Below are 114,680 nucleotides of genomic sequence, written 5' to 3'. Positions count from 1 at the left end.
TCGGTCATCGCGGCGGCCCTGGCGATCGCGGAGTCCGCCCGCTCGCGCACCGGCGACTCCACACCCCACCCGCGCAGCTCGTCCGCGTCGGTGGACAGCTGGGTGCCGCCCGCCCCGATCCACACCAGGTCGGGCAGCTCGCCGGGGGAGAGGACGGCGAGCACCCTGCCCTCGCGCAGCAGCCGCGCCACCCGCGCGAAACCCGTGGCCCCCTCGAGCTCCCTGTGCCGGTCGAGCAGCTCGGACCTGCGCCGCTCCAGCCAGGTGTCCAGCGCGCACTCCACGTCGTGCTCGTACTCGCCGTGGTCGGCGCGGCTGCCCTCCTCGGCCATCATCACCCGGTCGGCCGCCTTCGTGCCCAGATGGTCGCACAGCAGCGAGCGCGACTTCGGCTCGCCCGCCACCACGACCAGCTCGGCGCCGATCCTGCGCACCTGCTCGTCCACCTCGTGCGCCACCGCCTCGACGTCGTCCTCCCTGGTCAGGTCGACCGTCCTGCCGTAGCTCTTGCGTGACCAGCCCCCCTGCGCCGTCTTCGGCAGCGGCCACTTCTGCGCCTCGCCGGTCGCCACCCGCGCCGAACCGCCGCCGAACACCGTCAGCTCGGCGCCGTCGTCATCGACCACCACCCGCAGATGCGGCACGTTCTCGCCCCGGTCCATCAGCAACGGCGTCACGTGCGGCAGCGGCGACCAGCGCGCCTGTTCGAGATGCGGAGGGCCGGCCAGCGTCTCGGCCATGACCAGCTCGCCGCCCGCGGCGAACAGCGCCCGTCCCGGCGCGGGCACCGCCACGGCGGCCTCCAGCGCGTCGAGGGTGTCCTGATCCGCCTCCGGCATGCCGTCCCTGAACGAACGCCACCGCCGCCGGCCGTCATCAGCGCTCAACCCCGCCAGATAGGCCGAGGCGTAGGGGCCAGGCCGCTCGTACATCGGACGGATGAAGTCGAGTTTCACCTCATCACCCTCTTCTGCTCGACGCCGAGCGCGAGAGCCTCGCGTCCCATGTCGGTCTCACCCCTTTCGAGCTGCCCGGATATCCGCCCCTACCCGCGCGAACCTCACCAAACATCCCCTGATGCGCCCGAGGGCCTACCGTGACCTGCCCGGGCCACGCGCGCTCGGGGAGCGTGTCCCTGGACCGACGCCCGCCCCGCGCTGAGGATGGCGCGTGACCCGGCTTGCCGTACACACTGGGTCGAGAGGACGGTGAGTCGGATGATCACGGTTGTCGGCTGGGACGGATCGCCACTGTCGGCCAAGGCGGCCGGTTGTCTCCAACAGGCCGCGCTGGTCGCCGGTCCCGAGCGGATCCTCAGACGGTTCAAGCTCCCCGTCCCCAACGGCGAGCTGCTCGACGTCCTCGACGAGCACCTCGAACACGGCGACGGTCCCGCCGTCGTCCTCGCCGAGGGCGATCCCGGCTTCTTCGGCGTCGTGCGCGCGCTGCGCGGGCACGGGTTGAAACCCGCCGTGATCCCCGCCAGCTCGATCATCACCCGCGCCTTCGCCCGCGCGGGCCTGAGCTGGGAGGACGCGCTGATCGTCGCCCCCGAAGGGCCCGGCCAGCTCAACAGGGTCGTCAACGCCTGCCGCGCCCACCACAAGGTCGGCCTCATCGTCACCCCCGGCGTCGGTCCCGCCGAGGTCGCCAGGGAGCTGGCCCCCACCACCCCGCGCGCGCTCATCGTCTGCGAGAACCTCGGCGGGCCCGACGAGCGCGTCACCCACAGCCGCATGGGCGAGGCCACGACCAGGCCGTGGAAGGACCCCGACGTCGTCCTCGTCCTCGACCCGCTCTACCGGGCCGACCACCGCGCCTGGGTGGCCGGAGCCGGTCCTGGCCCCGACGAATGGGCTGTCGGCGGCGACCTGCCGCCCGAGGTGAGCGCGTACGTGCTGGCCAAGCTCGGCCCCCGCCTCGGCGACCTCGTCTGGGACGTCGGCGCCGGCTCGGGCGGCATCGCCGTCGAGTGCGCGCGGCTCGGCGCCGCCGTCATGGCCGTCGAACGCGACGAGGAGGCCTGCGCCAGGCTGCGCGCCAACGTCATCGGCCACGGCGTCAAGGTGGCGCTGACCCGCGGCCAGGCCCCGCCCGCGCTCGAACCCCTCCCCGACCCCGACGCGGTGTTCGTCGGCGGCGGCGGTCCCGACGTGATCGTCGCCTGCGCCGCCCGCGCCCCCTCCAGGCTCGTCTGCGCGCTCAAAACGGTCGAACAGGTGCCCGCCGTCCTGCAAAGACTGAAAGAACACGGATACCGGGCCGAAGGAACCCAGATCCAGGCATCACGGCTGGTCGTGCAGGCAGACGGCACCCATTCCCTGACGGCGGAGGATCCCGTGTTCGTCGTCCATGCGCGTAAAGTGTTCTGGGCATGACCTGCGGGCATCGGATATCCTCGCGTGTCTTGTCTTAATTCCCCCAGGTCACAGGCGTGGAGATCCCCTTCATGAAGCCGCCGCTGCTGCTCATCGGGCAGGGCTCGCACGACGACACAGGTGCCGCCGAGTTCGGAAGGTTCGTCCACAGGCTGCGTTGCCGCCTTGAGGAGAGCTCCGCCGAAGTCTCAGGGGGCTACCTCGCCAAGGCCAAACCCAGGCTGAGCGAGTCCGTCGCCTCTCTCGTGGCACGAGGCCACCACCGTCTGGTGGCGCTGCCGCTCAGTCTCAGCCGCATGGAGGAGTTCCCCGCCGCCATGGCGCTGGAGCAGGAGCGCCATCCCACGCTGATGTACGACTACGGGCGTCCTCTCGGGCCCGATCCGCGCGTGCTGTCACTGCTGGCCGAACGGCTGGCCGAGGCCGCCGCCGACGTGCCGAGGCCGCGCTCCCTCGACGACGTCAAGCCGCGCCTGCGCGTCGTCCCCTCGATCCCCGTCGAGGAGCCGAGCGAGCACATCGACCCGGCCGAGACCGCGGTCGTGCTGGTCGGCGAGGGCTCGACCGACCCCGCGGCCAATGCCGAGGTCCACCGGGTCTCGCGGCTGTTCTGGGAGACCCACGCCTACGACTTCATGACCGTGGAGACCGCGTTCGTCTCGGTCACCCCGCCCGGCGTGCCCGGCGGCCTCGAACGCTGCCGCCGCCTCGGCGCCCGCCGCGTCATCGTCGTGCCGTACCTGCTGTTCGCCGGAGGCATGCTGGAGCGCGTCTGGGCGCAGGCCCTCGCCTACGGCGCCGGGCACCCCGACCTCGACATCCGCTGCGCCGAGGTGATCGGCGACTGCGAGGTGCTGGCCGACGTCGTCATCGACCGCTACGAGGAAGCGCTGCAGCTGGCCGAAGGGGTCTCCGCGTGACGTTGCAGGAGGTCCTCGGCCGCATCGCGCCCGCCTCGGCGGCCGCGATGGCCGAGGCCCGCGCCCACCAGAGCCGTCTCACCAAGCCGCCCGGTTCGCTCGGCGCCCTCGAAGAGGTGGCGGTACGGCTGGCCGGCGCGGCCGCCACCTGCCCGCCGCCCATGCCCGAGCCCGCCGCGCTGGCCATCTTCGCCGCCGACCACGGCGTCCACGCCCGCGGCGTCTCCCCGTGGCCGCAGGAGGTGACGCTCCAGATGGTCGCCAACTTCCTGGCCGGCGGCGCGGTCGCCAACGCCTTCGCCGCCCAGGTCGGCGCCTCGGTCACGGTCGTCGACGTCGGCGTCGCCGCGGACCTGCCCGCCGCCGACGGGCTGCTGTCCCGCAAGGTGGGGTACGGCACGGCAGACCTGTCCTCGGGCCCCGCGATGACCGTCGCCCAGGCCGTCGAGGCGATCGAGGTCGGGATCTCGGTCGCCGAGTCGTTGGTGGCAGATGGCGCCCGCTGCCTGATCACCGGCGACATGGGCATCGCGAACACGACGGCCTCGGCCGCGCTGATCTGCGCGTTCACCGGAAAGGACGCGGCCGAGGTCACCGGCCGCGGCACCGGCATCGACGACGCCACCCACGCCCACAAGATCGCCGTTGTCCGCCAGGCCCTCCACACCAACGGCATCCCCACCCCCGCTCACCTTGGTGGGGCCGCTCTCCCCGCCTCCGCTCACCCGACCCTCCCCGGTGGTGACGCCCTCCCCGCCCCCTCAGCCCCTGAAGAACGTCAGCCGGTGGATGCGGAGACCGGCTCGACCACCCCAGGTGGCGCCGCCCTCCCCAAGACCCCCCTCGAGATCCTCGCCGCCCTCGGCGGTTTCGAGCACGCCGCCATCGCGGGCTTCATCCTCGGCGGCGCCGCGGCGAAGGTCCCCGTCATCCTCGACGGCGTCATCGCCGGATCGGCCGCCCTGGCCGCCGCGGCCCTGGCCCCCGCCGCCGTCGACCACTGCGTGGCGGGCCACCGCTCCGCCGAGCCCGGCCATGCCGCCGCCCTCGACCACCTCGGCCTGCACCCCCTCGTCACCCTCGAACTGCGGCTCGGCGAGGGCACGGGAGGACTGCTCGCCCACCCCCTGGTCTGCGCCGCCGTACGGGTGATGCACGAGGTGGCGACCTTCGATTCCGCAGGTGTCACGGAGAAACAGCTCTAGTAGCCCTGACCCGGTAGGTTTGCCTCCTGACACACCAATCCTTGCGAACGGGAGATCCGCCGACATGAGCCCCTACCTTCTCGGCCTGCGCCTCTCGGGTCGCCGGGTGCTCGTCGTGGGCGGCGGACGGGTCGCTCAGCGACGCGTTCCCGCCCTGCTCGAAGCCGGCGCCGAGATCACCATCGTGTCGACGAGCGTCACCCCCGCTCTCGACGACCTCATCGCGGCGGGACGCGTCACCTGGGAGGCCAGGCCGTACCAGGTGGGCGACTGTGACGGCGCCTGGCTCGTGCAGGCCTGCACCAGCGACAGGGCGGTCAACACCGCCATCGCCGCCGAGGCGGAGGCCAAGCGGATCTGGTGCGTACGCGCCGACGACAAGGACGCCTCCGCCGCGTGGACGCCCGCCAGCGGCAAGGTCGACGAGATCACCATCGCCGTCACGGCCGGAGGCGACCCGCGAAGGGCTGCGGGCATCAGGGACGCCGTCATCAGCGCCCTGCGCGACGGCACCGTCGACGCGCGCCGTAACCGCACCAAACCGGTCGGCGTCGCCCTGGTCGGCGGCGGCCCCGGCGATCCGGGGCTGATCACCGTGCGCGGGCGTCAGCTGCTCGCCCAGGCCGACGTGGTGGTCGCCGACCGGCTCGCGCCGCGCGCGTTGCTGGACGAGCTGGCCCCCGACGTGGAGCTGGTCGACGCGGCCAAGGTGCCGTACGGCAGGTCGCTGTCCCAGGAGAAGATCAACGAACTGCTGATCTCGCACGCCCGCGAGGGGAAGTTCGTGGTCAGGCTGAAGGGCGGCGACCCCTACGTCTTCGGCAGGGGCGGCGAGGAGATGCTCGCCTGCGCCCGCGCGGGCATCCCGGTGACCGTGGTTCCCGGCATCACCAGCGCGGTGGCGGTCCCCGCCGCGGCGGGGGTGCCCGTCACGCATCGCGGGGTGAGCCAGGAGTTCCACGTGATCTCCGTGCACGTCGCTCCCGACAACCCGCTGTCCACCGTCGACTGGCCCGGATTGGCCCGGTCAAACGGGACATTGGTCCTCATGATGGCCGTCGAACGTATCGCTTCGATTGCGGAAACGCTCATCCGTGACGGACGTTCGCCGGAAACTCCCGTAATGGTGGTACAGGACGGTACTCTTCCGACCCAGCGGGCCGTCACGGCCACGCTTTCCACCGTGGCCGACCGGGTGACAGCCGCCGGAATCCGGCCACCGGCGATCGTCATCGTGGGCGACGTCGTGCGGGTCGGCCAGGAGGTCGAGATGGTTCGAGCGGAGCGCGTGCCGTGAGATCGGCTGGTGACGCCCCCGAGTCGGTGGGGGAACAGACCCTCAACTTCCGCGCGATCAGGGACGACGACGTTCCCGAAAGCGCCGCTGAGGATCAGGCGCGGGTACGGCAGGCGAACGGCGCCCCGCCGCCGGACGCTCATTCGCGGTCGATGGCCGATGACGACGAGGGGGACACCTTCTTCGCCTTCGCCCGTCCGGCCGCGCACGACCTGCCCCGGTCCGACGACCACGCCACGCTGGACCCCGAGCCTGCCTTCGACACGCTCACGCCCATGTCCGCCGCCGACGACTTCGACGCCTTCGCTCCTGCCGCACCCACGACGTTCGACGCCTTCCGCGCCTACTCGCCCGCGCCCGTCCGAGAGACGCCCCCGGCTGACCAGGCCGACGCGGACGGGCCCGAGAGCGCTGGGACGGACATCTCACCGGAGAACCCTTCGGAAACCGGCCTGCCCGAGGACGAGCCTTTCGAGCCACCTCAGAGCGAAGGTCCGGAGAGCGGGGAGTCCGCTGGTGCGACGGCTGACGAGGACACGGCTGCCGCTTCGGTGACCGCCGGGGCCGCTGAGGAGGAGCCGCACGAGCCGGACTCCGCCGAGGCCACGGGTGATGCATGGAATGACACCGAAGCCGAGGCCATCCCTACCACCGAAGGCGCTCCCAGCGTCGCCGCCGTCACCGACGACGCCCAGCCTGACGAAGCCGCCCCCGCCGATGACGCTGCTCTCGACAGCGCCGCCCCCGTCGACGACGCCGAGGCCGACGATGTCGCCGCTCCCGCCGACGGGGTCACGCTCGCCCACGCCGCCGTCCCGACCGACGACGCGGCCCCCTTCGACGACACGGCCCTCGCCGACAGCGCCGCTCTCACCGATGACGCTGCTCTCCACAGCGCCGCCCCCGGCGAGCCCGCCGCTGACGCCGACGATGCGGTTCTCACTGACAGCGGCGCGCCCGCCGCCGACGTCGACAGCGCCGCCCCCGCCGACGAAGTCGCTCCCATCGACGACGCCGAGTCCGACGATGCCGCCGCCTTCGCCGACAGCGCCGCTCTCGATGCCGACCTCGTGCGCTCCGCCGTACCGACTCAAAGCGAGAAGGTCCTCGAAGAGGACCTGCCGGATGCCGCCGCGCAGGCGCTCACCGCCGCCCTGGACGCGCTCAAGGAGGCCGTCGCCGACCTGCGGTTCGGGCTCGAGCTGCCCGGCGCGGAGGAGGCACGCCAGGCGCAGGCCGAGATCCTCACCCAGCTGCGGGACTACGTGCTGCCGAGGGTGCGGATGAGCGCCGCCCCCGCCCTCATCGTCGTCGCGGGCTCCACCGGCGCGGGCAAGTCCACGCTGGTCAACACCCTCGCCGAGAAGAACGTCAGCCGCACCGGCGTCCGCCGTCCCACCACCGGCATCCCCGTGCTCGCCTGCCACCCCGACGACGAGGGCTGGTTCGCCGACGGCGAGCTGCTCGCGGGCCTGGAACGGATCGACAGGCAGAGCAGGGAGGCCGCGCCCGGCAGTCTCGTGCTCGTCACCACCGAGCGCCTGCCCCAGGGGGTCGCGCTGCTCGACACCCCCGACATCGACTCCGTCGTCGAGGAGCACCACGAGATCGCGCGCCGCATGCTCGACGCCGCCGACCTGTGGGTGTTCGTGACCACCGCCGCCCGCTACGCCGACGCCCCCGCCTGGAACCTGCTGCGCCTGGCCAAGGAGCGCGCGGCCAGGATCGCGATCGTGCTCTCCCGCGTGCAGCCCAAGACCAAGGACGTGGTCCTCAAGCACTTCGTGCGGATGCTCACCGAGTACGGCCTGGGCGAGGTCGAGCGGTTCGTCATCGAGGAGACGGCCGTCGAGGACGGCAAGCTGCCCCACGGCGACATGACCGAGCTGCGGATGTGGCTGGCGGAACTGTCGGTGGACGAGGAACGGCGGGCGCAGGCCGTACAGGAGACACTGAACGGCGTCCTCAACAGCTTCCGCACCCGGGCGCCCGCGCTCGCCAGGCACCTGGAGGGCCAGGTGGCCTTCCGCGCCGAGCTGCGCACCGACGTCGACGTCGCCTACACGGGGGCGCTCACCCGCATCGAGACCGCCATCCGCGAAGGCGATCTGCTGGGCGGCGAGGTCCGCGCCAGGTGGCAGGACTTCGCGGGCTCCGGCGACCTGACCCGCAGCTTCCGCAGGAAGGGCAACCCGGTGCCGCCCGAGCGGATCACCGCCTTCCGCGCCGCGCTCCGCACCGCGACCGAGTCGCTGATCACCTCCGCCGCCCACCACGCCGCCGACGAGGTGGGCGCGCGGTGGCGGCGGCGTTCGGAGCTGGGCGCGGGTCTCGACCGGCCCTCCGACGACCTGGCCCGCCGTACCGGGAAGGCGGTTGCCGCCTGGCAGGAGCACGTCACCGAGCTGCTGCGCACCGACGGCGTGACCAAGCGGTCGGCCAAGGTAGTCTCTCTCGACGCCGCGTCCCTCTCGCTGATCTTCATGGTGGGGCTGTTCAGCGCCGACGAGCTGCCGCAGAAGCTGCTCAAGGGCCTGTTGGGCGCCGAGGCGCTGCGCAGCATCAGCGCGAAGGCGCTCAGCGACCTGCGCGCCAGGATCGTCATGCTGTTCGACGAGGAGGCCATGCGGTACGTGCGGGCGCTCGACGCCGCCGGAATCCCGGACGAGGCTGCGGCGACCCGCCTCTACCAGGCCACGTACAACCTCGAGGTCGCACGATGAGCATCTACTCCGTCGCCAAGCCCGGTCTGGGCGCCAGGCTCGCGGCGCTGTCCAAGGTCGCCGAGCTCGGCCAGGGAAGGCTGGACGCCACGCTGCTGGCCGACGCCTCCCAGCTGCTCACCAGGGCGGGAGAGCGGCTCAAGCTGTCGTCCGACCACACCGTCGTCGCCCTGGCGGGCGGCACAGGCAGCGGCAAGTCCTCGCTGTTCAACGCCATCTCGGGGCTCGAACTGTCGCCCACGGGCGTACGCCGTCCCACCACGGCACGCACCCACGCCTGCGTCTGGGGCCTGGAGGGCGCCGCGCCGCTGCTCGACTGGCTGCAGATCCAGTGGCGGCACCGCTTCGCCAGGGCCAGCGCGCTGGACAAGGGCGAGAGCCAGCTGCACGGCCTGGTCCTGCTCGACCTGCCCGACCACGACTCCATCAGGGCGCTCACCGACCCCGAGGCCGACCGGCTCATCGGCCTGGCCGACATGGTGGTGTGGGTGCTCGACCCCCAGAAGTACGCCGACGCCTCCACCCACCGCCGCTACGTCACCGAGCTGGCCGGGCACGACGCGGTCACCGTGTTCGCGCTCAACCAGTCGGACAAACTGTCCACCGAGGAGGTCGCCGAGCTCGTCATCGACCTCAACGACCTGCTGCGCCGTGAAGGCGTCACCCAGCCGTCGGTGGTGCCGACCTCGGCCGTCACCGGGCGCGGCATCGACAGCCTCAAGGGCGTCATCGCCGACGCCGTCTCCAAGCGCAGGGCCGCCATCCAGCGCATCGACGCGGACGTCGACCGCATCGAACGCCGCCTCAGCCAGGCCATGCCGGTCGGCGCGGCCCTGTCCGCACCCTCCGCGGTGGACGCCGCCCGCAGGGTCGGGCTGACCGACGCGCTGTGCGACGCGGTGGGCGTCCCCGCGGTCGGCGAGGCCATGGAGAGCGCCTACGTCACCCGCTCGGCTCCCTGGATCTCGTGGCCGTTCGCCCGGCTCGGCACGCTGTTCGGCGGCGACCCGCTCAAGAGCCTCAAGCTCGGCGACCTGCGCGAGGAGATCCGTTCGCTGGCCGGAGGGTCGGTCACGGCGCAGTCGTCCGAGGTGGAGAACGCCGTCCAGGCGCTCAGCGACGGCCTCACGGTCGGCATGAACGAGGTGTGGCGCTCGGCCGTCCACCAGGCGGCGGGCTCGCGGGCGGCGCAGCTTCCCGAGGCGCTGTCGGACGAGCTGACCGAGGTCGCGCCCCAGCTCGACAGGGTGCCGGTGTGGTGGCGGCTGCTGAAGCTCTGGCAGTACCTGCTGGTGCTCGCCTTCGTCGCCGGTCTCGCGTGGATCGGGGTGGCGCTGGCGTTCGGGGTGTTCGCCGTCGGACGGTTGCCCGAGTCGCTCGCGCTGTTCGGCGACGCGGCGACGCTGCCGTGGGTGGGGTTGATGACGGCCTCGGTGCTGGGGCTGGGGGCGCTGTCGGCAATGGCGTCCAGGAACTTCGTGGCGCTCGGCGCGGCCAACGAGAGGGACCGGCTCGAACGGGAGATGCGCAAGCGGGTGAGCGGCATCGCGGAGAGCATGGTGGTGGAGCCGGTGGAGCGGGAGCTGGCCCGCCATCACGAGTTCTATACGGCGATGAAATCTCTGTCGGCCTGACCCTGATCTTCCGGTCGTTCTGGTACGGCGTGCGGCCGTATAGCGCGGCGCGTGCGGCCGTACGGCGCGCTTGCGCGGGCCCTCCTTCTTCGGCTGCGTCGTCCTTCCACGACCCCGCCTTACCTGGGCGCCTTCGTTCACGGCCACTCCGCCATCGCCCTCCACAGGCCTGCCTTACCAGGGCGCCTTCGTCCGCGGCCTGCTCCACCTGGGACCTTCGTCCACAGCCCCGCTCCACCATGGGCCTTTCATCCACAGAACCACGCTCGGCCAGCCCTCCACCCACCCCCGCACGACACCGTTTCCCCATGCAGCGGGCACCCGGCCCGCCACATGGGAGGCACGATGAACGACATCTACATCACACTCACCGGCAACGTCGCAGCCCCACCCCGCCAGCACGCCTTCGCCGACGGTTCGAGAGTGACCTCGCTCCGAGTGGCGACCAGGCATCGTTTCTTCGACAGGAAGACCCAGGAGTGGTCCGACGGAGACACCGTGTTCTTCGCCGTCCGCTGCTGGCGCACCCTCGGCGACAACGTGGCCCAGTCCTTCCAGGTCGGACATCCCGTCGTGGTCTGCGGCAAGCTGCGGATCAGGGAGTTCGGGCCAGAAGGCGACCGCCGGTTCATGCCCGAGATCGAGGCCAGCTCGATCGGCCACGACCTGCGCTGGGGCGTCGGCGCCTTCTCCAAGCCGGAGCGCTCGGGCGGCATCGGCACGCTGAGCAAGGAGACCAGGGAAAGCCTCGACGAGTCCACGCAGGACTGGGCCATGTCGGGCGCGGCGAACGTCCGCCCACTCCACGCACGACCAGTGCCCGCGGCGGCGCTGCCTTTCGCGGAGGAGGCGGCACAGGACGACGCGGCAGGCTGGCCCTTCCCCGTCGCTCCAGCCGAAGCGAGCACCGACATGCCCACCGGCCCCGCCTCGGAGACCGCGTTCGGGCCCACGTCGGGAGCCGCGTTCGGGCTCGAGTCGGAGGGCGCATCCGGGCGGGTGTCGGAGGCCGCGATCGGGGCCGTGCCGGAGACCGCGATCGAGCACGTGTCGGAGACCGCGTTCGGGCCCGCGTCGGAGGGCGCTTCCGGGCGGGTGTCGGAGGCCGCGATCGGGGCCGTGCGGGAGACCGCGTTCGGCCCCGCGTCGGCGGCCACGTTTGGGCCTGCGTCGGAGGACGCGTTCGGGCGTGCGTCGGAGGCCACGGCGCAGGCTCCGTCGGAGGTCGCATCTGGCCCGACGTCCCAGTCGGCGTCCGAGCACCCAGGCGGTCCGGCGCCTGCTGCGGGCAACGGCGACACGATCACACTGGCGCCTGCCGAGGGTGACGACAACTCGCCCTCAGCGGAACCGGACGCGGATCCCGGTGCCGGACACGGGGGAGCGGCGGGGAAGGTCCGCATCCTGACCAGCGAAGACGCTCCCCGCGCCGCCACCCCCCGCTCCCGCCGCTCCAAGGCCGCCTGACCAGCACGCTTCCGGAGTTCTGGCCCACGCCATCCAGGCGTGGGTCACCGACTGCTCGGCCGGTGAGCTGATGCCGTGCCGGCGTGGTTGCGGATCGCTTCGGCGGGCTGGGCGTGATCTGGCGATCGCTGGTACGGCCGATCGCCTGCGTGCCGGGCTGATGCCGCGCTGGCGTGGTTGCCGGTCCCTGGTGTAGTTGGCCGATCGCTCAGGGTGCTGGGCCGATGCTGCGCTGGCGCGATTATCGGTCGTTCGGTTGGCTGGGCGTAGTTGCCGATCGCTTGGCGTGCTGGGCCGATGCCGCGCTGGCAGGTCGCCGACCACTCCACGCAGGGGGTTGATCTCCCGTGGGTGTGGTTGGGCCGCGTCGTGGGTCGGGTTCGCGTTACCTACAGACGTAAAGTCTGACTCCCTTGTCAGGCCCCTGCATCGAAAGATTTCGACCACCTGGCGCATCCGGTACAGATCCATGCGACACGAGGATCAGCCGCGCTTTGCCGTTTCTCGGGTTGTACGCCGGTTTCTCGGGCGTCTGCGTCACCCTTCGCCGCCGTCCACGTCGCCTTCTTGGCGGCCCGGTCGAGCGGCCTTCGGCTGGCCATCAATGCAAGCCGCCGCGTTATGGACCATTCGTTTCAAGACCTGGGCGAGCGCATGCCAAGCCGTACACAGGGAGGAAATGGGGAGGCGGAGGGGGCATCGGCCGCGCGTGGTGGCATCACGAGTCAGAACTCGAGCCTGCCGGAAGGGGTCGGCCGATGGTGTTCCGTGTCAGATGGCTAGAGCATCTGTCAGGTCCAGGTGACGCCCCGCACCATGGCTGCTCCTTTCCAGCACGGCCCGCTCGCGGAGTGAGCGGTTTCATCACGGCCCGCTCGCGGAGTGAACGGGCCCATTCTCGGCCACCGGACGCAGATGGCCACGCTGCCCAAGGTAGCGGTTCCCATCGCGCAACGCACACTCCGCAACTATTGTGTTACACATCGTTAGTCAGGGAGGAGGCAAGATGGCGGCGACCAGTCATACCTCGATCAAGCCTCGTGACAGTGTGTCCACACTCGCGGGCCGGTGGCCGTTGCTGGCGCAGCGTCGACCACTCGTGGCCTACCTCAGCGGGATCGTGGCGCTGGATCTCGCGGCGATCGTGTTCTTCGCGTCTACTGGCCCCTATCGCTGGCCGGACGTCATGATGTTCGCCGCGCTGATGGGCTGTGGCGCGGTGTGCATCGAGGCGACGCGGCGTCTCGGCATGCCCGCGGGAGTCTCCCGCGACCTGCTGTCAGCGTGGTGGCTGCCCGTCGCGCTGCTGCTTCCCCCGATCTACGCGCTGCTCGCGCCGATCCTGCTGCAGATGCTGATGCAACTGCGGGTGAGGGCGACGGTGCTCTATCGGAGGGTGTTCAGCTCCGCGGCCATCGGTCTGGCCGGTGGTGCGGCTTCGGTGGTGTTCCATGCCGTGGTGCCCGACATTTCGGTGCTGTCCAAGGGCGCGGGGGCGCCGATCATGCTCGCGGTGGGATGCGCGGCGCTGTTCGCCGTTCTCAACACCGGGTTGATCGTGATCGCCGCCCACACCGCCGACCCCGACACCCGCTGGCGCGACGTGTTGTGGGACAGGGAGAGCGCGATCCTCGACATCGTCGAGCTGTGCCTCGGCGTCATCGTGGCGATCGCGTGCGGGCTCAACCTGGCGCTGCTGGCGCTGGCGCTCCCGCCCGTGGTGCTGCTGCAGCGCAGTCTGCTCCACGCTCAGCTCCAGGCCGCCGCGCGCACCGACCCCAAGACGGGCCTGCTCAACGCGGCGGCATGGCAGCGTGAGGCCGACACCGAGATCGTCAGGGCTCGCCGCACCGGAGAGACGCTGGCCCTGCTGATCATCGACATCGACCACTTCAAACGGGTCAACGACAAGCACGGCCACCTGGTCGGCGACCAGGTGCTGGTCGGGGTGGCGGCGACGCTGCGCAGCCAGCTTCGCGACTACGACGTGGTGGGCAGGTTCGGCGGCGAAGAGTTCGTGGTCCTGCTGCCGCGCGCCGACATCACCGAGGCCCGCAGGGTGGCCGAGCGCCTGCGCAGCAGGATCGGCCGCATGGCCGTTCCCGCCGACGACGCCCTGATCACGGTGACGATCTCGGCTGGTGTGGCCATCATGAGCATTCACGGTGACGACCTGATCGAGCTGCTCGCCGCCGCCGACCTGGCGCTCTACCGGGCCAAGGAGCTGGGTCGCGACCGCATCTGCATTCCCGCCGTCCAGCCCGCGCCACCCTCCACGCCGATGGACCCACCCCCTGCGGCTTGACCCATACCTCCACCAGTCGCCCCCATGTCAACACGCCTCCTGCGGCCCACCCCCTTACCCCTCCGTAGCCCGGTCGGCCCTCCTCCTGCGGTCCGACCCGTCCCCCGCCCGCCAGTGGATCCGTCTCTCGCGGCCTGACCCATTGCCACCGCACTGATGGGCCCTTCTGCGGGCTGAGCCGTTGTCCCCCGGGGGGTCCCCCGGGGGGTCCCCCGGGGGGTCCCCCGGGGGGTCCGCCTCGCGTGTCATCACCCACCTGGTGGGACCCGCCTCCTGGGGTTTCCGGTGCGCCTCGGTGGGAGCCGTCTCCGTCGGTGGGTCCGTCTCCCGCGACTTGGCTCGCTAGCGCCGCCAGTGGATCCGTCTCTAGCGGCCTGATCCGCTACCTCCCACCGGGGGGCTCCTGCGGCCTGACCTGTTACCCCGTCGAGGCGCACGCCCTGTCTCTGTTGCGGGCCGTACCCTCGACGTGCTCTGAGCCGACGGCCGCCCGCCGTACCCGCCAGAGGGGGGAAAGAGAAGATCACCCCATCGGGTACGGCGGAAGCCGGTTCGCGCACGCCCTAAGCTAGAAGGCATGCCGGAGTACATCTACACGATGCAGCGCGTGCGCAAGGCGCACGGCGACAAGGTTGTCCTCGACGATGTCACCCTGTCGTTCCTGCCCGGAGCCAAGATCGGCGTGCTGGGCCCCAACGGCACCGGTAAGTCGACGCTGCTGCGGATGATGGCCGGCCTGGAGCAGCCGTCCAACGGCGATGCCAAGCTCATGCCGGGCTTCACCGTCGGCATGCTTCAGCAGGAGCCGCCGCTCAACGAGTCCAAGACCGTTCTCGGCAACGTGCAGGAGGGCGTCGCCGAGACGATGGCGATGCTTCACCGCTACAACGAGATCGCCGAGCAGATGGCCACCGACTACAGCGACGAGCTGCTGGCGGAGATGAGCAAGCTGCAGGACCAGATCGAGCACCGCAACGCGTGGGACCTCGACTCCCAGCTGGAGCAGGCGATGGACGCGCTGCGCTGTCCGCCGCCCGACGCCGACGTGACCAAGCTGTCGGGTGGTGAGCGCCGCCGCGTCGCGCTGTGCAAGCTGCTGCTGGAGGCCCCCGACCTGCTGCTGCTCGACGAGCCCACCAACCACCTCGACGCCGAGAGCGTGCAGTGGCTGGAGCAGCATCTGGAGAAGTACGCGGGCACCGTGCTCGCCGTCACCCACGACCGCTACTTCCTCGACAACGTCGCCACCTGGATCCTCGAGCTCGACCGTGGCCGCACCTTCCCCTACGAGGGCAACTACTCCACCTACCTGGAGGCCAAGGCCCAGCGGCTGAAGGTCGAGGGGCAGAAGGACGCCAAGCGCAAGAAGCGCCTGGAGGACGAGCTGGAGTGGGTCCGGTCCAACCCGAAGGCCCGCCAGACCAAGAGCAAGGCCCGTCTGCAGCGGTATGAGGAGATGGCCGCCGAGGCGGACAAGTACCGCAAGCTCGACTTCGAGGAGATCCAGATCCCGCCGGGCCCGCGTCTGGGCACCACGGTGATCAAGGCGGACGACCTCACCAAGGGCTTCGACGACCGTCTGCTGATGGAGGAGCTCACCTTCGACCTGCCGCGCAACGGCATCGTCGGGGTCATCGGCCCGAACGGCGTCGGCAAGACCACGCTGTTCCGCATGGTCACCGGTAGCGAGACGCCCGACACCGGCGCGATCGTCATCGGTGACACGGTCAAGATCTCCTACGCCGACCAGAGCCGTGGCGGCATCGACCCGAACAAGAACGTGTGGGAGGTCGTCTCCGACGGTCTCGACCACATCAAGGTCGGCCACGTCGAGATGCCGTCGCGGGCGTATATCGCGGCGTTCGGCTTCAAGGGTCCCGACCAGCAGAAGAAGGCCGGCGTGCTGTCGGGCGGCGAGCGCAACAGGCTCAACCTGGCGCTGACCCTCAAGCAGGGCGGCAATGTCCTGCTGCTCGACGAGCCGACCAACGACCTCGACACCGAGACCCTGTCGAGCCTGGAGAACGCGCTGCTCGACTTCCCGGGCTGCGCGGTGATCACCTCGCACGACCGGTGGTTCCTCGACCGCATCGCCACGCACATCCTGGCGTGGGAAGAGGGTTCGAGCTGGTTCTGGTTCGAGGGCAACTTCGCCGACTACGAGAAGAACAAGGTCGAGCGTCTGGGGGCCGACGCGGCCCGCCCGCACCGCGTCACCTACCGCCAGCTCCGCCGCGACTAACCGCACCGCCGGACCTCAGCCCCCTCCAGGACACGTTCCCGTCCACCGAGGGGGCTTTGTCCTATCCGGCGCCGGGACCTATTGCGCATCCGGCGTGCGGGTCCAGCCGTCCGGGTATGCGGCCAGCGTGTCTGAGGGGCGGGGTCTGGGCGTCGGGGTGCGGGGGCCTGTATGTCCGCGGTGCTCGCCAGTGCTCGCGGGGCGTGGATCTGCGCGTTCGAGCGGCCGGTCTGCGGGTGCGGCCCCGGCCTTCCCCCAGCCTGTACGGCAAGCCGCCCAAGCCCACCCGCCGCCGTGGGCTGGCGTCGGTCCAGGGAGACGGTCATCGGGCGCGCGGCCGGGCCGCCGTTACGCGGCCACGTGAACCGGCCCACCGAGTCCCGCCTCAACGCAGGGAGAGGGAGGATGTCCCCGGATCAGCGGGTGGGTGGCGAGGGAGGGAAGTGAAAGCGCCCCTGGTCAGCGATGGGCGGCGAGGGTGGGTGCCCCCGGTCAGCGGTGGGCGGTGAGCGTCTGGCGGGTGTAGTCGAGGGCGTGCGTCGCGAAGGTCGCGCGGTCGACCCCCGGCACCCCGATCACGATCTGGGTGCTGAACCCGTCGAGCATCGCGCGCAGCCGTACCGAGAATGCCTCCGCGTCGATCGGCATGTACTCCCCGGCCCGCACCCCGTCGTCCACCAGCCGCACCAGGTCCTCGTGCCAGCCCTGGTCCAGTTCGGCCTGCGCCTGACGTAGCTCGGGCACGGCGAGGGTGCGGCTCCACACGTCGACCCACAGGAGCCAGCGCGGGTCGGCGGTGCCGGTCGGCAGGTAGAGGTCGATGTACTCCGCCACCTTGGCGTCGGCCGGAGCGGGCCTCCCGACGAGCGCCGCCCGTCTGGGCGCCAGGCGTTCCTCGCTCCAGCGGAGCGTCTCGACGAGCACCTGGTCCTTGCTGCCGAAGTAGTACAGGATGTGCCCGCCGCTGGTCCCAAGCCTGCGGGCCAGCCCGGCCATCGTGAGGTCGGCGAGACCGTGCTCGGCGATGGCCGCCATCGCCGCCTCCAGCACCTGCTCCCGTGGGCGATCCAGCCGGCGATGCTCCCGCGCCATCACTCACCTTGCGATAACGGTCGTGGTCGAGTCCTTGACGGACCACTGTACGGCAGTGCATTTTGAATGTCATTCAATCTCTTTGAACTCCATTCAAAGACCGGCTCGAGGAGCCTCCATGATCCAGCCGAAAGTGGCGCCCACGACCACAACCACGATCACGGCCCCGACCACGGCGACCGCGCCGTCCCTGGCCCGGATGCTCGGCCTGTTCGGCGCGGTCCTGCTTACCCTCTCGTGCATCACGCCCGCGTCCTCGCTGTTCATCATCGTTCCAGAGGTGCTCGCCGGGCAGGGCAGCGGCGCGGTGCTCACGCTGCTCGCGGGCGTGGCCGTGTCGGTAGCCGTCGGCTGCTGCTACGCCGAGCTGGGCACGCTCAGGCCCAGCTCCGGCGGCGAGTACGCCATGGTGACGGCGATGCTCGGGCGGCTGTGCGGCTGGCTCGCCTTCGGCCTGTCCATCTCCCTGCTCATCGTGATCCCGCCGATCATCGCGCTGGGCACGGCGGACTACCTGGGAGACCTGTTCTCGGTGGACCGGGCGATCGCCGGGGCCGTCGTGATGCTCGCCGCCGCCGCCTTCGCGGTGCTCGACATCCGGTCGAACGCCCTGATCACCGGCATCTTCCTGGGCATCGAGGTGATCGCCGCCGGTGTGGTCGCCGTACTCGGCCTCGCGAACACCAGGCGAGGCGTCGACGTGCTCGTGTCACCGGTCGTGCCCGACGGACAGGGCGGCGCCTCGCCGTTCGGAGTGGCGGCGCTGATGGCCGGACTCACCGTGGCCATGTTCGTCGTGAACGGCTTCGGCACGGCCACCTACCTGGCCGAGGAGATCAAGGATCCGCGACGCAACATCGCGCGCACGGTGTTCTGGTCGCTCGGGCTGGCGGCCGTGGTCATCATCGTGCCGGTGACCGCCACCGTGCTGGGCGTCGGCTCCCTCGACAACCTGGTCAACGGCTCCTTCTCCGACTACGTGCGGGCCTGGGGCGGCGACGGCGCGGCCACCGCGGTCGATCTGGGCATCGCCATCGCGATCTTCAACGCCGTCCTGGTGATGGTGCTCCAGAACGGCCGGGTCGTGTTCGCCTCCGCCCGGGACCGCGCCTGGCCCGCGCAGGTCAGCGCCCTGCTCACCCGGATCCACCCGCGCTGGGGCTCCCCGTACGTCGCGACGCTCGTCATCGCCCTGCCCGGCGTCGTGATGGCCGCCCTGCTCGACATCGAGCAGCTGCTCGGCCTCACCTCGGTGATCGTCACGGTCGTCTCGCTGCTGCTCGCCGCCGCGGCGCTCCGATCCCGTACGGCGGGGCACCGGCGGGAGCGGGCCTGGCGGATGCCGTTGTGGCCGCTTCCGCCGCTGGTCGTGATCGGGGCGCTGGGCTACGCGCTGTTCGAGCAGAGCACGGCGGACCTGCTCATCGCGGGCGGCATCGTGGTGCTGTTCGGCGCCTACTACCTCCTCTACCTCCGGCCGCGCCGTGCGACCCACTGGCTCGTCACCATCCCCGAAGATGACACCGGCCCCGACGGAGACACCGGGCCTGTCGGAGACACCGGCGCTCCCGTGAATGGCCCCGTGTCTGGGGGAGACGGCCTCCGGGTGGAAGACGCCGCTTCCGGGGAAGGCCCCGCGTCCGGGGACGGCGCCCTCCGGGTGGTAGACGGCGCTTCCGTGAACCGCCCCGTGTCTGGGGGAGACGGCCTCCGGGTGGGAGACGTCGCTGCCGTGGAAGGCCCCGCGCCCGCCGAAGACCCCCTCCCCGCAAAGGACCGATCATGACAACCCGTCAAGGAGGACGGATGACCGCCGACCTGACCGTGCGCAACGCCCGGATCCACACCGTCGACGACGCCCTGCCCGAGGCCGAGGCGCTGGCCGTACGGGATGGCCGGATCGTGTGGGTGGGCGCGGACGCCGACGCGCCCGCCGCCGCGGAGACGATCGACGCCGGGGGCCGCCTCGTGCTGCCCGGCTTCGTGGACGCCCACAACCACGTCAGGCTCGGCTCCGACGATGCGTGCGTGCAGCTCGCGGGCGCCGCCGACCTGGCCGAGATCGGCCGCAGGATCAGCGCGTGGCGCGCCGCGCACCCGCGGGCGGACTGGGTCGAGTGCGAAGGGTTCGACTACTCCGCCCTGCCCGGCACGCCCACGGCCGCGGATCTGGACGCGCTCACCGGCGACCTTCCCGCGATCGTGTTCAGCTACGACGTGCACACATTGTGGGCCAACACCGCGGCCCTGCGCCGTCTCGGCGTCGACCGCGACCACACCGAGCTGCCGTTCGGCGTGGCCCAGGTGGACGGCGAGGGGGAGCCCACGGGGTTCGTCACCGAGTTCGCCGTCCGGGGGCTCTCCCGTGACGGCCACCGGGCGCTGGCGAAGCTGGGGGTGCCGTGGGCGGGTCCTGAGCGCCAGTACGCCCGGCTGCTCGGCAGCCTGGACATGGCGACCGGGTACGGCATCACGACCATTGTCGAGCCGCAGAACTCGCTGGACGACCTGGAGTTGTTCGAGCGGGCCCGCGCCGAGGGGCGGCTGCGGTCCCGCCTGATCGCGGCGCTGTTCCACCCGAGGGGGACGAGCGCCGCCGACCTGGACGCCTTCACGCGCGCCGCCGCACGCTTCGACGACGAGTGGCTGAGGGCAGGCCCCCTCAAGCTCTACATCGACGACGTGGTGGAGCCTCGCACCGCCGCGCTGCTGGAGCCGTACTGCGGGCACGGCGAGCACCGGGGCGAGACCTTCTACCCGCCAGAAGAGTTCGCGCACCTGCTGGCGTCGCTGGACGCGGCGGGCTTCCAGGCGTTCGTCCACGCGACGGGGGACCGGGGCATCCGCACGGTCCTGGACGCCGTCGAGCACGCCCGGCGGGTCAACGGCCCGCGTGACGCCCGCCACCAGGTGGTGCACGTGGAGTGCCTCGACCCCGCGGACGTGCCGCGCTTCGCCGAGCTCGGGGTCGTCGCCTGCATGCAGCCGCGGCACTGCTCCCCTGACATCGCGGGGCCTGGACGTGACTGGGCGGAGGCGGTCGGCCAGGCACGATGGCCCAAGGCGTGGCCGATGCGCTCGCTGCACGAGGCGGGCGCCGTCCTGGCCTTCTCCAGCGACTGGAACGTGGCGGAGATGGACCCCATGATCGGCATCTACACGGCCGTCACCAGGCGCGGGCTGGCGGGCGGTCCCGCGTGGATGCCGGAGGAACGGCTGAGCCTGGCCACCGCCATCCGGGGCTACACGATGGGCTCCGCCTACGCCAACTTCTGCGACGACGACCGCGGCTCGCTCACCCCCGGCAAGCTGGCCGACTTCACGATCCTGTCGGACGACCTGTTCACGATCCCGGTGGAGGCCATCCCGCAGGTGCGCGCCGACCTCGTCGCCGTGGGCGGCCGGATCGTCCACCAGGCGAACTGACCTCCGGACGAGGCCCCCAGCCCTACCATGGAGGTCATGGCACGCAGGTCCTCCAGCGCGTGGGAGTGGAGCCGCACGGCGCAGACGCGCAAGGTCATGCTGCAGGCGGCCAGAGAGGTGTTCGGCGAGCACGGCTTCGCCGAGGCGAACGTGGCCGACGTGGTCACCAGGGCCGGATCGAGCGTGGGCAGCCTCTACCACCACTTCGGCGGCAAGGCGGAGCTGTTCATGGCGCTGTGGGAGGACCACCAGCTCGCCCAGGAGCAGGCGTCGGCCTCCAGCGTCGCCCAGGCGAAACAGGACGGGGTGGACGATCCCGTCGAGCTGCTCATCACCGGTTCGCGCGCCTATCTGGAGGGCGCGTGGGACCGGCGGGACCTGGTCAGGCTGTTCATGGACGGCGACGGGCCGCCCGGGTTCGAGTTGCTGCGCCGTACTCGGGGCAGGCAGTGGCTGCGGCAGAACGCGGTGCTGCTCGGCGCGGGCGCCGAGCCGATCGACCGGTTGACGGTCGCGGTGCTGACCTCGGTGATCGGGGAGGCGGCGCGGGAGGTGGCCACCTGCGACACCGAGCAGGAGGCGCGCCGGGTGATCGAGGCGGCGGTGGTGCTGATCAGGCGGCTGGATCCGGTCGCCGGACTGAGCCCGCCCGGTGTCGGGTCATGAGCGGCCGGCGGATACGGTGTGGGCGTGGTTGAACGCTCCCTCGCACACGCAAGCAAGCATGTCTTCCCCCGCACGGTCCGCTTCGCGGACATCGACTCGCAGGGGCACGTGAACAACGTCCGCTTCCTCGACTATCTGGAGGACGCGCGGTTCGGGATGCTGCACATCGACCTCCACAAGGAGGGCGGGGAGACGTTCAAGGGCCTGGTGGTGGCCAGGCACGAGATCGACTACCTGCGTCCGCTGTCCTTCCGCGCCGATCCTGTGCTGGTGGAGACGTGGGTGACGGAGATCAGGCCGGTACGGTTCACGCTCGACTACGAGATCCGCGACGAGGACGAGGTGTTCGTGCGGGCCCGTTCGGTGATCGTCGCCTATGACGTGGAGAAGGCGGCGCCGCGCCGGCTGCGGCCGGACGAACTGGCTTACCTGAAGCGTTTCGCCTGAGAGCGGGAAGCGGCCGGCCCTGGTGGACCGGCCGCCCTGGTTCATTCCGTGGTGCGCAGCCAGGCCGCGGTGTCGGGCGGCAGGACGTCGCCGGTCAGCGCCGCGCTCGACAGCAGCACCTGATCGTGCGGCGGCAGCCGTACCGGGTCGGTGCCGCAGTTGATCACGCAGGTGAGCGGGCCGCGGGCGAAGAAGAGCGCGCCCTCGGGCGCCTCCAGCCACGTGAGCTCGTAGGGGATCGAGCGCACCAGCTCGCGGCGGCGAGCCAGGGCGCCGCGGTAGAACTCCAGCGTGGAGTCGCTGTCACCGGTCTGCGCCGTGACGCTCAGCTCCTTGAACGTCCGCGGCTGCGGCAGCCAGGGCGCCACCCCGTCGGGCGAGAAGCCGTACGGCGCGGCGTCACCCGACCAGGGGATCGGCACGCGGCACCCGTCGCGCCCCGCGAGCTTCCCCTCCGACTGGAAGAAGATCGGATCCTGGCGCGCTTCCGGTGGAAGATCCTTCACCTCGGGGAGGCCAAGTTCCTCCCCCTGGTAGAGATATGCACTCCCGGGCAGCGCGAGCATGACGAGCAGTGCGGCCTTTGCCCTGGCGAGTCCGGTTCCAGGGTCGGCGGTGTCGTAGCGGGTGCGGTGCCGTACGACATCGTGGTTGGACAGCACCCACGTCGCGAACGGCACGGCCCCCAGCGTGTCGTCGATGACCTTCCTGAACGCCGTCGCCGACCATGGCGCCTGCAGCCACGCGAAGTTGAAGCTCTGGTGCAACTCGTCGGGACGGACGTAGAGGGCCAGATCGGCCGCGCTGTCGGTCCACACCTCGCCGACGGCCATCCGCTCGCCGGGGAAGGTGTCCAGCAGCTTGCGCCACTCGCGGTAGACCTCGTGCACCTCGGGCTGGCCCCACACCGGAGAGAGCGCCTTGAACGACTGGTCGCCGACGTCGGGCAGGCCGTCGGCCTTGTACAGGCCCATCGCCACGTCGATGCGGAACCCGTCGACGCCCCGCTCCAGCCAGAACCGCAGCACGTCGAGGAACTCCTCGTGCACCTCGCGGTTGCGCCAGTTGAAGTCGGGCTGCTCGGGCGCGAACAGGTGCAGATACCACTGGCCGTCGGCCACCTGCGTCCAGGCGGGCCCGCCGAACGTGGACTGCCAGTTGTTGGGCCGGTCGCGGAAGACGTAACGGTCGCGGCCCTGCCCGGCCAGCGCCGCCCGGAACCACGGGTGCATCGAGGAGCTGTGGTTGGGGACGATGTCGACCAGCACCCTGATGCCGTGCGAGTGCGCCTCGGCCACCAGGGCCTCGAAGTCGTCCAGCGTGCCGAACAGCGGGTCGACGCCGCGGTAGTCGGCCACGTCGTAGCCGCCGTCGGCCATCGGCGAGGGATAGAAGGGGGTCAGCCAGATCGCGTCGACGCCCAGCCGCGAGAGGTACGGCAGGCGCTGCCTGACTCCGGCCAGATCGCCGACGCCGTCTCCCGACGCGTCGGCGAAGCTGCGGACGTAGATTTCGTAGACGACGGCGTCACGCCACCAGGGGATGTCCATGTGGCGTGTCTTGCCCGCTACGCGGGTGAGTTCACCAGGCTGTGCGCGGCCATCACGAGATAGTCCCAGAGCCGGTTCTCCAGCTCCTCGGGCAGCGCCAGGTCCTGCACGGCGTCGTGCATGTGCTTGAGCCACGCGTCGCGCTCGGCCTCGCCGATCACGAACGGCACGTGCCGCATGCGCAGCCGGGGGTGGCCGCGCTGCTCACTGTAGGTCTTGGGGCCACCCCAGTACTGGACGAGGAAGCCGCGCAGCCGGTCCTCGGCGGGGCCGAGGTCCTCCTCCGGGTAGAGCGGGCGCAGCAGCGGGTCGTCGGCGACCCCCTCGTAGAAGCGGTGGACGAGCCGGCGGAAGGTCTCCTCGCCGCCCACGGCCTCATAAAACGAACCCTCGGTCACGATCTCAGGCTATCCATTCTGTACGGCAGGCAGGGCCACGGCCACCGCGGTCACCGCTGACCGCCTGTCCTCCCACGCCGCTCCAGCGGGACTTCGCATCCCGCCGTAACGTCAGGGACGTTGACCGCTCCCTTCGAACTCATAGGAAACCTGCTCGCCAGACTGCCACTCCACTGTTGTGCCTGGTTAGGGTCGTAGTGGCAGTCCACTTAGCAGGTTTCCTATGAGTAAGCGCTCACGCGACCAGCGCGATTCCCGCACCGTCGAGCGCGGCCTTGACGCGCATCCTGAGCTCGCGCGCCACCTCGGCCTGCATGGACGGCAGCGTCTTGGCCGAGACGCGGAAAACGACGGAGGTGTCGGAGATCTGCTCGATGCCGAACACGGCCGGCTCCTCCACGATCACGCTCTCGCGGTAGCCGGGGTCGTTCCACAGCTCCTCGCTGACCCGCTTCAGCAGGTCGCGCACGGCGGGGACGTCGGCGTCGTAGGCGACGGGCACGTCGATGTAGGCGCGTGACCAGCCCTGCGACTCGTTGCCGACGCGGGTGATGGTGCCGTTGCGGACGTACCAGACACGGCCGTCGGCGTCACGCAGCCTCGTGACGCGCAGGGTGACGGCCTCGACCGTGCCGATGGCGGCGCCGGCGTCGATGACGTCGCCGACGCCGTACTGGTCCTCCATGAGCATGAACATGCCGGCGATGAAGTCCTTGACGAGCTCCTGGGCGCCGAAGCCGATCGCCACGCCCAGGATGCCGACGCTGGTCAGCAGCGGGGCGATGGGGATCGTCAGCCGGTCGAGGACGGTCAGGACGGCGGTGCCGATGATGACGATCGAGGCGATGTGGCGCAGGACCGAGCCCATGGTCTCGGCCCGCTGCTTGCGGCGCTCGTGGAGCAGGACGTCGATGCCGTCGGTGGCGTGGCTCTTGCGCAGCCGTCCGGTGATCGAGGCGCTGCTGGCCGCCCTGTTGACGATGCGGGTGATCAGCCGGTGGGTGAGATTTCTCACCACGATGGCGATCAGCAGAATCAGGACGATCGTGATGATGCTGGCGACGATCGGAGCCCAAACCCCACCGGGCAGGAAGTCACGAACGCCCTGACAGAAGAAGATCGTGTCGCTCTCGCATGCCTTGCTGATGCCGTTGACCACGGAAGCAGGGTCGAACGAGCCCGTCGGCGTGGGCGACGGTGTTGGCGTGGCAAGCAGGAACACGAGGTAGATCCCTCTCCGGAAGCGGTTCGGTCGGCATATCAAGTGGAGGTAACGCCCCAAAAGATACTTGCCGACCGAACCGGCCGTCGTCACATCACGCCGGGGAAGACGGGCCCGTCAGCTCCCGGGGCCGCGGAGGGCGGGAGCTGACGAACCGGTGACGATCGACTCGGACGGGACATGCACCCGGAAGCATGCCCCGAACGGTTCCGGGAGGGATCCCCCGGTCGTTCTCCGGGCGGACCCGCAGAACGCTTCTACGCGTACGGCTCGCATGCCGTACGAGACTGTGGTGGGTCAGGCGGTCGCCTGCGCGCAGGTGGTGGAGCACGGGAACCGACGGGGTGGCCAGGGACTCCCTGGACGGGAGACCCTCCGCACCGGACACCCCGTCGGCCCCGTGGGGCCGCGGTGGGGGCGGTGGGCCGAGGTGGCTGCGCTCCACCCTGGCCTCCGCCATGGTCACTCCCCTACCGCGGCGAGCACGCGCGCGATTTTGGTCGCTGCGCCCGCGGGATCGTCGGCCTTGTGCATGGGCTCTCCCCACGACCAGCAGTAGTCCCAGTCGCGGACCTCCTCGGACGGCCGGCAGGTGACGTTCTCGGCCAGGCTGGTCGCGTTGGGGTTGATCACTCTCACGAACAGGCGTCCGGAGTGCGTCCGAACGACCCTCGCGAGCATTCCGCGAGCGTCCAGCTCGGAAACCAAACGCTCCAGGTGCCCGAAATCATCGCCCACCCTCTCAGCCTCCCTTGGCCGAATCTTTGCTGGTGAGAGAAAGATGACTCATGACCCCCGCCCCGGTCAACGCGGCTTGGACCCCCTCCGGGAGTGCCCCTGACCCTCGAAGGATGTAAGAAACAGTCCCCTGGAGGACGATCCTTATCCCTAAGCTTCAAGGGACCATTTTCTTCCTGTCACTAATGGTTCATAGTTTTCTTGAGGCAGAGTGCATCCCTCCCGCTACTCTGCGTCAGGTAGGTGCCTTGCGGCTCACAGAGAGGGGCCGGGATGTCCGGCAGGCAGCACAGGGAAACGGAGATCGCCAGGCGGATCCGAGCCAAGGGTCTGGCCAGCGGCCGATCATGTGCTCAGATCGCCGAAGAGATCCACGAGACATGCAGCCCCCAGTTCGGCACGACGAAGATCAAGGGGCATCGCCTGGCTCACGGCATCGCGCTGGCCGATGTCATCGAACAGGTGCGAGCGCTGTTCGATCGTGATCAGAAACCGGCCCCAGGCATCGGCGAGACGCTGCTGTCGGCCTACGAGAGCGGCCTGAAACGCCCGGGCCCCGAGTACCTCCACTACCTGTGCACCGTCTACCGCGTCGAGCCGGTCTCCCTCGGCTACGACGGCCCGTGCATCTGTGGCCACGGCCACCGCATGGCGGGCGGGCGGCCGGGCGGCGACGACGACAGGGCGGAGCCGCCCCGCCCGCGCGACGTGTATCTCAACCAGTCCGCGGGCGACTCAGCGGGACCCGACGGGGCCGCGGAGGAAGACGAGAACGTCCTGCGCAGGACGTTGTTAAACCTTCTGGACCAGGCGGCCACCGGCCCGATCGGCGACATCCCGCCCTCGTTGCTGGGCGCCGTCGAGGGCATCAGGCGCCGCATGGACGAGACGCTCGTCATGGCCACGGTCTCGCCCGCGATGCTCGACCAGTGGGAGGAGACCACGCTCGCCTTCGGCCGCCAGTACTCCAGCACGCCGCCGATGCGGCTGCTGTGCGACGTGCTGCTGGAGCTGAGCGCCGTACGAGCGGCCATGGCCCGCCGCCAGCCGACCGACCTGGCCGAACGACTATGCAGGATGGCCGCCCAGCTGTCCGGGCTGAGCGGCATGATCCTGATCAACATCGGCGACCACAGGCTCGCCCGTGCCTTCTTCCGCACCGGGCGCACCGCCGCCGACGAGACTGGCGACCGCGCGCTGCGCGCGTGGATCATGGCCCGCGAATCGCTCGTGCCGCTCTACTACGGCGACGCGCGCGAGGCGCTCAACCTCGCCAAGCAGAGCCGCGACCTGGCAGGAGCGACGCCCTGCGTCGCCCAGGCCATGGCTCCGGTCGTCGAGGCCCGCGCGCTCGCGCTGCTGGCCGGCAGCAACGGCAAGAAGGAAGTGGTCGACCAGGCCAAACGCGCGCTGCTGAAGGCCCGCAACGCCTTCAGCCACATGAAGGCCCACGAGCAGGAGGACCTCGCCTTCGGCTACACCGAACGGCAGCTCTACTTCTACCAGGGCGACGTGCTCACCAAGCTGGGGCAGACGATCGAGGCCGACATGGTGCTGGAACAGGCGCTGGAGAAATACTCCGACCACATCCTCGACCAGACGCTGATCAGGCTCGACATGGCGCAGTGCCGGCTCATCGAGGGCGACATCGACGAGGCGCTGAAGGTCGCGATCGAAGCGGCCCGCCAGATCAAGCCCGAGTACCGCACCGACTTCATCGTCCGGCCCGCCATCGAGTTCGGCAGAGCCGTGGAGGCCGCGCCCGGAGGCAGCAAGGACCTTCCCGCCCTCCGGGAGTTCTACGAGCTCATGGGAATCGGGAGCAAGAAGGCATGACTCTGGCCATCCGGCGCTACCGCTGGTCCGACCTCGACGCGATCTACTCACTTCACCAGGTGTGCCTGGCACAGGTGGGCATCGTGCCGGGCGACGGGGTCTACTACGACGACGACTTCCCCCGCATCCACCAGGTCTACCTGGGGTGCGGAGGGGAGTTCCTCGTCGGCGAGGCGGACGGGCGCCTGGTCTCGATGGGCGGGCTGCGCCCGCTCGGCGAGCACACCGTGGAGGTGTGCAGGCTGCGGGTGCACCCCGACTTCCAGCGGCGCGGGTTCGGCGCGATGATGCTGGCGGCGCTGGAGAAGCGGGCGGTGATGCTCGGCTTCACCAGGCTGCGGGGCGACACGACCGTGAGCCAGGGGGCGGCGCTGGCCCTGTACGAACGGCAGGGCTGGACGGAGCTGTCCAGGCGGCAGGTGGGCGACCACACCGTGATCTACGGTGAGAAGAGCCTCATGCCGTTGAGCGTTCAGCCCCACGCCTGACGCCCCTGCCCTGTTCCGGTTGCGATCTTCACCCCCAGGTACGGCACGCCGCAGGCCACGGACGCCGGGTGAGTGGGTGGCGTAGGCTCGCGCCTCGTCAACGGCACGCCACCGGCCACAGACGCCGGGCGGGTGGGTGGCATGGCCCCGCGCTTCGTCAGGAGCCCGAGCCACCCGGCCGCCAAGAGCGGCGCCAACCACCAGCTCAGAGCGCTGTGCCGCCGCCCCGGTTTCCACCTGTTCGTCGGCTGCTTCTTCGCTCGCCCACGCCACGGAAGCGGCGCTCGGGTGGGGTCTTGGCGTGCCGCCGCGGGCGCTGCGCAAGGCGTTCGGGTGGGACCTTGGCGTGCTGCCGCCGCGGGCGCTGCGCAAGGCGTTCGGGTGGGGTCTTGGCGTGCTGCCACCGCGGGCGCCGCGCAGGACGCTCGGGAGAGGCCTCGACGCGCTGTCACCCGTGCTCGGCGTGACGCCCGGCGGTCTACGTCGGTAGTGCGCCCGCTCCTTCACGGCCCGCTGTCAAGCCCGGTCAGCCTGGTCGCCGCTCGTGCAGGCGGGCATAGCCTCGGCTGAGCGCGTCTCCGAACTGCCGGGCCACCGAGCAGGCACCGCCGGAGCCCACCCGCGGCGCTCTCCCGCTCCCTGCGGACACGTCCTCTTCCACCGGGTCGGCTTCCGGGACGACCAGGACACGCCGATGCCGGAGAATATGTCGCCGGGGGAGACGACCTCCATCGTCGGCTAGGCAAGCCCTGGCGAGACGACGCTGCTCACTCCGCTGATGCGCTCCCACGAGGTCACCGAGGACTCAGCGCGGGGGAGCGGCGGGCGTTTGTCGCCGACCCCGGCGCTCCTCGTGCTCGACGAGGCGACCGACTCGCACGACACCTGGACCGAGGCGCTGGCGACGCGGCATCTCAGGCGGGGCCGTACCTGCTTCGTGAACGCCCACCCGTCATCCCGGAGCCCGGATGGATCATCCCCCGGCGCCCCGCGCGGCCCTCCCCGATGAGGCCGATGCCGTCCGACGGGCACTCGAAAAGAGGTGGGTGATGCATGAGTGTCTGAGGTGATTGGGAGGTTTGCCGTTATCGCTCGGAGGGGTATTGCGGAGCCCGCGAGGTATGGTCTTCCGCCTGCGTGTAACAGCAACCCCTCCGGCTGCTCGCCGCGCGTCAGAGCGCGTCACCCGTAGTGAGATGCTGCGATGCATGGCAGTGGTGCCCGCTCCCCGACCCCTCCTGGGAGCCGTGCTTCTGTTGTTCGTCAGCGCCGCTTGGGGGTCGGCCTTTCCGCTGATGAAGAGTCTGATCGACGAGCCGTTGCACATGTCGGTGACAGACCTTCTCGCCGAGCGCTACACGATCGCCGCGGTCGCGCTGTTCCTCATCAGGCCCACGTGCCTGACGGGGCTGACGAAGGGCACCTGGTCACGGGGGATCGTGCTGGGGATCATGTTCGGGGTCGGCCAGGCGATGCAGGCCTTCGCGCTCGACGACCTCTCCTCCGCGGTTTCGGGGTTCGCCGTCGGGTGCAACGTCGTGATGACGCCGGTGTTCGCGCTGGTCCTGTTCCGCGTCAGGGTCCCCAGGCGCGTCTGGTACGGCGTGGCGCTCGCCCTCGTCGGGGTGGCGGTGTTCGCGCTGATGAAGGGCGACGGGGTCAAGTTCGCGCCCGTCGCGCTCGGCCTCACGCTGTGCGCGGCGGCGCTGTACGCCTGCCACACGCTGGTGCTCGCCAACTTCTCCAGGTCCAACTTCAACGCCTACGCCATCACCGTCATCCAGTTGCTCACGATCGGGTTGCTCACGGGGGTGGTGGCGGTGCCCGACGGGCTCGACGCGCCGCCAGGGCCGTACGGCTGGCTGAAGCTCGGCCACCTGGCGATCGTGTCGTGCGCGCTCGGCTTCCTGGCCAGGTCCTTCGGCCAGCGGCACCTGCACGCGGTGCCGAGCGCGGTCCTGCTGTCGTCGCAGCCGCTGTGGGTGGCGCTGATCGCGATGCTGTGCGACGAGCCGGTCGGGATGAGCGTGCTGGTGGGCGGGCCGTTCATGGCGGCGGCGATGCTGCTGGCCGTACCGTCGAAGGGTGAGCCCGTCGTGGTCGGCGACCCGCCGGCGAGGGTGCCGCAGGCGCCCGAGGCGGACGAGAGCCTGCGCAGGGCGGCCAAGCAGGCGGCGGAGGCGCTCGCGTCGCTGCGCACGCCCGAGCGCGCGTCCCCGGCCCAGCCTGTCCCAGTGAACCTGGAGCAGGTCAGGGACTGCTGGATCAGGGCGGCCGAGCGCGATCCCGACGCCGAGCCGTGGTGCTCGCTGACCCGCCGGAGCAGTGGTCCCGACATCGAGCGACTGATCGAGCACGCCACGGAGATCATCAGATCCAGGCAGGAGTTGCCGGCAACGGAGGGATGTCTGACATTTCCCTTCAGCGGACGTTGTTTGTGCGCATTGCGGCCCGTCCCTGCCTTGGAAACTGAGCCGGAAGAGGCGTCAGATATCGGTGTGGTGCGGTAATTCAGACTGCTTCCTTATGGGTATTGAAGTTTGTCGACAGTTCAACTACATGTGGCTTTACCGAACAGGGGAGGACGCATGAAGAGGATCGTCGTCAGAAAGTCAGGCACCGCCCGGCTGACCGGCACCGCCTCCGTCATCCACAAGGGGTGACCTGACGAGATGCGCCTCCCGTCCGGGGCGGGGTCGACGCCGCTGCTGATGCCGTCGATCGACGCGCACCGGCACCCCCATGGCCCCTACACCGTGGCCGCGGCGTTGCTGTCCCGACTGGTACCAGGCGCATTGGAACGTTCCCCTGATCTCGTGTCCGCCTACGACATCGAGATCAGGGCGGCGGCCCCGGCGCTGCGCCCGCTGGTGCCCGCCAGGCGCGTCACGATCGACGCGCACCTGCCTGACGAGGAGCGCATCCTCGTGCCCGCGCCCCGCCGTACGTTACGGCTGGCCAACGGGCTGGCCGAGTTCGTCGCCGCCACCATCCCTCGGGGGAGCGCGCTGGTCGTCCTCAACGCCGCGCAGGCCGACCCGACGGACGCCGAGCTGCTGGAGGTGATGGCGCGCCGGATCCCCGCCGAGCACCTGCGCATCGAGATCCACGACGAGGGGCCCGCGCCCGCCGACGACCGCAGGAGTACGGCGGAGCTGTGGGAGCTGGTCGACCACTGCGTCCGCGAGGGCTTCCTGCACGCGGTGGCCGAGCTGGGCACGCGGGGGATGGCCAGGACAGAGCCGGGCGGACAGGTCTGGTGGCGCTTCGCCCAGCGCGCGGCGACCGCCCTCGGCGGGCTCGGCCGGCACGAGGAGGCCAGACAGCTCTGGGAGCGGGTGCGCAGGAGCAGCCAGGACCCGGCGATGCACGCCGCGGCCGCGTACGGCACGGCGATGCTCGACGCCCGCCACCCCGACCCCGGGCGACGCGACCTGGGCAGGGCGAGGGGCTGGATCAACCAGGCCATCGCCATCTCCACCCTGGTGCCGGACCGCGCCTTCAAGCTGGGCTTCGACCGCAACGGGCTGGCCCTGATCGAGCTGCGCGAAGGGCGGCTCGAAGCCGCGCTGGAGCTGGTGGAGTCCGCGATCGAGCTGGCGGTGCGCGAGCTGCCCGACCGCCACCCCGTCCACCGGATGGTGCTGCTGGCAAACAGGGCACAGCTCCTGGCCGCGCTCGGCCACACCAAGGAGGCGCTGGAGGACTACGCGGCGGCGATCGCGATCGACCCGGCCTTCCCCGATTACTACCTCGACCGCGGCAATCTGTGGTTCGTGCTGGGCCGTCACCCGGAGGCGCTGGCCGACTACGAGAGCGCGATCGCGATGAGCCCGCCGCTGCCAGAGGCGTACTACAACAGGGCGGAGGCGCGGGTCGCGCTGGGCGAGGACGAGGCGGCGCTGGCCGACTTCGGGCACGTGATGGAGCTGGACCCGAGCTATCTCGACGCCTACGTCAACCGCGCGGGGCTGCTGGCGGGCCTGGAAAGGGACGCGGAGGCGATGGCCGACGTGCGGGCGGGGCTCGCCGTCGATCCGTTCAATCCGCACCTGCTGACCGTGCTCGGCCAGCTGGAGACCGCGGCGGGACGGCATGAGGAGGCCGCGCGGGCGCTGGAGGCCGCCCTGGCCGCCGCGCCCGAGCTGGCGGCGGCGTGGGCGGCGAGGGGCGCGCTGCGCTACGAGCGCGGCGATCCGGAGGGCGCGGTCGCCGACCTGACCAGGGCGATAGAGCTCGATCCCCAGCCCGACCTCTACGTGAACAGGGCTATGGCCCTGCGCGCGATGGGTATGGAGTGATCGCGCGTCTGGTGGCGTGATCGCACACAATGGGGGGATGTTGCGGCTCTTGGGGCGGGTGGCGGCCATCTACGGGAGCCTCGGCGCGTTGTGGTGGGTGGCCATCAACGCCACCAGGACGGCCACCCGCTGCGGCGACTGGCCGTGCCTCTACCCGACGCTCAGCGCCTACCTGGTGGTGACGGTCGTGGTGCTGGCGGCGGCGGTGCCGCTGCTCATCCGCGTGGCCGTGACCCCGGCCCGCCGCGTGGCCGTGACGGCGGCGGCGGTGCTGCTGGCGATCAGGGGCTTCGGCGAGGCCGTGCCGTCCTCGCCGTACGAGGTGGTGGAGGTGCTGCGCGCGGGCCTGGCCTTCACGGCCGCGGGTACGGTGGCCGCCTTGCTGGCCACGCCCGGCCTGGCCAGGCGCTGGCGGGTGCTGGGCTGGCTCGCCGTCCTGGCGCTGCCCGTCATCGGGCTCGCGGCGGTGTGGACGCGCTACGGGTTCTGAACATCGGCGAACCCGACGCGGGATCGCCGGGTCGCGGGATGCGGGATCGGACGATCGCGGGGTCGCGGGGTGCGGGATCGGACGATCGCGGGGTCGCGGGGTGCGGGATCGGACGATCGCGGGGTCGCGGGGTGCGGGATCGGGGGATCGTGAGGCCGGGGGTCGGACGGTCGCGGGATGGCGGGAGAAAACTTCGGGTGGAGGATTCTCCCCCTTGGGTGAGCGGGGGAAGATTCTTTATCTGAGACTGGCAAAGTTGCCACTGGGGCGGAGGTTTCTTCTCCCAGCGGGGACCTGGAGCCCGCGGTGAGTCCGGCTCCCGGCGCCCACCGCGAGCGGGCGCCGCTCAGGCCTCAGCCCGTTGTAGCATCGGCCGATGAGCACGAGCTTCGCCGCGGCTCTCCATGACCTGCGCCCAGGCGCGAGCGCGCAGGCCGCCGCGATCACCAGGGGCGTGAGCGGGCCCGCCACGACAGTGCCGTCGCGCACCATCACGCTCACCCACGGCCTCGAAAGGCTCCGCTGCGCCTCGCTGCTCAAGCCGCTGTACTGCTGGGCCGCCGCCGCCCACCTCACCGACCAGGGATTCTGGCGCGGCCACGCCGAGCCTGCCGTCGTCTCCTCCTCCAACAGCGACACGCGGGCGCTGTGGCTGGCCGTGGGCCCTGCGGTGATTCTCGAGGAGATCCAGCGGCGCACCGGCGCGGCCTGGAGCCGGGGCAACGGCGACCCGTCCCGCTTCGGCTCGGTCGAGGTCGCGGCCGCCGAGGTCGCCACCGCCTACACCGCCCTCGCGCAGGCCGCCTTCGCCGGCGACCCCGTCGCCGCCGACGTGCTGTCCTGGATGCGCGAGGTGCCCGAAGGGCAGGCGTTCGGCGTGCGCGAGGCGCTGGCCGTACCCGATGCCGCGATCAAGTGCGGCTGGTACGGCGGAGCCGACGAGAGCTGGCTGCGCACCCACGCCGTCGCCGTCATCCCGCGCGGCGGCACCGGGGTGACCGTCGTCGTCGGGCTGACCGCGCAGCTCTACACCAACGAGAGCGAACGCGAGCTCTACCAGGCCAGGCTGGCCGAAGGGCTGCCGGTGGAGGCGGAGCACGAGCGCGCCTGCGGGCCGCTGCTCCGCGGTCTGATGTCAACCGCACACAACGAGGTGATCGCTTGACTCCCGTTCACGGCTCCGAGCGGCGCGACCTGCCGTCCCGACCGCTTCCCGCTCGATCCCTGCCCGCCCGTTTGCTGCCCGCCCGCTCCTTGCCGCCGCGGGACAGGCCGCTGCCCGTCACGGCTCCCCGCGCCCTGCCCGCGCGTTCCCTCCCGCACAGGGGCCTCACCAGCTGAGGCCCGTACCCTGCTCGGCGCGCCTGCCGACGACCGAGCAGGGTACGGCCCGAGCCCCTTCATCGGGCAGGGTCGGTCCGAGCCCCGTGCCTCGGGCACGGCCGGTCCGGATCCCGAGCCCCGAGCCCCGAGCCGGGCGCGCGGCACGCCTCCGCGAGCCCGGGTCGGGTGTTGTGCACGGTTGGAGATCTGGCGCCTGATCAGGCCAGATCGTCGAATTCGCCGTCCTTCATGCCGAGCCTGAAGGCGTTCCACTCGGCCTCGGTGAAGAACAGCCTGGGTCCGTCAGGGTCCTTGGAGTCACGCAGGACGAAGAGCCTGTCCTGCTCCGGCTTGTGCGTGGCGACGTCCCCGGGCGTGTCGAGGACGGCTACTTCGACGCAGTCCCCGCCGTTGCCGCCGCTGCGACGGGCCTTGCGCCATGTGAGGTGGTTCATATGCTCTCCTCCACTTTCGACAGCAAATTTAGACTTGCGTGAACCGGTAAGGCGAGTGACCTGATCACGTCCATTCTGCGGGCGATGGATTCCACATCGCCTGGACGATCCGTGACGTACCCCTCGCCCGCGGACTCGAGATAGACGAGATCGGGCTCGCCGGGAACCTTCGCGATGACGAAGGCGCCGGTCAGGCCCGGCACCGCCTGGGCGTCCACCGGGACGACCTGCACGGTGACGTTCGGCAGTTCGGCCGACTCCAGCAACGCCCGCACCTGCCCGCGCATCGTCGCCGCCGAGCCGACGGGCCTGCGGACCACCCACTCGTCCAGCACCACCCAGTACATCGGCGGATCGGGTCGGCGCAGGACGGCCTGCCTGGTCATGCGGGCCGCCACCGCCTCCTCCGCCTGCTCCGCCGTCGCGGCAGGCTCCCTGCGGAAGACCTCCCGCGCGTAGTCCTCGGTCTGCAGCAGGCCGGGGACCAGCAGCGGCTGCCACGTCTGCAGCGTGCGCGCCGTCTGCTCGATCTCCAGCCATGGACGGAACCAGGCGGGATAGGCCGCCTTCCGCACCAACGGCCACAGCCGCAGCAGCGACCCGCCGGTGTCGAGCACCAGGTCGGCACGCTCGGCGAAGTCACGCGACGGCGTGCGCCTGGCCAGCTCGATCGCGCAGACCAGGGACAGCGAATAGCTCAACCGCTCGGCCAACTGCTCCTGGGAAAGCCCCGCACGCGTGCGGAACTCCCTCAGCTCCGAGCCGAAGAACGCCAGCGGGCTGGAGCTCGGATCGAGCTCGCGTGCAGCAGGCATCGGGGGACTCCGGTTCTACAGAGGTTCTACAAAAGCGGCCGGGCTTCACACACTCCAGGTGTCGCACCCGAATCCATACCTAGAGTAGTCACTTGAATGCACGCTGGGGTCACGACAGGGGAATCTCACCGATCTAAGGACGTGTGGCGCTTATGGGTGCCGTCTACACCCAACGGGTGGAAGAAGAACAGATCCAGCAGCTGGGGTGGGTACAGGACCGGCTCGTCGAGTCCGGCAGACGCGCCCTCCTGGTCAGACATCTGCGGCTGACGCTCCTCCAGAACAGGTACGACCCGCCCGAGCGCGGCGGTCCCGTGCTCATCACCGGCTCGCTGAAGATCAGCGTGGACGGCGGCTTCCACGTCGAGCACGACGACGGGCGCACGGCCGACTTCCTCGACGCCGACGAGGTGGCCGCCTACGTTGCTAGCTCAGGCTCCTGATCACCTCAGGCAGCTCCGGCGGGTCGAGACGACCCGGCAGCGAGCCCAGCTCCTCGGCGCCGAACCAGCCGTACCCGAGAAGGGCCTCGCTCTCCTCCTCCGTGAGCTCGCCCGGCTTCACCCGGGGACTCGCCTCGTCGAAGCGGGCCACGAAGAACGGCTCGACCTTCACGTAGCGAACGCCCAGCCAGGTGAAGTCACGCTCCACCGCGACCCATCTGTCCTGGACGGCGTCACCCGGCAGGCCCGTCTCCTCGGCCAGCTCGCGCCTGGCCGCCTCGAGCGGCGTCTCGCCCTGATCGAGCCCGCCTCCGGGAGGCTCCCAGATGGTCTCGTCGCTGACGCGGTCGTACCAGTGCATCAGCAGGACCCTGCCGTCGAGATCAAGACACACCACTCTCGCCGCCGGCCGGTCGCTGCTCACGGGCGTTCCCCTCCGTGGTGTCTTTTCTTCTGTACGGCAAGCACTCGATAGGCCACCGCGGTCACCGGTGACCATCCGTCGATCACGCTACTCCAGCAGGACTTCGCGCCTGTCTCCGACGTGCCACTGCATTCGACCTACCGGGTGCCCATCGGTGCCCGCTCGGGGATCGCCGCCCGCATGCCGTACCGGATCAGGTCGCGTGCCGGACCGGATGGGGCCTGCTACCTGGAGCCGATGGGGTCGCGGGGTCGGTCCCCTGCTCAGCGTTTCATGGCCCCGTCGGCGATGGCGTCGGCCGCGTCGCCGATGGCCATGCCGACGATCTCCAGCCGACGGACCAGCTCCCGCTCTTTCATCGCGTCAGCCGTCAACTCACCCGAGAAGATCCGAGCGATCTCATACTGGTACATCCGCCGGACGGCGCCCCCCGCCTTCTTCGCCTCCAACGCGTCGTGGACCACCGCCGAGGGTCGCGAGGCGAGATCGCGCACCGCGCTCTCCAGCGCCTCGATGCCAACGATCACCTGGTCCAGCAGCGGAGCGAACCTGATCTGATCCGGCACCCGATACAGGTGCGACTCCCGCACGAAGTCTCGCAGCGAGTCGAGGACGTCGTCGATCGAGCGGGACAGCCGGAACAGGTCCTCCCTGTCGATGGGCGTGACCAGGGCGTTCCTGAGCTCCTCGACGAGGCGGGCGCGCTCGGTGTCGCCGAAATGCTCGATGGAACGCATCTGCTCGTGCGCGCCGGTCCTGCCCACCTCGCCGCCGATCATCGCCATGGCCAGCCAGGCGCCCTGCTTGGTCGCCGCCAACTGCCCGACGAGCGCCTCGGTGAGCGCACCGTCCATCCTGCCCGCCAACAGGTCGCGAATCCGACTCAGCCGCTTCATGCCACCTCCGCCCGCTTCCTTCACATTCTCACCAGCGCCCGTGCCGACCCTTGTCGGCCCCTTCACCTCCCGCACCCGCTCGGCCGTCGTCTCATGCGATCCCTCGGAAGGCGAAGGCTGTCACGCAGGCGAGGAGTCCGGCGACCGGCAACGTGAGGACCCAGGCGACGACGATCTTGACGGCCGCATACCACCGCACCCTGCCGCCGCCCAGTGCGACACCGGCTCCGATGAGGCCGCCCGCGATCGACTGGGTCATGCTCACCGGCATCCCCGCCGCCGCGCACCCGATCACCGTCACGCCCGATCCGAGCTCGGCCGCGACACCGTGGAGCGGGCGGGAGACGATGATCTCGCGGCTGAGGGTGCGGCCGGCCTTGGGCATGCCGTACAGGGTGCCGAGGCCGAACAGCAGCGCGGCTCCGAACGAGACGGACGGCCCCCCGCTGCCCAGGGCGATCAGGAAGACGGCCAGCATCTTCTGCCCGTCGTTGGCCGCGTAGGCGACGCACTGGAGGACGAATCCCGCCCAGTGCCAGCTCGACAGCCCTTTGCTGGTGGTCACGGCGACGAGCAGGCGGGTGGCGCCCCAGGCGGCGAACGCTCCGGCGAACGGGGCGAGCAGACCGACGGCCAGGACGAGCAGCACGGATCCTGCCGACACCTCGAGTCCGGCGCCGAGGCCCGCGCCGGTCAGGCCGCCGACGATGGCGAGGGTCAGACTCGTGGGCCGTCCGTAGTGGCTGAGGACCAGGACGACCGCGATGGCGGACAACACCGCGATGATCATGGCGCGGGAGGCGTTCGGCCCCTGGAACGTGGCCAGGCGGGTGACGAACGTCAGCGCGACCTGTTGGGAGACCAGCGGCACCAGGCCGGTCAGCAGGACCAGGGTCAGGACGCCGACGATGGGCCGGATGGTGGGGAGTTTGAGGCCCGTGGCCAGCAGGGCGCCGCCGTCGTTCATCCCGGACACGACGGCGAACAGGCAGGCGACCAGCACCTCCACGGGCATGCGTTCCACCCAATCCCACCCGCGTAGGGATCACAACCCGCAATCTGCCTGCTTCGGGTCCAAGATGGGACTGTTCACCAGGAGGAAGTGGAGGGCGCGGGGGAGCGATACTCTGCCCAGATCAGCCGTAAGACGCCCGACGAGAGTCACGATATGAACGCCGAGTACGTCCTGACGTTGTCCTGCCCCGACCGCCCCGGCGTGGTCGCCGCCGTCTCCGGCCTGCTCGCGCGCAGCGGCTGCAACATCACCGAGAGCCAGCAGTTCGGCGACCAGAGCGCCGAACGGTTCTTCATGCGGGTGCAGTTCAAAGCCGCCCTGCCGCACGACGAGCTCACCGCCGCCGTCGCCGCGCTGGCCCCCGAGCTCGGCATGGAGTTCAAGCTGCGCGACCTGTCGGTCAAGCCGCGGGTGCTCATCCTGGTCAGCAGGTTCGGCCACTGCCTGAACGACCTGCTGTACCGGGTCCGCTCGGGGCTGCTCGACATCGAGATCGTCGCCGTCGCCTCCAACCATCCGGACCTGCGCCCGCTCACGCAGTCGTACGGGATCGACTACCACCACCTGCCCGTCACGTCCGAGACGAAGCCCAGGCAGGAGGCGGAGATCCTGGCGCTGGTCGAGCACTACCAGGTGGAGCTGGTGGTGCTGGCCCGCTACATGCAGGTGCTGTCGAGCGACCTGTGCGAGAAGCTGGCGGGCCGGGCGATCAACATCCACCACTCGTTCCTGCCGTCGTTCAAGGGCGCCAAGCCGTACCACCAGGCCCATGACCGGGGGGTGAAGCTGATCGGCGCGACGGCGCACTACGTCACCTCCGACCTGGACGAGGGGCCGATCATCGAGCAGGAGGTGGCGCGCGTCAACCACAGCCACTCGGCGGAGGACCTGGTCGGGATCGGCCGCGACGTGGAGTGCGTCGCGCTGGCGCGCGCCGTCAGGTGGCACGCCGAGCAGCGGGTGCTGCTCGACGGCCACAAGACCATCGTCTTCCCCCGCTGATCTCCCTTCTCGTACGGCAAGCCGGGTCAAGGCCACCGTCCCTCACCGGTGGCCGCCCGTCCTTCACGCGTACTCCAGCGGGACTCCGGCTGATCGTGCAGACGTGGCAAGGGTCAGGGCCGGTACGTGCCGAAGAACCAGAGGTTGCCCTCCGGGTCCTTGCACCCGTACTCCCTCGACCCGTACGGCTGGTCCACCAGCTCCATCGTGACGACGGCTCCCGCCGCCACCGCTTTGTCGTGGTGGGCGTCGGGGTCGTCCACGGCGACGTAGACGCCAGGCCCGCCGGGCTTGCCCTGGCCCAGCATGATCATGTCGTCGCCGACGAGCATCTCGGCGTGGATGTCCATCACCTGGTGCGGGACGAACCCGAAGGCGGAGCTCAGGAACTCGGCCGCGGCGAGGACGTCCTGGTAGCGGGCCAGCGCGAAAACGGTTCGTTTCATGTATCCGAGTCTGCGCCCGCGCCCGCCTGCGGTCTTGGACGAATCTGACCCGGCGTGGCGCCCGCCATCGCGCGGAACTCGCGGTTCATGTGCGGCTGGTCGTAGAAGCCGCACGCCGCCGCCACCTGCGCCAGGTCCGCGCCCGAGCGGAGCAGGCTCATGGCCCGGTCGAAGCGGATCACCCTGGCCGACGCCTTGGGTGTCAGGCCGACATGGTCGTGGAAGCGGGCGACGAGGTGTCGGTGGCTCCAGCCGAGCGAATCCGCCAGCCACGCCACGCTGACCGATCCCGACGACTCCAGCAGCCGCTTCCACGCCCACACCACCCGCGGGTCGGGCGGGGGAGCGGGCAGGATGCGGGCGGCCAGCAGCGATTCGGCCGCCGCCAGGCGGTCGCGCCACGAGGTGAGCTCGCCGAGCCTGGCGACCGTCGCAGGGCCCCAGCCGGGCAGCAGGTCGTCGACCGGCACCACCAGGTTCGCCACCTCGCTCATCGGGACACCGAACAGGCGGCGCGCGCCGAACGGGGTGAGCCTGGCCTCGACGCCCTCGGTCGGGGCGGCCATCCTGGTCACGGTGTAGCGGTCGCCGAGCCCGCCGGTGAACGAGGTGAGCCGCGCGCCGCCGACCTCCATGGGCGTGCCGAAGGCGAGGATGAGCACCGCGCCCGGCATCGCCACCTCGGTGCGGACGACCGGGCTCGCGTAGTGCTCCCGGTAGGCGCACAGCCGGGTGACGTAGGGGCGCAGGGCGGCGCCCGGCGTGCGCTGGACCATGGTGAGGCCCAGCGCCGATGAGGCCGGGTCGGCCGCCGTCGCGCCCATGCCCCGACGATACGCCGCCTCGCGACGCGCGGCCTGGACGTCCGGGCCGTCAGAGGCCGGTGTGCTTGGCCAGGAAGGTGAGCTGGTCGGCGGCCAGGTCGACGGTGCGGCTCACCGAGCGCGCCCCATGGCCCACCTCGGTCTCGTTGCGCAGCAGGATCGGCGCGTCGCCGGCCTGCGCCTGCTGCAGCGCCGCGCACATCTTCCACGCGTGCAGCGGGTGCACCCTGGTGTCGGACTGGAACACCGTGAACAGCGTCGCCGGATAGGACACGTCCTCACGCACCTGGTGGTACGGCGAGTACGCCCACAGCCACGGGAACTGCGTGGGGTCCTCGGCCGAGCCGTACTCGACGTTCCAGGTCGCGCCGAGCCCGAACAGCTCGTAACGGATCATGTCGAGCAGCGGCGCCGAGCACGCCACGGCCGCGTAGAGGTCGGGCCGCTGGGTGAGGGCGGCGCCGACCAGCAGGCCGCCGTTGGAGCCGCCCGAGACGGCCAGCTGCTCGGAGGTGGTGACGCCGGTGTCGATCAGGTGCTCGGCGGCGGCGTGGAAGTCGTCGAAGACGTTCTGCTTGTTGGCGAGCATGCCGGCGCGGTGCCAGTCCTCGCCCTCCTCGCCGCCGCCGCGCAGGCCCGCGATCGCGTAGACGCCGCCCGCCTCGACCCAGGCCAGGATGGAGGCGGAGTAGCCGGGCGTCATGGAGATGCCGAAGCCGCCGTAGCCGTTCAGGATCGTCGGGCGCGGCCCCTCGCGGTCGACGGGCTCGATCACCAGCAGGCGGACGTCGGTGCCGTCCTTGGACTGGTAGACGACCTGCGACGTCTTGACCGGCGGCACCTCGACCGCGCCGGGGGAGGCCGCCCACAGCGTGGTCTCTCCGGTGACGGCGTCGTAGCGCTGGATGGTCGGCGGCGTGGTGTTGTCGGTGTAGCCGAACCACGCCTCGTGGCCGCCCTCGGGCCGCTCGGAGATCCCGCCGATCGTGCCGAGGCCTGGCGTGGGCACCTCGCCGGTCTTCTCGCCGGTCGCCAGGTCGTGGAGGCTGATCTCGCTGAGCGCGTGGCGGGTCCAGCCGACCAGCATGACGGGCCGCTCGAGGTCGTCGAGGATGGCGAAGTCGCTCAGCACCGCCTCGGGGTCCTCGGGGATCAGGTCGGTCCACACGGACGGGTCGGCGGGGTCGGCGACGCAGACCCGCGCGCGCGACGCGTCGCGGTCGGTGTGGACGTAGATGCGCCCGTCACGGCCGAAGACCAGCCCGGTCTGGGCGTCGACGCCCTCCTGGACCACGGTCAGCTCGGGCCGCTCGGCGGGGGAGGCGGTCAGGTCGGCGATCCACAGGTCGTTGCGCGGCGCGGTGCCCTCGGAGGCGGAGATCTGCAGCCAGCGGCCGTCGCGGGAGACCGACACCCCGTAGTAGTTGGTCATCTTCAGGCCGTCGCCGAAGATCATCACGTCGTCCTCGGTGGAGGAGCCGACGCGGTGCAGGTAGACGCGACGGTGGAACTGCGACTCGCCCTCGGGCACCTCGGTGCTCGGCAGGCGGCGCACGTAGTAGAAGGCCTCGCCGCCCGGCAGCCAGGCGACCGGCGAGTAGCGGCACCTGTCGATCGGGCCCTCGACCCTGGCGCCCGTCGTCACGTCGATGATGTAGAGCGAGGACTCCTCGTCGCCGCCGACCGAGATCTGGTACGCCAGCAGGCGCCCCTCCTTGTCGGGCTGCACGGCGTCGAGCGTGGTCAGCCCCGAGGGGTCGATGGCCATCGGGTCGATGAGCGCGCGCTCGGTGCCGTCGGCCTCGACGACGTAGTAGACGGCGTGCTCCTGGTCGGGGGTGCGGCGGGAGAAGAAGTGGCGCTCACCACGCCAGACGGGCACACCAACCGAGCCCGAGCGCAGCAGTTCGGCGATGCGCTCCTTGAACCTGCGCGGCTCGGCCTGCGCGCTGAAGAGCTCCTCCTGCGCCAGCAGCCAGCCCTTCACCTCCGGATCGTCGGAGTCTTCGAGCCATCGGTAGGGGTCGGGCACGGGGGTGCCGTGCAGGGTCTCGACGATCTCGTCTCGGCGAGCGGCTGGGTACATGCCTGAACCCTACCTGCGACGCGTAAAGCCCAAGTAGACCGGGCATAAATGACATCGCGCGTCCCTGCGGTCATCAGTAATGGGTGGCGGGGACATGCCGTAAACGCCAGACTGGGTGAAGGACGGTGCCGTGGTGACCATCCGTTGGACCGTCCGGCGGAGGTCCACGTGACGGAAGCGACCGGGTCCCAGGAGGGACCGCCAACAGGGGTCTTGGCCCCTTTGATACCCGTGCGTCGGGGGGTGGCCCCCTGATGCGCCAAGTACTCCTGCTCAACGCCACCTACGAGCCACTGACCACGCTCTCGCTGCACCGCGCCGTCGTGCTGGTGCTCAGGGAGAAGGCCGACGTCGTCCACCGTGATGGCAGGGGAGCGGTCCTGCGCTCCGCCACCTGCACGGTCGACGTGCCGTCGGTGATCAGGCTCCGAAGATATGTCCGCATCCCCTACCGGTCCCGCATCCCCCTGACGCGGGCGGCGCTCATGCGTCGCGACGACTTCCGCTGCGCCTACTGCGGCCAGCGGGCCGAGACCATCGACCACGTCATCCCCCGTTCCAGGGGCGGCACGCACACGTGGGAGAACTGCGTCGCCTCCTGCATGCCGTGCAACCACAGGAAGGCCGACAAGTTCCTGGAGGAGCTGGGGTGGACGCTCCACGTCGCCCCGGCGGTGCCAAGGGGCGCCCACTGGCGGCTCATCGGCGCCCAGCTCGTCGGCGATCCCCAGTGGGCGCCCTACCTGTCGGAAACGGCGGCGTAAATCCACTGACGGCCTGCCGTCCTACCGTCGTGTGGCCTGCTCGGCCAGGGAGTTGATCCCGTAGAGCAGGCCACCGACGAGGTCGCCCGCGCTGAACGCGGTGGCCATCGACATCGCCGTCAGCCTGCACATGCCGTCGGACAGCCGCAGCCTGGCGGTCTCACCCGTGACGATCTCCAGCGCGCGGCCGGCGGCGTCGACGTAGATGAGCACCGCGTCGGGCGCCTCCTCGCCCATGGCGGCGTGCAGCCGTTCGGCGAAGTGGCGTCTTCCGCCCACGGGAGCGCCGAGGAAGGCGCCGAAGCGCAGCCCGCTGCGCCGTTCGGCGGCCGCGAGAGCCGTACGGACGTCGTCGGCCTGGGCGGCGGTCAGTCTGCGCATGGCCGTCACCACCCCGCCGAGGCGCCGCCGGCCCGGCCGCCCGGTTCGGCCGTCCGCGCCGCGCCCAGCCAGTCGACCTCGGGTGTGGCCGCCCATGGCGCCCTTCGGTCGGACAGCACCAGATCGGAGGTGCTGACCCCGTACTCGCTGTGCTGGGGGCCGCCCAGCCAGACGACGTCGGGGGCGTCGTGCTTGCCCACCCTCCTGGCCGGCAGCATGACCGCCAGGCTGATGAGGACGAACACTCCGAGCGAGGTGCCGACGAGGAAGCCGAGGATCTCCAGCGCGCTGTCCACACCACGACGGTAAACCCGCCGCGCCGCGCGGACCAGCCCCGTCACCAGACGGACGGTCTCCGCGCACCCCAGAACCCGCCTCTGGCCGCCTCGACCTGCGCCGACAGCGAGATCAGCGTGCCCTCGCCGCCCACCCGTCCCCCCAGCATGACGCCGATCGGCAGGCCCTCGGCGTTCCAGTGCAGCGGCAGGTTGACGGCGGGCTGGCCGCTCACGTTGTAGATCGGCGGGAAGGGCGCGAAGCGCTTCATCCGCTCGAAGGTCTCCTCGGGGTCGCCGCCGTCCTCGAACCAGCCGACAGGGACGGGCGGCTGCGTGACCGTGGGCGTCAGCACCGCGTCGTAGGGGTCGGTCGCCATCAGCGCCAGGCGCGTGGCCAGCTGCAGCGACGACTGCGCCTGCAGAAAAGTCGGAGCCGGTACGGCGAAGCCGCGCTCGCGCAGCCATGCCGTCAGTGGGCGCAGCAGGTCCTGCCGGTCGAGCGCGACGGGGTGCATGCACGCGAACGAGTACCACATCGTGACGAACTGCGGCACCAGGTCGGGGCCGAACGGCGAGGGAATGTCGACCACTTCGTGCCCGAGCCCCTCCAGCGTCTTGGTCGCCTCCTCGTAGGCGGCCAGCACGTCGGCGTGCACCTCGGCGCCCTCCACGACGGGCGTGGCATACCTGGCGATCCGCAACCGGCCGGGGTCCTTGGCCGCGCACTCGAGGAACGTCCCCTCGTGCGGAGGGGCGAGGTAGAGGTCGCCCGGGCTGTTGTGCGCCATCACGTCCAGCAGCGCCGCGGCGTCGGCGACGGTCCTGGCGATCGGTCCGTTCGTGGCCAGGCCCGCCAGATCCGGGATGATCGGGGCGAAGCTGATGCGGCCTCTCGTCGGCTTGATGCCGTACAGGCCGCAGACCGAGGACGGGATCCTGATCGATCCGGCGCCGTCGCTGCCATGCGCGGCGGGCGCCAGCCCGGCCGCCACCGCGGCCGCCGCGCCGCCGCTCGACCCGCCCGCCGAGCGCGACAGGTCCCACGGCGTACGGCTGGGCGGCGACACCGACGTCTCGGTGTAGCACGGCAGCCCGAACTCGGGCGTGGCCGTCTTGCCCAGCATGACGGTGCCGGCCTCGCGCAGCCGTTCCACGACCGTGTCGTCGACGGGGGCGACGAAGTCCTCGTACGTCGCCGAGCCGAACCTGATCGGCACGTCCTTGACCAGGTTGAGGTCCTTGACCGGGATCGGCACGCCGTACAGGGGGCCGTGGGGGTCGGTGAGCTCGCGGGCCTGCGCGAGCGCGCGCTCGGCGGTCACGGTGACATAGGCGCCGACCTGCGGGTCGATTCGTTCGATGCGGTCGAGGTAGTGCTCGGTGATCTCAACTGGTGAGATTTCCCGGCGCCTGACGGCTTCCGCCTGCTCAAGAGCGGTGAGATCATGTATGTGCGCCACGAACCGCAGAGTAGGCCGAGTTGTCTAGAGAGGAAAAGAGGTAGATACCCCGAATTGGGGCCGCCAACTCGGTGACGTGGGCCATAAAACTATGGACGCGCCAACAGTAGGCACCGGCCGGGGGCTCAGCTACCGTTTGTAAGCGTGGACTCCGCTAAGCAGCGAGAAGACGGTAACACTACGTCACCGATCTGGGTGAGTGACAGGCCTGCCGAGGATGAGGGCACCGCAGCCGAGCACTCCGCGCCCACGTCAACGTACGCCCCCGTCGAACGCGCTTCTCTGCTCGGCCTGCTCCAACAGCCCAGATACCGGCACCTGCGCACGCGCGCCCTGATCGCCGTCGCCGCCGGTGTCGTGGTGGGCTTCCTCGTCGCCGACGTGCGCGTGGGCATCACCGCGGCCGTCCTGGCCGCGATCGCCGACACGGTCTACCGCGCCAGGTCGCACTCGACCGTTCCCGCGTGGCGGCGCTCGTCGGTCGCCGAGCGGAAGACCGAGGCGCAGCTGAAGCGGCTGGAGCGCAGCGGCTACCGCACGCTCCACGCCAGGGCGATTCCCGGCAGTGAGGCGCAGATCGACCACCTGGTCATCGGTCCCACGGGCGTCTACGCGGTCGACTCCGAGAAATGGGACAGACGCCTGCCGGTGCGCGTGCAGATGGGCAAGAAGCTCTTCCACGGCCCCTTCGACATGAAAGCCCGCCTCACCGAGGCCAAATGGGAGGCGACCCAGGCCGGCGAGCTGATCAGCAAGGCCTACGGCCGTGAGATCAGCGTCGTGGCATCGCTGGCGATCTACGGCCCGCCCGTCCCCTGGAAGATCATGACGATCCGCGACGTCGACGTCTACGAGGGCGCCAGGGCGCGCAAGTGGATCACCAAACGGGAGCGCGCGCTCACCGACGAGGAGATCGAGCGCCTCTACGAGATCGCCGCCCAGGTGCTTCCGCCCCGCTACGGCGAGGGCTGACCCCCGTCCGATCCGGCCGCCGCACCCCGGTGCGGCGGCCTTCGCATGTGCCCGCCCGACGTCCGGCTCGTGGACAGGCGTCTCAGCAACCGAGCGAGGGTCGTACCATGTGTAGACGCTAGCGATGGGAGATGCGCACATGCCCGCCCTCAGGTCTCGTACGGTCACGCACGGCAGGAACATGGTCGGCGCCCGGGCCCTGCTCCGGGCGACGGGCGTAGCCGGCGGCGACTTCGGCAAGCCCATCATCGCGGTGGCCAACAGCTTCACCCAGTTCGTGCCTGGCCACGTGCACCTGCGCGAGGTCGGCGACCTCGTCGCCGGCGCGATCAGGGAGGCGGGGGCGATCCCGCGCGAGTTCAACACGATCGCCGTCGACGACGGCATCGCGATGGGCCACGGCGGCATGCTCTACTCCCTGCCCAGCCGGGAGCTGATCGCCGACGCGGTGGAGTACATGGTGAACGCGCACTGCGCCGACGCCATGATCTGTATCTCCAACTGCGACAAGATCACCCCTGGCATGCTGCTGGCCGCCTTCAGGCTGAACATCCCGACGATCTTCGTCTCGGGCGGGCCGATGGAGGCGGGCAAGACGCCAGGCCGCAAGCTCGACCTGGTCGACCCGATGATCGCCGCGGCCGACGACTCCGTCTCCGACGAGGAACTCCTCGAGATGGAGGAGAACGCCTGCCCGACCTGTGGATCGTGCTCGGGCATGTTCACCGCCAACTCCATGAACTGCATGGCCGAGGCGATCGGCCTGGCACTGCCCGGCAACGGCACGATCCTGGCCACGCACAAGAAGCGCCAGAAGCTGTTCGAGGACGCCGGCCGCCGCGTGGTCGAGATCGCCAAGCGCTACTACGACGACGACGACGAGTCGGTGCTGCCGCGCGCGATCGCCACCAAGGACTCCTTCGAGAACGCGATGGCGCTCGACGTGGCGATGGGCGGCTCGACCAACACGATCCTGCACATCCTGGCCGCCGCCCGCGAGGCCCAGGTCGACTTCGGGCTCAAGGAGATCAACGAGATCTCACTGCGGGTGCCGTGCCTGTGCAAGGTCGCGCCGGCCACGAACAAGTACCACATCGAGGACGTCCACCGCGCCGGCGGCATCCCCGGCATCCTGGGTCAGCTCGACCGGGCGGGCCTGCTGCACCGCGACGTGCACACCGTCAACGGTGGCACGCTCGGCGAGGTCATCGCCGCGTGGGACCCCTCCTCCGAGAGCGTGCTGCCCGAGGCCGTGGAGCTGTGGCACGCAGCGCCCGGCAACGTCCGCACCGTCAAGCCGTACTCCCAGGACAATCGCTGGGACGACCTCGACCTCGACAGGGCCGAAGGCTGCATCCGCGACCGGGAGCACGCCTACAGCAAGGACGGCGGCCTGGCCGTCCTCTACGGCAACATCTCGCGCGACGGCGCGGTGGTGAAGACCGCGGGCGTCGACGAGTCGATCTGGAAGTTCACCGGCCCCGCCGTGGTGTTCGAGTCGCAGGAGGAGGCCGTCGACGGCATCCTCGGCGGCAAGGTCAAGGAGGGCGACGTGGTCGTCATCCGCTACGAGGGCCCCAAGGGCGGGCCTGGCATGCAGGAGATGCTCTACCCGACCTCCTTCCTCAAGGGCAAGGGGCTCGGCAAGGCCTGCGCGCTGGTCACCGACGGCCGCTTCTCCGGCGGCACCTCGGGTCTGTCCATCGGGCACGCCTCTCCCGAGGCGGCCGAGGGCGGCGCGATCGCGCTGGTCGAGGACGGCGACCTCATCGAGATCGACATCCCCAACCGGGTGATGGAGCTCCGGGTGCCCGAGGCCGAGCTGGCCGAACGGCGCGAGCGGCTGCTGGCCGACCTGGGCGGCTACCGGCCGCGCGAGCGCCAGCGTCCGGTGAGCGTGGCGCTGCAGGCCTACGCGGCGATGACGACCTCCGCCTCCACGGGCGCCTCACGGGACCTGTCCCAGCTGTCGCGCTGACCCCCTGCTTGTCGGTACGGCCCGCACCCCGCCAGGGACGCGGGCCGTACCTCGTGGGGAGCGGCCACCTCCACCCGGTTTCCTTCGGAACGCCCGGAGACCTCCTGCCGGTTTCCTTCGGAACACCCGGAGACCTCCTGCCGCGCTTTCTTTCGGAACACCCGGACACTTCCACCCGGGGCGCGGGAGGTTGCGGAACACCCGGACACCTCCAGCCGGGGCGCGGGAGGTTTCGGAGCGCCTGGACACCCCCTGTCAGGGACTCTTTCGGAGCGGCCGGACACCCCCGGTCCGAGGCGCGGGTCGTTTCTCGATGCGACCGAGCACCTTCCTCGTGGTCGCCGGACACGCCGCCAGGGACGTGACGTCGAGATCTTCGCCACCGCCCTGGCCGATCTCGGCCCCGGCACGGCGAGAGTCGGGCACAGCGTGCGAGACCCGTGATGGATGCGCGCGTCGAGGCGCGGAAATCCCGCCAACAGGCGTACACTCTTTCGAAAATTGTCGGTGCCGGGCCGTACTCTATGGGTATGACGACAGTCGTGAAGTCCCCCACGCGACCACTGACGACCGCTGAGATCGCCGCCCTCGCCCTCTCCCTGGCGCACCTGGGAGCGGGCCCGCAGGCCGTCACCGCGCGCCGCGGCCTGCGCCACGCGTTCGAGCATCTGGAGCTCGACGACGACGTCATCGCCACCACCCTCGCGACCCTCACCGATCCGCTGCCCATGGAGGTCGCCTCCCGGGCCAGAGTGATCGCCGAGGCGATCACCAGCAGGCTCGTGATCCGCATCCACTACCGCGACGCGGGGGGCAACGTCACGATCCGTGACGTCGACCCCGTGACCTGCCTGGTCCACCGAGAGTTCTGGTACCTGGTCGGCGTGTGCAGGATGCGCCGCGCGATCAGGGCGTTCAGGTTCGATCGCATCATCGCGGTGGAGCCCACGCTGACTCCGGCCCGGCCGCATCTGGCCGACCGGTTCCTGCCGTTCCAGCGGAGGAGGGCCGCCTGATCCCGTAGTGCCATACTCGGGAGCGACCCGACGGGGCAGGGCCGCCCAGCCCCGTCGGCGCGCGGGCGCCACTCGCCGGATGACCTGATCGTGTAGGCGGGCCGTCCACCTCGGGCTTGTATCGGTCCCGACACCCCTCGACCGGCACCCGACCGGCTACCCGGAGCTCCACCCCGGGCCTGCACCGGGCCCTGCACCGGGCCCGGCACCCCCGACCGGCCACCCCCGACCGGCCACCCCCGACCGGCACCCCCGACCGGCCACCCCCGACCGGCTCTCCCGGGCTCCGCCGGGCTCGGCACCCTCCGATCGGCACCCTGGAGTCCTACCTCGGGCCCCGGACTCCCCAGCGGCACCCCAGAGTCCCGCCCCGGGCCCGCACCGGCTCTGCCGCCCCTCGACCGGCACTCCCGACCGGCAGCCCGGAGTTCCACCCCGCGGCTGCACCCGCCCTGACACCCTCGGCCGCCGTAGTGGCTCAGGCCGCCGCCCTGGCCCACATTGCGGCTTCCCGAGGACCGAAGCCCAGCCGGTGGGCAGGATCATCGACTGCCCGAGGTTGGTGGACGCGGCGATCCGCCTGCGGTCCCGCTGCTTCCGGCGTAATACTGATGGATGCTTGACCTTCGGCATCCACGTTGCTTGCCTGACGGCTGGCAGGCTCCGCTGCATGCGTCTTCGGGGGATCTCGCTCGTCGCGATACTGGCGATCGTCACAGGCGGCTGTGCGCACGCGGACGCCGCGCTTTCAGCGCCCGAGCACGGGGTGACGGCGGCGCCCGAGCCCGCCGTCGCGGAGCGAGGCCCGTCTCCGGCAGCGAAGGAATCCGGCCTGCCCACCGAGGTACGGCGAAGGCTGGACCGGGCGCTCGCCGCCTATCTCGGCAGCCGTCCGGGGCGGTTCGCGGTGGCCGTCCACGACGGAACCACGAACGTGCGCTACACCTTCCGCCAGCGCGACCCGTTCATGCTGGCCAGCGTGGCGAAGGTGGACATCCTGCTCGCCCTGCTGATGAAGGCCCAGCGCGAGGCACGGGAGCTGACGGACGAGGAGCGGCAGCACGCCGCCCTGATGATCAGGAACAGTGACAACGCCAGCGCCCAGCACCTGTTCACCGCGATCGGCGGGCCGCAGGGACTGGCCAGGGTGCTGCGCGAGCTCCGCGTCACCCACACCGTGCCCGGCTACAGCTGGGGCGAGACGCTCAGCAGGCCGTCCGACCAGGTGAAGGTGCTCGAACGGCTGACCGACAGGGCAGGCCCGCTCACCGCCCGCCACCGGCGTTACGCGCTCGAGCTGATGTCGTCGGTGACACCCGAGCAGGCGTGGGGCGTCAGCGCCGCGGCCGGGCACGGTCGGGTGGCGTTGAAGAACGGCTGGCTGCCCGTCCGGACGCACGACGGCCTGTGGACCGTCAACAGCGTGGGACGGCTCGCGCTGCCGGGCCACGAGCTGTTCGTCGCCGTGCTGTCGGAGCGCAGCCCCGACATGGGGGCGGGCATCGAGACGGTCGAACGGGTGGCCAGGACGGCCGTCCGCGCGTTCACCGGCACCCCGTCAACCCTGTCGGTCTCGGCCTCGCCAACCGCCGACGTCGGCTAAGGCGGCGTCCACTAACGCGCACCGGCACCGGCGCCCCGTCGACTCGGCCTGGCCGGCCGCCGACGTCGGATAGTGCGGGGTCCACTAACGTGCACCGGTTCCGGGCTTGGGGAGTGCCGAGGTTGACCCACACCGACCCGGTGAGACCGCACGAGCGTCCATTCTCAGGAGCCCGGCTGATAGGTCGGGCACACCAAAGTGGCGGAGCGGGTGAGCCTGAGGTGAACCTGGGCAGCGCCTGCGAGGAGCAGCCGCGGCCCAGCAGGGCGCGGGTCAGGAAGGCCCCGCCTCAGACGCGGCACTCGGAGCGGGTCAGGAGCAGCAGCCACCGCCGCAGCAGCCACCCCCGCCGCCGCCCGAGGGCGCGGAGGCGTTGCCGGTCATCGCGACCGTGGACAGCAGCTTGACCGTGTCGGTGTGGCCCTCGGGGCAGGTCGCCGGGTCGCCGGAGGCCGACATCGGACGGGTCAGCTCGAAGGTGGAACCGCAGGCGCGGCAGCGGAAGTCGTAACGCGGCATGGCACCTAGGGTACGGGTTCGAGCACGACGAAAGCGTAGTCGGACACCGGTTCGTAGCCGATGCTCTGGTAGACCGAGTTGCTGGTGGGATTGTCCAGGTCGGTGAACAGCACCGCCATCGTGCACCGGTCGGCGAGCGCGACCTGGCTGGCGTAGGCGGTCACGGCGGCGCCGTACCCTCGGCGGCGGCTGGAGGGCGAGGTGTACACGGGCCCGATCCTGCACATGCCCGCCGCCTCGGGAGAGATGCCGGCGAGCGCGACTGGGGCGTCGCCGTCCTCCCAGAGCACGATGTCGCCGCGCGCGATGCGGCGCTGGGCCCGCTCGGCCATGTCGCCGTCCGGCCCCAGGCTCACCTCGGCCACGAAGGCGTCGAACCAGTTCACCACCAGCGGGAAGTCGCCCATGTCCGCGCGGCGGCCCTTGCCTGGCACCTCGGGTACGGCGAGCGTGCCGAGCCGGTAGAGACGTTCGGGCCTGCGGCGCGCGGCGGTCGCGCCCGACGCGGCGAGGAAGGCGTCGACCAGCTCGACGGGTCCCGCGATCTCGGGCGTCTTCATGCCGCGCGCCCGCAGTTCCTCGACCAGCGAAGGCACGGCGGCCAGCGGCATGCGGGCCACGTAGAAGGGGCGGGGAGGGGTGTGGAAGACCGCGCCCGTGACCTCGCCGTACTCGCTCCACCAGCCGAAGCAGGAGTCGTCGACGCCGGGCATGCCGTCGCGCAGCCCCGCCAGGACGGTGAGCGGCACGGTGTTGACCGCGGGATCCGTTCTCAGGAAGGCCTCGGCCTGCTCGGCGAACCCGGCGGCGTCAGGGGAGAAGGTCCACATGATCAGGAATCATGCCAGATCGTCCTGCGCGACGAGCAGACGTGCGACGTGCGCGCTGACATCGTGCAGCAGGGTCGACGGCGCCAGGGGCGTGCCCGCCACGGCCGAGACGAGCGACGGCAGGCCAGGGATGGGGAAGCCGTCGTCGGTCAGGGCCTTGGCCCCCACCTCGTTCTTGTCCAGCGCCAGCCTGCTGCGCTCCCACGCGTCGAGCACCTCCTCGGGCGAGGGGACGCCGAAGCCGTGGCCGACCGGGGCGGCGTGGCGCAGCCGTACCAGCGGGGTCTCTGCGAACGCCAGCGCGGTGCGGGCCCGCACGTGCAGGTCCTCGCGCGCCTCAGGAACGATCCAGTCCATCGCCGCGCAGGGATTGCGGCAGGTCGAAACACAGACGGCCAGCGCGCCGGCGACCTGGCTGTGCTGCCTGTCGAAGTAGGCCCGCCAGCCCTCGGGCGGCTCGCTCGCCACCCGCAGCGTGCGGTTGGTCGCCGACTGCTCCGATTTGGTGTGGTCGCACTCCCTGTCGCCGATCACGCCGAACCTGCTGCCCGGCGCGGTCAGCCCCTCCGGCCAGCGCGCGGGGTCGCCCGCGTGACCCAGCTGCGACTCGAAAGCCAGCAGCGGCAGGTACTCGCTGGCGATGTGCACCGCGGCGATCATCGGGCTCAGCTCGCGGCGGAACCACCTGATGGCGATGACCTCCAGCAGCAGGCCGTACGCGGGCCGCAGCGACTCCAGCGCGCCCCTCGGCTGCTCGCGCGGCGTCTGCGGCATGTGACAGTCGCGCGCTCTGCGTCGCAGATCGCTCGGTACGGCGGGCGCGCCCACCGCGAAGTCCTCCGCGTCGAGCGAGAGCAACCGCTGGCCGAACTCGCAGACCTCGGCGATCTCCTCGGTCGGGGCCAGCGCGCCGAGATCGGCGAACGCGTATCGGTTGGCCAGCGCGACGAGCAGATCACGAGTCGTTTCCACGTGATCACTCTCTCATGTGTTGTCCGGTTCGTGCGGTGGAGGGTCGGTGACCCACGTCCCCCCACACAACACCACCCGCCGCCCGGCCCGCACACCCACCCCCTCGAAAGCCCCCTCGAAACCGTCCTCGAAAGCGGCCTGCCGAGATCCGCCTTCCTGGAAGTTCGGGCTCGCTGCCGCAGCGCCTTCGGGGACTTCCGGGCTTCCTGCGGCGCCGCCTGCGCTGGACCTGAGGGCTTCCTGTCGCGCCGCCTGCGCTGGGCCTCGGGGCTTTCTGCCGCGCCGCCTCGCCCTGCCGGACCCGGGTCAACCCCTCGCTTGAGGTCGCGGCCCGGCGAGCGGCGGCGCAGGCGCTCTCGGGGCCGCTCGTCGGGGGAAGGCGCCTCAGCCCGCGCCGCCGGGTCCGACGGTCAGGGGCGGGGCGGCTCAGTTCGCGATGCCGGGTCCGACGGTCAGGGGCGGGGCGGCTCAGTTCGCGATGCCGGGTCCGACGGTCAGGGGCGGGGCGGCTCAGCTCGCGACGCCGGATCCGACGGTCAGGGGCGGGGCGGCTCAGCTCGCGACGCCGGATCCGACGGTCAGGGGCAGGGGGCCTTGATGCACTGGATGCCGCCGGGCCCGGTCTGCGGGTCGGGGGAGGGCGGGGAGACGGTCGGCTCGGGGGACGGCTCCTGCGGCCCGGGCGGCGTCGTCGGCTCCGGGGAAGGCTCCGAGGTCGGCTCATGGGTCGGCTCGGCAGGGGGTGTGACCGGCGGGGTGACGGGCACGGTCGGTGGTGGCGTGGTGGCCGGCGGGACGGTGACCACCTGGCCGGGGCGGGGAGTGATGACCCTGACCTTGCCGCCGCCCGCGGGCGTGCGCCCCTGTTCCTGCTTGGCCGAAACCCGCGCCTGGACCGTGTGCCCGTCGACCGGGAGCGGCACCGGAAACTCCTGCTGGAGACCGCCGACGGGGCCCGGCTCCTGGAACCACGTCCATCCGACGGCCGCCAGCGTGGCCACGAGGGCCGCCAGGGTGGCGCCCGCCACCACCAGCGCCCGCCTGCGCCCGCGGCGCGGCCTGTCGGCGGGCATCGTCATGGGCTCGGCGACCGGCTCCATGCCAGGGCCGTTGGCACGGGCGGGAGGCTCGGACCGCTCAGCGGCAGGCTCGCCGCCGATGACCGGCGTGAGGTCGTCCATCGGGTGGGCGGCGGCGTGCCTGGCGGCGGCCGCCATGTCGGCCGCCGAGGCCCAGCGCATGGCCGGGTCCTTCTCCAGCGCCCACATGACCAGCGAACGCGCTCCCGGCGGAACGTCGTCGGGCAGCGGCGGCACGGGGGCCCTGAGATGCTTGAAGATGATCTGGACGGGCGTCTCGCCGTCGAAGGGCAGCGCGCCGGTCAGGCACTGGTAGGCGACCACCCCGAGCGCGTAGACGTCGACGGCGGGGGTGATGGCGCCCGCCGAGGCCTGCTCGGGCGCGCAGTAGCCCGCCGAGCACATGACGGTGCCCGTCGCGGTCAGCTGCCCGCCGGACGCCGAGTGGGCGATGCCGAAGTCGGTGAGGGTGACGCTGCCGTCGGCCTTGATCATGAGGTTGGCCGGTTTGACGTCGCGGTGCACGATGCCGTGCTCGTGGGCGGCGGCCAGCGCGTCGGCGACCTCGGCGACCAGACGCATCGTCTCCTCGGCGGTGAGCGCGGAACGGCGCAGCAGCCGGTCGAGCGACTCCCCGTCGACGAACTCCATCACCAGGAAGCTCACCCTGCGCCCGTCGCCGAGCTCGCAGGCGCCGCAGTCGTAGACGTCGACGATGCCGGGGTGGGTGAGCGTGGCCATCGCCCTGGCCTCGTTCTGGAAGCGCTGCGCGAAGCGCGGGTCCTCCATGAGGGCGGGCAGCAGGACCTTCACCGCGACGGTACGGCCGAGCACCGCGTCGTCGGCACGCCAGACCTCGCCCATGCCGCCACCACCCAGCCTGGAGGTGAGCCGGTAGCGATCGTTGAGCGTGGTCCCGGATTCGAGCACCCGTCGAGGCTAACACCGCAGGTCCCGCGCCATAGGGGAAACGGGCGAGGGGGTATGGGCCAACCCCCAGGGGGTACCTCACATACCATCCCGAACCCCACCGAACCACGCCGTGGGTGAGCGGTGACCACCGGGCGAGGGTGGTCGAGGTCTTCTGGTCGGTCGGGGCGGCGGGAGGGGGAGCGGTGGCGCGACGGGTTGGAGGGGTGCGAGCCCTCGAGGGGTGGCGAGCCGGGGCGGAGGAACACGCCATCTCTGGGCGCGCGGTGGCGCAGGTCGCGGGGTGAAAAGGAGCGACGGGCGTGCGGTGGCGCAGGTCACGGGGTGAAAGGAGCGACGGGCGTGCGGTGGCGCTGGTCGCGGGGCGGGGGGAGGCGGGCCCCTGTGGTGCTGGTCGCGGGGCGGGGAGAGGCGGGCACCATGTGGCGCTGGTCGCGCGGAGCGGCGGGAGGCGGGCGCCCTCCCGCGGAGGGCGCCCGTTGGAGACAGCGTCAGAAGGAGCCGGTGGTGGTGCCGCCGGTGCCGGACGCGGGCGTGGTGAACGTGCTGTTCGCGCCCGGCTGCCACGCATCCGCGGTGTCGGGGAAGTTCGCCTCCTTCCGTTTGATGCACTTCCACTCGACCGTCGTGTTCGGCGGCAGCTTGCCGATGGTCCCCGTCCACGTCGGGTAGGCCGTCGGCGACAGCTTCACCGCGCTGGCCACCGACCACCCGCCGAGCTGCGGCACGCTTCCCACGGCGTACACCGACTGCCCCGCGGTGGTCGTGCCGTTCGCGCACGAGAAGGTGACGGACACCGGCGCCTGCCCGAGCGTGAACGCGAACGTCTTCGCCGTGGTCACGCCGAGCGAGGCCGACTTGGCCACGATCAGGTTGCCGCCCGCGTTGTACCAGCCGCTGGCGGCCGCGTCGAAGGCCGCCTTGCCGGCGTGCTGGGTGAGGGCCGTCCCGTTGAGCGTCACCGCCGACGCCTGCGTGTCCGCGACGAGCTCCACGACGTTCGCGCGGCTCGCGGGCGCGCCGGTGTAGGTGCCGCTGGAGGCGGCGACGGTGACGGTGGCCGTGGAGCCGCTGATCTGCTGGCCGAGCTGGGTCGTCCGGACGGCTCCGCCCTGGTACCCGGTGGTGGCCCCGTCGTCCTCGTACAGGGTGAAGGACGACGCGGTGGGGGCCGCGTACACCCGGGCGACCAGCTCGTTCCTGGTCGTCGCGTCGGTCCGCTTGCCCACGACGTTCATGGTCTTGTCGTCCACGACCATCTTGGGGAGGATCGCCCCCGCGCGGGCGAAGGCGGGCAGCCTGAACGCGCCGTTGACCCACAGCGGCCGGTCGTTGAACCACTGCCCCGTGCTCGTCAGCTTCTCGTTGGTGGCGTAGTCGTACCAGGTGCCCGAGGGCAGGTACATGTTCCGCTTGCGCTCGTTCGCCCCCGCGACCACGCCCACCAGCAGGTCCTTGCCGATGAGCTTCTCGTGCCCCATCTCGCGCACGTTGAGGTCGTTCTGGTGGTAGTAGGCGAGCGGCGGCACGACCGGCTCGCCGAAGCGGTAGGCCCGGTGCGCCAGCGAGTAGTAGTACGGCGTCAGCTCGTACCTCTGGCGGAGGTTCGCCAGGTTGCTGGCGGTGTGGCCGATCTTGTCGGGGGAGGTCTGCGCGCAGTTGCACAGGTTCTCCGTGTGCGGCCTGATCGGCACCTCGAACCAGGCGCCGTTGGCGAACCACTGGGTGTAGAGCTCGTCGAGGTCGGAGTTGAGCATCTCCCGCCGGAAGCCGCCGATGTCAGAGCCGAAGTAGTCGATCCCGGACATCGACATGTGCATCTGGACGTTCTGCTGCTGGGCGAGCGCCGTCAGCTTGGAGCCGATGTCGGCCGACCACATCGCCACGCCGTACCGCTGGATGCCGCCCGCGCCGGAGCGGGCCAGCAGGAACGGCCGCCTGGTGCCGGAGGCGTAGCCGCGGGCGATGCTCTCAGCCCACTTGAGGTTGTAGACGTTGTGGTAGTCGGCGTGGGCGTGCTTGCCGGGCAGCACGCCCGCCGTCCAGTCGGCGCCGTCGTACATCTCGGGCTCGCCCAGGTCGAGCCAGTGGCCCAGGACGCCCTGGTCGGCCAGCGGCTGCCGCTTGATGGCGTGCCAGTGGTCGCCGGCGGCGTCCTGCGTCCAGTCGATCATGCCGCCGCGGCCCCACCAGTCGTTGGTGGTCAGGTAGACGGGCGCGCACGAGGAGCAGCCCGCCCGGTTGAGGTAACCGCGGGAGGCCATGTCGGCGTGTTCGGGCCGGTTCTTGCCGATGTAGGACTCCTCGATCGTCATCAGCCCCACGCCGTCGTTCGAGGCGAGGGAGGAGATCTTGGCCGCGGGGTTGGGGAAGTTCGCGGTGTCCCAGGTCAGCGAGCCCATGCGGGTGTTGTCGGAGCCCGCCGCCACCCCGCCGAACCACGGCAGGTCCAGCACGAACCCGTCGACGGGGAACTTCGCGGTGCGCAGGCCCGCCAGCCGGTTGTCGATCTCCGCCCAGTTGTCGTAGCCGAACTCCGAGACCCACATCCCGAACGCCTTCTTCGGCGGCACGGGCGGCCTGCCGGTCAGCTCCAGGTAGTCCTTGCGCAGGTCGGGCAGGTCGGGGCCGGTCATGGTGTACCAGCGCACCTGGTCGCCCCAGGTGTCGACGGTCCACGGGTCGCCGGTGAGGTTCCACTCCTGCTTGTAGACCTGGTCGAGGAAGAGGCCGTAGTTGAGGTTGGCCGCCCCGACGGCGAACAGCACCGGGATCTGGGCGTTGCCGACGGGTCCGTTGTCGGTGTCGTAGACCATGGCGTTGCCGTACTGGCCGCCGGGGGTACGGCTGCGGCCCACCCAGTCGCCGTCGGCGCCGCCGCCCATGAAGAACTGCTCGCCGAGACCGTAGGCGTTCTGGATCGAGCCCTTGGTGATCGTCAGGCCCTTCCACGCCTGCGAGAGGTTGCGCGGGCACGCCTCGTACAGCAGCCGGGTGGGGTCGGAGACCTTCACGCACAGCGTGCCCGCCGTCACCTCGACCTTCATCGCGGCGGTGGTCAGCGTGTTGCCCGACTGGTTGAAGCTGGTCGGGCCCGCGTAGTCCTTCTTGGCCACCTGCGGCGTGGTGAACAGCGCCGCCCCGGTGCCGGGGCTCGTGCCGTTCGCCAGCTCGAAGTGGACCAGGTCGTCGTCGAGGAACTCCACGATCAGGTAGGCCGATCCGCTGGTGAACTGCACCCGCTGCACGGCAGCCTGGGCGGGCAGCGCGACCAGCAGGGGCAGGAGCAGCGCGGCCAGCATCACGAACGCACGTCTCATGGCCGCGCCACCACCAGGTTGTCGAGGTTGACGCCGCCGCTGCCATAGATGATCTTGACGGTGTGCGCCCCCGCCGTCAGCGAGGTGGTGAGGGACGCGGTGCCCCAGGTGTCCCAGTTCGACGTCGAGGGCATCGACAGGGTGCCTGCGGTGACGCCGTCCACCTGGATCGTGGCCGAGGCGGCGGTGGCCACGCCGTTGGCGTAGCGGAACCTCAGCTGGTGACTGCCCCCGGCGTCCGCCTTGACCTGGAAGGTGACGGCATCACCCGCGCTGGAGAAGCCGTCCACGAAACCGGTGCCCGTGTAGCCCGGGTGGTCGGTGTTGGTGGAGGTGCCGGTGCCGGTGGCGAACTCCGCCTCGTAGCCCGCCTTGTCGACGCCGTTCAGCGTCACGGTCCTGTTGGCGGCGGCGCTCGCCAGCTTCACGTGGGTGAGCTGCTGCGCGGGGTCCCACCACCAGCCCTCGGCGGCGGCCTTCAGGTCGGTGAGCGTCGCCCGCGCCGTCGCGCCGGTCACCGAGGTGGGCTTGGTGGAGGCCACCTGCAGCGTGGAGGTCGAGGTCAGCGCCGGTACGGTCACCGCGACCTGGTGCGCGCCCCAGTTCTCCGCCGAGCTGACGGTACGGCTGGCGCCCGCCGAGTCCTCGAAGTAGGCGTACGAGCTGTTGCCCGACGGGTAGATCCGGAAGACGAGGTTGGCGTAGGCGGTGACGCTGTTGCCGATCTCGCCGCCGAGCTGGTAGTCGGCGTTAAGGTTGAGCGGGATGATCGCGCCGGGCTTGGCGTAGACCGGGATGGAGTCCAGCCCGGCGTGGTAGGTCTTCGTGCCGGGTCCGGTGAACCTGCCGCCGTTCCACAGGTCGTACCACTCGCCCGCCGGGAGGTAGACGCTCTTGGACGTCGCGCCCTGCGTGGTGATCGGCGCCACCAGCAGCTGCGAGCCGAACAGGTACTGCTGGTCCATCGGAGCGGCCGTCGCGTCGCCGGGGAAGGCGAAGCTCATCGCCCGCATCATCGGCACGCCCGTCGCCGAGCTCGCCTTCGCCTCGGTGTAGAGGTAGGGGATCAGGTTCATCCTGACGTTGGCGAACTTCCTGAACGCCGGCACGACCGAGGTGTCGCCCGTGCGCGCCTGCACGTTCCACGGCGTGCGCGCCTCGGAGGCAGCCGGGTTGGCCTTCTCCGAGTGATACTGCATGATCGGCGAGAACGTCGCCTGGGCCGCTGACCGCAGGTACAGCTCCGCACTGGGGAAGTCGCCGGTGAAGCCGGCCAGGTCCCAGGCCGTGTACGGCACGCCCGACTGGCCCGCCGACAGCTGCGCCCGCACCGCCTCCTGGAAGGCGGAGAAGCTGGAGTTCTGGTCGCCCGCCCAGAAGATCGAGCTCGTCTGCGCGCCCGACGTGCCCGCCCTGCTGAAGATCGTGTTCTGCGCGTTCTTGCCCTTGACGTAGGCGTTGTAGGCCTTGGTGTAGCTGTTGGGGTAGGAGTTGTGCATCTCGTCGCCCTTGCGGCCGTCGGCGAACTTCACACCCCTGCCGAAGATCGCCTCGCTGCCGTCGGTCTTGAAGCCGTCGATGCCGACCTCGTCCATGAGGTAGTCGCGCTTGCTCATCCACCAGGTGGTGGCGGCAGGGCTGGTGAAGTCGGGGACCATGCTGTCGCCGAACCACTGGCCGGTCGGGATCCGGTAGGGCCCGTTGGTGGGATTTTTCACGACGTAGCCCTGCGCCTCGGCGTACGCCTTGTCGTTGAGGTGCTGCTGGGGCGCGGTCGGCGGGTTTGAGTCGAAGTTCTCCTTCAGCACGGGGATCTGCCAGAGGATCATCTTGATCCCCTTGCTGTGCGCGTCGGTGACCATCGCCTTCGGGTTCTGCCATGCCGTACCGGCGGGGAAGGTGAGGTTGGCGTAGGCCAGCTTGCCGCTGCCGGGGGTGGGCGTGTAGGTGGCGCCGTGCCAGATGTAGAAGGTCGCCTCGTCGCTCCACTGCTCCAGCACCATCGCCGTGTGCGGGACCTTGTGCGTGGCGGCGTTGGCCAGCTCGGCGCTCACCTCGGCCTGGGTGTTCCACTCGTTGGCCGACATCCACACGCCGAAGGCCCACTTCGGCGGCAGCTGGGGGCGCCCGGTGACGGCGGTGTAGTCGTCGACGATCTCGGCGGGCGTCCCGGCGAAGAAGTGGTAGTCGAGCGTGGAGGTGAGCGCGCCGCCCGTGTCCACGGCGAGGCCTGACCTGTTGCCGGGCGTGAAGAGGGCGTAGCGGGTGCTGGGCAGGTAGATGCCGTAACCGGCCGAGTTCGTGAAGAAGGGGACCGACAGGTAGGTGCGTCGCGTCGCGCCCTGGTCCCTGTACTGGTTGTAGACGTAGTTGTGCACGCTGGTGCCGCGCTGGTCGAGTTGGTCGTAGCGCTCGCCGTACCCCTCGAACCGCTCGCCCGCGGGCGAGGCGTAGTTGTCCTCGATCTTGGTGACGGTGGTGGCGCCGTCGCTGGCCCATCGGAGAGAGTTCGAGGCGTCCTGCCTGGTGATCAGGGTCGTGCCGTCGCCCTTGTAGACCGACAGCCGGTAGGGCGACTTCTGGATCTTCAGCACGAGCGAGCTGGTCGAGATCGTCAGCGTGCTGCCGGAGTCGGACACCGTGTAGCCGGACACCCCGGAGATTGTCAGGCCCGAGCCCGTGGGAGCGGCCTGCATCCTGAAGCGGTCGAGCGCGGGGAAGGCGAAGCGGATCTTCGGTGTGAAGGACCCCGCGCTGTCACCTGTCGTGACGTCGACGGACGTGCCGTTGTTGGTGAAGCCCGTCACGTTCGTCACCGTGCTCCACGAGGTGACCGTGAACGAGAACGGGCCCGTGCTCCGCTGCCCGCCGCCGTTCACGTCCGCGTTCACGGTGTAGGCGATCTGGTCGCCCCTGGCGAAGGAGCCCAGGTTGATCTTCCAGTAGCTGTTGTTGCCGTTGTTGTGGTCCCACGCGGCGCCGACGGGCGTCTGGTTCACCCCGTTCTTCGTCCACGTGACCCAGACGGTCTGGCCCGGCTCGATCGGCCAGGTGGTGGCGTTGATCTGGACGTTCTCCCCCGCCATGGGGTCGCGGGGGGAGCGTTCTGTCGGTTCGGCCGAGTAGAGATCGTCGATGCCCGTCGGATGGTGGTAGACGCCGTCCAGCGCGTAGGCGGGAGCGGCGACGAGGGAGGCAAGCAGGGCGATCACCGCGACGATGACGCCCGACCGTAACCGGTTCAAGGCAATTTCTCCTCTCAGGGCGAGAAGACGGGAGACAGGTCAGGCCAGCGCTCCGCCGTACAGAGGACGGGTGGCCGGTCGAGGGGAGCGGGCAGCGTGACGGTCTGCCCGCCGTCGAGCGCCAGGCCCGTCCAGACGTCGACCCACTCGCCCTCGGGCAGGTAGGCCTCCACCTTGTCGGCGCCCGGCTCGGTGACGGGGACGACCAGCAGGGCGTCGCCGAGCTTGTACTGCAACGGATGGCCCCAGATGGCCTGGTCGGCGGGGTGGTCGAAGAACAGGCCGCGCATCAGCGGCGCGCCGCCCGCGACGGTCTTGCGCGCCTCGTCGGCCAGGTAGCCCACCAGCCGCTCCCGCAGGTGCGCGAACCGCCTGAACACCGGGATGACCCGGGAGTCTCCCGTCTGTTCGGCGATGTTCCACGGCGTCCTGTCGCGCAGCGGCCTGCGGTGGTGGTTGAACTCCGAGTGGTACTGCATGATCGGCATGAACGCCGACGTCCCCGCGGCCCGCAGGTAGAGCTCCGCGCTCGGCAGCTCGCCGGAGAACCCGGCCAGGTCCCAGCCCCAGTAGACGATCCCGCAGGCGGAAGCCGTGATTCCGGCCCTGATGGAGGAGCGGAAGGCCTCCCACGTGGAGTCCTCGTCACCGGCCCAGAACGCGCCGTGCGGCTGAGCCCCCGCGAATCCCGCCCTGCTGAACGTCACCGGCGCCTTGCCCGCCTGCCTGAGCAGGTCGCCGAAGGCGCGCGCGTAGTGAACCGGGAACAGGCCGTTTCCCTCGTCGCCCCTGCGGCCGTCGGCGTAGCGCAGGTCGTGGCCCCACGCGTGCTCGCCGCCGTCGGTCTTGAACCCGTCGATCCCGACCTCCTCGACGAGATAGCGGCGCTTGGCCGTCCACCAGTCGCGCACCTCCTGCGAGCTCAGGTCGGGCATCAGCGCCAGCGGGAACCACCACCCCCTGTTCCGGTACGGCCTGCCGTCCGCCTCCCTGACGCATTTGTCGAGGATCTGCCTGGCGTCCACGGCCGCCTGATGTTGCGGATGGGGGCGCATCTTCTGCAGGGGGATCTGCCACAGCAGCACCTTGATGTCACGTTCGTGCAGCTCGTCCACCATGCCCTTGGGGTCGGGCCACGGACCGTCGGCGGGGAAGCGGTAGTCGGCCAGCGTGTGCGGCTCCTCCGAGGGCTCGTACTGCGCGCCCCTGAAGGCGGTGAACGTCGTCTCGTCGCTCCACGCCTCGATGACCAGCGCGCCGACGGGGATGTCGTGCTCGCGGTGCCGGTCCATCTCGGTCATGACGCGTTCCTGCGTGTTCCACTCGTTGCCGCTGGCCCACAGCCTGAACACCCAGTCGGGCAGCTCGGTCGGCCTGCCCACCGTGCCGAGGAAGGCGTCGAGCACCTCGGCGGGCGAGCCCTCGTGGACGCGCAGCGTCAGGTCCGCGCCCTCGGCCTCGACGACGATGCTGTCGCCGATCTCGTACCAGGTGCGGCGGGTGGTGTCGACGTGGAAGCCCCAGCTGCGCGAGCCGTTGACGACCAGCGCGAACGGCATCGGCAGGTAGGTGCGCCCGTGCGCGCCCTGCGACTTGTACTGCTCGAAGACCACCGCGTCGAGCGACCTGCCGCGCTGGTCGACCGCGTCGAAGCGCTCGCCGAACCCGACGACGTGGGCGCCCGGCTCCAGCGCCAGCTCGAAGCGGCCCCGCCGTACCTCGTCGGCGTCGGCCAGCCATCGCACGCTGCCCGGTACCACCCGGTCGCGGCCTTCGACGCTCAGCCGTCCGCCCTCGTCGCCCCACTCGGCCGCCGTCACCTGGAACCAGGTGGTGGTCCGGCCGCCCCCGCGGAACCGGTAGGTGTAGCGGCGGCCCGCCTCCAGCGGCGGTGTCACCACCGACCACGACCCCGAGGCGGCCCTGGCCGCCTTCGCCTGCGCCGCGGCCAGATGCCCGCCGTCGGCCGTCGCCGTCTCCTCCTCGGCCACGGGACGGCGCAGCGGCAGCTCCACCGCTGGGTCGCCGACGGCGACCCAGTCGCACACCACGGAGGTCACGTTCGCCGAGGCCCGCACCCGCAACTCGACGCTCTGGCCCGCCATCGGCATGGTGGGCACCCGCTGGTCCTCCGACTCGGCGTACGGGTGCCCCGAACCGTAGGGACGATGGCGGATCATGCCCGCCCCTCCAGCGCGTCGGCGAGCATCAGGTACATGCCGTGCGACCACAGCAGCGGCGTCGCGACCGTGCCCCATCTGGCCAGCCACTCGTCGAACCGTCCAGGGGCGAGCAGCACGTCCGACACCTGCTCGGGCAGCTCGCCCGCGTCGGTGGCCTGCGCGCCCATCCAGTCGAGGTAGCGCAGCGCCTGCTCGCGCCGTCCCGCCGCCGCGTGGTTGAGCCCGAGCAGTCCCGACAGCAGCACCCAGCGGCCGCCGCCGTAGAAGGTGTCGGCCAGGTAGCGGTACACCCCGCCCTCGTGGGCGAGCTGCCGTTCCACCTCCGCCACCGTCGCCACCGCGACGGGGTGGTCCGGTGGGTAGAGCCCGAACGGGTACACGCACGCCAGCAGGCTCGCGTCGACCGCGTCGCTGCCCAGCCACTTGCGCAGGTGCCCGCCCTCGGCGACGCCCTCGGCCGCGACCAGCGCCGCGATGCCCTCGACCGCCTCGGCGGCGGCCTTCTCCTCCGGCTCGTCGAGCAGGCCGGTGCCGATCGCCGCCCGCAGGCCCGCGTGGATCGCGCCCAGCGTCGAGACGTGCCGCTGGTCGACGTGCTCCTCCCACCAGTCGTAGCAGGGCTGGTCCCAGAACCACGACAGGTATCTCGCCGCGACCCTGACAGCCGTGCGCGCGCCCTTCACCTCGACGCCGTGCCGTACCGTGTGCTCGGCCAGCGCCCACAGCCACGTGCCGTAGCCGTCGAGCTGGTGGTCCCACCACTCGTCGGCGCCCTCGCCGCCGTCCAGGGTGAACCTGGTGGGCAGCATCTCGGCGGGGGAGACGCGCTCGCCGTTCGCGGCGCGCTCGACGAGGGAGTCCACCCGCGCCTGCCGCGCGCCGATCACCCCGGCGCACCACTCGTGGAAGGCGCTCACCCCGTCGACCACGCCGGTACGGCTCATGCCCTCGGCGATGAACGCGCCGTCGCGCAGCCACGCGTAGCCGCGGTAGGCGGAGAAGGTGGGACACGCCGGGTAGGCCCCCGAGGGCGACTGATGCGTGCTGATCACATCGACGCTGCGCGAGACGAGCCGCGCCCGCGCCAGGTCGCTTCCTACGATCACTGTGTCAGTTCTCCTGGTGAGGTGTTGGGTGCTTCGGTCGGGACGGTCAGCCCAGGAGTTCGTCCACCTTGGCGGCGGCCGACTTGAGCGCCGCCTCGACGGAGGTACGGCCCGCCGCCGCGTTCGACAGCTCCTGGGTGACCGCGTCCTGCATCTCCTGCTGCCTCTTGATCACCGGCGGCAGCGCGATCGACTGCAGCGAGTCGAAGACGGCCTGCCTGTTGGCGGGCTTGGGGTCCTTCAGGTATCCGTCGAGCACCGCCTGGTCGGAGACGGGCGGCAGCTCCCACGACGACTGGATGCGCGTGGTGGCCGCGACGTTCGACGAGCTCAGGTACTTGGCCCACGCGTAGGCCTCCTTCCCGTGCTTGGTCGTCGCGGAGGCGGCCACCGAGTTGTGGAAGACGGCGCTGGCCTTGGCCGCGTCACCGGGCTCGACGACGACGTCCCACTCGAACGGCACGTCCTTCAGCCCCGCGAACTGCCAGATGCCGTTGTGCCACATCGCGAGCTTGCCCGACTTGAACAGGTTGGTGTCGTAGTCGGCGGTGCCGCCGATCTCCGCCTCGGTGGGCATGGTCTTGCCGACCTTGGAGACCAGCCAGGTGGCCGCCTTGATCCCCTCGGGGCTGTTGAAGGTGGCCTTCTTGCCGTCGGCCGAGAGGAACTCGCCGCCCGCCTGCTTGAGCGTCTTGTAGAACTCGAAGAACTGCACGGGCTGGAAGTCGCCGAACACGCCCGCCTTCTTGTCGGTCAGCTTCTCGGCCGCGGCCTGCTCGTCCTTCCAGGTCCAGTCGGCGGTGGGCGGGGCGACGCCCGCCTTCTCGAACAGGTCCTTGTTGTAGAAGAGCACGACGGTGGAGAAGGAGGCGGGCAGCGCGAACTGCTTGCCCGCGTGCTTGAACGCCGCCAGCGACTCCTGGGCGTAACCGGTCGGCGCGGAGTCCCCCGAGACCGCGCCCAGGTCGAGCAGGGAGCCCGCGCTGGCGTAGGTGACGAAGTTCTCGTAGTTGAGCTCGAAGGTGTCCGGCGCGGTGCCGCCCGCGATGCTCGTCTGCAGCTTGGTGAAGTACTGGTCGTACGGCGCGGTCTCCACGACCACGTCCACCTTCGGGTTCTCCTTCTCGAAGGCGGCGACGATCGTGTCGAGGTCCTTCACGTGGTCGGGCGCGGCGGAGAAGGTGAAGTACCGCACCGTCACCTTGCCACCCGGGTCGGCAGCCGTGTCCCTGGTGGCCGAGCCCTGCGCGCAGGCGGTGGCGAGGACGGCGGTGGCCAGCGTGGCGAGGGCGAGCCTGGTCCTGGTCATGGGGGGTGATCCTTTTACTTGAGCCCTGACTGGGCGACGGAGGCGATGACGTGTTTCTGGGCGAAGAGGTAGAGGATGAGGATCGGCACGACGCTGACCACCGACCCGGCCATGACGACGTTCCACTCGGTGGTGAAGCGGCCGTGCAGTTCGGCCAGGCCGAGGGGAAGCGTCATGAACTCGGGCGACTTGATGATCACCAGCGGCCACAGGTAGCTGTTCCAGCTGGCCATGAACCCGAAGATGGCGAAGGTCGCCAGCGCGGGCCTGATCAGTGGCAGCACAATGAGCGCAAAAATCCGGAAATGTCCGGCGCCATCCAGCACCGCGGCCTCGTCGAACTCCTTCGGCACCTGCGCGATCGCCTGCCTCAGCAGGAAGACCCCGAATGCCGAGGCGATCGTCGGAGCGAGGACCGCGAAGTAGGTGTCGACGAGGTCGAAGGTCCGCATCTCGATGAACAGCGGCACGATCAGCACCTGCAGCGGCACCATCAGCGTCGCCAGGTAGACGGCGAACAGCGCGCCCCTGCCGGGGAAGGGCAGCCGGGCGAAGGCGTAGGCGGCCATCGCGCTGGTGACCACCTGCAGGATGGTCGAGGCCGCCCCGATCCACGCGCTGTTGAGCAGGATCCGCCAGAACGGGGTGACCTCCAGCAGCTTGCCGTACGCGCCGAGATTCGCCCCGTCGGGGGTGAAGTCGGGCGGGGTGGCCAGCACGCTCCCAGCCGGGGTGATCGAGGTGATGACCGCCCACGCGAACGGGAACAGCATCACCAGCGCGCCCACCACGACCAGCAGATACCTCAGCGCTCTACCCATAGTTCACCCACCGGCGCTGGGCGCGGACCTGGATCAGCGTCACCACCAGGACGACGGCGAACAGCAGCCACGACAGCGCCGAGGCCGCGCCCGCCCTGCCGTACTGGAAGGTGAGCCGGTAGACCTGCTCGACCACGACCTCGGTGGCCCCGCCGGGCCCGCCCGCCGTCATGACGTGCACCTGGTCGAAGACCTGGAAGCCGTTGATCAGCGAGATGACGACGACGAAGAACGTCGAGGGCGACAGCAGCGGCAGCGTGATGCGGCGGAAGCGCTGCCAGGCAGAGGCGCCGTCCACGCGCGCCGCCTCGTGGTACTCGGCGGGGATCGCCTGCAGCCCGGCCAGCAGGATGATCATGACGAAGCCGAGGTCCTTCCACGCCGAGGCGAGGATGATCGACGGCATCGCCCAGGTGGGGTCGGTCCACCAGCCGGGCCCCAGGACGCCGACCAGGCCGAGCGCCCAGTTCACGATGCCGCTGGCCGGGTTGAGCAGCCACTTCCACATCAGCGCGACGACGACCCAGCTGGTGACGACCGGCAGGAAGTAGATCGCCCGGAACAGGTTGCGCCCCGCCATCGCCCTGTTGAGCAGCATCGCCAGGCCGAGCCCGCCCGCGTAGACGAGCGGCAGGTATCCGGCGATGAAGTACAGCGTGTGCAGGAAGGCCGCCCGCGTCGCCGGGTCGGCGAGCACCTCGCCGTAATTGCCGAGGCCGACCCAGCGCATCGGCTCGATCAGGTTCCACTCGTGCAGGCTCACCCACAGCGACCCGGCCATCGGGACCAGCGTGAACAGCACCAGCGGGACGAGGCTCGGCAGCAGGAAGACCGCGACCGTGCCGGCGTAGCGTAACCTCCCGCGCGGCGGCGGCCCGGTCCTGCGGGCGGCCGCGTGGGCCCGCGGGGGAGCGGCGGTGAGCGTCATGGGGCCGCTCCGATCAGCCGGGCGCGCACGAGCCTGCCCTGCTCGCCCGCCGCGCCCGCCGCGTCGAACGGCGTGGCCAGCACCAGCGCCGCCGCGCCCTGGGCCCAGCTCGTCTCGTCCCAGCTCTCCACCTCGATCGCGATGTCGCGCCGCCCCGGCATGAGCTGGGCGCGCACCGCCCTGTCGAAGCCCACCTGCCAGTACGGCCAGTGCGCGACGCCCTCGCCGAGGATGACCACGACCTCGGGGTCGACCACGTTGATCAGCCCGGCGGTCGACCTGCCGAGGATCCTGCCCGCCTGGTCGAAGACGTCCTGGGCGGCCCGGTCGCCCGCCGCCGCGGCCCTGCCCAGCTCGTCGACCGCGTCCTTCGCGCCGGGGTCCCTCGCACCGGGGTCGCCGTGCGCCGCGTGCTCGCCGAGCAGGCCCTTGTCCCTGGCGGCCGCCACCAGCCCGGCCGCGCCGACGAACGCCTCCAGGCAGCCCGCCGTGCCGCACCCGCACACCGGCCCCGAGGGGTCGACGGGCACGTGGCCGAACTCGCCCGCGCCGCCCCGCGCGCCCCGGTAGACGCGCCCGTCGGTCACGATGGCCGCGCCGACGCCCCGCCCGATCGTCAGGACGAGGAAGTCGCGGTGGGTACGGCCCCTGCCGTACAGGCGCTCGGCGGCGGCCAGGGCGTTGACGTCGTTCTCGACCAGCACGGGGAGGCTGAGGCGGCGGCGCAGCCGCTCGCCGACGGGCATGGCCTGCCAGCCGAGCGTCGGCGCGTTGACCGTGCCCACCGCCTGGTCGTCGACGCTGCCCGGCACGCCCACGCCGACGCCCAGCAGCGGGGGGGCCTGCTCGATCCGCGCGAGCGTGGCCTCGACCGTGCCGGCGAGGTCGTCGAGCGCGTGCGGGCCCGACGGGTCGAAGGGGTGCTCCCACGCGCCGAGCACCACGCCGTCGAGCCGGACGTCGACGATCACCAGGTGGTCTGCCGTCACCTTGACGCCGAGCGCGCGCCCCGCGCTGCCCACGAGGCCGAGCCGCTGCGCGGGACGTCCGCCGCGGGAGGGCTTCAGGTCGAGCTCCTCCAGCATGCCGTGCCCCATCAGCTCGCGGGTGAGCTGGGTGACGGAGGCGGGGCTGAGGTCGAGCTCCCTGGCGATTTCGGTACGGCTGAGCGGACCGACCGTGCCGAGGAGGGCGAGGATCGCCGTCCTGGTCAGGTCGCCGCGATCACTGCCTGCCATACGAGGACCCAGACTTTCTTTGGAAATAAAGTTAGTGGTGAAAATATGAGTCCGAAGGCCTCCCGCTGTCAAGAGTCGGGGAAACACGAAGGGCGCCCCTCGGCCGAGGGGCGCCCTTCGGATCAGCCGTGCGTGTCAGGACATTGCGCGCGTCAGGAAGCGTCCTTCGCGCGGGCGCGCAGCGCGCGGCTCACGCCGTCGGCGCCCTCCAGCACCATCCTGCGCAGCGCCTGGGGCGCGGCGGAGGAGGCGAGGTAGTCGTGCGCCGCCTGGACCGTCTCCTGCTCGATCAGCAGCGCGGGGAAGCAGCCGACGGCGAAGCTCTGCGCCATGTCGAACGTCCACTCCTCGTAGATCCGCCCGACCTCGGAGAAGTACTTCTCCTTGTACGGCGCGAGCAGCTCCACGTGGTGCGGATCCTGGAACCCGGCGATCATCGACCTGAAGATCGCGTTGGCCAGCTTGCCGCCGGTGATCGCCGCCCACGCCTCGGCCTTGGCCTCGGCGGTCGGGATGGCCGCCTTGCACAGCGCGGCCGAGCGCTCGCCCGAGGCGGTGGCGTCGCGCTTCAGCTCCGCTTCGATGTCGGCCGCGCCGAGCACGCCGCCGGAGACCAGGGCCTGCGTCAGCGTCCAGCGCAGGTCGGCGTCGACGGCCAGGCCCTCGGGGACCGCGGTGCCGTCGAGGATGCCCTGGACGAAGGCCAGGTCGTCGGCCGAGGTGGCCACCGCGCAGAAGGCGTTGACGTAGGCGAGCTGGTGGTCCGAGCCCGCCTCGGCGGCGCCGATCCACGACTTCAGCGCGGCGGCGAGCTGGGCCAGCCCCTCGGCCTGCCAGGCCGGGTCCGCGTACTGCTGCACGGCCTGGCGAGCCTGGCGCAGCACGGTCTGCACGACCGTGATGTCCTTGACGGTCTCGATGCCGGAGATGACCAGCTTGACGTAGTCGCGGGTGGCCATCTCGGCGTCGCGGGTCATGTCCCACGCCGCCGACCAGCTAAGGGCGCGCGGCAGCGACTCGGCGAAGCGCGAGATGCCGCCCTCGACCAGCGTGGCCAGGGAGCGCTCGTCGAGCCTGACCTTGGCGTAGGTCAGGTCGTCGTCGTTGACCAGCACCAGGTCGGGCTGGGTCTCGCCGAGCAGTTCGGCGACGGCCGTACGCGCGCCGACCACGTCGAGCTCGACCCGCCTGGTCCTGGTCAGCACGCCGTCGACCAGGGAGTACAGGCCGATCGCGACGCGGTGCGAGCGCAGCGTCGGGTACTCGGCGGGGGCCTCCTGCAGCACCTCGAAGCGGGTGAAGCGGCCCTCGGCGTCCACGTCGAACGAAGGGCGCAGCGTGTTGACCCACGAGGTCTCCAGCCACTCCTTCGACCACGACGACAGGTCACGGCCGCTGGTCCGCTCCAGCGCGGTCAGCAGGTCCTTCAGCTCGGTGTTGCCCCACGCGTGCTCGCTGAAGTAGTCGCGCACGCCGGCCAGGAAGTTGTCGAGGCCGACGTAGGCCACCAGCTGCTTGAGCACCGAGGCGCCCTTGGCGTAGGTGATGCCGTCGAAGTTGACCTCGACCGCCTGCATGTCGGGGATGTCGGCGGCGATCGGGTGGGTGGAGGGGAGCTGGTCCTGCCGGTAGGCCCACGCCTTCTCCACGTTCGCGAACGTGGTCCACGCGCCGTTGCCCCAGCGGGTGGCCTCGGCCTGGCACAGCACGGAGGCGTAGGTGGCGAACGACTCGTTCAGCCACAGGTCGTCCCACCAGCGCATGGTGACCAGGTCGCCGAACCACATGTGCGCCATCTCGTGCAGGATCGTCTCGGCGCGGCGCTCGATGATGGCGTCGGTGACGCGGGAGCGGAAGACGTAGTCCTCGAGGAAGGTGACGCAGCCGGCGTTCTCCATCGCGCCCGCGTTGAACTCGGGGACGAACAGCTGGTCGTACTTGCCGAACGGGTAGCGGACGCCGAAGACCTTGTGGAAGAAGTCGAAGCCCTGACGGGTGACCTCGAAGATGTTGTCGGGGTCGAGGTGCTCGGCCAGCGAGGCGCGGCAGTAGATGCCCAGCGGGATGCCGTCGTGCTCGGCGGTCACCTTGTGGTAGCCGCCGGCCACCAGCGCGGTGATGTAGGTCGAGATGCGCGGGGTGACCGCGAAGTGGTGCCGCTTGGCCGCCTGGGTGGTGCCGTGACGGCCCTCGTGCGCGGCCAGCTCCTCGACGGAGTCGGCCGCGCTGTTGGAGACGACCTCCCAGTCGGCGGGGGCGAGCGCGGTCAGCTCGAAAGTCGCCTTGAGGTCGGGCTGGTCGAAGCAGGCGTACATGCGGTGCGCGTCGGCCGTCTCGAACTGCGTGTGCAGGTAGACCTTCTGGTCGACGGGGTCGACGAACCTGTGCAGGCCCTCGCCTGTGCGCATGTAGACGCAGTCGGCGTCGATGGTCAACTCGTTGTCGGCGGCGAGGCCGGGCAGCGGGAAGCGGCCCTTGTCCTCGTCGTAGCCGGAGACGTCGAGCGCGACACCGTTGAGCTCGACCGAGCGCACGTGCGCGCCGTGCAGGTCGATGAACGTCGTCGCGCCGGGTTCCGCGGCGGAGAAACGAACGGTCGTGACGCTCTCGAACCGCTCCTCACCCTCCGTCAGGTCGAGTTTGACGTCGTACGACTCGACCTTCAACAGCCGGGCCCGCTCGCGAGCTTCGTCACGGGTCAGGTTGCCTGCCAAGATCCGCTCCTCTTCACCACATCTTTGGGGTTTTGTCTGAATCCTGCCATGCCAGGAATAGTCCTGACTCTCACTCAGGTTATGGCCCAGGGCAAGGTCACCACGAATGAGAGAACCCCCAACATGTCTCAGCGAACCCCCGTGGACCTCTGGTTCGACCCCTTCTGTCCGTACGCGTGGATCACTTCTCGCTGGCTGGTGGAAGTCGAGAAGGTCCGTGACATCGAAGCCCGGTGGCACATCATGAGCCTGAACGTCCTCAACGAGGACAAGGACATCCCCGACGAGTACCGCGAGATGATCGCCGCCGCGATCGGCCCCGTCCGCGTCGTCGCCGCGGCGGCGCAGAAGTACGGCGAGGACGTGGTCGGCCCCCTCTACACCGAGCTCGGCACCCGCTTCCACACCTTGGGCAGGCCCAAGGAGGGCCCCACGGTCAGGGACACCGTGGCCGACGCCCTGGAGGCCGCGGGCCTCGACAGGGAGGTGGCCGACGCCATGGACTCCGAGGACTACGACGAGGCCATCAGGCAGTCGCACTTCCGCGGCATCGACCTCGTCGGGCAGGAGGTCGGCACCCCCGTGATCCAGGTCGAGGGCGTCGCCTTCTTCGGGCCCGTCCTGACAAAGATCCCGCGCGGCGAGGACGCCGGCAGGCTCTGGGACGGCGTGCGCACCGTCGCGAGCTTCGAGGACTTCTTCGAGCTCAAGCGGACCCGCACCCGGCAGCCCGTCTTCGACTGAGGCGAGATCTCCGACATGTCCCCCTAACCTGGGCGCTTCGCCGTACCCTCGGGTGAGTCAAGGTTCTCGCTTTGTGACCTTCGGCGCGCAAGGATGGGGGACATGCGTCATCTCTATATCAACGGGGCCTGGACGGCCTCGGTCTCGGGAGAAGGAATCGACGTCGTCAATCCGGCCACCGAGGAGACGATCGATACCGTTCCCGCAGGCGCTCCCGATGACGCGGAGGCGGCGGTCCTGTTCGCCCGCGCCGCCTTTCCTGCCTGGGCGGCCACGGCTCCCGCCGAGCGGGGCAAGCTGCTGGCCGCCGCGGCCGACCTGCTGAAGCAACGCGCGGAGAGCGTCGCCAGGACGATCTCCACCGACATGGGCTCCCCGTACGGCTTCGCGCTGAAGGTGCAGACGCTGATGCCCGCGGGCGTGCTGGCCTCCTACGCGCACCTGGCCGAGAGCCATCCCCTCGAGAGCCGGATCGGCAACTCGGTCGTGGTGAAGGAACCGGTGGGCGTCGTGGCCGCGATCACGCCGTGGAACTACCCGCTCCACCAGATCGTCTGCAAGGTCGCGCCCGCGCTCGCCGCCGGATGCACGGTCGTGCTCAAGCCCAGCGAGGTGGCGCCGCTGGCGGCCTACGCGCTGGCCGAGATCTTCCACGAGGTCGGCCTGCCCAAGGGCGTGTTCAACCTGGTCAGCGGCAGGGGCCCGGTCGTCGGCGAGGCGCTGGCCGCCCACCCCGAGGTCGACATGATCTCCTTCACCGGCTCGACCAGGGCCGGCCGCCAGGTGGCCGCGCTGGCTGCCGCGGGCGTCAAACGGGTGGCGCTGGAGCTCGGCGGCAAGTCGGCCAACCTGATCCTGCCCGACGCCGACCTGCCCGCGGCGGTCAAGGCGGGCGTCGCCAACGCCTTCGTCAACGCGGGACAGACGTGCTCGGCGTGGTCACGCATGATCGTCCACCGCGACCAGTACGACCGGGCGGTCGGCCTGGCGGTCGAGGCCGCCCGCAAGTACGTCGTCGGCGACCCCTTCGACGAGGCCACCAGGATCGGCCCGCTGGTGTCGGCCGCGCAGCGCGACCGGGTGGTGCGCTTCATCAACACCGGCCAGGAGGAGGGCGCGCGCCTCATCATGGGCGGCACCGAGAGGCCCATGGAGCGCGGCTACTACGTCGAGCCGACCATCTTCGCCGGTGTGGAGCCGGGGATGACGATCGAGCAGGAGGAGATCTTCGGTCCCGTCCTGTCGATCATCCCCTACACCAGCGAGGAGCAGGCCGTGCAGATCGCCGACGGCACCCGCTACGGTCTTGCGGGCGCGGTGTGGGCCGGCACGCAGGAGCGGGCCGTCGCGGTGGCCAGGCGGTTGCGCACGGGCCAGGTCTCGATCAACGGCGGCCAGTTCAACCCGCACGCGCCCTTCGGCGGCTACAAGCACTCGGGCATCGGCAGGGAGCTGGGCGAGCACGGGCTCGAGGAGTACTTCGAGGTCAAGTCGCTCCAGTTGTGAGCGAGCCTGCGAGCGAGCCAATCAACACAGCTGCCTGTCCGCCGCCGCGTCGGCGGTTCGGCTCAGTGGGTGCGCTGGAGGATCTCGCGGGCCTGGCTCTTGGGCAGCCTGTCGACGTAGAGCGTGCCGTTCAGGTGGTCGGTCTCGTGCTGGAAGCAGCGCGCCAGCAGCCCGCGCGCCTTGAGCTTCACCTTGCGGCCGAGCCGGTCCACGCCCTCGATGCTGACGCCCGCCGCCCTCGGCGTCGCCGCGTAGAGCGGCTTGCCGGTGGCGCGGCCCGGCACCGACAGGCACCCCTCCTCGTCGAGCACCTCCTCGGCGTCGTCGATCGTCAGCGTGGGGTTGATCAGGTGGCCCTTGCGCCCGCTGCAGTCGTAGACGAACAGCCTGCGCGACACGCCGATCTGCGGCCCGGCCAGGCCCACGCCGTCGGCCGCGTACATCGCCTCGAACATCTCGTCGACGAGCTTGCGCAGCTCCCTGTCGAAGTCGACGACGGGCTCGGCCGCGGTGCGCAGGACGGGATCGCCGATGTACCGGATCTCACGCATGGGCGCTGTACTCCTGTAAGGACTGTGGTAGGCGAGAGGCTCTTACTCTAGCGTGGGGCCCGCGTGGATCGCGCCTCGCGAACCTGCGAAACTGGTCGCGTGCGTGTCTACATCGGTGCCGACCATGCCGGCTATGAGCTGAAGAACCACCTGGTGACCTGGTTGAAGGACCAAGGGCATGAGGTGACCGACTGCGGTCCTTTCGTCTATGACGCCGAGGACGACTACCCCGCGTTCGTGCTGCGCGCCGCGGAAGGCGTCGCGGGCGACCCCGGCAGCCTCGGCATCGTGATCGGCGGCTCCGGCAACGGCGAGCAGATCGCGGCCAACAAGGTGCGCGGCATCCGCGCCGCCCTCGCCTGGAGCGAGGAGACGGCCCAGCTGGCCCGCGAGCACAACAACGCCAACGTCATCAGCCTCGGCGCGCGCATGCACCCCGAGGAGCAGGCGACCAGGTTCGTCGAGGTCTTCCTCGCCACCCCGTTCTCGGGCGCGGAGCGGCACAGCCGCCGCATCGCCCAGCTCGCCTCCTACGAGACCATCGGCCAGCTCCCGCCGCTGCCGTAACCGCAGCACTGCCGTAACCGCAGAACTGCCGTATCCGCCGGACTGCCGTCACCGCAGGGCGGAGCGCCCCGCCTCTGCCACGGCTCGCGGCGGGCGCCCCGCCACGGCCTCGTCATGGCCACGGTTCGCGGCGTGCTCGCGCCTGGCTACGGCTCACGGCGGGCACTCCCGCCGTGAGCATGTTTCGGGGCAAGCGTTCCCGCCGTGACTGTGGCTCGGGGCGGGCGTTCCCGCCGTGACTGTGGCTGGGGGCGGGCGTTCCCGCCGTGACTGTGGCTGGGGGCGGGCACTCCCGCCGTGGTTATGACCTGCGGCGGGCCTCGCGTCGTGGGGTCTCGTCGCGCAACGGCCGCCGGTCGGCCGTGTCCTGCTGTTCCTGCGAGGGCCGGGAGACGTCCCTCGCTCGCATCGCGGTGATCGCCGTGATCTGCAAACTCTGCAGCGCCATACCTGCGACTGTAACCCGCCACACCCCGCCGCCGCCTGCCGTGCCGCCGCCTTTCCGGCCGCCGCCTTCCGTGACGGCGGTCTGCCCCGCGCGCTCGGGGAGCGTTTCCCTGGAGAGACGCCCGCCCCGCGCCCGGGGTGGCGGCCGACCCATGCGTGCCGTACCCGATCAGGAGACCGGCCCGATCAGGAGACCGGCCCGATCAGAGGACCGGTCCTGATCAGGAGAGCGGTCCTGATCAGGAGAGCGGCACGATCGATCAGAAGACCCAGCCCGCCCACGGGGCGGGCGACCACGACATGGCGGTGGCGAGGGCGTGGACCGCGCCCGCCGAGTGCTCGGTCAGCAGGCCCGCCGACCGCTGGGCCACCAGCGACCCCGCGCCCATGTAGGCCCCGCCGAGCGCGGAGACCGGCAGCGACACGTCGGGAGCCTCGTCGGTGCGCTTGCACGCGGCCGAGCCGGTGTCGGCCGTCAGGCGCCAGCGTCCGGCGTTCCACGGGCAGACGTCGTCGGCCACCTCGATCACCACGTCCACGGGCGCGGAGTAGGCGCGGGAGGTCAGCGCGGCGTCCACCGACACCAGCCGCACCCACAGGTCGTCGAGCCAGCGCGGGTGGAGCTGGCGGACGTCGGCCAGCAGCTGGGTGATCGGATCGTCGACCGGGATGTCGGCCGTGACCTTGGTCACCAGATCGCGGTCGAGCACCGCACGCCACAGCAGCGCGTGCGCCGCGGGGTCGGTAGCGTGCAGCTCGCGCAGCTGCAGCTCGCCGTCGGGCGCGCCGTACTCGCCCCAGTTCCCCTTGACGCGGAACAGCGCGTAGCCGCGCGCCCTGGAGGAGTCTTCGACCAGGATGGCGCGCAGGCTGCCCGCGCCCTGCTGGTCGAACTCCTCGTCGGCCAGGATCATGTTCCAGAAGCCCTCGTCGCGCGCGTACCGGCCCGGACGCCTGGCCACGACCTCGGCGAACAGCTCCTCCAGGACGGGCCTGACGTCGGCCGGCCTGACCACGCGGACCCTGAGCGAAGGGTCGGAAGGCGCGGCGGCGGTGAAGGCCGACCGGTGCGTGGGGATGCGCAGCGCCAGGCTGTCGGCCGCCCTGCCGTACCCGAACCGGCCGTAGATGATCGCCTCGGAGGCGTAGAGCGCGGCCACCGCCTCGCCCCGCTCGCGGATGTCGGCGAGCTGGCGGCGCATGATCTGGGAGAGGATGCCCCGGCGGCGGTGGGAGGGGAGCACACTGACCGCGGTCACTCCCGCCACGGGCAGCATGCCGCCCGGCACCGCCATCGAGAAGGTGTGGATGCCGGTGACGCCGGCGATGAGGTCGCCGTCGAAGGCGGCCAGGGTCCGGTCGAACTCGGTGTTCGCCTTCCAGCGTTCGGTTTGGGTGGGATGCGGCGTCCAGTTGAATCCCTCGGCGAGCACGCCGCTGAACTGGGGCCACTCCTCTTCCGAGATGGGGCGGATCGGATACGTCATCCGTCCACCGTAGGAGCGGGCAAAGCCGGACGGCCACCCAATATCCGTGCCTAATGATCAAGGCGTTGGTCAAGTGGGCTGCCCAAACCCGGGAGAGACCGATACAGTCAGGCCCATCATGAACTCACGTCCGGTGCCGCAGATCCCGCCTCGGCTGCGTGCGGTGCTGGTCAAAGTGCCTGGTCTGGTGCCCGCCGTCAGGTTCCTCAGGAGAGGGCCGCTGGCCAGGGACCGCAATCTGCTCATCACGCTCTCCCTGCTGACCCTGGTGGTCGGCGGGCTGGCCGCCCGCGTCTCCACCGAGTGGTTCTCCCCCTCCCTGTTCATCCTCATCACGCTGGTCGGCGGGCTGCAGTTGCGGCTGCGCAGCCTGGCCATCCTGCTGGTGTCCGTCCTGGCCGCCCTCGCCTACATTGGAGCGGTCCTGGGCGTCAACAGGATCGGTCTCGGGCTCATGGTGACCATCGGCTTCACCACGGTCCTGGCCGTGCTCATGGCCCGTATCAGGGGCAAACTCGGCGTGCAGGGCCTGCGCGGTGACGCCATGCTGCTGGAGCTGCGCGACCGGCTCAAGAGCCAGAGTGAGCTGCCCTCGCTGCCCAAGGACTGGGGCGCCAAGGTGGTGCTCAAACAGGCGGGCGGCTCCTCCTTCGGCGGCGACTTCCTGGTCTCCATGCGCGACGGCGACAACGTGGAGATCGCGCTGGTCGACGTGTCGGGCAAGGGCGTCGACGCGGGCACCAGGGCGCTGCTGCTGTCGGGCACGTTCGGCGGGCTGCTCGGCTCGGTCGACGACTTCCTGCCCGCCTGCAACGGTTACCTGCACCGCCAGCGCGGCGACGAGGGCTTCGTCACCGCCGTCCACCTGCGGCTCGACCTGGCCACCGGCGAGTACACGATCACCTCGGCCGGCCACCCGCCCGTCGTCAAGCTCGACTCGGGCACCGGCAACTGGGAGATCGCCTCGGCCAAGGGCGTGGTCCTCGGGGTGGTGCCCGACCTGCACTGCGAGCCCGACAGCGGCGTGCTGCGCAAGGGCGACGCGCTCCTGCTCTACACCGACGGCCTCATCGAGCAGCCGGGCCGCGACATCGACGCCGGCCTCGACCGGCTGCTGGGCGAGGCCGAGCGGCTGCTGCCCTCGGGTTTCCGCGACGGCGCGAGAGCTCTGGTCAACTCGATGGCCTCGGGGCACAACGACGACTGCGCGCTCGTCCTGATCTGGCGCCCATGACGAATCACACGGTCAGATCGTGAGCTGAGTCACTGTCTGGCGGTGGAGCGGGCTTGAGATTCTCAAGGTGTGGAGCTCTGCCGCATCGTCGACCTCGTGTTCTACGACTCACCGATGATCGACGGCGTGCCCGAGGGCGCCGGCTGAGTGCGCCCGTGAGACCCCGAGTCCCGGTCGGAGCGGCGCGGTTCCACCGGGGCTCGGCCACGCTCAGCCACCCCCGGATGGGCAAGAAGGCGCGGCTACAGCCAGCCGGAGTCGCTGGCGATGCGCACCGCGTCGAGCCTGTTGCGGGCCCCCGTCTTGCACATGATGCGCGACAGGTGGTTGCGGACCGTGCCCACCGACAGGAACAGCTCGTCGGCGATCTCCGTCGAGCGGGCCCCGCCCGCCGCGACCCTCAGCACATCGCGCTCGCGCGGGGTGAGCGGGTTGGCGGCCGACTCCAGCGCCGCCACCGCGAGCTCCGAGTCGACGGCCCTACGGCCCTCGCCCATGGCTCGCAGGCCCTCGGCCAGCACCTCGGGCGCCACGTCGAGGCTCATGAAGCCCGTCGCGTGCGCCTCGAAGGCCCGCCGTACCTGGCCGGGGTTGGGCTGGGCCGACAGGATCAGCACCCGGCAGCCGGGCGCGTGCTCGCGCAGCAGCGCGGCGGTGCTCAGGCCGTCGAGGCCGGGCAGATCGAGGTCGACGACGGCGGCCTGGGGAGCGTGCCGCAGCGCGGCGGGGACGACGTCCGCGCCGTTGCCGACCTCGGCGACGACCTCGAGATCGGTCTCCGCGTCGAGCGAGGCGACCAGGCCCCTGCGCACCAGCGCGAGGTGCTCGGCCACCAGGATCCGAAGCGACACATCTCCTAGAGTGATCGAATGACTTCGTACTGTCAACGTACGCTCCTGATTCGGCAAAGGCCTCGCAAGCCGTTCAGCATCGGATTGTCGACTACTCTGGGCTTGTCGGACCTTCTCCTCAGCCACGGAGCGCGCGTAGATGATCTGGCTCTACCTCGCGGGGATCGTCATCTTCGCGGTCGGCCTGATGGCCTCCATCGCCCTGCACGAGTTGGGCCACCTCGTTCCCGCCAAGCTGTTCGGCGTCAGGGTGACGCAGTACATGGTGGGCTTCGGCGGCACCATGTGGTCGCGGCGCAGGGGCGAGACGGAGTACGGGATCAAGTGGATCCCGTTCGGCGGCTACATCCGGATGATCGGCATGCTGCCGCCCCGGCCCGGCGACGATCCGACCAAGCTGCGCAGGGCCTCGACGGGCCCGTTCCAGGGGCTGATCGACACCGCGAGAGACGTCGCGCAGGAGGAGGTGGGCCCGGGCGACGAGGAGCGCGTCTTCTACCGCAAGAAGTGGTGGCAGAAGGTCATCATCATGTTCGGCGGCCCGCTGATGAACTTCGTGCTGGCCTTCGTGCTGTTCGCGGTCCTGCTCGTGGGCATCGGCCTGCCGGGCCTGTCGCCGGTGGTCTCGCCCGACACCAACGCCTGCGTCATCCCCCACGGCCAGACCCGCACGGTCTGTACGGCCGGCGACCAGCCGACGCCCGCCGCCAAGGCCGGTATGAAGGCGGGCGACACGATCGTGGCCTTCAACGGCGTCAAGGTCTCCACCTGGGAAGAGATCACCCAGAAGATCAGGAAGAACGGTCCTGGCCCCGTCAAGGTCGGCATCGTCCGCGATGGCAGGCCCATGACGCTCGGCGTCACGCTCATCGGCAGGGAAGCCATCGACGATCCCACGGCCAAGACCAAGGGCGAGGGCTTCCTCGGCGTCATGGCCACCAAGGTCTACCAGCAGCAGAGCTTCGGCACCGTGCTCGGCTACATGGCCACGCTGACCGGTCATGTGGCCGAGTCGCTGGTCAACCTGCCGCAGCGGATGGTCGGCGTGTGGCAGGCCGCCTTCTCCGGCGAGGAGCGCGACCCCAACGGGCCCATCGGCGTCGTCGGGGCCGGGCGCATCGGCGGCGAGATCGCCGCCTCGGGACTGCCGGTCAAGGACAAGCTCTTCCAGCTGGTCAACCTGCTGGCCGGGTTCAACCTGGCGATCGGCATGTTCAACCTGATCCCGCTGCTGCCGCTCGACGGCGGTCACATCGCCGGCGGCCTGTGGGAGGGGCTCAAGCGCGCCTACGCCCGTGTCATGCGGCGGCCCGAGCCCGGTTACGTCGACATCGCCAAGGTGCTGCCGCTGACGTACGCGCTCGCCATGGTCATGATCGTCATGGCGGGGCTGCTCGTCTACGCCGACCTGGTCAACCCGATCAGGCTGTCCGGCTGACTCACTCGCCCGTCACGCCGTCGATCCGCTCGCGCAGCAGGTCGGCGTGGCCGTTGTGGCGGGCGTACTCCTCGATCATGTGCACCATGATCCAGCGCAACGACACCTCGTTTCCGTGGCGCAGCCCCTTGCCGATCGTGTCGAGCGGGAGGCCGGCCGACACCTCGCGGGCATAGGCGATCTCGCCGCGCCAGGCCGCGAACGCCTGTTCGCCGCTCATCGTGTCGACCGCGTCGAAGACATCGTCGGGCCGTTCGAGCGTCGAGTGCAGGCGGGGGGCGTCCTCTCCCATCAGGATCCGGCGGAACCAGGCGCGCTCCACGTCGGCCAGGTGACGCACCAGGCCGAGCAGCGACAGCGTGGACGGCGCCGCCGACCGCTCCCGCAACTGCTCGTCGGTCAGGCCCGCGCACTTGATCGCGAGCGTCTCGCGGTGCCAGTCGAGCCACGCGTCGAGCATCTCCCGCTCGCCCGCGACGAACGGGGTGCTCATCCGTGTTTCGGTCATAGCGAGTGATTATGACCCATGCGTGCCGCCGCTCAGCCGTCCAGCCGTCCAGCCAGACGGGCAGGCCGGCCAGGCGCCACGACACTGGCATCAGCTGCCGCTCCAGCTTCTCGGGCGCCACCGCCAGGCGCAGCCGGGGAAAGCGAGGCAGCAGCCCGCTGAAGGCGACCTCGCCCTCCTGCCGAGCCGGCGCCGCCCCCAGGCAGTAGTGCAGCCCGTGCTCGAAGCCCACGTGGACCTCGCGCCTGCCGTCGGGCTCGCGGGCGAGGTCGAGCCGGTCGGCGTCGTCGAACCCGCGAGCCAGACAGAGGGGCACGGCCGCGTATCTGCTCGTCGAAGGGGGGCTATGTTGGCCATATGGCGTCTGACTTCGAGGCGCAGTTGCGAGCGGTTTTCAACGCCGGTTTGGTGCGGCGCATCAAGCCCGCCGATACGACCGCCCGCTACGAGTCACGGGTCGGGGACAGCCACCACCACGTCGTGTGCCGCTCCTGCGGTGCGATCGCGGACGTCGACTGCGCCGTCGGCCATGCCCCCTGTCTCACCGGCTCGGATGACCAGGCCTTCGTGGTCGACGAGGCGGAATATTGGGGCACGAACCCCGAAACGCATTGCCCAGTGATCCGGCAGTTCGGAGGAAGCAGATGAGCGACAACCAGGGCAACCCCCCCTCCAGCGCGCAGGGCGTGGACCAGATGGCGGCGGCCGGCTACTCGGTCGCGCATAACTCCGTGACCGCGCATGGCAGCGAGAGCGAAAACCCGGCGATCCAGTCACCGACTCCGAAGACCGGCGGTCGTCCGCACACGAACCGGGACTGGTGGCCCAACCAGCTCGACCTCTCGGTGTTGCGCGCGCACTCGTCCAAGGGCAACCCACTGGCAGAGGGCTTCAGCTACGCCAAGGAGTTCGAGAAGCTCGACGTCGAGGCCCTCAAGCAGGACATCATCGAGGTGCTCACCACCCCGCAGGACTGGTGGCCGGCCGACTTCGGCCACTACGGCGGTCTCATGATCCGGATGAGCTGGCACGCCGCGGGCACCTACCGCATCCACGACGGTCGAGGCGGGGCCGGCGATGGCGCTCAGCGTTTCGCCCCGCTCAACAGCTGGCCCGACAACGCCAACCTCGACAAGGCCCGCCGGCTGCTGTGGCCGGTCAAGCAGAAGTACGGTCAGAAGATCTCGTGGGCCGACCTGCTCGTGCTCGCCGGCAACGTCGCCCTGGAGTCGATGGGTTTCAAGACCTTCGGCTTCGGCTTCGGCCGTGAGGACGTCTGGGAGCCAGAGGAGATCTTCTGGGGTCCGGAGGACGCCTGGCTCGGTGACGAGCGCTACGTCACCGACACCGAGATGGTGCCGAACTTCGGCGCGACCGAGATGGGTCTCATCTACGTCAACCCGGAGGGTCCCCGCGGCAACGCGGACCCGGCCGCGGCGGCGCATTTCATCCGCGAGACCTTCGGACGGATGGCGATGAACGACGAGGAGACTGTCGCTCTCATCGCCGGAGGGCACACCTTCGGCAAGACCCACGGCGCCGGCATCGCGGACGAACACGTGGGGCCGGAGCCCGAGGGCGCGCCGCTGGAGGCGCAGGGCCTGGGCTGGCTGAGCAGCTACGGCACCGGCAAGGGCGGTGACACGATCACCAGCGGTCTCGAGGTGACATGGAGCGACCGGCCGACACAGTGGAGCAACCGGTTCTTCGAGATCCTCTTCGGCCACGAGTGGGAGCTCACCACGAGCCCCGGCGGCGCGAAGCAGTGGGTCGCGAAGGACGCCGAGGCGATCATCCCGGACGCCCACGACCCGTCGAAGAAACACCAGCCGACGATGCTCACGACCGACCTGTCGCTGCGCGTCGACCCGACGTACCAGAAGATCTCCCTCCGCTTCCTGGAGAACCCCGACGAGTTCGCGTTGGCCTTCGCCAAGGCCTGGTACAAGCTGCTGCACCGCGACATGGGTCCGGTCAGCCGCTTCCTCGGACCGTGGGTCGCCGAGCCGCAGCTGTGGCAGGACCCGGTGCCGGCCGTCGACCACGAACTCGTGGATGACGCCGACGTCGCTTCCCTCAAGGCGAAGGTCCTGGAGTCCGGCCTCACGACCGCTCAACTGGTCTCCACCGCCTGGGCCTCCGCCGCGAGCTTCCGGTCCACCGACAAGCGCGGCGGCGCCAACGGCGCCCGGCTCCGTCTCGATCCGCAGCGCAACTGGGAGGTCAACCAGCCCGAGCAACTCGCGACGGTCCTGGACACCCTCCAGAGCATCCAGCGCGAGTTCAACGAGGCCGGCGGCGCGAAGATCTCGCTCGCCGACCTGATCGTGCTGGCCGGCTCGGCCGCCGTCGAGAAGGCAGCCAGCGAGGCCGGCGTGGCAGTGACGGTGCCGTTCCGCCCGGGCCGCACCGACGCCACTCAGGAGCAGACCGACGTCGAGTCCTTCCGGGTCCTCGAGCCGCGGGCCGACGCCTTCCGCAACTACCTGCGTTCCGGCGAGAAGACCCAACCGGAGACGCTGCTCGTCGATCGTGCCTACATGCTCAACCTGACCCCGCCCGAAATGACCGTCCTTATCGGCGGCCTGCGTTCCCTCGGAGCCAGCTTCGGCGGTACCCGGCACGGCGTCCTCACCGACCGGCCCGGCGTGCTCACCAACGACTTCTTCACCAACCTGCTCTCCCCGGGCGCCCGGTGGAAGGCATCGGACTCCGGCGAGCAGGTGTACGAGATCCGCGACGTGGCCACCGATGAGGTGAAGTGGACCGCCACCGCGGTCGACCTCATCTTCGGCTCCAACTCCCAGCTACGAGCCCTCGCCGAGGTCTACGCCGGCCAGGACGCCCGCGACAAGTTCGTGACCGACTTCGTCGCAGCCTGGACCAAGGTCATGGAACTCGACCGGTTCGACCTCGCCTGACCTCTCCACGCGACGAGCCCGGTCGAGTCATCGTGATCGACCGGGCTCGTTGAGATCGCTCTGCCCCGGCTACTGCCAGCACAAGCAGCATCAGTTCATCGAGATGTGCACATGGTCGTAGTGGTTGGCGGTAACGCTGCCGCGGTCGGACATCGCCCGCCAGCCGCTGCCGCTGTTGATCCGCTGCTGCCAGATCACGTACTTGATGCCCAGGCGGCTCTGGTTCTTGATCGCCCACGCGGCGACCTGGTCGCCGAGCGTCCTGTTGGCTTCCGTCGGCCTCGAGCCGCCCGAGCTCAACATGAAGTCACAGGCGCGCCCGAGCGGATGCTCGCCGCTGCCGCCCGACCTGTAGCAGCCCACCGTGAACGGCATCGCGAACGTCTTCTTGATCGTGTCGCGCATGAGTTCGGTCCGCGGCGTGATGTTCTCCGAGCCCGTCGGGAGTTCGGGTGCCCAGCTCCCGTCGGCCTTGCGCCCGGTCCCGGTCGGCACGAGCTTGTCAAGCTTCTTCTCGATGTCCTTGATCATGCCCTCGGCCTCCTTCCGGTCGTCGGCGACCTGGGCGGTCTCCGTCTCGATCCGGTCGGCGAGCGTGGTCGCCTCGGCCGCGGCCTGCTTCTTGGCGTCGCGGGCCGCGGTGACGTTCTTGACCACGGCGTCCTGCTCGGCGCTCATCTGCTCGAGCAGGGCGGCGGAGTTGAGGTCGGGGGTGTAGAGCAGCGTCGGCAGGTCGGGGGTGCTGGCCTGGTAACGCAACTCAGTGATCTTGGAGGCTTCGGCCTCGGCCTTGACGAGGGTCTGCTCGACCGCCGCCAGCCGCTCCTGGGCTGCCTTGGCGGCTTTCTGCGCCTTGGCCAGCGAGACCCGCTTGGCGTTGTAGCGCTCGATGAGCTTGTCGACCTTGGTGTTGAGCTGCTTGAGCTCGGCCCGCAACGTGGGCTCGGACGGCTTGGGGGCAGCCGATGCCGCGTTCGCGGAAGCGATGATGAGGGACAGTGCGGCAAGCGCGCCGCATGCGAAACGGGACGTGGGGGACGCCACGAACGATCCTCTCCGTCTGCCGGCCGGGTTAGCTGACGGGTTCGGGCGGGAGGTGCGGCCCTACCACAGACGTGGATTCACCCCAGGTTCTTGGTGGGTCCCCGGCTCCTGGGCAACGCGCCCAGGATTAGGCAATGTGACCGGCGTGAAAGCCGACAAAAGGGATGTTAGTGGTAAATGTCCGGTAATGCGACTCCATGCGGAGACAAATTAGTGATCTACCTGTGATCGAAGTAGGCGCGCGGCTTCCTCGGGCAGCACGTCGCTGACGAACGCGCCCATCGCCGACTCCGAACCCGCCAGGTACTTCAGCTTCTGCGGGGCCCGTCGGATGCTGAACAGCTCCATGTGGAGATAGGCCAGGTCACGGCCCTGCCGTACGGGGGATTGGTGCCAGGCCGCCACGTACGGCATGACCACGCCGAACAGGCCGTCCAGCGCCCGCAGCACCCGGGTGTAGACGGGGCCAAAGGCGGCGCGCTCCTCCTGGGTGAGGGCGGCCAGGTCGGGCACCTGGCGGTGCGGGTAGAGGTGGACCTCGAACGGGTAGCGGGCGGCGGCGGGGACGAACGCGGTCCAGAACTCGTTGCCGGCGACCACCCGCTCGCCCGCGCGCTCGGCGGCCAGCACGTCGGCGAAGAGGTTCGGCCGCTTGGCCGCGGCCGCCAAGTGCCGTTGGGTGCGGGGGGTGACGTAGGGGTAGGCGTAGATCTGGCCGTGCGGGTGCCCCAGCGTGATGCCGATCTCCGCGCCCCTGTTCTCGAAGCAGAACACCTGCTCCACGCCGGGGATGGCCGACAGCTCGGCCGTACGGTCGGCCCACGCCTCCATGACCAGCGCCACCTGGTCGTCGGAGAGCGCGGAGAAGGAGGAGTCGTGGTCGGAGGTGAAGCAGACCACCTCGCAGCGGCCGACGCCGGGGCGCACCTCGCTCAGGCCGCCGGGGTCGGTGTAGGAGCCCAGGTTGGTGGAGAAGCTGGGGAACCTGTTCTCGAAGACGACCACGTCGTACTCGGCGGCCGGGATCTCGGTGAGCATGCCGGGCCTGGACGGGCACAGCGGGCACTCGTCGGCCGGAGGCAGGAAGGTGCGGGTCTGCCGGTGGCCCGCCATCGCCACCCACTCCTCGGTGAGCGGGTCGTAGCGCAGCTCGGAGGCGACCGGCCTGGGCGGCAGCTCGCGCTCGTCGATCGCGCTCCTGTCGGCGTCGTCGCGCCGATCGAAGTAGATCAGCTCTCGGCCGTCGGCCAGGTGCGCGATGGTGCGCTTCACTTCGGGTCCTCCGCGATGATCAGTTGTCCGGCCCGCTCGGCCAGTTCGGCCCGGGCCTCCTCCGGCAGGCCGGCGTCGCTGATGACGACGTCGGCCTCCGAGAGCTCGGCGATCGTGCTGATGCCGACCGTGCCCCACTTGGTGTGGTCGGCGGGGACCACCAGGCGGTGCGCGGAGGCGACCAGCTCCCTGTCGGTCTCCGACTCCAGCAGGTTCGGCGTGGTGAAGCCCGCCTTCACGCTCATGCCGTGCACGCCCAGGAAGAGCGTGTCGACGTGCAGCCGCCTGATGGCCGCGACGGCGACCGGGCCGACCAGGGCGTCGGACGGCGTGCGGACACCGCCGGTCAGCACGACCGTGCGGTCGGCGCGCGGGCTGCGATGGAAGACGTCGGCGACGGGGATCGAGTTGGTGATGACGGTCAGTTCGGGCACGTCGACCAGGTGGTGGGCCAACGTCCACGTGGTGGTGCCGGCCGACAGGGCGACGGCGGTGCCGGGGCCGACGAGCGCCGCGGCGCTGCGGGCGATCGCGTCCTTCTCCGGCTGCTGGCGCATCGACTTGGCGGCGAAGCCCGGCTCCTCGGTCGAGCCGGGGCCGTTGATGGTCGCGCCGCCGTGGACCTTCTCCAGCAGGCCCCGCTCGGCGAGCGCCTCCAGGTCCCTGCGGATGGTCATGTCGGAGACGCCGAGCTCGCGCACGAGATCGGCCACCCGGACTCCGCCGCTGCGGCGGACGCGTTCCAGGATCGCCTGCTGCCGCTGTGGTGCGAGCACGTGCCCCTCCTTCCAACAGATTCCACCAAATTATGACACAAGCATGTTGAAACATGGGGACTGGAATCTGGCGAAGCCCTTGTCCCCGGCGACGCTCATGCGAGAGGTTGAGATCATCACGTGAGGAGATAAGCCATGGCCAAGCGCGCACGCAAGACCAAGGCCCGCAAGAAGAAGGCGGCCAACCACGGCAAGCGTCCCAACGCTCGCTGAGGTATGACATCGGGTACGGCTCGTACCCGATGTTCACCTCCCTCGCGAAAGGCCCAAGCCCCGGCGCGGTGACCTGCTTCCACCGGCGGCGCTCGCCATAGTGAGACGCATGATGTCGCGTGGACTGCGGATCCTCATCGGCCTCGCGGCCGCGGTGATCGTCCTTGGTGGCCTCAGGAGCGCCAGCGCGATCGTGGGCCCCGCCTTCCTGGCCCTGACGCTGACGATCGCCGTCAGCCCGCTGCGCTCGTGGCTCAAGCGGCGCGGCGCGCCGCCCTGGGTGCTGATGACCGTGCCGCTGCTGGTCGTGCTCCTGGTGCTGCTGGCGTTCGTGGCCTCACTGGTCGTCTCGGTCGCGCAGCTGGCCAGCCTGCTGCCCGCCTACACCGACGAGTACAACGCGATGGTCACCGGCGTCACCCGGTGGCTGGCCACTCTCGGCATCACCACCGACCAGATCAGCGCCGCGGTCAAGGCGCTCGACCCCAGCAAGCTGGTGCCGCTGGTGCAGGGGTTCCTGTCGAGCCTGCTCGGCGTCGTGTCCGCCTTCGTGCTGATCCTCCTGCTGGTGTACGGCATGAGCCTCGACGCGGGCCCCATGCAGGCGGCCATCCGCAAGCTGGAGGACACCAGGCCGGAGGTCGTGCGGGCGCTGACCCACTTCACCAAGAGCACGTGCCGCTACCTCATCGTCTCCACAATCTTCGGCCTCATCGTGGCCGTGCTCGACGCGGGCGCGCTCTGGCTGCTCGGCGTGCCGCTGCCGCTGCTGTGGGGGCTGCTGGCCTTCATCACCAACTACATCCCCAACATCGGCTTCATCCTCGGCCTCGTGCCGCCCGCGCTGCTGGCCCTGCTGGACTCGGGCTGGATCACCATGCTCTGGGTGATCGTCGTCTACTGCGTGCTCAACTTCGTCATCCAGTCGGTGATCCAGCCGAAGTACGCGGGGGAGTCGGCCGGCCTGTCGATCACCGTCACGATGCTGTCGTTGCTGGTGTGGTCGGTCGTGCTCGGCGCGCTCGGCGCCATCCTCGCCGTGCCGCTGTCGGCGCTGGCCAGGGCCCTGCTCGTCGACGCGGACCCTGGCACCCGCTGGGCGATCCCGCTGGTCAGCGGAGAAGCTCGGGAAGAGCGGCCGACACGGCGCGGTGGAAGGTCGGATACGCGTAGATCATCTGGCTGAGCCGTTCGACCGGGATCCGCGCGTGCACCGCCAGCGTCAGCATGGACAGCACCTCGCCGCCGCACGGACCCGCGCTCGTCGCGCCGACCAGGACCCCGTCGGCGGCGACCAGCTTGACGAACCCCTGCGCCCGCGCGATCCAGCCGCGCGCCGAGGCCGACAGGTCCGTGCAGGACACCCTGACGTCGAGCCCCAGCTGCCTGGCCTGCGCCTCGGTCAGCCCGACCGCGCCCACCTCGGGATCGGTGAACGTCACCCTCGGCACCGCGTGATACTCCGCCTCGTGCACCGGCTGATCGAGGAACTGCCTGACGATGATGTCGGCGTGGTACATCGCCATGTGCGTGAAAGCGCCCTTGCCGACCGCGTCGCCCAGCACCCACACGTTCTCGGCGGCGCGCATCCAGTCGTCGACCGGGACCGCCTTCGCGCTCTCGTCCAGGCCGATCGCGCCGACGCCCAGCGCCGCGAGGTCGACCCTGCGGCCGGTGGCCACCAGTAGTTTCTCCGCCGTGACGCCCGCCAGCGTGAAGCGGCCGCCCTCGTAGGTCACCTCGTCGACCTGCACGCCCGTGCGCACGTCGATGCCCTCGTCGGTGAACACCTTCTCCACCAGCGCGCTCGCCTCGGGCTCCTCCGCCGCCAGCAGCCTGTCGAGGCCCTCCAGCACGGTCACCTCGGCGCCGAACCGGGAGAACACCTGCGCCAGCTCGGCGCCGACGGCGCCGCCGCCGAGCACGACGAGCGAGCCGGGAACCGTCTCCGTCTCGATCGCCTCGTGGTTGGTCCAGTACGGCGTGCCGTCCAGACCCTTGATCGGCGGTACGGCCGGCCGCGACCCCGTGGCGATCACGATACCCCGCCGCGCCCTGATGACCTGCTCGCCCACGGTGACCTCGTCCGGCCCCGTGATGCGTCCGTGCCCCTGACCAGCAGGCCGCCCTTGGCCGTGAACCGGTCTGCGGCGACCTTGTCGTTCCAGAAGTCGGTGGCCTCCTCGCGGATCCTGCGCGCGACGGGGGCCCAGTCGGGCGCCAGACCTCCCTCGGCCACCTCGTTGGCCGCGGTGACCATCATCTTTGAGGGGATGCAGCCCCAGTAGGGGCACTCACCGCCGACCAGGTTCGCCTCGACGCCCGCGACCCTCAGCCCCGCCTCCGCCAGCCGGCCCGCCGCGTCCTCGCCACCGGGTCCCAGGCCCAGCACGATCACATCGACATCCATCCACCCACGCTAACGGGTCAGCCCTCTCGCGCCAGCGCGTCCATCAGTCGTTCGAGCTGGTCCGCGTAGAAGGCCGCGAACTCGGCCGACCCCGCGTCCATCCCGCAGGCCGCCCTCACCACCTGTGGAAAGGCCACTCCTGCCGCCGCCATCGCGAACATCGCCACCATCATCGCCCCAGGGTCGAGCCAAGCGGGCAGCTCGCCCATCGCCTGCCGCTCCCGCAGCGCCTCCACGTTCGCCCGCATCTCCTCGGCGAACTCCGCCGAGGGAGGCCCCTCCGTCAGCCCCTCCCACACCAGCAGCTTCCCGAGCGAGCGATGCTCGGTGTTGGCCACGACGTATCCCGCGAGGAGCTGACCCAGCGACATCGGCGCCTCGGTGAACCCGCTCTCCGCCCGTCGCCACTGGCTCACCACGTCGAGGTACAGCCCCTCCTTGCCGCCGAAGTAGTAGGAGATCAGCTGCTTGTTCACCCCCGCCCGGTCGGCGATCGCGCTGACCCTGGCCCCGGCGAAGCCCTTGGCCGCGAACTCTTCCACCGCCGCCTCGACGATCCGCTGCTTGGTCCGCTCGGCGTCGCGCTGCTTCTCCTCAGGCTCTCTCCGCATACGGTCAAAACTATCATCCATCCGGATGGTTGACACAATTATCCGAATGGTTGATAGTCGGAGGCATGACGAACATCGCAGTGATCGGCGGCGGGATCGGTGGCCTCTGCCTGGCCCAAGGGCTGCGCAAGGCAGGCCACGACGTGAGCGTCTACGAGCGCGACCGCACCCCCACGGACCGCCTCCAGGGCTACCGGGTCCACATCGACCCCAACGGCGCGCGAGCGCTGCACGACTGCCTGCCACCACACCTGTGGCAGGAATTCCTCGACACCACCGGCCACGGCGGACAGGACTTCGGCTTCCTCACCGAGCAGCTCGCATCCCTGCTGCTGATCGAGACCCCGAAAGCGGCCGACCCCGCCGACGACCACCACTCGGTCAGCAGGATCACGCTCAGGAGGATCCTGCTGTCAGGCCTCGACGACGTGGTCCGCTTCGGCAAGACCTTCGAGCGCTACGAGTCCACCCCCGACGGCACCACGCTGTTCTTCGAGGACGGCACCACCGCCACCGCCGACATCGTGGTCGCCGCCGACGGCGGCAACTCGCGCGTCAGACAGCAGTACCTGCCCCACGCCCAGCGCGTCGAGACCGGCATCACCACGGTCGCAGGCAAGTTCCCGCTGACCGCGCGGACCAGGAAACTCATCGACAGGAGGCTGACCGACGGCCCGAACAACGTCCTGCCTCCCAAGGGCATGGGCCTGTTCCTCGCCCCGCACGACCTCGGCGACACCGGCGAGACGACCACGCTCATGGACGACACCAGCAGCTACATCCTGTGGGCGTTCGGCGCGGGCAAAGGCCGCTTCCCCGCCGACGTGGCCGCCCTGACGGGCGAGCAGCTCAAGCGGACGGTCGCCCAGATGATCCACAGCTGGCATCCCGACCTCAGGAAGCTGGTCGAGATGTCCCACCCCGACACCGTGTCCCTGCTGCCCATCCGCACCTCGATCCCCATCGAGCCGTGGCAGCCGACCACCATCACCCTGCTCGGCGACGCCATCCACAGCATGACGCCGATGCGCGGCATCGGCGCCAACGTCGCCCTGCGCGACGCCCGCCTGCTGTGCCAGGCGCTGACCGGCGGCAGGCCGCCGGTTGAGGCCATCGCCGACTACGAGACCCAGATGCGCGGGTACGGCTTCGCCGCCGTCCGCGACTCCCTCAAGGCCGCCGAGCAGTTCGTCGGCGAGAGCGTGATGGCCAGGATCGGCTTCAAGACCTTCCTCCGTACGGCCCAGCGCTTCCCCTCGCTCAAGCACAAGGCGTTCGGCTGATTCAGCCCTTGAGATGGCGGTCGAGGAAGTCCAGCTGGAGCAGCAGCAGGTTCTCCGCGACCGTCTCCTGCGGGGTCATGTGCGAGACCCCCGACAGCGGCAGCACCGTGTGCGGGCGGCCGGCCGCCAGCAGCGCCGACGACAGGCGGAGCGTGTGCGCGGCGAACACGTTGTCGTCGGCGAGACCGTGGACCAGCAGCAGCGGCCTGCTCAGCCCGGGCGCGTCGGCGATGAGCGAGCTGCGATCGTAGGCGGCGGGGTCCTGGTCGAGATAGCGCTCCTGCCAGTGGGTGTCGTACAGCCGCGCGTCCGTCACCGGCGCGCCCGCGACCGCGGCGTGGAAGACCTCAGGGTGACGCAGGACGGCCGCGGCCGCCAGGTAGCCACCGAAGGACCAGCTCCTGATCCCCACCCTGCCGAGATCGAGGTCGGGATGGGCCGCCGCGGCGGCGCGCAGGGCGTCGACCTGGTCCTCCAGCGCGTGACTGAGCTTGTCGCCCTTGATCGTGCGCTCCCACACCGGACCCCTGGCGGGCGTGCCTCTCCCGTCGGTCACCAGGACGGCGTAGCCCTGGTCGGCGAACCACTGCGAGACCAGGTGCGCGTCCAGTACGGCCAGCGCGCGGCTGCCGTGCGGGCCGCCGTACGGATCGAGGAGGACGGGCAGCCGCGCCGACCCCTCCACGTGGCCCGACGGGAACAGCAGCGCCGAGCGCAGCTCACGCTCGCCGAGCCGCAGCAGCGCGACCCGCGGCCGCAGCGCGGGGGTGGCGGCCAGCGAGGCGAGCTCGTGCGCTCCGGCGCGGACGCGCACGCCGTGGCGGTCGAGCGTGCGGGAGACGACGACGGTCGTGCCGCCCGCGCGCACGCCGGTGTGGACGCCCGGCTCGGTGGTGAGTCTGGTCAGGCCGTCCTCGCCGTAGGTGTACAGGTGACGCTCGGTCGGCTCGTCCGTCGCCTGGAAGAGCACCGTGTCACCGTCCACGCTCAACACCCGGAGCACCTGCAGCCCCTCGGGGGTGACGGGCGCGTCGCCGACCACCAGGTGGCGCGTGTCACCGCGGTCGGCGGTGCGGACCAGCAAGCCCGCCGCCGTACGGGCGGGCACGCCCTCGACCAGCTCCTCCCACGCGGCGTCGGTGTCCTCGTGCACCGTCGTCGTCTCGCCGGTGGGCGCGACGGACAGGATCCTGGTCGTGCGCTGGTCGCGGCTCTGCACCTGCACGAGCAGGTCGTGGGCGGTCCAGGCGACGCGGGCGACGTACTCGAAGGCCGCCCGGTCCCACCGGACCTCGGTCCTCGTGCCGTCCATGGCGATCAGCCAGAGCGAGACGTCGGCGTTCGGCGTGCCCGTCCTCGGATAGGCCATGACGCGCGGCGCGCTCGCCGGGTTGGCGGGGTCGGCGACGTACCATCGGCTGACGGGAGCGTTGTCCACCCGCGCGGCCAGCAGCACGGTGCCGTCCGGCGACCACCAGTGGCCCCGGTGCCGGTACATCGACTCGGCGGCGACGTGCTCGGGCAGCCCCCAGGTCACCTCGGGCCCGTCGGGCTCGACCGACAGGCCGTCGACGACCCGCAGCGCGCCGTCGGCGACGTAGGCGACCCTGGCGCCCGACGGGTCGAGCCGCGGGTCCGAGCCCTCACGCCCGAGGTCCTTCACCGCCCCGCTGTCCAGCTCCACCAGGAACAGGCGGCCGTTGAGCGCGTAGACCGCCTTGGTGACGGCGGCGTCGGTGGCGTAGCCGGTGATGCCGTGGGAGTACTCGCGGGTGCGCTCCCGATGGGCGCGCTCGGCCTCGGAGAGCTCGGCCCCGGGCTCGGCGCCCGGATCGACCACCAGACGCTCCTCGCCTGAGGACACATCGACCGTCCACAGCCGGTTGACCTGGTCCTCGCCGCCCAGCGAACGCAGGAAGACCACCCGCCGCCCGTCGGGGGAGACGGTGAAGTCGCGGGGCGTGCCGAGGCGGAATCCGGCGGTTCTGGCGTTCTGGCGGGGAAAGGTCATGACCTTGAGTATGGCTCTTGCACCGCGTTGGGATGATGTTCGCCTGGAATGCCCGCACACAGGACGGACAGGGGCGCGATGCTCAAGCCAGGAGATCCGGTACGGCTCGGGCCGTACAGACTGCTCGACCGGCTGGGCGAAGGCGGCCAGGGCGCGGTCTACCTCGCGCAGGGACGCGACGGCGAGCGGGTCGCGGTCAAACTGCTGCACGCCCGCCACGCCGACGGGGCCGACGTGCGTGCCCGCTTCCTGCGCGAGATCGAGCTGGCCAGGCAGGTGGCGGAGTTCTGCACCGCGCGGGTCCTGGACGCCGGCGAGAGCGACGTCGGCCTCTACGTGGTGAGCGAGTACATCGAGGGCGTCTCCCTGCAGAAGAGCGTCCAACGGGAAGGGCCGCGCTCGGGCCCGGCGCTGCACCGGATCGCCGTCGGCACCGCCACCGCGCTGGCCGCCATCCACCAGGCGGGCATCGTCCACCGTGACTTCAAACCGGCCAACGTGCTGCTCGGACCCGACGGGCCCAGGGTCATCGACTTCGGCATCTCGCGGGCGCTCGACACCGTGGGCACCATGACCAGCGGCGTCGTCGGCACGCCCACCTACATGTCGCCCGAGCAGATCGGCGGGCAGCGGGTGGGCGCCGCCTCCGACGTCTTCAGCTGGGCGTCGACCATGGTCTTCGCCGCCACGGGACGGCCCGCCTTCGGCCACGACAGCATCCCGGCCGTGCTGAACCGCATCCTGACGGCCGATCCCGACCTGTCGGCCGTCCCCGCCGACTTACGGCGGCTGCTCGCGCACTGCCTGGCCAAGGACCCCGCGGCGCGCCCCACCGCCTCCCAGGTGATGCTCGCCCTCATCGCCCACCGCCCCACACCCGCGACGGCCGCGCCCCCGGTCGGCCCGGCAGGCCAGGCTCACCCGACCGGCCCGGCAGGCCAGGCTCATCCGGTCGGCCCGGCAGGGCAGGCTCACCCGACCGGTCCGCCAGGGCAGGCTCATCCGGTCGGCCCATCAGAGCAGGCTCATCCGGCCGGGGCGCATGGGTGGTCGAGCCCTGTCGGGCCGCCGGTGAACCCGGTCGGCCCGCCAGGGCCGGGGCTCGACACGGCGCCGAGCAGGGCCGGGAAGAAGGTCGCCTACGGGGCGGCCGCCCTCGCGTGCGCCGCGGTCGTGGCGGGGGCGGCTCTCGTTGCGCCCGCATGGCTGAGTGAAGCCGCGCCGAGCCCCACCCCCAGCCCGGTCACCACGACCGGCGCGCCCCCGTCGCCTTCCCCCACCCCCACCCCAACCCCGACCGCTTCGCCCGCGCCGTTCTCCGGCGCGGCGGTCGGCAAGGCGCTCGGCGTCATGCGCGGCCACACCGACGACGTGGAAACCGTCGCCACGACGACCGTGGACGGCAGGCCGGTGGCGGTCTCCGGCTCCCGCGACCACACCGTCCGCCTGTGGGACCTGGCCACCCGCAAGCTCCTGGCCACGTTCGCCGGACACACCCACTGGGTGCGCAAGGTCGCCGTCACCGACCTGGAAGGCAGCCCGATCGCGGTCTCCGCGGGCGACGACGGCACCATCCGGGTCTGGGACCTGACCCGGCGCAGGCCGCTCGGCAAGCCCATCGACCAGGACGAGCCGGTGTTCTCCCTGGCGGTTGCACAACACGGGGGCCGCCCCGTCGCGATCACCGGAGGGCGTGACGGCAACGCGCGCGTGTGGGACCTGACCACCCGCGAGCAGATCGGCCCGACGCGGCGCGACGCCCACGCGGGCGCCGTCTTCTCCGTCGCCGCCACCGCCGAGGGGACCTTCTTCACCGGGGGCGCGGACGGCGAGGTCAAGCGGTGGAGCCTTGACGGCGGCGAGGGGGCGAACGTCACGACCCACGCGGGACACGCCTCCGTGGTCGAGACCGCCACCCTCGACGGGGAGACGGTCGTGCTGTCCGGCGGGGGCGACCAGGAGGTGTGGGTGGACGAGCCGGCGGGAGGCGAGCGGCGCCTGCCGTACCTGGGGCACTCGGGGTGGGTCTACTCGATCGCGGTGGCCGAGGTGGCGGGCCGGACGCTGGTGATCTCGGGCGGCAACGACGGCACCGCCAGGGTGCACGACCTCGCCACGGGCAAGGACGTGGGCAAGCCGTTCAAGGACCACGACCACAACGTGTTCGGCCTGGCGACCGCCGTGCTCGGCGGCAGAACGGTCGTCGTCAGCGCGGGCGGCGACAACACGCTGCGGGTGTGGCGGCTCACCTGAGCAGGGGTGACGGCACGCTGCGGGTGTGGCGGCTCACGTGAGGAGCGCGGGGTGGCGTGGATCGTCGGCCTTGACGACCACGTCGGCCGACCGGGCGGGCGCCACCTCGCGCTCGTAGCGCTCGTAGGCGGGCAGTCGCCAGCTGTGGGCGGGGTCGCCGCGCCGTACCAGGGCCGCCTTCGACAGCCACAGGTGAACGGTCAGCTCGGCGGGCAGCCCGCGCCCGAGCAGCAGCGTGCCGTCCAGCAGCAGCACGCCGCCCTCCGGCATCCTCTGGTACGGCGCGCGCGTGGCCCGGTCGGTCTCGCTGTTCCACAGTGAGGACACGATCCGCCCTGAGCCGCCGGGGGAGAGCGGGCCGAGCACCTCCCTGCGCAGCCCGCCCTCGTCCAGCCAGTCGTCGTAGAAGGCGTCGGGGTCGGTCCTGCCGTACTCCAGGCGCAGCGAGGCCGGCCTCAGGAAGTCGCCGGCCGACACCCGCCGCACCGCCCTGCCGCGCACCCGCAGCGGCTCGACCAGCTCGTCGGCCAGGAGGTCCGGCCGCGCGGCCGGCGCGCCGTCGACCAGCACCCGCACCCAGGCGTCACGAGGATGCGCCGCGACACGTTCGGCCAGCTCCTCGACCAGCAGCGCCGGTGAGATCGGCCGCACGCTAGAGCGCCCGCCCGTCGCCGGATCCGGGGTCGATCTGTCCGGTCACCATGAACGCGCCAACACCTCCACGGTCTCCGGCTATTCCGGCCACCGATCCGCCCACCCGAATGGCCTGGTTGGATCGGCAGATGGACTTCTCCCGCCTTCTCGGCTGCCTTGCCGACGACTTCGCCCTGCTGCGTGCCGCGGTCGTCGCCACCGACCCGTCGGCGCGCGTGCCGTCGTGCCCGGACTGGTCCGCCGGCGAGCTCGCGCACCACGTCGCCAAGGTCTATCTCCACAAGGCCGAGTGCATCCGGCTCGGAGCGTTCCCCGACGAGTGGCCGCCCGGCGTTCTGGACCCTGACCCCCTGACCTCTTTGGACAAGACCTACGAGGTGCTGGCCGGGCAGTTTTCCGCGCATTCGCCCGCCGACCACGCCGCCACGTGGCACGAGCCCGATCAAAGCGTCGGCTTCTGGATCCGCCGCATGGCGCAGGAGACGCTGATCCATCGCATCGACGCCGAACTCGCGGCGGGGCGTCCGGTGTCCCCGGTCCCGGACGATCTCGCCCACGACGGCATCGACGAGATCCTCAAGCTGTTCGTCGGCTACGGAAGCGCCCGCTGGCTGGACGACTTCGGCAACCTGCTCGACACGCCGGACGAGCGCCCCGTCCTGGTCTCCACGAGCCACCACGCCTGGACACTGACCGCCGTGGCCCGCGACAGCGCCGAGCCCGGCCACGTGAACGTGGAGGACGCGGACCCGGGCTCCCACGCGGACGCGCTGGTGAGCGGCGAAGCGGCCCCGCTCCTGCTCTGGCTCTGGAACCGCGCCGACGACGCCGCCGTACGGATCTCCGGCGACCCTGCCTTGCTCAAGCAGTTCCACGCCCTTCGGGTCGCCGCGACGCAGTAACCGCGGAAGATCGAAAAAGAATCTCCTAAGATCGCGAAAGGCCAGGCCTCCATGCGGATGACCTGGCCTTTTGCCGTCTGAGCGGACGACGGGAATCGAACCCGCGTAGCTAGTTTGGAAGAGTACGGTTCGTGATCTTGTGATCTGCGACGGCGCAGGTCAAGGGCATCTTCGTTCTTCCCGTGAGTCACCGTGATTGACCTTGATCGCCCGCCCTGCCGGGCACGCAACGGGCACGGTGGAGAGATCCTCTGATGGTGGCTAGTCAGCGTGCGGATTAAAAGATCCAGTTCGAGTCGTTCCAGATCGTTCAATGCAGGCCAGCGTCTATACACGATCCATCCTGGACGGCTCTGAACGGCCTCGTACTGCAACCCGGTGGCTCACCGACCGCGCACGCCGTTAAAGATCAAAAGCACTTGCAAATCACAGCCCTCCGATCCCTAAACCGAGCCAGGCTGCCAGTACGGCCGTGTTCGGGCCATGCCTGCTTGACTCTCGGGTAGCCCGAGACTGGATGCTGTCTGGGTGAGCAGCGACGATCTCATGAGTATCGGTGTCTTCGCCCTGGTTAGCGGCCTGTCGATCCATGCCTTGCGGCACTACAACGAACTCGGCGTGCTGCGGCCAGCGGTCGTCGATCCGGTCACTGGTTATCGCCGCTACCGCCCTGAGCAGGTCCGGCAAGCCAGACTGATCTGTGCGCTGCGGCGCATCGATGTGCCGATCGACGCAGTTCGCGTCGTCATGGACGACCCGGACGGCGAGTCGCTGCGCACCGTGCTGCATCAGCACCGAGAGCGGCTGGTGGATCGCGCCCAGGTTCTTTCCCGCATGGTCCGCGTTGTGGACCACTACATCGAACACGGAGTGGCTATGCCTGAGCTGAAGACCCCGCGCATCGTCCAGGTGACAATCAACGTCACGGACATCGCCGAGTCGATCTCGTTCTACCAGGCTGCGTTCGACGCGGTGTTCAACGAGGAGATCTCCTCGTTCCAGTTCGGTACCTGGCCGAGTGGGGAGTTCTTCCTGCTGACTGTCGCGCATGAGCCCAACGAGCATGACAAGCACGACGGTCCAGCCGGGGTGTCCCGGTTCGGTCTGCTCGTCGATGACGTGGACACCGCGCACCGCCGCGCCGTTGATGCCGGGGCCATCGAGGTCTACCCGCCGGTGGACAAGCCATGGAAGCCGCGGTCTTCGTGCGTGGCAGATCCCAGCGGGAACCGCATTGATCTTTTTCAGGGCTGACGGAAGACCCGTCGACGCATGGTGCCGTTGTGACTTCCGCTATGTCGTCGCCGGTGGTTCGGTCTGTTGCCGGGCCGGTCTCAACGGCTGGTTGGTGCCACTGGAGGACGGACGAGTACCGCACGACGGCGAGGATCACGCGGTGATCAGCCACGTTACTCGGTGAGCCAGGGTGAGGAACGAACCCTGGATCGTCGATCGCCCCCAAGTAGGCATGGTGGCCGACCATGCAGTGGCGAGACCCTCGCGACGGAGGCGGCGGCGCGGATGGGTCGCGCCCTCGGGGAGACGTGATTGCAACCCTGGGCGGGTTCTCCGATCAAGAAAAGGGGAGCCCGCCCAGGTCATGTGAGGTAGGGCACCCGGGGCTCGAACCCGGAACCTACGGATTAAAAGTGGGTCGCGCTCTCCTTGGATGATGGCTTGCTGACCTGTGGCCGATGTCGTTGCTCCCTCCTGGGGCGGGAAGAGCATTCCGCGTATATTCCGGACCTTGGTTAGAGGCCTACTGCTTGCGGCCGACCGAGCGGATCCGGGCTGGCTCAAGACTTTGAGGGTGAAGTCGTGTGGCCAGGCATTCGCGATGGGAGATGATAGCTGTGCTGCCGGGGCCGTCGGCGCTTCGGACCTCCATGACCACTCCATCGCCGCCCGGGCTCAAGATGGTGTGCGTTCCGCAGAAGTCGCACCCCCACCGAAAGCACGCCAGGTCCTCAGTACGCATCGTCAACCGCACCCACGAGGGCGGGAAGTGCCGGCTGACTTCCTGCACGACGGCGTCGACTTCGGACCCGACAAGAGGGTATTCGCAAGGAAGGGCACGCGGGCTCCCTGAAAGGCTGTCGATCATTGCCCCGTCCACAGACGCACCTATGTCCTCATGACCGGAGATCACCACCATGACACCCCACGGCTCATGGCTGGTCACTTGGACTCGCACCGCTTGCCCTGCGACAAGTCCAGCCCCCGCGGCATCAAATCGCTGCATCGGGTTATTCTCCCGCACGCCGACATCTCGGTCTCTCACGTCGGCTGACTCGGTGGTCGTCCAACCGAGGCGCTGTCAGCTTGGGAATTGCTGTGATCGCGGGGAGCGGACCTCGGGTTGCCTGGTCAGCGGGGGCCGGAGCGGTCGTGAGTGACCGTGGTTGACCCCTCGTCACCGGGGTTAATGGCACGGTGTTAAGCCTGTGACCTGTTGCGATAGGACGAGCCGTACACTTGCGCTGCCCACTCCACTCCGACAGGGGACACCGTGGACATTGCGACGGAGATCCGGCTGACTTCAAGGGAGGCTCGGCGCGCCGTTGTGGCCGGGGCCGGAAGATCTTTTGACAATTCCGTGCTCTGCGCCGTGTTCTTGGTCCCCTTCGGCGCCCTTGCCGCTGTCACCTACAACCTCGTGGTCGGCGCGATCACCATGTCGGCGGGACTGGCCTCGCTGTGGGTGGTTTGGAGGGTGTATCGCTACTTCTGGCGGGCGCGGCGGTGGCTCATTCGCCCAGCTCGAGTAAGGCTGACGGATGAGTCGATCGAATGCCGCGAGGAAGAGTTCGATGTCACCTACCGATGGTCGATGTTCACGCGCATAGAGAGTGGCCGAGAGTTCTGGTTCCTTCGCATGATCGATGGATCAACCCTCTACCTACCTCGGCGTGCGTTTGACCCCGGTCAACGAACGGAGATCGATCGTTTCATGGCGGACAAGACCCGCACACTTCCGGCCGCCTGACGCTCCTATGTGCAAGGGGGTTGGCTGGGTTGATATCTCGTCGTGGCTCTGGGCGTCTTGGAGCTGTCGTCATGTGTCCTGCTTGTCGGACGACAAAGCTGCGTGGGCAGCGTCGGCCGAATACAGGACGTTGATCCATCCAGGATGGTCGAGGTAGGCGTTGTCTGGAGCGGCGGGGCCAAGGTCATCGAGGACGAGTATGAGGGCGTCGACCACCATCTGCACGAGGTCGGCTTCTCGTTGATCAAGGAAAAGTTGGGGGATCAGTGCTTGTGCGCCGTGTTGGTCGATGAAGGTGTCGTCGATGAGCCAGTGCACGGCAGCGGTGAGGTCTGGCCATCCTTTCCCGGATCGCCAGTGTTGGTCCTGGTTGTCGCGGTCACTCAGGGCTCGTAGTGCCTCCAGCACGTCCTTGCGTCGCTCTGGCCACTGCACCCGCTGTTTGCCTGGATGTGCTTCCTCCACGGGTGCCAAGCTACTGGGGGCCTGTCGATGTCCCGTTGTTGTGGGCGTGGTGGTCGGCGATGAGGGCGCGGTAGATCACGTCTGACAGATGCCGTTTCAGGACGCGGAAGCTGCCCTTGGTGGTGTCTCGGGTGGTTTCCTGGCGTCGTTTCAGCAGCGCTCGGGCGCCTTCGTGGCAGCGGGCCTGGGTGATGGCGATGCGGTGCAGGGTGGTGTTGAGCTGGCGATTGCCGCCGCGGTTGAGCCGGTGTCGGTCGTCGTTGCCGCTCCAGACGGGGATGGGGGCGGTGCCGTTGTGCCGGGCGAAGGCTGCGGAGCTGCGAAACGGGTGATGTCGCCGACCTCGCCCAGGAGTTTGGCGGCAGTCAGCACGTTGACTCCGATGATCGCCATGAGACGCGGAACGCGGGCTTCGACGAGCGGTTCGAGCTCCTTTTCGATCGTGTCGATCTCGATGCTGAGAGAGTCGATGAGGGCGATCTGGGCCAGGGCGACCCGGCGGGCGGTGCTGGCCGGCAGGGCTTGAAGCTGTGTGGTGAGCTTGCGCCGGGTGGTGATCTGCTTGAGTTTGGTCACTGCGGCTGCCAGGTCGGGGTTGAGGTCGTGGACCAGCCATAACACGCGGTTGATCAGTCTGGTGCGCTCGGCGATGAGGGCCTCGCGGTGGTCGACGAGCAGGCGGATCGGCCGGGTGTGCTCATCGAGATGTGCGGTCGGCAGGTCGGGCTCTCGCAGTGCCAGACGGGCGATGGCCAGGGCGTCGATGGGGTCGGACTTGCCGCGCTCGCGTCCGCTACGCCGCTCGCCGGCGGTGCGGTTCGGCGGTACCGGTATGACGGTCTCGCCGGCCGCCAGCAGTCGCGGACCAGGCCGCCGGAGACGTGCCGGACGTCTTCCACCGCCCACACGCGCTGGTCGGGAGCGAGCTTGCGCGCCCAGAGCACGAGTTGGACGTGCCCCTCGCCGCGGGCCTGCACGGTGCGTTCGCCCTTCTTGCGGCCGACTTCATCGACTGCGACCGCGGTGTGGGTGCGCTTGTGCGGATCGATACCGATCACCATCATGGACGTGTTCTCCTTCATCGAAAGGGGACGACATCCGGGCTGGTCGGCGGACATATCTCAGTTGAGGGAACTGCCAGGCTCCTATCAAGTCATGCCGCCCGGCCCGGTCTATGTCGAGATCCAAGTCGCCGTGGACAGGTCAGGCACAAGCCATCGATAGTCCGCAGGCAGATCATCCCTGAGTCACCGCGGAGATCCAGCGTGGGGAGTGGATGAGCCCGGAAGCTGGAAAGGTCCTCTTCGAGGAGTACGCGGCACAGTGGATCGACGACCGAGTGATCAAGCGCACAACTGAAGGGCTCTATCGGAGCCTGCTCCGGAATCACCTCATCCCGACGTTCGGCAAGTGTCAGCTCTCCGACATCAAGGACGCCGATGTCCGTCGCTGGCGGAAGGAACGCTTGGGTGTGGCCGGCCAATCGACGGTGGCCAAGGCGTACCAGCTTCTCAAGTCCATCCTGAACACCGCTGTTGAGGATGAGTTGATCAGGCGCAACCCCTGCAGAATCAAGGGTGCTGGCACGCCCGACACGCCCGAACGCCCCATGGTCTCGCTGCCCAAAGTCCTGGAGGTCGCCGACAAGGTTCCGGACCGCTACCGGGCGCTCGTGCTCCTGGGTACCTTCGCGAGCCTTCGGTGGGGAGAACTGGCAGGGCTCCGCCGTACCAACCTCGATCTGGACGCTCGGGTCGTTCGCGTCGTCGGTACCTTGGCCGAGCTCAACGGCGGCACTCTCCTTGATGAGACGCCGAAGTCCAAGGCCGGTCGCCGCGTGGTCTCGATCCCCGCCGAGATCATCCCCGACCTTCGCAGGCATCTCGACAAGTACGCGGAGCCAGGGGAGTTCGGTCACGTCTTCGTCGGCCCCAAGGGCGGGCTCCTTCGCCGGTCAGCATTCCGGCGCATCTGGAACAAGGCGCGGGCCGACGTGGGGCTGCCCGAACTCCACTTCCACGACCTTCGGCATGTGGGCAACACGCTGGCGGCGGGAACCGGCGCGAGCCTCAAGGACTTGATGGTCCGCATGGGCCACGCCTCCTCAAGAGCCGCCCTGATCTACCAGCACGCCACCAGGGACCAGGACCAGGCCATCGCCCAGGCGCTCGGCCAGGCGTTCACGGCAGCGAGGAAGGGGCACAGAAAAGAGGCGTCGGGCACACAGCGGGCACGGAAGATCGAAAAGAATTCCTGAAGATCACAAAAGGCCAGGTCTCCATGCGGATGACCTGGCCTTTTGCTTTCTGAGCGGACGACGGGAATCGAACCCGCGTAGCTAGTTTGGAAGACTAGGGCTCTACCATTGAGCTACGTCCGCGCGAGCCGGTCGAAGTCTGGTCTAGACTTCATCCGGTCGTCAGGGCGTAAGCGTACCGGAGTCCCGGAGCGCATGCGTAACCGACGTCGCGGGGCGTGGCGCAGCTTGGTAGCGCGCCTGCTTTGGGAGCAGGAAGTCGCAGGTTCAAATCCTGTCGCCCCGACTGCCGTACATGCCAGAAGGCCACTCCACAACAGGAGTGGCCTTCTGCGTGAGATGGGCCTGAACCGGCGAGGCTTGGTTGCGAAACGGATAAGAAAATCAGGAGCCGGTGTGGAACAGCGCCCACACCGCCTTGCCGCCGCCGTCGAGGCAGTCCCAGCCCCAGCACTCGCTGTAGGTCTCGACGATGTAGAGCCCGCGGCCGTTCTCGGAGACGAAGTCGGGCTCCTTCGGCGTGGGGACCTCGTCGCTGGGGTCGGCCACCGCCAGCAGCACGTGGGGAGCGACCCGCATCAGCAGCAGGGTGATGTCGCGGCTGCCCCTGGCGTACCTGACGGCGTTGGTGACCAGCTCGGAGACCACCAGGGCGGCGTCGTCGCCGAGCTCGGACAGCCCCCAGTGGTCGAGGGTGGAGCGGGTGACGTCCCTGGCCGTGCGGACCGAGTCGGCCTTGAAGGGGAGGGGCCAGGCGGTCGTGTCCGGCTCTTCGGCGCGGAGGAGGCGGTCGAAGCCGACCTCGCGGGTGATCTGCAGGCAGGCGGCAGTGGTCAGGGGGTCCTCCACCATCCCGCCAGTACCTCCACTAATCCTGAAATAGTGCATATGTCGGCGATTGCCACCCATATGCACTAGGCCATCATGGGTCACCACAAGCGGTGCTGCAAGACCCAAATGCACGTGCAGCTGCAATGTGCAATTGCATCATGGTTACTGCCCAAGCGGACACACGGCTGAGACCTTGTCACAGCGCCGGGAACTAGTGACACTGTGTGCGGACCGAAGAGGGAGGCATTGTGACGCAGAACCCGCCGGGCTCGGGGCCAACGGCTCTGCGCATCCTGCTGGGCTCCCAACTTCGCCGGCTCAGGGAGTCGCGCGGCGTCACGAGGGAAGAGGCCGGTCACCTCATCAGGGGCTCCGAATCCAAGATCAGCCGCATGGAGCTGGGGCGTGTCGGCTTCAAGGAGCGCGACGTCGCCGACCTGCTCACCCTGTACGGCGTGGCCGACGAAAGCGCCCGCAAGGCCGTCCTCGACCTGGTGACCACGGCCAACGAGCCGGGCTGGTGGCACCGCTTCAACGACCTGCTGCCCTCGTGGTTCCAGGCCTACGTCGGCCTCGAGGAGGCCGCGGCCCGCATCAGGACCTACGAGGTCCAGTTCGTCCCCGGCCTGCTGCAGACCAAGGAGTACGCCAAGGCCGTCATCACCGCGGGGTCGGCCGGAGTCGGCGGCGAGGAGATCGCCCGCAGGGTCGACCTGCGCCTCGAACGCCAGCGCGTGCTCGACCGCCCCGGCGGCCCGATCTTCTGGGCGGTCATCGACGAGGCCGCGCTGCGCCGTCCCATCGGCGGCGCCGAGGTGATGAAGGCCCAGCTCGAGCACCTGATCGACCTGATGCGCCAGCCCAACATCACCATCCAGATCATGCCGTTCGACTTCGGCGGGCACAGCGCGGAGGGCGGCGCCTTCAGCATCCTGCGCTTCCCCGACCCCGAGCTGCCCGACGTCGTCTACGTCGAGCAACTGGCCGGCGCGCTCTATCTCGACAAGCGCGAGGACGTCGACCGTTACACCGAGGTCATCGAGCGCCTGTGCGCCGTCAGCACCACCCCTGACGAGACCGTGGACCTTCTCAACAAGATCAAGGAAGAGATCTGACCGTCTGTTCGTCGTGCTTGGGTGCGCTTCTGCCCTAGACTGGCGTGCGGCGTTGGACATTCGCCGGTGCGAGCATGCCCGACACCGATCATGTGGGCGCGGCGCGTGAGCCGCAGATCTGGACGCGCCCGCGGACACTCAAAGCTTGATCAAGGAGACCACCCCGTGAAGACCGCTGTCGAGGAGCTCAGCCCGACTCGGGTGAAGCTCACCGTCGAAGTGCCGTTCGACGAGCTTGGCCCGAGCATGCAGGCGGCGTACAAGAAGGTCGCGGAGCAGGTTCGCGTCCCCGGCTTCCGCCCCGGCAAGGTTCCGGCCCGCATCATCGAGCAGCGCTTCGGCCGCGCGGTGGTGCTGGAGGAGACCCTCAACGACGCGGTGCCGAAGCTGTACGGCCAGGCCGTCGACGAGGTCGACCTGTTCCCGGTCAGCCAGCCCGACATCGAGGTCACCAAGATCGAAGACGGTGAGCAGATCGAGTTCACCGCCGAGGTCGACGTCAGGCCCAACTTCGAGGTGCCCGACTACGCCGGCATCGAGGTGACCGTCCCGACCGCCGAGGTCACCGACGAGGACATCAACGCCCAGCTCGACGCGCTGCGCCAGCGCTTCGCGACGCTGACCGGCGTCGAGCGCGCCGCCGCCAAGAACGACTTCGTCGTCATGGACCTGCGCGCCGAGATCGACGGTGTCAACCTCGAGGAGCAGCAGGCCAACGAGGTGTCCTACGAGGTCGGCGCGGGCTCGGTCCTGCAGGGCCTCGACGACGCGCTCGAGGGCATGTCCGCGGGCGAGGAGAAGACCTTCCGCACCGAGCTGGTCGGTGGCGAGAACGCCGGCGACGAGGCCGACGTGATCATCAACGTCAAGTCGGTCAAGGAGAAGGTCCTTCCCGAGCTCGACGACGAGTTCGCCCAGCTGGCCAGCGAGTTCGACACGCTCGAGGAGCTCAAGGAGAGCATCCGCGAGCAGGCCCGCCGCAACAAGCTGGTCGACCAGGTCGTCCAGTCCCGCGAGATGGCCCTCGACGCGCTGCTGGAGCAGATCGAGATCCCGATCCCCGACAGCGCCCTCAAGGCCGAGGTCGACGCCCGCAAGCACAACCTCGACCACCAGATCGCCGAGAGCGGCCTGAGCCGCGACGCCTTCTTCCGTCTCTACCAGACGACGGAGGAGGAGCGCTTCGGCGAGTTCGAGACGAGCTCCGTCAAGGCGATCAAGACCGGCTTCGTCCTCGACAAGATCGTCAAGGCCGAGGAGCTCGGCGTCAACGAGCAGGAGCTGACCAACTTCGTGGTCCGCCGCGCCATGCAGATGGGCGTCGCCCCGAACACGCTGGCCCAGCACCTCGCCGACAACGACCAGCTCACGCTGGCCATGGTCGAGATCGTCCGCGACAAGGCCAAGACCGTCGTCGGCGACGCCGCCAAGGTCGTCGACGAGGCCGGCAACGAGGTCGACCTCAAGGCCATCTACACCGAGATCAACGGCGAAGAGGCCACCGAAGAGGCCGCCGCCACCGAGGAGTAAGCTCTTCTCGTCTCACGAAACCCCCGATCCCGCTCGCGCGGGACGGGGGTTTCGCCGTTTTCGGGGCAGGCACTCACTCACGGGACGGCGAGCGAGGGGAGGGCCATGGGCGACGAGCTGTTCTTCCTCGGGCTGGCGGTGGCCGTGGCCGTCATGGCCGGCCGCGTCATGGCCCGCAGACTGCCGGTGCCCGAGGCGATCCTGCTGGTCGGACTCGGCCTGCTGATCAGCCTGCTGCCCGGCGTGGAGGACGTGCGCGTCGACCCGGAGATCGTGCTCAACCTGTTCCTGCCGCCGCTGGTCTACCACGCGGCCTTCCTCACCACGCCACGCGAGACGCGCGCGGACGCGGGACCCATAGCGATCATGGCCTTCACGCTGACCTGCGCGACCGCGCTCGGCGTCGCGTTCGCGGTCGGCTGGGCCGTACCCGATCTCACGTGGGCGGCGGCGCTGGCGCTCGGCGCCGCGGTCGCGCCCACCGACCCCGTCGCCGCGACCGCGGTCATGAAGCGGGTCGGCGCGCCGCGCAGGCTGGTCACCATCCTGGAGGGCGAGAGCCTGGTCAACGACGGCGTCGCCCTGACGATGTTCGGCCTGGCGCTGTCGGCGCTCAGCCATCAGGTCACCGCCGGCGAGGCCGCGACCGAGCTGGTCAGGGTCGTCGCCGGCGGCATCCTGTACGGCATGGCGGTCGCCTGGGTCATCGGCAGGCTCAGGCCCCTGATCAGGGAGCCGGGCGGGCAGATCGTGCTCTCGCTGCTCACCCCGTTCGTCGCCTACATTCCCGCGGAGCACCTCGGTCTCTCAGGCGTGCTGGCCACGATCGTGGTCGGCTTCTGGCTCGGCATCAAGGGCAACGGCGTGTTGCAGCCCGCCTCCAGGCTGACCGGACAGGCCTTCTGGGAGGTGCTGGTCTTCCTGCTCGAATCGACGCTGTTCGTGCTGCTGGGCCTGGAGATCACCGATGTGTTCGCCGCCATGACCGGGCAGTCGTGGCCGCGCCTGGCGGCCACGGCCCTGCTGGTCATCGCGGTCGTCGTGCTGCTGCGGATGCTCTGGACGCTCGTGGTCGTGCCGCTGCTGCGCTTCAGGCGCTTCGAGACCATCGACGTACGGCAGCGCGTCGTCATGGGCTGGGCCGGCATGCGCGGCGCCATCACCCTGGCGATCGCGCTGTCCATCCCGTTCGGAGTGGAGCACCGGCCGCTGCTGCTGTTCCTGGCCGCCTGCGTCGTCCTGGCCACGCTCGTCGGCCAGGCCACGACGCTCGCGCCGCTCCTGCGCAGGCTCGGCCTCGGCGAGAGCGACGCCGAGATCAAGGAGGAGACCGAGGCCAGAGCCGCCACGCTGGAGGCCGCGCTGAGCCGTATCGACGAGATGGCCGCCGACGACCGCGTCGACGACCGCACCGCCGACGTCTACCGCCAGCTGTTCGAGCTGCGCCTGGACAGGGTCCGGTCCATCCTCGACGAGGACGACGCCCAACCCCAGTTGGGTAAGCTCAGGAAGGAGCTGGTCAGAGCCCAGAGGGACAAGCTCGACCAGCTCTACCGCAAGGGCCGGATCAGCACCCGCACCCAGCGCAAACTCCTGCACGAGCTGGACCTGGAGGAGCGCAGACGCGCTTCCCGCGGGCACTGACGCCGACCTGCGCCGACAGCGAACAGCCGGTGGACCGGGCATGACCTGGGGGCCGTGCGCGTTAAGGTCACAAGCAAAGCCCCATCGATTACGACGCATCGGAAGGTGACGCTGTGACCAGCCCGCCGACCTTCTATCAGCCCGAGTCGCGAGGCCGTGAGAACGGCTCGTCCTTCCGGCTTGAGGACCAGCTCTACCAGCGCCTGCTGCGCGAGCGCATCATCGTGCTCGGCACGGACGTCAACGACGAGATCGCCAACCGCATCTGCGCCGAGCTGCTACTGCTCGCGGCCGACGATTCCGACCGCGACATCTACCTGTACATCAACTCGCCTGGTGGGTCCGTGACCGCAGGCATGGCGATTTACGACATGATGGAATATGTGCCGAACGACGTGGCCACGGTTGCCATGGGCCTGGCGGCTTCCATGGGGCAGTTCCTGCTCTGCGCCGGTGCTCCTGGCAAGCGTTACGCGTTGCCGCACGCCCGCATCATGATGCACCAGCCCTCGGGCGGCATCGGCGGTACCGCCGCCGACATCGCCATCCAGGCTGAGCAGATGCTCTACGTGAAGAAGACGCTGGCCGAGCGGATCGCCTTCCACACCGGCCAGCAGCTGGACCAGATCGAGGCCGACTCCGACCGCGACCGCTGGTTCACCGCCGACGAGGCCAAGGACTACGGGTTCATCGACCACGTGGTCCGCAGCGCGCGCCAGGTGTCCTCGCAGGGCACCGTTTCCTAGGGGGAGCTGAAGTTGAACATCGAGAGCCGCTACGTTCTCCCCTCCTTCGTCGAGCGCACGTCGTACGGCGTGAAGGAGATGAATCCGTACAACAAGCTCTTCGAGGACCGCATCATCTTCCTCGGAGTGCAGATCGACGACGCCTCCGCCAACGACGTCATGGCACAGTTGCTGACGCTGGAGTCGCTCGACCCCGACCGTGACATCAGCATCTACATCAACTCGCCCGGCGGGTCCTTCACGGCCATGACGGCGATCTACGACACGATGCAGTTCGTCAGGCCGGAGATCCAGACCGTCTGCCTCGGCCAGGCCGCCTCCGCCGCGGCCGTGCTGCTGTCCGGCGGCACGCCGGGCAAGCGGTTCGCGCTGCCCAACGCCAGGGTCCTGATCCACCAGCCCTCCACCGAGGGCGGCGGCCAGGGAAGCGACATCGAGATCCAGGCCAGGGAGATCCTGCGCATGCGCGCCCTCCTTGAGGAGATCATCGCCAAGCACTCGGGCAAGGCGCCGGCCGAAGTTCGTAAGGACATCGAACGCGACAAAATTCTCAACGCCGATGAGGCCAAGGCGTATGGTCTGATCGACGACATCATCCCGGCCAGGAAGAAGCGAGCTCAGGCCGTCGCTTCCTGATCGAGACGCGACGCACCGGAGCGGTGCCCAATGGGGCACGTTCCGGTGCGACTCGCCGCCAGGGGGCTCACTGAGGGCCCAGAAGACGGTAACGTCGAAACCTGAGCGGTTCGGACCGGGTCCGGAGGATACGGATCGCGGGAGCAGGGCGGTCCCACGCAAAGGAGTATCTGGGGTGGCACGCATCGGCGACGGGGGAGACCTGCTGAAGTGCTCTTTCTGCGGGAAGAGCCAGAAGCAAGTCAAGAAGCTCATCGCCGGTCCCGGCGTCTACATCTGCGATGAGTGCATCGATCTCTGCAACGAGATCATCGAGGAGGAGCTCTCCGAGTCCTCCGAGCTCAAGTGGGACAATCTGCCCAAGCCGAGAGAGATCTACGAGTTCCTCGACGCCTATGTCATCGGCCAGGACAAGGCCAAGAAGGCGCTCTCGGTGGCGGTGTACAACCACTACAAGCGGGTGCAGTCAGGAGACCGCGGCAGGGACGACGGCCTGGAGCTGTCCAAGTCCAACATCCTGCTTCTCGGTCCGACGGGATCCGGCAAGACGCTGCTGGCGCAGACGCTGGCCAAAATGCTCAACGTGCCGTTCGCCATCGCGGACGCCACGGCGCTCACCGAGGCCGGCTACGTCGGCGAAGACGTCGAGAACATTCTGCTCAAGCTCATCCAGGCGGCCGACTACGACGTCAAGAAGGCCGAGACGGGCATCATCTACATCGACGAGGTCGACAAGATAGCCCGTAAGAGCGAAAACCCCTCGATCACCCGTGACGTCTCGGGCGAGGGCGTGCAGCAGGCGCTGCTGAAGATCCTGGAAGGCACGACGGCCTCGGTGCCGCCGCAGGGCGGGCGCAAGCACCCCCACCAGGAGTTCATTCAGATCGACACCACCAACGTGCTGTTCATCTGCGGCGGCGCGTTCGCCGGCCTCGAGAAGATCATCGAGTCGCGGGTCGGCAAGAAGGGCATCGGCTTCAACGCCATCATCAGGTCGAAGGAAGAGATCGACTCCGCCGACATCTTCGGCGATGTGATGCCGGAAGACCTGCTGAAGTTCGGCATGATCCCCGAGTTCGTCGGCCGGCTGCCCGTCATCACCTCGGTGCACAACCTCGACCGCGAGGCGCTCATCCAGATCCTCACCGAGCCGCGCAACGCCCTGGTCAAGCAGTACCGCAAGCTGTTCGAGATCGACGGGGTCGAGCTCGAGTTCACCGACGACGCGCTCGAGGCGATCGCCGACCAGGCGATCCTGCGCGGCACGGGCGCCCGCGGCCTGCGCGCCATCCTGGAGGAGGTGCTCCTGTCGGTGATGTACGAAGTGCCTTCCAGGCAGGATGTCGCCCGCGTGGTCATCACCCGCGAGTCGGTCCTGGAGCACGCCATCCCGACGCTCGTCCCCCGCGATCAGCTGGCGGCCAAGCAGCAGCGCACCCCGCGCGAGAAGTCGGCCTGACCGCGAAAGGCCCTCACGGCGAGGCCCCCGGAGTCCGCTCCGGGGGCCTCGCCGTCTGTTGTGGTGGCGGCGATTCCACGGAAGTCGCCTGAGGTCCCTAAACTTGACCGCGTGACAACGCCAGAGCTGCCTACCCAGTACACGCCCGCCGACGTCGAGACCCAGAGCTACGAGCGCTGGGTAGCGGGCGGTTACTTCGGCGCGGACCCGGGCAGCGGGCGCGAGCCGTACTCGATCGTGCTGCCGCCGCCCAACGTGACGGGCGTGCTCCACATCGGCCACGCGCTCGACCACTCCATCCAGGACGCGCTCAGCCGCCGCGCCCGCATGCGCGGCATGGAGACGCTGTGGCTGCCCGGCATGGACCACGCGGGCATCGCGACGCAGAACGTCGTCGAGCGCGAGCTGGGCAAGGAGGGCCTTTCCCGGCACGACCTGGGCCGTGAGGCGTTCGTCGAGCGCGTCTGGCAGTGGAAGGACGAGTCGGGCGGCAAGATCCTCGGTCAGATGAAGCGTCTGGGCGACGGCGTCGACTGGTCGCGCGAGCGCTTCACCATGGACGAGGGCCTCTCGCGAGCCGTCCAGACCATCTTCAAGCAGCTCTTCGACGACGGGCTGATCTACCGCGCGGAGCGCATCACCAACTGGTGCCCGCGCTGTCTGACCGCGCTGTCCGACATCGAGGTCGAGCACAGCGACGATGAGGGCGAGCTCGTCTCGATCCGCTACTCCGACGAGATCGTGGTCGCCACCACCCGTCCCGAGACGATGCTCGGCGACACCGCCGTGGCCGTCCACCCCTCCGACGAGCGCTACGCGCACCTGATCGGCACCGAGGTGGAGCTCCCGCTGACCGGGCGTCGGATCCTGATCGTCGCCGACGAGCACGTCGACCCGGCCTTCGGCACCGGCTGCGTCAAGGTGACGCCCGCCCACGACCCCAACGACTTCGAGATCGGCCGCCGGCACTCCCTGCCGTCGCTGACCGTCATGGACGAGCGCGGCGTGATCACCGCCCACGGCCCGTTCCTGGGCCTCGACCGGTTCGAGGCGCGGCCCGCCGTGGTCGCGGCGCTGCGCCAGCAGGGCCTGATCGTCGCCGAGAAGCGGCCCTACCTGCACGCGGTCGGCCACTGCTCGCGCTGCAAGACCGTCGTCGAGCCGAGGCTGTCGCTGCAGTGGTTCGTCAACGTCTCGCCGCTGGCCAAGGCGGCTGGCGACGCCGTCCGCGACGGCCGCACCCGCATCCACCCGCCCGAGCTGGCCAAGCGCTACTTCGACTGGGTCGACGACATGCACGACTGGTGCATCTCACGCCAGCTGTGGTGGGGTCACCGCATTCCCGTCTGGTACGGCCCGGCCGGTGAGGTCGTCTGCGTCGGCCCCGACGAGGACCCGCCCGCCGGCTACTTCCAGGATCCCGACGTGCTCGACACGTGGTTCTCCTCGGGGCTGTGGCCGTTCTCGACACTGGGCTGGCCGTCCCGCACGCCCGAGCTGGCCCGCTTCTACCCGACGACCGTCCTGGTGACGGGATACGACATCCTGTTCTTCTGGGTGGCGCGGATGATGATGCTGGGCCTGTACGCCATGGACGGCCAGCCGCCCTTCCGCACTGTCGCCCTGCACGGCATGGTCCGCGACCAGTACGGCAAGAAGATGTCGAAGTCGTTCGGCAACGTGGTCGACCCGCTCGACTGGATCGACCGCTACGGCGCCGACGCCACCCGCTTCACGCTGCTGCGCGGCGCCAACCCCGGCTCCGACGTGGCGGTCAGCGAGGAGTGGGCGGCCGGCTCGCGCAACTTCTGCAACAAGATCTGGAACGCGACCCGCTTCGCGCTGATGAACGGCGCGACCACCGGCGAGCTGCCGGCCTCGCTGACGGCGGCCGACCGCTGGATCCTGTCGCGGCTGCAGACCGTGATCAGGCAGGCCGACGAGGCGTTCGAGGAGTTCGAGTTCGCCAAGGCCTCCGACCTGCTCTACCACTTCGCGTGGGACGAGGTCTGCGACTGGTATCTGGAGCTGGCCAAGGTTCAGCTGTCCGAGGGGCTCGACCAGACCCGCATCGTGCTCGGGCACGTGCTCGACGCGCTGCTTCGGCTGCTGCACCCGCTGGTGCCGTTCGTGACGGAGGAGCTCTGGCGTGCGGTCACCGGCGGTGAGTCGGTGGTCGTGTCCACATGGCCCGTGGCCGACGCCCGCTACGCCGATCCGGCCGCGGAGTCGGAGATCCTCGCGCTGCAGGAGCTGGTGACCGAGGTCCGTCGCTTCCGCTCCGACCAGGGCCTCAAGCCGGGCCAGAAGGTCGCGGCCAGGCTCTCTCTGGCGGGTACGGCTGTCGCGGCGCACGAGAGCGCGATCCGGTCGCTGCTCAGGCTCCAGGAGCCGGGCGAGTCGTTCGCGCCCACGGCCTCGTTCGTGGTGGGCGAGGTGACCGTCGAGATCGACACGGCCGGTGCCATCGACGTCGCGGCCGAGCGCAAGCGGCTGGAGAAGGACCTGGCCGTGGCCCGCAAGGAGGCCGCCCAGGTGGCGGCGAAGCTGGGCAACGAGCAGTTCATGGCCAAGGCGCCGGAAGATGTGGTGGCCAAGGTGCGGGGCAGGGCTGAGGCGTCCGCGGCCGACATCGCCAGGCTCGAGGCGCAGCTGGCGGCGTTGCCGGCCGGCTGATCGACCGTGCGCCGAGGGCCCGGAGTCGCTTGCGACTCCGGGCCCTCGGGCGTGTTTGGGCAACGCGAACCGGGGGAAGACCTATTCGTTACCGAACATGGACGTCGCACGCGTGCCTGACTGCTACTCTTTTCAAGGCAGGGCGATGCGGCCTGCGGCGCCTCGGATCGAGGCCCTCGCAGAGGCTGCTAGGCTCTCACCACCCCCTCAGAAACAAGCTTGATCTTCGGACGAGGTCCCTACGGTTGGACACGGCCCGAATGATGGAGTAAGTTGTGAGGGTTGCCCCGGAAGCGGGGTGATCGAGATTGTAGCCAGATCGGCCGGTTTGACAGCAAATCGGACGAATTGGTAAAGTTAAGACATAACGAAGCGAGTGCGGCCGGGTGGTTGACGGTGAACGCGTCCGTTTCTTGAGAACTCAACAGTGTGTTAAAAGCCAGTGCATGATT

General features: G+C 70.0%; 94 protein-coding genes, 2 tRNA genes, 2 pseudogenes and 1 riboswitch (1 of these 99 running past the window's edge). Of the genes and pseudogenes, 50 read left to right on the top strand and 48 right to left on the bottom strand.

Annotated elements, in window-relative coordinates:
* Positions 1-956, bottom strand: partial view of a Vms1/Ankzf1 family peptidyl-tRNA hydrolase gene (locus ACFXJ8_RS21670; RefSeq protein WP_379645721.1) — the 5' portion only. Its footprint begins 58 nt before the window's first position; 956 of the gene's 1,014 nt are visible here — the first part of the coding sequence; its start codon is at positions 954-956; its stop codon lies beyond the left edge, outside the window.
* A gap of 261 nt (positions 957-1,217) precedes the next feature.
* On the opposite strand from ACFXJ8_RS21670, the gene cbiE reads away from it, so the two are divergent.
* The 9 genes from cbiE (at position 1,218) to ettA (ending at position 16,171) form a co-directional block, all read left to right on the top strand.
* The gene (cbiE, locus tag ACFXJ8_RS21665) at positions 1,218-2,378 is read left to right on the top strand and encodes a precorrin-6y C5,15-methyltransferase (decarboxylating) subunit CbiE (protein ID WP_379645720.1); all 1,161 of its coding nucleotides are present in this window, start codon (positions 1,218-1,220) and stop codon (positions 2,376-2,378) included.
* 56 nt (positions 2,379-2,434) lie between these two features.
* Positions 2,435-3,298 (top strand): sirohydrochlorin chelatase, encoded by an 864-nt coding sequence (locus ACFXJ8_RS21660; protein ID WP_379645719.1) that lies wholly within the window; start codon positions 2,435-2,437, stop codon positions 3,296-3,298.
* On the top strand, positions 3,295-4,503 hold the full coding sequence (locus ACFXJ8_RS21655) for a nicotinate-nucleotide--dimethylbenzimidazole phosphoribosyltransferase (protein WP_379645718.1): 1,209 nt from the start codon (positions 3,295-3,297) through the stop codon (positions 4,501-4,503). The genes ACFXJ8_RS21660 and ACFXJ8_RS21655 overlap by 4 nt, the downstream gene beginning before the upstream one ends.
* A gap of 64 nt (positions 4,504-4,567) precedes the next feature.
* Positions 4,568-5,800 (top strand): uroporphyrinogen-III C-methyltransferase, encoded by a 1,233-nt coding sequence (gene cobA, locus ACFXJ8_RS21650; RefSeq protein ID WP_379645717.1) that lies wholly within the window; start codon positions 4,568-4,570, stop codon positions 5,798-5,800.
* Positions 5,797-8,523, top strand: a complete 2,727-nt coding sequence (locus ACFXJ8_RS21645) for a dynamin family protein (protein ID WP_379645716.1) — start codon at positions 5,797-5,799, stop codon at positions 8,521-8,523. Before cobA ends, ACFXJ8_RS21645 begins: the two co-directional genes overlap by 4 nt.
* A complete protein-coding gene (locus ACFXJ8_RS21640) occupies positions 8,520-10,157 on the top strand; it encodes an ABC transporter (RefSeq protein ID WP_379645715.1) in 1,638 nt (545 codons plus the stop codon). The genes ACFXJ8_RS21645 and ACFXJ8_RS21640 overlap by 4 nt, the downstream gene beginning before the upstream one ends.
* 345 nt (positions 10,158-10,502) lie before the next feature.
* Positions 10,503-11,624, top strand: a complete 1,122-nt coding sequence (locus ACFXJ8_RS21635) for a single-stranded DNA-binding protein (RefSeq protein ID WP_379645714.1) — start codon at positions 10,503-10,505, stop codon at positions 11,622-11,624.
* 1,006 nt (positions 11,625-12,630) lie between these two features.
* The gene (locus ACFXJ8_RS21630; protein ID WP_379645713.1) at positions 12,631-13,929 is read left to right on the top strand and encodes a GGDEF domain-containing protein; all 1,299 of its coding nucleotides are present in this window, start codon (positions 12,631-12,633) and stop codon (positions 13,927-13,929) included.
* Positions 13,930-14,506: 577 nt separating this feature from the next.
* Positions 14,507-16,171 carry an energy-dependent translational throttle protein EttA gene (gene ettA, locus ACFXJ8_RS21625; RefSeq protein WP_379645712.1) on the top strand — a complete coding sequence of 555 codons (1,665 nt, stop codon included), beginning with the start codon at positions 14,507-14,509 and terminating at the stop codon, positions 16,169-16,171.
* Positions 16,172-16,663: 492 nt separating this feature from the next.
* Here the strand turns inward: ettA and ACFXJ8_RS21620 are convergent, their stop codons facing one another.
* A complete protein-coding gene (locus ACFXJ8_RS21620; protein WP_379645711.1) occupies positions 16,664-17,263 on the bottom strand; it encodes a TetR/AcrR family transcriptional regulator in 600 nt (199 codons plus the stop codon).
* Between the two features lie 118 nt (positions 17,264-17,381).
* Here ACFXJ8_RS21620 and ACFXJ8_RS21615 point away from each other — a divergent pair, with 118 nt between their 5' ends.
* From ACFXJ8_RS21615 to ACFXJ8_RS21600, 4 genes are read left to right on the top strand one after another with little or no spacing between them, the layout of a single operon-like run.
* A complete protein-coding gene (locus ACFXJ8_RS21615) occupies positions 17,382-19,049 on the top strand; it encodes an APC family permease (RefSeq protein WP_379645710.1) in 1,668 nt (555 codons plus the stop codon).
* A gap of 20 nt (positions 19,050-19,069) precedes the next feature.
* Entirely contained in the window at positions 19,070-20,689 is a 1,620-nt protein-coding gene (locus tag ACFXJ8_RS21610) for an amidohydrolase (RefSeq protein ID WP_379645709.1), read from the top strand.
* A gap of 36 nt (positions 20,690-20,725) precedes the next feature.
* The gene (locus ACFXJ8_RS21605) at positions 20,726-21,355 is read left to right on the top strand and encodes a TetR/AcrR family transcriptional regulator (RefSeq protein ID WP_379645708.1); all 630 of its coding nucleotides are present in this window, start codon (positions 20,726-20,728) and stop codon (positions 21,353-21,355) included.
* A gap of 24 nt (positions 21,356-21,379) precedes the next feature.
* Entirely contained in the window at positions 21,380-21,802 is a 423-nt protein-coding gene (locus ACFXJ8_RS21600) for an acyl-CoA thioesterase (RefSeq protein WP_379645707.1), read from the top strand.
* A 41-nt stretch (positions 21,803-21,843) separates the two neighbouring features.
* Here ACFXJ8_RS21600 and ACFXJ8_RS21595 read toward each other — a convergent pair whose 3' ends face one another.
* From ACFXJ8_RS21595 to ACFXJ8_RS21580, 4 genes are all read right to left on the bottom strand, one after another.
* A complete protein-coding gene (locus tag ACFXJ8_RS21595; protein ID WP_379645706.1) occupies positions 21,844-23,352 on the bottom strand; it encodes a glycoside hydrolase family 13 protein in 1,509 nt (502 codons plus the stop codon).
* A 17-nt stretch (positions 23,353-23,369) separates the two neighbouring features.
* The gene (locus ACFXJ8_RS21590; RefSeq protein WP_379645705.1) at positions 23,370-23,750 is read right to left on the bottom strand and encodes a globin; all 381 of its coding nucleotides are present in this window, start codon (positions 23,748-23,750) and stop codon (positions 23,370-23,372) included.
* Between the two features lie 235 nt (positions 23,751-23,985).
* Positions 23,986-24,972, bottom strand: coding sequence for a mechanosensitive ion channel family protein (locus tag ACFXJ8_RS21585; RefSeq protein WP_379645704.1), 987 nt, complete (start codon positions 24,970-24,972; stop codon positions 23,986-23,988).
* Positions 24,973-25,434: 462 nt separating this feature from the next.
* Positions 25,435-25,653: a hypothetical protein gene (locus ACFXJ8_RS21580; protein WP_379645703.1), complete on the bottom strand. Its 219-nt coding sequence runs from the start codon at positions 25,651-25,653 to the stop codon at positions 25,435-25,437.
* 330 nt (positions 25,654-25,983) lie between these two features.
* Here ACFXJ8_RS21580 and ACFXJ8_RS21575 point away from each other — a divergent pair, with 330 nt between their 5' ends.
* The 7 genes from ACFXJ8_RS21575 (at position 25,984) to ACFXJ8_RS21545 (ending at position 33,990) form a co-directional block, all read left to right on the top strand.
* On the top strand, positions 25,984-27,546 hold the full coding sequence (locus ACFXJ8_RS21575; RefSeq protein WP_379645702.1) for an XRE family transcriptional regulator: 1,563 nt from the start codon (positions 25,984-25,986) through the stop codon (positions 27,544-27,546).
* Entirely contained in the window at positions 27,543-28,034 is a 492-nt protein-coding gene (locus ACFXJ8_RS21570; RefSeq protein WP_379645701.1) for a GNAT family N-acetyltransferase, read from the top strand. Before ACFXJ8_RS21575 ends, ACFXJ8_RS21570 begins: the two co-directional genes overlap by 4 nt.
* A gap of 301 nt (positions 28,035-28,335) precedes the next feature.
* Complete coding sequence (locus tag ACFXJ8_RS21565; RefSeq protein WP_379645700.1) at positions 28,336-28,524, top strand: hypothetical protein; 189 nt, start codon at positions 28,336-28,338, stop codon at positions 28,522-28,524.
* A 631-nt stretch (positions 28,525-29,155) separates the two neighbouring features.
* Entirely contained in the window at positions 29,156-30,544 is a 1,389-nt protein-coding gene (locus tag ACFXJ8_RS21560; protein ID WP_379645699.1) for a DMT family transporter, read from the top strand.
* Positions 30,545-30,706: 162 nt separating this feature from the next.
* Positions 30,707-32,335 carry a tetratricopeptide repeat protein gene (locus tag ACFXJ8_RS21555; protein WP_379645698.1) on the top strand — a complete coding sequence of 543 codons (1,629 nt, stop codon included), beginning with the start codon at positions 30,707-30,709 and terminating at the stop codon, positions 32,333-32,335.
* A 37-nt stretch (positions 32,336-32,372) separates the two neighbouring features.
* The gene (locus ACFXJ8_RS21550; protein WP_379645697.1) at positions 32,373-32,825 is read left to right on the top strand and encodes a hypothetical protein; all 453 of its coding nucleotides are present in this window, start codon (positions 32,373-32,375) and stop codon (positions 32,823-32,825) included.
* 376 nt (positions 32,826-33,201) lie between these two features.
* Positions 33,202-33,990: a hypothetical protein gene (locus tag ACFXJ8_RS21545; protein WP_379645696.1), complete on the top strand. Its 789-nt coding sequence runs from the start codon at positions 33,202-33,204 to the stop codon at positions 33,988-33,990.
* Positions 33,991-34,366: 376 nt separating this feature from the next.
* On the opposite strand, the gene ACFXJ8_RS21540 is transcribed toward ACFXJ8_RS21545, so the two are convergent.
* Both ACFXJ8_RS21540 and ACFXJ8_RS21535 read right to left on the bottom strand, forming a co-directional pair.
* Positions 34,367-34,603, bottom strand: coding sequence for a DUF397 domain-containing protein (locus ACFXJ8_RS21540; protein WP_379645695.1), 237 nt, complete (start codon positions 34,601-34,603; stop codon positions 34,367-34,369).
* Complete coding sequence (locus ACFXJ8_RS21535; protein WP_379645694.1) at positions 34,600-35,418, bottom strand: Scr1 family TA system antitoxin-like transcriptional regulator; 819 nt, start codon at positions 35,416-35,418, stop codon at positions 34,600-34,602. The genes ACFXJ8_RS21540 and ACFXJ8_RS21535 overlap by 4 nt, the downstream gene beginning before the upstream one ends.
* 152 nt (positions 35,419-35,570) lie before the next feature.
* Here ACFXJ8_RS21535 and ACFXJ8_RS21530 point away from each other — a divergent pair, with 152 nt between their 5' ends.
* Positions 35,571-35,861, top strand: coding sequence for a hypothetical protein (locus tag ACFXJ8_RS21530; protein ID WP_379645693.1), 291 nt, complete (start codon positions 35,571-35,573; stop codon positions 35,859-35,861).
* On the opposite strand, the gene ACFXJ8_RS21525 is transcribed toward ACFXJ8_RS21530, so the two are convergent.
* The 3 genes from ACFXJ8_RS21525 to ACFXJ8_RS21515 all read right to left on the bottom strand — a co-directional run bounded on the left by ACFXJ8_RS21525 (position 35,845) and on the right by ACFXJ8_RS21515 (position 38,196).
* Positions 35,845-36,285: an NUDIX hydrolase gene (locus tag ACFXJ8_RS21525; protein WP_379645692.1), complete on the bottom strand. Its 441-nt coding sequence runs from the start codon at positions 36,283-36,285 to the stop codon at positions 35,845-35,847. The two genes, ACFXJ8_RS21530 and ACFXJ8_RS21525, sit on opposite strands and share 17 nt — an antisense overlap.
* Before the next feature lie 263 nt (positions 36,286-36,548).
* Positions 36,549-37,181 (bottom strand): DUF47 domain-containing protein, encoded by a 633-nt coding sequence (locus tag ACFXJ8_RS21520; RefSeq protein ID WP_379645691.1) that lies wholly within the window; start codon positions 37,179-37,181, stop codon positions 36,549-36,551.
* 91 nt (positions 37,182-37,272) lie between these two features.
* Complete coding sequence (locus ACFXJ8_RS21515) at positions 37,273-38,196, bottom strand: anion permease (RefSeq protein ID WP_379645777.1); 924 nt, start codon at positions 38,194-38,196, stop codon at positions 37,273-37,275.
* A 153-nt stretch (positions 38,197-38,349) separates the two neighbouring features.
* On the opposite strand from ACFXJ8_RS21515, the gene purU reads away from it, so the two are divergent.
* Entirely contained in the window at positions 38,350-39,198 is an 849-nt protein-coding gene (purU, locus tag ACFXJ8_RS21510; RefSeq protein WP_379645690.1) for a formyltetrahydrofolate deformylase, read from the top strand.
* A 113-nt stretch (positions 39,199-39,311) separates the two neighbouring features.
* Here purU and ACFXJ8_RS21505 read toward each other — a convergent pair whose 3' ends face one another.
* Genes ACFXJ8_RS21505 through ACFXJ8_RS21495 form a run of 3 tightly spaced genes read right to left on the bottom strand, consistent with a single transcriptional unit; the run spans position 39,312 to position 42,554 of the window.
* Positions 39,312-39,644 carry a VOC family protein gene (locus ACFXJ8_RS21505; protein WP_379645689.1) on the bottom strand — a complete coding sequence of 111 codons (333 nt, stop codon included), beginning with the start codon at positions 39,642-39,644 and terminating at the stop codon, positions 39,312-39,314.
* A complete protein-coding gene (locus ACFXJ8_RS21500) occupies positions 39,641-40,468 on the bottom strand; it encodes a helix-turn-helix domain-containing protein (protein WP_379645688.1) in 828 nt (275 codons plus the stop codon). The genes ACFXJ8_RS21505 and ACFXJ8_RS21500 overlap by 4 nt, the downstream gene beginning before the upstream one ends.
* A 49-nt stretch (positions 40,469-40,517) precedes the next feature.
* Positions 40,518-42,554, bottom strand: a complete 2,037-nt coding sequence (locus ACFXJ8_RS21495) for a prolyl oligopeptidase family protein (RefSeq protein WP_379645687.1) — start codon at positions 42,552-42,554, stop codon at positions 40,518-40,520.
* A 254-nt stretch (positions 42,555-42,808) separates the two neighbouring features.
* On the opposite strand from ACFXJ8_RS21495, the gene ACFXJ8_RS21490 reads away from it, so the two are divergent.
* Positions 42,809-43,318, top strand: coding sequence for an HNH endonuclease (locus tag ACFXJ8_RS21490; protein ID WP_379645686.1), 510 nt, complete (start codon positions 42,809-42,811; stop codon positions 43,316-43,318).
* Between the two features lie 21 nt (positions 43,319-43,339).
* Here the strand turns inward: ACFXJ8_RS21490 and ACFXJ8_RS21485 are convergent, their stop codons facing one another.
* From ACFXJ8_RS21485 to ACFXJ8_RS21475, 3 genes are read right to left on the bottom strand one after another with little or no spacing between them, the layout of a single operon-like run.
* Positions 43,340-43,699 (bottom strand): DUF5130 family protein, encoded by a 360-nt coding sequence (locus ACFXJ8_RS21485; RefSeq protein ID WP_379645685.1) that lies wholly within the window; start codon positions 43,697-43,699, stop codon positions 43,340-43,342.
* Between the two features lie 5 nt (positions 43,700-43,704).
* Complete coding sequence (locus tag ACFXJ8_RS21480) at positions 43,705-43,995, bottom strand: hypothetical protein (protein ID WP_379645684.1); 291 nt, start codon at positions 43,993-43,995, stop codon at positions 43,705-43,707.
* 41 nt (positions 43,996-44,036) lie between these two features.
* On the bottom strand, positions 44,037-45,437 hold the full coding sequence (locus ACFXJ8_RS21475) for an amidase (protein ID WP_379645683.1): 1,401 nt from the start codon (positions 45,435-45,437) through the stop codon (positions 44,037-44,039).
* A 195-nt stretch (positions 45,438-45,632) separates the two neighbouring features.
* On the opposite strand from ACFXJ8_RS21475, the gene ACFXJ8_RS21470 reads away from it, so the two are divergent.
* The 4 genes from ACFXJ8_RS21470 to ACFXJ8_RS21455 all read left to right on the top strand — a co-directional run bounded on the left by ACFXJ8_RS21470 (position 45,633) and on the right by ACFXJ8_RS21455 (position 51,006).
* On the top strand, positions 45,633-46,409 hold the full coding sequence (locus ACFXJ8_RS21470; protein ID WP_379645682.1) for a nuclease-related domain-containing protein: 777 nt from the start codon (positions 45,633-45,635) through the stop codon (positions 46,407-46,409).
* Between the two features lie 139 nt (positions 46,410-46,548).
* The gene (ilvD, locus tag ACFXJ8_RS21465) at positions 46,549-48,387 is read left to right on the top strand and encodes a dihydroxy-acid dehydratase (protein ID WP_379645681.1); all 1,839 of its coding nucleotides are present in this window, start codon (positions 46,549-46,551) and stop codon (positions 48,385-48,387) included.
* Positions 48,388-48,917: 530 nt separating this feature from the next.
* Positions 48,918-49,403, top strand: coding sequence for a helix-turn-helix transcriptional regulator (locus tag ACFXJ8_RS21460; RefSeq protein ID WP_379645680.1), 486 nt, complete (start codon positions 48,918-48,920; stop codon positions 49,401-49,403).
* 670 nt (positions 49,404-50,073) lie between these two features.
* A complete protein-coding gene (locus ACFXJ8_RS21455) occupies positions 50,074-51,006 on the top strand; it encodes a serine hydrolase (RefSeq protein ID WP_379645679.1) in 933 nt (310 codons plus the stop codon).
* Between the two features lie 312 nt (positions 51,007-51,318).
* Here the strand turns inward: ACFXJ8_RS21455 and ACFXJ8_RS21450 are convergent, their stop codons facing one another.
* The 13 genes from ACFXJ8_RS21450 to pepN form a co-directional block, all read right to left on the bottom strand.
* A complete protein-coding gene (locus ACFXJ8_RS21450; RefSeq protein ID WP_379645678.1) occupies positions 51,319-51,525 on the bottom strand; it encodes a zinc ribbon domain-containing protein in 207 nt (68 codons plus the stop codon).
* A 5-nt stretch (positions 51,526-51,530) separates the two neighbouring features.
* Positions 51,531-52,355, bottom strand: coding sequence for a GNAT family N-acetyltransferase (locus tag ACFXJ8_RS21445; RefSeq protein WP_379645677.1), 825 nt, complete (start codon positions 52,353-52,355; stop codon positions 51,531-51,533).
* Positions 52,356-52,364: 9 nt separating this feature from the next.
* Positions 52,365-53,327 carry a hypothetical protein gene (locus ACFXJ8_RS21440; RefSeq protein WP_379645676.1) on the bottom strand — a complete coding sequence of 321 codons (963 nt, stop codon included), beginning with the start codon at positions 53,325-53,327 and terminating at the stop codon, positions 52,365-52,367.
* A 578-nt stretch (positions 53,328-53,905) separates the two neighbouring features.
* Positions 53,906-55,336 (bottom strand): serine/threonine-protein kinase, encoded by a 1,431-nt coding sequence (locus ACFXJ8_RS21435; RefSeq protein ID WP_379645675.1) that lies wholly within the window; start codon positions 55,334-55,336, stop codon positions 53,906-53,908.
* 491 nt (positions 55,337-55,827) lie between these two features.
* Positions 55,828-58,656 (bottom strand): TIM-barrel domain-containing protein, encoded by a 2,829-nt coding sequence (locus ACFXJ8_RS21430; protein WP_379645674.1) that lies wholly within the window; start codon positions 58,654-58,656, stop codon positions 55,828-55,830.
* Positions 58,653-61,901 carry a TIM-barrel domain-containing protein gene (locus ACFXJ8_RS21425; RefSeq protein ID WP_379645673.1) on the bottom strand — a complete coding sequence of 1,083 codons (3,249 nt, stop codon included), beginning with the start codon at positions 61,899-61,901 and terminating at the stop codon, positions 58,653-58,655. Before ACFXJ8_RS21425 ends, ACFXJ8_RS21430 begins: the two co-directional genes overlap by 4 nt.
* 14 nt (positions 61,902-61,915) lie before the next feature.
* The gene (locus tag ACFXJ8_RS21420; RefSeq protein WP_379645672.1) at positions 61,916-64,081 is read right to left on the bottom strand and encodes a TIM-barrel domain-containing protein; all 2,166 of its coding nucleotides are present in this window, start codon (positions 64,079-64,081) and stop codon (positions 61,916-61,918) included.
* A complete protein-coding gene (locus tag ACFXJ8_RS21415) occupies positions 64,078-65,190 on the bottom strand; it encodes a glycoside hydrolase family 15 protein (protein WP_379645671.1) in 1,113 nt (370 codons plus the stop codon). The genes ACFXJ8_RS21420 and ACFXJ8_RS21415 overlap by 4 nt, the downstream gene beginning before the upstream one ends.
* A 46-nt stretch (positions 65,191-65,236) precedes the next feature.
* Positions 65,237-66,499 (bottom strand): ABC transporter substrate-binding protein, encoded by a 1,263-nt coding sequence (locus ACFXJ8_RS21410; protein WP_379645670.1) that lies wholly within the window; start codon positions 66,497-66,499, stop codon positions 65,237-65,239.
* Between the two features lie 14 nt (positions 66,500-66,513).
* Positions 66,514-67,320 carry a carbohydrate ABC transporter permease gene (locus ACFXJ8_RS21405; protein WP_379645669.1) on the bottom strand — a complete coding sequence of 269 codons (807 nt, stop codon included), beginning with the start codon at positions 67,318-67,320 and terminating at the stop codon, positions 66,514-66,516.
* A complete protein-coding gene (locus ACFXJ8_RS21400) occupies positions 67,313-68,248 on the bottom strand; it encodes a carbohydrate ABC transporter permease (RefSeq protein WP_379645668.1) in 936 nt (311 codons plus the stop codon). Before ACFXJ8_RS21400 ends, ACFXJ8_RS21405 begins: the two co-directional genes overlap by 8 nt.
* Positions 68,245-69,486 (bottom strand): ROK family protein, encoded by a 1,242-nt coding sequence (locus tag ACFXJ8_RS21395; RefSeq protein ID WP_379645667.1) that lies wholly within the window; start codon positions 69,484-69,486, stop codon positions 68,245-68,247. Before ACFXJ8_RS21395 ends, ACFXJ8_RS21400 begins: the two co-directional genes overlap by 4 nt.
* A gap of 152 nt (positions 69,487-69,638) precedes the next feature.
* Positions 69,639-72,200: an aminopeptidase N gene (gene pepN, locus ACFXJ8_RS21390; RefSeq protein WP_379645666.1), complete on the bottom strand. Its 2,562-nt coding sequence runs from the start codon at positions 72,198-72,200 to the stop codon at positions 69,639-69,641.
* Positions 72,201-72,323: 123 nt separating this feature from the next.
* Between pepN and ACFXJ8_RS21385 the strand changes: the two genes are divergently transcribed.
* Together ACFXJ8_RS21385 and ACFXJ8_RS21380 are read left to right on the top strand one after the other, a co-directional pair.
* A complete protein-coding gene (locus ACFXJ8_RS21385; RefSeq protein WP_379645665.1) occupies positions 72,324-72,944 on the top strand; it encodes a DsbA family protein in 621 nt (206 codons plus the stop codon).
* A 102-nt stretch (positions 72,945-73,046) separates the two neighbouring features.
* Complete coding sequence (locus ACFXJ8_RS21380; protein WP_379645664.1) at positions 73,047-74,450, top strand: aldehyde dehydrogenase family protein; 1,404 nt, start codon at positions 73,047-73,049, stop codon at positions 74,448-74,450.
* A 62-nt stretch (positions 74,451-74,512) separates the two neighbouring features.
* Here ACFXJ8_RS21380 and def read toward each other — a convergent pair whose 3' ends face one another.
* Complete coding sequence (def, locus tag ACFXJ8_RS21375) at positions 74,513-75,001, bottom strand: peptide deformylase (protein ID WP_379645663.1); 489 nt, start codon at positions 74,999-75,001, stop codon at positions 74,513-74,515.
* A 99-nt stretch (positions 75,002-75,100) separates the two neighbouring features.
* Here def and ACFXJ8_RS21370 point away from each other — a divergent pair, with 99 nt between their 5' ends.
* On the top strand, positions 75,101-75,568 hold the full coding sequence (locus ACFXJ8_RS21370) for a ribose-5-phosphate isomerase (protein WP_379645662.1): 468 nt from the start codon (positions 75,101-75,103) through the stop codon (positions 75,566-75,568).
* A 301-nt stretch (positions 75,569-75,869) separates the two neighbouring features.
* On the opposite strand, the gene ACFXJ8_RS21365 is transcribed toward ACFXJ8_RS21370, so the two are convergent.
* On the bottom strand, positions 75,870-76,016 hold the full coding sequence (locus ACFXJ8_RS21365; RefSeq protein ID WP_379645661.1) for a hypothetical protein: 147 nt from the start codon (positions 76,014-76,016) through the stop codon (positions 75,870-75,872).
* A gap of 259 nt (positions 76,017-76,275) precedes the next feature.
* Complete coding sequence (locus tag ACFXJ8_RS21360) at positions 76,276-77,502, bottom strand: GNAT family N-acetyltransferase (protein WP_379645660.1); 1,227 nt, start codon at positions 77,500-77,502, stop codon at positions 76,276-76,278.
* Positions 77,503-77,620: 118 nt separating this feature from the next.
* On the opposite strand from ACFXJ8_RS21360, the gene ACFXJ8_RS21355 reads away from it, so the two are divergent.
* Positions 77,621-78,736: a PP2C family protein-serine/threonine phosphatase gene (locus tag ACFXJ8_RS21355; protein WP_379645659.1), complete on the top strand. Its 1,116-nt coding sequence runs from the start codon at positions 77,621-77,623 to the stop codon at positions 78,734-78,736.
* Between the two features lie 242 nt (positions 78,737-78,978).
* Here the strand turns inward: ACFXJ8_RS21355 and ACFXJ8_RS21350 are convergent, their stop codons facing one another.
* On the bottom strand, positions 78,979-79,587 hold the full coding sequence (locus ACFXJ8_RS21350) for a LuxR C-terminal-related transcriptional regulator (protein WP_379645658.1): 609 nt from the start codon (positions 79,585-79,587) through the stop codon (positions 78,979-78,981).
* 139 nt (positions 79,588-79,726) lie between these two features.
* Here ACFXJ8_RS21350 and ACFXJ8_RS21345 point away from each other — a divergent pair, with 139 nt between their 5' ends.
* The gene (locus ACFXJ8_RS21345) at positions 79,727-81,025 is read left to right on the top strand and encodes a M50 family metallopeptidase (protein WP_379645657.1); all 1,299 of its coding nucleotides are present in this window, start codon (positions 79,727-79,729) and stop codon (positions 81,023-81,025) included.
* Position 81,026: 1 nt separating this feature from the next.
* On the opposite strand, the gene ACFXJ8_RS21340 is transcribed toward ACFXJ8_RS21345, so the two are convergent.
* Positions 81,027-81,533, bottom strand: a complete 507-nt coding sequence (locus ACFXJ8_RS21340; RefSeq protein WP_379645656.1) for a DinB family protein — start codon at positions 81,531-81,533, stop codon at positions 81,027-81,029.
* Between the two features lie 381 nt (positions 81,534-81,914).
* Between ACFXJ8_RS21340 and ACFXJ8_RS21335 the strand changes: the two are divergent.
* Together ACFXJ8_RS21335 and katG are read left to right on the top strand one after the other, a co-directional pair.
* Positions 81,915-82,181 (top strand): annotated as a pseudogene (locus tag ACFXJ8_RS21335) (Fur family transcriptional regulator); the annotation flags it as partial.
* Positions 82,178-84,454 carry a catalase/peroxidase HPI gene (katG, locus tag ACFXJ8_RS21330; RefSeq protein ID WP_379645655.1) on the top strand — a complete coding sequence of 759 codons (2,277 nt, stop codon included), beginning with the start codon at positions 82,178-82,180 and terminating at the stop codon, positions 84,452-84,454. The pseudogene ACFXJ8_RS21335 and the gene katG, both read left to right, overlap by 4 nt.
* 90 nt (positions 84,455-84,544) lie before the next feature.
* Here katG and ACFXJ8_RS21325 read toward each other — a convergent pair whose 3' ends face one another.
* From ACFXJ8_RS21325 to ACFXJ8_RS21315, 3 genes are all read right to left on the bottom strand, one after another.
* Positions 84,545-85,498: a coiled-coil domain-containing protein gene (locus tag ACFXJ8_RS21325; RefSeq protein WP_379645654.1), complete on the bottom strand. Its 954-nt coding sequence runs from the start codon at positions 85,496-85,498 to the stop codon at positions 84,545-84,547.
* Between the two features lie 3 nt (positions 85,499-85,501).
* Positions 85,502-85,642, bottom strand: a riboswitch (cyclic di-AMP (ydaO/yuaA leader).
* A gap of 66 nt (positions 85,643-85,708) precedes the next feature.
* Positions 85,709-86,770, bottom strand: coding sequence for a galactose-1-phosphate uridylyltransferase (gene galT / locus ACFXJ8_RS21320; RefSeq protein ID WP_379645653.1), 1,062 nt, complete (start codon positions 86,768-86,770; stop codon positions 85,709-85,711).
* Complete coding sequence (locus ACFXJ8_RS21315) at positions 86,767-87,546, bottom strand: DeoR/GlpR family DNA-binding transcription regulator (protein WP_379645652.1); 780 nt, start codon at positions 87,544-87,546, stop codon at positions 86,767-86,769. Before ACFXJ8_RS21315 ends, galT begins: the two co-directional genes overlap by 4 nt.
* Positions 87,547-87,681: 135 nt before the next feature.
* Between ACFXJ8_RS21315 and ACFXJ8_RS21310 the strand changes: the two genes are divergently transcribed.
* Together ACFXJ8_RS21310 and ACFXJ8_RS21305 are read left to right on the top strand one after the other, a co-directional pair.
* A complete protein-coding gene (locus ACFXJ8_RS21310) occupies positions 87,682-87,759 on the top strand; it encodes a 50S ribosomal protein bL37 (protein ID WP_376773285.1) in 78 nt (25 codons plus the stop codon).
* 109 nt (positions 87,760-87,868) lie between these two features.
* Positions 87,869-88,945, top strand: a complete 1,077-nt coding sequence (locus ACFXJ8_RS21305; protein WP_379645651.1) for an AI-2E family transporter — start codon at positions 87,869-87,871, stop codon at positions 88,943-88,945.
* On the opposite strand, the gene ACFXJ8_RS21300 is transcribed toward ACFXJ8_RS21305, so the two are convergent.
* The 3 genes from ACFXJ8_RS21300 to ACFXJ8_RS21290 are packed head-to-tail and all read right to left on the bottom strand — an operon-like array spanning position 88,872 to position 90,780.
* Positions 88,872-89,834 (bottom strand): dihydrolipoyl dehydrogenase family protein, encoded by a 963-nt coding sequence (locus ACFXJ8_RS21300; protein ID WP_379645650.1) that lies wholly within the window; start codon positions 89,832-89,834, stop codon positions 88,872-88,874. The genes ACFXJ8_RS21305 and ACFXJ8_RS21300 overlap by 74 nt on opposite strands.
* Positions 89,795-90,169, bottom strand: a complete 375-nt coding sequence (locus ACFXJ8_RS21295) for an FAD-dependent oxidoreductase (RefSeq protein ID WP_379645649.1) — start codon at positions 90,167-90,169, stop codon at positions 89,795-89,797. Before ACFXJ8_RS21295 ends, ACFXJ8_RS21300 begins: the two co-directional genes overlap by 40 nt.
* A gap of 17 nt (positions 90,170-90,186) precedes the next feature.
* The gene (locus ACFXJ8_RS21290) at positions 90,187-90,780 is read right to left on the bottom strand and encodes a TetR/AcrR family transcriptional regulator (RefSeq protein WP_379645648.1); all 594 of its coding nucleotides are present in this window, start codon (positions 90,778-90,780) and stop codon (positions 90,187-90,189) included.
* A 65-nt stretch (positions 90,781-90,845) separates the two neighbouring features.
* Here ACFXJ8_RS21290 and ACFXJ8_RS21285 point away from each other — a divergent pair, with 65 nt between their 5' ends.
* The gene (locus ACFXJ8_RS21285; protein WP_379645647.1) at positions 90,846-92,063 is read left to right on the top strand and encodes an FAD-dependent oxidoreductase; all 1,218 of its coding nucleotides are present in this window, start codon (positions 90,846-90,848) and stop codon (positions 92,061-92,063) included.
* A 1-nt stretch (position 92,064) separates the two neighbouring features.
* On the opposite strand, the gene ACFXJ8_RS21280 is transcribed toward ACFXJ8_RS21285, so the two are convergent.
* Positions 92,065-94,074, bottom strand: coding sequence for a prolyl oligopeptidase family serine peptidase (locus tag ACFXJ8_RS21280; RefSeq protein WP_379645646.1), 2,010 nt, complete (start codon positions 94,072-94,074; stop codon positions 92,065-92,067).
* 48 nt (positions 94,075-94,122) lie between these two features.
* Here ACFXJ8_RS21280 and ACFXJ8_RS21275 point away from each other — a divergent pair, with 48 nt between their 5' ends.
* Positions 94,123-96,327, top strand: a complete 2,205-nt coding sequence (locus tag ACFXJ8_RS21275; protein WP_379645645.1) for a protein kinase — start codon at positions 94,123-94,125, stop codon at positions 96,325-96,327.
* A 33-nt stretch (positions 96,328-96,360) separates the two neighbouring features.
* Here ACFXJ8_RS21275 and ACFXJ8_RS21270 read toward each other — a convergent pair whose 3' ends face one another.
* Complete coding sequence (locus ACFXJ8_RS21270) at positions 96,361-96,978, bottom strand: uridine kinase (RefSeq protein ID WP_379645644.1); 618 nt, start codon at positions 96,976-96,978, stop codon at positions 96,361-96,363.
* Between the two features lie 131 nt (positions 96,979-97,109).
* On the opposite strand from ACFXJ8_RS21270, the gene ACFXJ8_RS21265 reads away from it, so the two are divergent.
* The 3 genes from ACFXJ8_RS21265 to ACFXJ8_RS21255 all read left to right on the top strand — a co-directional run bounded on the left by ACFXJ8_RS21265 (position 97,110) and on the right by ACFXJ8_RS21255 (position 100,869).
* Entirely contained in the window at positions 97,110-97,883 is a 774-nt protein-coding gene (locus tag ACFXJ8_RS21265; protein ID WP_379645643.1) for a maleylpyruvate isomerase N-terminal domain-containing protein, read from the top strand.
* Positions 97,884-98,411: 528 nt separating this feature from the next.
* Entirely contained in the window at positions 98,412-99,137 is a 726-nt protein-coding gene (locus ACFXJ8_RS21260; RefSeq protein WP_379645642.1) for a VOC family protein, read from the top strand.
* A 1,255-nt stretch (positions 99,138-100,392) separates the two neighbouring features.
* Positions 100,393-100,869: a YcxB family protein gene (locus tag ACFXJ8_RS21255; protein ID WP_379645641.1), complete on the top strand. Its 477-nt coding sequence runs from the start codon at positions 100,393-100,395 to the stop codon at positions 100,867-100,869.
* A 69-nt stretch (positions 100,870-100,938) separates the two neighbouring features.
* Here the strand turns inward: ACFXJ8_RS21255 and ACFXJ8_RS21250 are convergent, their stop codons facing one another.
* The 3 genes and pseudogenes from ACFXJ8_RS21250 to ACFXJ8_RS21240 all read right to left on the bottom strand — a co-directional run.
* Positions 100,939-101,334 carry a hypothetical protein gene (locus ACFXJ8_RS21250; RefSeq protein WP_379645640.1) on the bottom strand — a complete coding sequence of 132 codons (396 nt, stop codon included), beginning with the start codon at positions 101,332-101,334 and terminating at the stop codon, positions 100,939-100,941.
* Positions 101,335-101,344: 10 nt separating this feature from the next.
* Positions 101,345-101,950 (bottom strand): transposase, encoded by a 606-nt coding sequence (locus tag ACFXJ8_RS21245; protein WP_379645776.1) that lies wholly within the window; start codon positions 101,948-101,950, stop codon positions 101,345-101,347.
* Positions 101,950-102,240 (bottom strand): annotated as a pseudogene (locus tag ACFXJ8_RS21240) (transposase); the annotation flags it as partial. The gene ACFXJ8_RS21245 and the pseudogene ACFXJ8_RS21240, both read right to left, overlap by 1 nt.
* 370 nt (positions 102,241-102,610) lie before the next feature.
* Here ACFXJ8_RS21240 and ACFXJ8_RS21235 point away from each other — a divergent pair.
* On the top strand, positions 102,611-103,591 hold the full coding sequence (locus ACFXJ8_RS21235) for a tyrosine-type recombinase/integrase (RefSeq protein ID WP_379645639.1): 981 nt from the start codon (positions 102,611-102,613) through the stop codon (positions 103,589-103,591).
* A 52-nt stretch (positions 103,592-103,643) separates the two neighbouring features.
* Here the strand turns inward: ACFXJ8_RS21235 and ACFXJ8_RS21230 are convergent.
* Positions 103,644-103,714, bottom strand: a tRNA-Gly gene (locus ACFXJ8_RS21230).
* An 89-nt stretch (positions 103,715-103,803) separates the two neighbouring features.
* Here ACFXJ8_RS21230 and ACFXJ8_RS21225 point away from each other — a divergent pair.
* Positions 103,804-103,877, top strand: a tRNA-Pro gene (locus ACFXJ8_RS21225).
* 98 nt (positions 103,878-103,975) lie between these two features.
* Here ACFXJ8_RS21225 and ACFXJ8_RS21220 read toward each other — a convergent pair.
* Positions 103,976-104,443, bottom strand: coding sequence for an ATP-binding protein (locus ACFXJ8_RS21220; RefSeq protein WP_379645638.1), 468 nt, complete (start codon positions 104,441-104,443; stop codon positions 103,976-103,978).
* 227 nt (positions 104,444-104,670) lie between these two features.
* Here ACFXJ8_RS21220 and ACFXJ8_RS21215 point away from each other — a divergent pair, with 227 nt between their 5' ends.
* The 7 genes from ACFXJ8_RS21215 to ACFXJ8_RS21185 all read left to right on the top strand — a co-directional run bounded on the left by ACFXJ8_RS21215 (position 104,671) and on the right by ACFXJ8_RS21185 (position 114,228).
* Complete coding sequence (locus tag ACFXJ8_RS21215) at positions 104,671-105,537, top strand: helix-turn-helix domain-containing protein (protein WP_379645637.1); 867 nt, start codon at positions 104,671-104,673, stop codon at positions 105,535-105,537.
* Between the two features lie 165 nt (positions 105,538-105,702).
* The gene (gene tig, locus ACFXJ8_RS21210) at positions 105,703-107,067 is read left to right on the top strand and encodes a trigger factor (protein WP_379645636.1); all 1,365 of its coding nucleotides are present in this window, start codon (positions 105,703-105,705) and stop codon (positions 107,065-107,067) included.
* A gap of 105 nt (positions 107,068-107,172) precedes the next feature.
* Positions 107,173-108,711, top strand: coding sequence for a Na+/H+ antiporter (locus ACFXJ8_RS21205; protein WP_379645635.1), 1,539 nt, complete (start codon positions 107,173-107,175; stop codon positions 108,709-108,711).
* A gap of 113 nt (positions 108,712-108,824) precedes the next feature.
* Positions 108,825-109,457 carry a ClpP family protease gene (locus ACFXJ8_RS21200; RefSeq protein ID WP_379645634.1) on the top strand — a complete coding sequence of 211 codons (633 nt, stop codon included), beginning with the start codon at positions 108,825-108,827 and terminating at the stop codon, positions 109,455-109,457.
* A gap of 12 nt (positions 109,458-109,469) precedes the next feature.
* The gene (locus ACFXJ8_RS21195) at positions 109,470-110,093 is read left to right on the top strand and encodes an ATP-dependent Clp protease proteolytic subunit (protein ID WP_379645633.1); all 624 of its coding nucleotides are present in this window, start codon (positions 109,470-109,472) and stop codon (positions 110,091-110,093) included.
* A gap of 175 nt (positions 110,094-110,268) precedes the next feature.
* Positions 110,269-111,552, top strand: a complete 1,284-nt coding sequence (gene clpX, locus ACFXJ8_RS21190) for an ATP-dependent Clp protease ATP-binding subunit ClpX (RefSeq protein ID WP_379572676.1) — start codon at positions 110,269-110,271, stop codon at positions 111,550-111,552.
* A gap of 111 nt (positions 111,553-111,663) precedes the next feature.
* Positions 111,664-114,228, top strand: a complete 2,565-nt coding sequence (locus tag ACFXJ8_RS21185) for a valine--tRNA ligase (protein ID WP_379645632.1) — start codon at positions 111,664-111,666, stop codon at positions 114,226-114,228.
* The last annotated feature ends 452 nt before the right edge of the window (positions 114,229-114,680 follow it).

This window comes from Nonomuraea sp. NPDC059194 (assembly GCF_042754765.1).
In the GTDB taxonomy this organism is placed as follows: domain Bacteria; phylum Actinomycetota; class Actinomycetes; order Streptosporangiales; family Streptosporangiaceae; genus Nonomuraea.
This window is presented reverse-complemented; position numbering and strand designations above follow the sequence as displayed.

Bases quoted from the DNA above. Each gene is read 5' to 3' on its own strand.
- cbiE (WP_379645720.1), top strand. From the start codon at position 1,218: ATGATCACGGTTGTCGGCTGGGACGGATCGCCACTGTCGGCCAAGGCG.
- cobA (WP_379645717.1), top strand. From the start codon at position 4,568: ATGAGCCCCTACCTTCTCGGCCTGCGCCTCTCGGGTCGCCGGGTGCTC.
- ACFXJ8_RS21640 (WP_379645715.1), top strand. From the start codon at position 8,520: ATGAGCATCTACTCCGTCGCCAAGCCCGGTCTGGGCGCCAGGCTCGCG.
- ACFXJ8_RS21635 (WP_379645714.1), top strand. From the start codon at position 10,503: ATGAACGACATCTACATCACACTCACCGGCAACGTCGCAGCCCCACCC.
- ACFXJ8_RS21630 (WP_379645713.1), top strand. From the start codon at position 12,631: ATGGCGGCGACCAGTCATACCTCGATCAAGCCTCGTGACAGTGTGTCC.
- ettA (WP_379645712.1), top strand. From the start codon at position 14,507: ATGCCGGAGTACATCTACACGATGCAGCGCGTGCGCAAGGCGCACGGC.
- ACFXJ8_RS21620 (WP_379645711.1), bottom strand. From the start codon at position 17,263: ATGGCGCGGGAGCATCGCCGGCTGGATCGCCCACGGGAGCAGGTGCTG.
- ACFXJ8_RS21615 (WP_379645710.1), top strand. From the start codon at position 17,382: ATGATCCAGCCGAAAGTGGCGCCCACGACCACAACCACGATCACGGCC.
- ACFXJ8_RS21610 (WP_379645709.1), top strand. From the start codon at position 19,070: ATGACCGCCGACCTGACCGTGCGCAACGCCCGGATCCACACCGTCGAC.
- ACFXJ8_RS21605 (WP_379645708.1), top strand. From the start codon at position 20,726: ATGGCACGCAGGTCCTCCAGCGCGTGGGAGTGGAGCCGCACGGCGCAG.
- ACFXJ8_RS21595 (WP_379645706.1), bottom strand. From the start codon at position 23,352: ATGGACATCCCCTGGTGGCGTGACGCCGTCGTCTACGAAATCTACGTC.
- ACFXJ8_RS21580 (WP_379645703.1), bottom strand. From the start codon at position 25,653: ATGCTCGCGAGGGTCGTTCGGACGCACTCCGGACGCCTGTTCGTGAGA.
- ACFXJ8_RS21575 (WP_379645702.1), top strand. From the start codon at position 25,984: ATGTCCGGCAGGCAGCACAGGGAAACGGAGATCGCCAGGCGGATCCGA.
- ACFXJ8_RS21570 (WP_379645701.1), top strand. From the start codon at position 27,543: ATGACTCTGGCCATCCGGCGCTACCGCTGGTCCGACCTCGACGCGATC.
- ACFXJ8_RS21560 (WP_379645699.1), top strand. From the start codon at position 29,156: ATGGTCTTCCGCCTGCGTGTAACAGCAACCCCTCCGGCTGCTCGCCGC.
- ACFXJ8_RS21555 (WP_379645698.1), top strand. From the start codon at position 30,707: ATGCGCCTCCCGTCCGGGGCGGGGTCGACGCCGCTGCTGATGCCGTCG.
- ACFXJ8_RS21550 (WP_379645697.1), top strand. From the start codon at position 32,373: ATGTTGCGGCTCTTGGGGCGGGTGGCGGCCATCTACGGGAGCCTCGGC.
- ACFXJ8_RS21545 (WP_379645696.1), top strand. From the start codon at position 33,202: ATGAGCACGAGCTTCGCCGCGGCTCTCCATGACCTGCGCCCAGGCGCG.
- ACFXJ8_RS21540 (WP_379645695.1), bottom strand. From the start codon at position 34,603: ATGAACCACCTCACATGGCGCAAGGCCCGTCGCAGCGGCGGCAACGGC.
- ACFXJ8_RS21535 (WP_379645694.1), bottom strand. From the start codon at position 35,418: ATGCCTGCTGCACGCGAGCTCGATCCGAGCTCCAGCCCGCTGGCGTTC.
- ACFXJ8_RS21530 (WP_379645693.1), top strand. From the start codon at position 35,571: ATGGGTGCCGTCTACACCCAACGGGTGGAAGAAGAACAGATCCAGCAG.
- ACFXJ8_RS21520 (WP_379645691.1), bottom strand. From the start codon at position 37,181: ATGAAGCGGCTGAGTCGGATTCGCGACCTGTTGGCGGGCAGGATGGAC.
- ACFXJ8_RS21515 (WP_379645777.1), bottom strand. From the start codon at position 38,196: ATGCCCGTGGAGGTGCTGGTCGCCTGCCTGTTCGCCGTCGTGTCCGGG.
- purU (WP_379645690.1), top strand. From the start codon at position 38,350: ATGAACGCCGAGTACGTCCTGACGTTGTCCTGCCCCGACCGCCCCGGC.
- ACFXJ8_RS21505 (WP_379645689.1), bottom strand. From the start codon at position 39,644: ATGAAACGAACCGTTTTCGCGCTGGCCCGCTACCAGGACGTCCTCGCC.
- ACFXJ8_RS21500 (WP_379645688.1), bottom strand. From the start codon at position 40,468: ATGGGCGCGACGGCGGCCGACCCGGCCTCATCGGCGCTGGGCCTCACC.
- ACFXJ8_RS21495 (WP_379645687.1), bottom strand. From the start codon at position 42,554: ATGTACCCAGCCGCTCGCCGAGACGAGATCGTCGAGACCCTGCACGGC.
- ACFXJ8_RS21490 (WP_379645686.1), top strand. From the start codon at position 42,809: ATGCGCCAAGTACTCCTGCTCAACGCCACCTACGAGCCACTGACCACG.
- ACFXJ8_RS21485 (WP_379645685.1), bottom strand. From the start codon at position 43,699: ATGCGCAGACTGACCGCCGCCCAGGCCGACGACGTCCGTACGGCTCTC.
- ilvD (WP_379645681.1), top strand. From the start codon at position 46,549: ATGCCCGCCCTCAGGTCTCGTACGGTCACGCACGGCAGGAACATGGTC.
- ACFXJ8_RS21460 (WP_379645680.1), top strand. From the start codon at position 48,918: ATGACGACAGTCGTGAAGTCCCCCACGCGACCACTGACGACCGCTGAG.
- ACFXJ8_RS21455 (WP_379645679.1), top strand. From the start codon at position 50,074: ATGCGTCTTCGGGGGATCTCGCTCGTCGCGATACTGGCGATCGTCACA.
- ACFXJ8_RS21450 (WP_379645678.1), bottom strand. From the start codon at position 51,525: ATGCCGCGTTACGACTTCCGCTGCCGCGCCTGCGGTTCCACCTTCGAG.
- ACFXJ8_RS21445 (WP_379645677.1), bottom strand. From the start codon at position 52,355: ATGTGGACCTTCTCCCCTGACGCCGCCGGGTTCGCCGAGCAGGCCGAG.
- ACFXJ8_RS21430 (WP_379645674.1), bottom strand. From the start codon at position 58,656: ATGAGACGTGCGTTCGTGATGCTGGCCGCGCTGCTCCTGCCCCTGCTG.
- ACFXJ8_RS21420 (WP_379645672.1), bottom strand. From the start codon at position 64,081: ATGATCCGCCATCGTCCCTACGGTTCGGGGCACCCGTACGCCGAGTCG.
- ACFXJ8_RS21410 (WP_379645670.1), bottom strand. From the start codon at position 66,499: ATGACCAGGACCAGGCTCGCCCTCGCCACGCTGGCCACCGCCGTCCTC.
- ACFXJ8_RS21405 (WP_379645669.1), bottom strand. From the start codon at position 67,320: ATGGGTAGAGCGCTGAGGTATCTGCTGGTCGTGGTGGGCGCGCTGGTG.
- ACFXJ8_RS21400 (WP_379645668.1), bottom strand. From the start codon at position 68,248: ATGACGCTCACCGCCGCTCCCCCGCGGGCCCACGCGGCCGCCCGCAGG.
- ACFXJ8_RS21395 (WP_379645667.1), bottom strand. From the start codon at position 69,486: ATGGCAGGCAGTGATCGCGGCGACCTGACCAGGACGGCGATCCTCGCC.
- ACFXJ8_RS21385 (WP_379645665.1), top strand. From the start codon at position 72,324: ATGTCTCAGCGAACCCCCGTGGACCTCTGGTTCGACCCCTTCTGTCCG.
- ACFXJ8_RS21380 (WP_379645664.1), top strand. From the start codon at position 73,047: ATGCGTCATCTCTATATCAACGGGGCCTGGACGGCCTCGGTCTCGGGA.
- def (WP_379645663.1), bottom strand. From the start codon at position 75,001: ATGCGTGAGATCCGGTACATCGGCGATCCCGTCCTGCGCACCGCGGCC.
- ACFXJ8_RS21365 (WP_379645661.1), bottom strand. From the start codon at position 76,016: ATGGCGCTGCAGAGTTTGCAGATCACGGCGATCACCGCGATGCGAGCG.
- ACFXJ8_RS21360 (WP_379645660.1), bottom strand. From the start codon at position 77,502: ATGACGTATCCGATCCGCCCCATCTCGGAAGAGGAGTGGCCCCAGTTC.
- ACFXJ8_RS21355 (WP_379645659.1), top strand. From the start codon at position 77,621: ATGAACTCACGTCCGGTGCCGCAGATCCCGCCTCGGCTGCGTGCGGTG.
- ACFXJ8_RS21345 (WP_379645657.1), top strand. From the start codon at position 79,727: ATGATCTGGCTCTACCTCGCGGGGATCGTCATCTTCGCGGTCGGCCTG.
- ACFXJ8_RS21340 (WP_379645656.1), bottom strand. From the start codon at position 81,533: ATGACCGAAACACGGATGAGCACCCCGTTCGTCGCGGGCGAGCGGGAG.
- katG (WP_379645655.1), top strand. From the start codon at position 82,178: ATGAGCGACAACCAGGGCAACCCCCCCTCCAGCGCGCAGGGCGTGGAC.
- ACFXJ8_RS21310 (WP_376773285.1), top strand. From the start codon at position 87,682: ATGGCCAAGCGCGCACGCAAGACCAAGGCCCGCAAGAAGAAGGCGGCC.
- ACFXJ8_RS21305 (WP_379645651.1), top strand. From the start codon at position 87,869: ATGATGTCGCGTGGACTGCGGATCCTCATCGGCCTCGCGGCCGCGGTG.
- ACFXJ8_RS21295 (WP_379645649.1), bottom strand. From the start codon at position 90,169: ATGGATGTCGATGTGATCGTGCTGGGCCTGGGACCCGGTGGCGAGGAC.
- ACFXJ8_RS21290 (WP_379645648.1), bottom strand. From the start codon at position 90,780: ATGCGGAGAGAGCCTGAGGAGAAGCAGCGCGACGCCGAGCGGACCAAG.
- ACFXJ8_RS21285 (WP_379645647.1), top strand. From the start codon at position 90,846: ATGACGAACATCGCAGTGATCGGCGGCGGGATCGGTGGCCTCTGCCTG.
- ACFXJ8_RS21280 (WP_379645646.1), bottom strand. From the start codon at position 94,074: ATGACCTTTCCCCGCCAGAACGCCAGAACCGCCGGATTCCGCCTCGGC.
- ACFXJ8_RS21275 (WP_379645645.1), top strand. From the start codon at position 94,123: ATGCCCGCACACAGGACGGACAGGGGCGCGATGCTCAAGCCAGGAGAT.
- ACFXJ8_RS21265 (WP_379645643.1), top strand. From the start codon at position 97,110: ATGGACTTCTCCCGCCTTCTCGGCTGCCTTGCCGACGACTTCGCCCTG.
- ACFXJ8_RS21245 (WP_379645776.1), bottom strand. From the start codon at position 101,950: ATGGCTGGTCCACGACCTCAACCCCGACCTGGCAGCCGCAGTGACCAA.
- ACFXJ8_RS21235 (WP_379645639.1), top strand. From the start codon at position 102,611: ATGAGCCCGGAAGCTGGAAAGGTCCTCTTCGAGGAGTACGCGGCACAG.
- ACFXJ8_RS21220 (WP_379645638.1), bottom strand. From the start codon at position 104,443: ATGGTGGAGGACCCCCTGACCACTGCCGCCTGCCTGCAGATCACCCGC.
- ACFXJ8_RS21205 (WP_379645635.1), top strand. From the start codon at position 107,173: ATGGGCGACGAGCTGTTCTTCCTCGGGCTGGCGGTGGCCGTGGCCGTC.